Source organism: Paenibacillus sp. GL_099_B (assembly GCF_057835695.1).
In genome coordinates this window covers 4,321,825-4,437,167 of record NZ_CM174430.1, presented here as the reverse complement: position 1 = coordinate 4,437,167, position 115,343 = coordinate 4,321,825, and the positions used below count along the sequence as shown (strand labels likewise).

The 115,343-nt window shown below is 45.2% G+C and carries 109 protein-coding genes and 1 other annotated feature (2 of these 110 only partly in view); of the genes, 85 read left to right on the top strand and 24 right to left on the bottom strand.

Annotation, left to right across the window (positions count from 1 at the left end):
- The 6 genes from AC3ITG_RS20055 to AC3ITG_RS20030 form a co-directional block, all read left to right on the top strand.
- On the top strand, positions 1-23 hold the end of the coding sequence (locus AC3ITG_RS20055) for an MFS transporter (protein WP_489251147.1). The gene continues 1,303 nt to the left of window position 1, outside the view; the window shows 23 of its 1,326 coding nt (coding positions 1,304-1,326); its start codon lies beyond the left edge, outside the window; it ends in the stop codon at positions 21-23.
- A 203-nt stretch (positions 24-226) separates the two neighbouring features.
- Positions 227-1,294 (top strand): ankyrin repeat domain-containing protein, encoded by a 1,068-nt coding sequence (locus AC3ITG_RS20050; RefSeq protein WP_489251146.1) that lies wholly within the window; start codon positions 227-229, stop codon positions 1,292-1,294.
- 298 nt (positions 1,295-1,592) lie between these two features.
- On the top strand, positions 1,593-2,897 hold the full coding sequence (locus tag AC3ITG_RS20045) for an SPFH domain-containing protein (RefSeq protein WP_489251145.1): 1,305 nt from the start codon (positions 1,593-1,595) through the stop codon (positions 2,895-2,897).
- Positions 2,897-3,640: a hypothetical protein gene (locus AC3ITG_RS20040; protein ID WP_489251144.1), complete on the top strand. Its 744-nt coding sequence runs from the start codon at positions 2,897-2,899 to the stop codon at positions 3,638-3,640. Before AC3ITG_RS20045 ends, AC3ITG_RS20040 begins: the two co-directional genes overlap by 1 nt.
- Positions 3,641-3,659: 19 nt before the next feature.
- The gene (locus AC3ITG_RS20035) at positions 3,660-4,046 is read left to right on the top strand and encodes a hypothetical protein (protein WP_413372225.1); all 387 of its coding nucleotides are present in this window, start codon (positions 3,660-3,662) and stop codon (positions 4,044-4,046) included.
- Positions 4,047-4,127: 81 nt separating this feature from the next.
- Complete coding sequence (locus tag AC3ITG_RS20030; RefSeq protein ID WP_489251143.1) at positions 4,128-4,589, top strand: hypothetical protein; 462 nt, start codon at positions 4,128-4,130, stop codon at positions 4,587-4,589.
- Positions 4,590-4,714: 125 nt separating this feature from the next.
- On the opposite strand, the gene AC3ITG_RS20025 is transcribed toward AC3ITG_RS20030, so the two are convergent.
- Positions 4,715-5,575, bottom strand: a complete 861-nt coding sequence (locus AC3ITG_RS20025; protein ID WP_489251142.1) for a hypothetical protein — start codon at positions 5,573-5,575, stop codon at positions 4,715-4,717.
- A 26-nt stretch (positions 5,576-5,601) separates the two neighbouring features.
- Positions 5,602-6,252 carry a hypothetical protein gene (locus AC3ITG_RS20020; protein WP_489251141.1) on the bottom strand — a complete coding sequence of 217 codons (651 nt, stop codon included), beginning with the start codon at positions 6,250-6,252 and terminating at the stop codon, positions 5,602-5,604.
- A gap of 164 nt (positions 6,253-6,416) precedes the next feature.
- Between AC3ITG_RS20020 and AC3ITG_RS20015 the strand changes: the two genes are divergently transcribed.
- The 4 genes from AC3ITG_RS20015 (at position 6,417) to AC3ITG_RS20000 (ending at position 9,854) form a co-directional block, all read left to right on the top strand.
- Positions 6,417-7,223 (top strand): helix-turn-helix transcriptional regulator, encoded by an 807-nt coding sequence (locus tag AC3ITG_RS20015; RefSeq protein WP_489251140.1) that lies wholly within the window; start codon positions 6,417-6,419, stop codon positions 7,221-7,223.
- A gap of 127 nt (positions 7,224-7,350) precedes the next feature.
- Entirely contained in the window at positions 7,351-8,304 is a 954-nt protein-coding gene (locus AC3ITG_RS20010; protein ID WP_489254503.1) for an aldo/keto reductase, read from the top strand.
- 123 nt (positions 8,305-8,427) lie between these two features.
- Positions 8,428-9,012, top strand: coding sequence for a cupin domain-containing protein (locus tag AC3ITG_RS20005; RefSeq protein WP_489251139.1), 585 nt, complete (start codon positions 8,428-8,430; stop codon positions 9,010-9,012).
- 170 nt (positions 9,013-9,182) lie between these two features.
- Positions 9,183-9,854: a hypothetical protein gene (locus tag AC3ITG_RS20000; protein ID WP_489251138.1), complete on the top strand. Its 672-nt coding sequence runs from the start codon at positions 9,183-9,185 to the stop codon at positions 9,852-9,854.
- Positions 9,855-9,923: 69 nt separating this feature from the next.
- Here the strand turns inward: AC3ITG_RS20000 and AC3ITG_RS19995 are convergent, their stop codons facing one another.
- Positions 9,924-10,811: a LysR family transcriptional regulator gene (locus AC3ITG_RS19995; protein ID WP_413372220.1), complete on the bottom strand. Its 888-nt coding sequence runs from the start codon at positions 10,809-10,811 to the stop codon at positions 9,924-9,926.
- Between the two features lie 112 nt (positions 10,812-10,923).
- Here AC3ITG_RS19995 and zwf point away from each other — a divergent pair, with 112 nt between their 5' ends.
- From zwf to AC3ITG_RS19975, 4 genes are all read left to right on the top strand, one after another.
- On the top strand, positions 10,924-12,441 hold the full coding sequence (gene zwf, locus AC3ITG_RS19990) for a glucose-6-phosphate dehydrogenase (protein WP_489251137.1): 1,518 nt from the start codon (positions 10,924-10,926) through the stop codon (positions 12,439-12,441).
- Between the two features lie 42 nt (positions 12,442-12,483).
- On the top strand, positions 12,484-13,149 hold the full coding sequence (gene fsa, locus AC3ITG_RS19985; protein WP_079693978.1) for a fructose-6-phosphate aldolase: 666 nt from the start codon (positions 12,484-12,486) through the stop codon (positions 13,147-13,149).
- A gap of 60 nt (positions 13,150-13,209) precedes the next feature.
- Complete coding sequence (gene gndA, locus AC3ITG_RS19980; RefSeq protein ID WP_489251136.1) at positions 13,210-14,628, top strand: NADP-dependent phosphogluconate dehydrogenase; 1,419 nt, start codon at positions 13,210-13,212, stop codon at positions 14,626-14,628.
- A gap of 288 nt (positions 14,629-14,916) precedes the next feature.
- The gene (locus tag AC3ITG_RS19975) at positions 14,917-16,020 is read left to right on the top strand and encodes a metallophosphoesterase (RefSeq protein ID WP_489251135.1); all 1,104 of its coding nucleotides are present in this window, start codon (positions 14,917-14,919) and stop codon (positions 16,018-16,020) included.
- 215 nt (positions 16,021-16,235) lie between these two features.
- Here AC3ITG_RS19975 and AC3ITG_RS19970 read toward each other — a convergent pair whose 3' ends face one another.
- Positions 16,236-17,258, bottom strand: coding sequence for a hypothetical protein (locus AC3ITG_RS19970; protein WP_489251134.1), 1,023 nt, complete (start codon positions 17,256-17,258; stop codon positions 16,236-16,238).
- Positions 17,259-17,518: 260 nt separating this feature from the next.
- Here AC3ITG_RS19970 and licT (AC3ITG_RS19965) point away from each other — a divergent pair, with 260 nt between their 5' ends.
- The 4 genes from licT (AC3ITG_RS19965) (at position 17,519) to AC3ITG_RS19950 (ending at position 22,655) form a co-directional block, all read left to right on the top strand.
- The gene (gene licT / locus AC3ITG_RS19965) at positions 17,519-18,361 is read left to right on the top strand and encodes a BglG family transcription antiterminator LicT (protein ID WP_062328359.1); all 843 of its coding nucleotides are present in this window, start codon (positions 17,519-17,521) and stop codon (positions 18,359-18,361) included.
- 144 nt (positions 18,362-18,505) lie between these two features.
- Positions 18,506-20,425 carry a beta-glucoside-specific PTS transporter subunit IIABC gene (locus AC3ITG_RS19960; protein WP_489251133.1) on the top strand — a complete coding sequence of 640 codons (1,920 nt, stop codon included), beginning with the start codon at positions 18,506-18,508 and terminating at the stop codon, positions 20,423-20,425.
- 50 nt (positions 20,426-20,475) lie between these two features.
- Positions 20,476-21,939 (top strand): glycoside hydrolase family 1 protein, encoded by a 1,464-nt coding sequence (locus AC3ITG_RS19955; RefSeq protein WP_489251132.1) that lies wholly within the window; start codon positions 20,476-20,478, stop codon positions 21,937-21,939.
- A 122-nt stretch (positions 21,940-22,061) separates the two neighbouring features.
- Positions 22,062-22,655, top strand: a complete 594-nt coding sequence (locus AC3ITG_RS19950; protein WP_413372215.1) for a 5' nucleotidase, NT5C type — start codon at positions 22,062-22,064, stop codon at positions 22,653-22,655.
- A 31-nt stretch (positions 22,656-22,686) separates the two neighbouring features.
- On the opposite strand, the gene AC3ITG_RS19945 is transcribed toward AC3ITG_RS19950, so the two are convergent.
- Complete coding sequence (locus AC3ITG_RS19945) at positions 22,687-23,568, bottom strand: helix-turn-helix domain-containing protein (protein WP_489251131.1); 882 nt, start codon at positions 23,566-23,568, stop codon at positions 22,687-22,689.
- A 137-nt stretch (positions 23,569-23,705) separates the two neighbouring features.
- On the opposite strand from AC3ITG_RS19945, the gene AC3ITG_RS19940 reads away from it, so the two are divergent.
- The 10 genes from AC3ITG_RS19940 (at position 23,706) to AC3ITG_RS19895 (ending at position 35,868) form a co-directional block, all read left to right on the top strand.
- A complete protein-coding gene (locus tag AC3ITG_RS19940; protein WP_489251130.1) occupies positions 23,706-26,417 on the top strand; it encodes a family 78 glycoside hydrolase catalytic domain in 2,712 nt (903 codons plus the stop codon).
- A gap of 178 nt (positions 26,418-26,595) precedes the next feature.
- A complete protein-coding gene (locus AC3ITG_RS19935) occupies positions 26,596-26,991 on the top strand; it encodes a VOC family protein (protein ID WP_489251129.1) in 396 nt (131 codons plus the stop codon).
- A 51-nt stretch (positions 26,992-27,042) separates the two neighbouring features.
- The gene (locus AC3ITG_RS19930) at positions 27,043-27,570 is read left to right on the top strand and encodes a GNAT family N-acetyltransferase (protein ID WP_489251128.1); all 528 of its coding nucleotides are present in this window, start codon (positions 27,043-27,045) and stop codon (positions 27,568-27,570) included.
- Positions 27,571-27,721: 151 nt separating this feature from the next.
- A complete protein-coding gene (locus AC3ITG_RS19925) occupies positions 27,722-28,810 on the top strand; it encodes an acyltransferase (RefSeq protein WP_413372210.1) in 1,089 nt (362 codons plus the stop codon).
- Positions 28,811-28,989: 179 nt separating this feature from the next.
- Positions 28,990-29,550, top strand: a complete 561-nt coding sequence (locus AC3ITG_RS19920; protein WP_489251127.1) for a DEAD/DEAH box helicase family protein — start codon at positions 28,990-28,992, stop codon at positions 29,548-29,550.
- Between the two features lie 21 nt (positions 29,551-29,571).
- The gene (locus tag AC3ITG_RS19915; protein ID WP_489251126.1) at positions 29,572-29,877 is read left to right on the top strand and encodes a hypothetical protein; all 306 of its coding nucleotides are present in this window, start codon (positions 29,572-29,574) and stop codon (positions 29,875-29,877) included.
- Positions 29,878-30,563: 686 nt separating this feature from the next.
- Positions 30,564-31,403, top strand: coding sequence for a BglG family transcription antiterminator LicT (gene licT, locus AC3ITG_RS19910; RefSeq protein WP_063563219.1), 840 nt, complete (start codon positions 30,564-30,566; stop codon positions 31,401-31,403).
- A gap of 366 nt (positions 31,404-31,769) precedes the next feature.
- Positions 31,770-33,680: a beta-glucoside-specific PTS transporter subunit IIABC gene (locus tag AC3ITG_RS19905; RefSeq protein ID WP_063563112.1), complete on the top strand. Its 1,911-nt coding sequence runs from the start codon at positions 31,770-31,772 to the stop codon at positions 33,678-33,680.
- 34 nt (positions 33,681-33,714) lie between these two features.
- Positions 33,715-35,157, top strand: a complete 1,443-nt coding sequence (locus AC3ITG_RS19900) for a 6-phospho-beta-glucosidase (RefSeq protein ID WP_489251125.1) — start codon at positions 33,715-33,717, stop codon at positions 35,155-35,157.
- Between the two features lie 312 nt (positions 35,158-35,469).
- The gene (locus AC3ITG_RS19895) at positions 35,470-35,868 is read left to right on the top strand and encodes a RidA family protein (protein WP_413372203.1); all 399 of its coding nucleotides are present in this window, start codon (positions 35,470-35,472) and stop codon (positions 35,866-35,868) included.
- Between the two features lie 121 nt (positions 35,869-35,989).
- On the opposite strand, the gene AC3ITG_RS19890 is transcribed toward AC3ITG_RS19895, so the two are convergent.
- The gene (locus tag AC3ITG_RS19890) at positions 35,990-37,150 is read right to left on the bottom strand and encodes a S8 family peptidase (RefSeq protein WP_489251124.1); all 1,161 of its coding nucleotides are present in this window, start codon (positions 37,148-37,150) and stop codon (positions 35,990-35,992) included.
- A 208-nt stretch (positions 37,151-37,358) separates the two neighbouring features.
- On the opposite strand from AC3ITG_RS19890, the gene AC3ITG_RS19885 reads away from it, so the two are divergent.
- The 4 genes from AC3ITG_RS19885 (at position 37,359) to AC3ITG_RS19870 (ending at position 39,429) form a co-directional block, all read left to right on the top strand.
- Positions 37,359-37,883: a GNAT family N-acetyltransferase gene (locus tag AC3ITG_RS19885; RefSeq protein ID WP_489251123.1), complete on the top strand. Its 525-nt coding sequence runs from the start codon at positions 37,359-37,361 to the stop codon at positions 37,881-37,883.
- 100 nt (positions 37,884-37,983) lie between these two features.
- Positions 37,984-38,844, top strand: coding sequence for a Cof-type HAD-IIB family hydrolase (locus AC3ITG_RS19880; RefSeq protein WP_489254502.1), 861 nt, complete (start codon positions 37,984-37,986; stop codon positions 38,842-38,844).
- A 32-nt stretch (positions 38,845-38,876) separates the two neighbouring features.
- Entirely contained in the window at positions 38,877-39,137 is a 261-nt protein-coding gene (locus AC3ITG_RS19875; RefSeq protein WP_489251122.1) for a hypothetical protein, read from the top strand.
- A 109-nt stretch (positions 39,138-39,246) separates the two neighbouring features.
- Positions 39,247-39,429, top strand: coding sequence for a YjfB family protein (locus AC3ITG_RS19870; RefSeq protein WP_113052174.1), 183 nt, complete (start codon positions 39,247-39,249; stop codon positions 39,427-39,429).
- A 101-nt stretch (positions 39,430-39,530) separates the two neighbouring features.
- Here the strand turns inward: AC3ITG_RS19870 and AC3ITG_RS19865 are convergent, their stop codons facing one another.
- The 6 genes from AC3ITG_RS19865 to AC3ITG_RS19840 form a co-directional block, all read right to left on the bottom strand.
- Positions 39,531-40,268 (bottom strand): HAD family hydrolase, encoded by a 738-nt coding sequence (locus AC3ITG_RS19865; protein WP_489251121.1) that lies wholly within the window; start codon positions 40,266-40,268, stop codon positions 39,531-39,533.
- A 71-nt stretch (positions 40,269-40,339) separates the two neighbouring features.
- Entirely contained in the window at positions 40,340-41,389 is a 1,050-nt protein-coding gene (locus AC3ITG_RS19860; protein ID WP_091000370.1) for a zinc-dependent alcohol dehydrogenase, read from the bottom strand.
- A 200-nt stretch (positions 41,390-41,589) separates the two neighbouring features.
- Positions 41,590-42,828, bottom strand: a complete 1,239-nt coding sequence (locus tag AC3ITG_RS19855) for an aspartate aminotransferase family protein (RefSeq protein WP_024630502.1) — start codon at positions 42,826-42,828, stop codon at positions 41,590-41,592.
- A 90-nt stretch (positions 42,829-42,918) separates the two neighbouring features.
- Positions 42,919-44,127 (bottom strand): MFS transporter, encoded by a 1,209-nt coding sequence (locus tag AC3ITG_RS19850; protein WP_489251120.1) that lies wholly within the window; start codon positions 44,125-44,127, stop codon positions 42,919-42,921.
- Positions 44,128-44,400: 273 nt separating this feature from the next.
- Entirely contained in the window at positions 44,401-44,928 is a 528-nt protein-coding gene (locus AC3ITG_RS19845) for a hypothetical protein (protein WP_489251119.1), read from the bottom strand.
- Positions 44,929-45,000: 72 nt separating this feature from the next.
- Positions 45,001-45,885 (bottom strand): hypothetical protein, encoded by an 885-nt coding sequence (locus tag AC3ITG_RS19840; protein ID WP_489251118.1) that lies wholly within the window; start codon positions 45,883-45,885, stop codon positions 45,001-45,003.
- 200 nt (positions 45,886-46,085) lie between these two features.
- Here AC3ITG_RS19840 and AC3ITG_RS19835 point away from each other — a divergent pair, with 200 nt between their 5' ends.
- On the top strand, positions 46,086-46,778 hold the full coding sequence (locus AC3ITG_RS19835) for a pseudouridine synthase (protein ID WP_489251117.1): 693 nt from the start codon (positions 46,086-46,088) through the stop codon (positions 46,776-46,778).
- A 101-nt stretch (positions 46,779-46,879) separates the two neighbouring features.
- On the opposite strand, the gene AC3ITG_RS19830 is transcribed toward AC3ITG_RS19835, so the two are convergent.
- The 3 genes from AC3ITG_RS19830 to AC3ITG_RS19820 form a co-directional block, all read right to left on the bottom strand.
- Complete coding sequence (locus AC3ITG_RS19830; RefSeq protein ID WP_489251116.1) at positions 46,880-47,803, bottom strand: DMT family transporter; 924 nt, start codon at positions 47,801-47,803, stop codon at positions 46,880-46,882.
- Positions 47,800-48,654, bottom strand: a complete 855-nt coding sequence (locus tag AC3ITG_RS19825; protein ID WP_489251115.1) for an AraC family ligand binding domain-containing protein — start codon at positions 48,652-48,654, stop codon at positions 47,800-47,802. Before AC3ITG_RS19825 ends, AC3ITG_RS19830 begins: the two co-directional genes overlap by 4 nt.
- A gap of 203 nt (positions 48,655-48,857) precedes the next feature.
- Positions 48,858-49,985, bottom strand: a complete 1,128-nt coding sequence (locus tag AC3ITG_RS19820) for an NADH:flavin oxidoreductase (RefSeq protein WP_489251114.1) — start codon at positions 49,983-49,985, stop codon at positions 48,858-48,860.
- Between the two features lie 225 nt (positions 49,986-50,210).
- On the opposite strand from AC3ITG_RS19820, the gene AC3ITG_RS19815 reads away from it, so the two are divergent.
- Positions 50,211-50,795 carry a TetR/AcrR family transcriptional regulator gene (locus AC3ITG_RS19815; protein ID WP_413372186.1) on the top strand — a complete coding sequence of 195 codons (585 nt, stop codon included), beginning with the start codon at positions 50,211-50,213 and terminating at the stop codon, positions 50,793-50,795.
- 110 nt (positions 50,796-50,905) lie between these two features.
- On the opposite strand, the gene AC3ITG_RS19810 is transcribed toward AC3ITG_RS19815, so the two are convergent.
- The gene (locus AC3ITG_RS19810; RefSeq protein ID WP_489251113.1) at positions 50,906-52,159 is read right to left on the bottom strand and encodes a cytochrome P450; all 1,254 of its coding nucleotides are present in this window, start codon (positions 52,157-52,159) and stop codon (positions 50,906-50,908) included.
- Positions 52,160-52,256: 97 nt separating this feature from the next.
- On the opposite strand from AC3ITG_RS19810, the gene AC3ITG_RS19805 reads away from it, so the two are divergent.
- The 4 genes from AC3ITG_RS19805 to AC3ITG_RS19790 all read left to right on the top strand — a co-directional run bounded on the left by AC3ITG_RS19805 (position 52,257) and on the right by AC3ITG_RS19790 (position 56,033).
- Complete coding sequence (locus tag AC3ITG_RS19805; RefSeq protein ID WP_413372183.1) at positions 52,257-53,414, top strand: YhgE/Pip domain-containing protein; 1,158 nt, start codon at positions 52,257-52,259, stop codon at positions 53,412-53,414.
- Between the two features lie 70 nt (positions 53,415-53,484).
- Complete coding sequence (locus AC3ITG_RS19800; protein ID WP_413372182.1) at positions 53,485-54,030, top strand: PadR family transcriptional regulator; 546 nt, start codon at positions 53,485-53,487, stop codon at positions 54,028-54,030.
- A 33-nt stretch (positions 54,031-54,063) separates the two neighbouring features.
- Positions 54,064-54,363, top strand: a complete 300-nt coding sequence (locus AC3ITG_RS19795; protein ID WP_063563097.1) for a Dabb family protein — start codon at positions 54,064-54,066, stop codon at positions 54,361-54,363.
- A 353-nt stretch (positions 54,364-54,716) separates the two neighbouring features.
- Complete coding sequence (locus AC3ITG_RS19790) at positions 54,717-56,033, top strand: nucleobase:cation symporter-2 family protein (RefSeq protein ID WP_413372181.1); 1,317 nt, start codon at positions 54,717-54,719, stop codon at positions 56,031-56,033.
- A 146-nt stretch (positions 56,034-56,179) separates the two neighbouring features.
- On the opposite strand, the gene AC3ITG_RS19785 is transcribed toward AC3ITG_RS19790, so the two are convergent.
- Positions 56,180-56,617 carry a YhfM domain-containing protein gene (locus AC3ITG_RS19785; RefSeq protein ID WP_489251112.1) on the bottom strand — a complete coding sequence of 146 codons (438 nt, stop codon included), beginning with the start codon at positions 56,615-56,617 and terminating at the stop codon, positions 56,180-56,182.
- A 225-nt stretch (positions 56,618-56,842) separates the two neighbouring features.
- Here AC3ITG_RS19785 and AC3ITG_RS19780 point away from each other — a divergent pair, with 225 nt between their 5' ends.
- The 3 genes from AC3ITG_RS19780 to tyrS all read left to right on the top strand — a co-directional run bounded on the left by AC3ITG_RS19780 (position 56,843) and on the right by tyrS (position 60,181).
- A complete protein-coding gene (locus AC3ITG_RS19780; RefSeq protein WP_489251111.1) occupies positions 56,843-58,312 on the top strand; it encodes a protein adenylyltransferase SelO in 1,470 nt (489 codons plus the stop codon).
- 28 nt (positions 58,313-58,340) lie between these two features.
- Complete coding sequence (locus AC3ITG_RS19775; RefSeq protein WP_413372177.1) at positions 58,341-58,481, top strand: hypothetical protein; 141 nt, start codon at positions 58,341-58,343, stop codon at positions 58,479-58,481.
- A gap of 99 nt (positions 58,482-58,580) precedes the next feature.
- Positions 58,581-58,802, top strand: a binding site (T-box leader).
- A gap of 119 nt (positions 58,803-58,921) precedes the next feature.
- Complete coding sequence (gene tyrS / locus AC3ITG_RS19770) at positions 58,922-60,181, top strand: tyrosine--tRNA ligase (protein WP_489251110.1); 1,260 nt, start codon at positions 58,922-58,924, stop codon at positions 60,179-60,181.
- 153 nt (positions 60,182-60,334) lie between these two features.
- Here tyrS and AC3ITG_RS19765 read toward each other — a convergent pair whose 3' ends face one another.
- The 4 genes from AC3ITG_RS19765 to AC3ITG_RS19750 all read right to left on the bottom strand — a co-directional run bounded on the left by AC3ITG_RS19765 (position 60,335) and on the right by AC3ITG_RS19750 (position 62,538).
- Positions 60,335-60,613, bottom strand: coding sequence for a YxcD family protein (locus AC3ITG_RS19765; RefSeq protein ID WP_062328214.1), 279 nt, complete (start codon positions 60,611-60,613; stop codon positions 60,335-60,337).
- A 5-nt stretch (positions 60,614-60,618) separates the two neighbouring features.
- Positions 60,619-61,122: a hypothetical protein gene (locus tag AC3ITG_RS19760; protein ID WP_489251109.1), complete on the bottom strand. Its 504-nt coding sequence runs from the start codon at positions 61,120-61,122 to the stop codon at positions 60,619-60,621.
- A gap of 99 nt (positions 61,123-61,221) precedes the next feature.
- On the bottom strand, positions 61,222-61,788 hold the full coding sequence (locus AC3ITG_RS19755; protein ID WP_076289075.1) for a PadR family transcriptional regulator: 567 nt from the start codon (positions 61,786-61,788) through the stop codon (positions 61,222-61,224).
- Between the two features lie 174 nt (positions 61,789-61,962).
- Positions 61,963-62,538, bottom strand: a complete 576-nt coding sequence (locus AC3ITG_RS19750; RefSeq protein ID WP_413372175.1) for a beta-class carbonic anhydrase — start codon at positions 62,536-62,538, stop codon at positions 61,963-61,965.
- Between the two features lie 226 nt (positions 62,539-62,764).
- Here AC3ITG_RS19750 and AC3ITG_RS19745 point away from each other — a divergent pair, with 226 nt between their 5' ends.
- The 20 genes from AC3ITG_RS19745 to glnA all read left to right on the top strand — a co-directional run bounded on the left by AC3ITG_RS19745 (position 62,765) and on the right by glnA (position 87,895).
- On the top strand, positions 62,765-64,279 hold the full coding sequence (locus AC3ITG_RS19745; protein WP_489251108.1) for a carboxypeptidase M32: 1,515 nt from the start codon (positions 62,765-62,767) through the stop codon (positions 64,277-64,279).
- 146 nt (positions 64,280-64,425) lie between these two features.
- Positions 64,426-65,430 carry an ABC transporter substrate-binding protein gene (locus tag AC3ITG_RS19740; protein WP_489251107.1) on the top strand — a complete coding sequence of 335 codons (1,005 nt, stop codon included), beginning with the start codon at positions 64,426-64,428 and terminating at the stop codon, positions 65,428-65,430.
- A 30-nt stretch (positions 65,431-65,460) separates the two neighbouring features.
- Entirely contained in the window at positions 65,461-66,255 is a 795-nt protein-coding gene (locus tag AC3ITG_RS19735; protein WP_413372172.1) for an ABC transporter ATP-binding protein, read from the top strand.
- Between the two features lie 38 nt (positions 66,256-66,293).
- A complete protein-coding gene (locus AC3ITG_RS19730) occupies positions 66,294-67,085 on the top strand; it encodes an ABC transporter permease (protein ID WP_489254501.1) in 792 nt (263 codons plus the stop codon).
- 451 nt (positions 67,086-67,536) lie between these two features.
- Complete coding sequence (locus AC3ITG_RS19725; protein WP_024630479.1) at positions 67,537-68,514, top strand: aromatic acid exporter family protein; 978 nt, start codon at positions 67,537-67,539, stop codon at positions 68,512-68,514.
- 75 nt (positions 68,515-68,589) lie between these two features.
- On the top strand, positions 68,590-69,150 hold the full coding sequence (locus AC3ITG_RS19720; protein WP_076289080.1) for an outer spore coat protein CotE: 561 nt from the start codon (positions 68,590-68,592) through the stop codon (positions 69,148-69,150).
- 112 nt (positions 69,151-69,262) lie between these two features.
- Positions 69,263-70,513 carry a putative amidoligase domain-containing protein gene (locus AC3ITG_RS19715; protein ID WP_489251106.1) on the top strand — a complete coding sequence of 417 codons (1,251 nt, stop codon included), beginning with the start codon at positions 69,263-69,265 and terminating at the stop codon, positions 70,511-70,513.
- Between the two features lie 199 nt (positions 70,514-70,712).
- On the top strand, positions 70,713-73,517 hold the full coding sequence (gene mutS / locus AC3ITG_RS19710; RefSeq protein ID WP_489251105.1) for a DNA mismatch repair protein MutS: 2,805 nt from the start codon (positions 70,713-70,715) through the stop codon (positions 73,515-73,517).
- Positions 73,518-73,538: 21 nt separating this feature from the next.
- Positions 73,539-75,758: a DNA mismatch repair endonuclease MutL gene (gene mutL / locus AC3ITG_RS19705; protein ID WP_489251104.1), complete on the top strand. Its 2,220-nt coding sequence runs from the start codon at positions 73,539-73,541 to the stop codon at positions 75,756-75,758.
- Positions 75,759-75,775: 17 nt separating this feature from the next.
- Entirely contained in the window at positions 75,776-76,555 is a 780-nt protein-coding gene (locus AC3ITG_RS19700; RefSeq protein ID WP_489251103.1) for a class I SAM-dependent methyltransferase, read from the top strand.
- The gene (gene miaA / locus AC3ITG_RS19695; protein WP_489254500.1) at positions 76,545-77,492 is read left to right on the top strand and encodes a tRNA (adenosine(37)-N6)-dimethylallyltransferase MiaA; all 948 of its coding nucleotides are present in this window, start codon (positions 76,545-76,547) and stop codon (positions 77,490-77,492) included. Before AC3ITG_RS19700 ends, miaA begins: the two co-directional genes overlap by 11 nt.
- 237 nt (positions 77,493-77,729) lie before the next feature.
- Positions 77,730-77,951: a hypothetical protein gene (locus tag AC3ITG_RS19690; RefSeq protein ID WP_489251102.1), complete on the top strand. Its 222-nt coding sequence runs from the start codon at positions 77,730-77,732 to the stop codon at positions 77,949-77,951.
- Between the two features lie 234 nt (positions 77,952-78,185).
- Positions 78,186-78,428 carry an RNA chaperone Hfq gene (hfq, locus tag AC3ITG_RS19685; protein WP_017687918.1) on the top strand — a complete coding sequence of 81 codons (243 nt, stop codon included), beginning with the start codon at positions 78,186-78,188 and terminating at the stop codon, positions 78,426-78,428.
- 168 nt (positions 78,429-78,596) lie between these two features.
- Positions 78,597-81,269 carry a transglycosylase domain-containing protein gene (locus AC3ITG_RS19680; protein ID WP_489251101.1) on the top strand — a complete coding sequence of 891 codons (2,673 nt, stop codon included), beginning with the start codon at positions 78,597-78,599 and terminating at the stop codon, positions 81,267-81,269.
- A gap of 282 nt (positions 81,270-81,551) precedes the next feature.
- The gene (locus AC3ITG_RS19675; protein ID WP_099858299.1) at positions 81,552-82,115 is read left to right on the top strand and encodes a ribonuclease FAU-1 family protein; all 564 of its coding nucleotides are present in this window, start codon (positions 81,552-81,554) and stop codon (positions 82,113-82,115) included.
- A 109-nt stretch (positions 82,116-82,224) separates the two neighbouring features.
- Positions 82,225-83,190 (top strand): AAA family ATPase, encoded by a 966-nt coding sequence (locus AC3ITG_RS19670; protein WP_413372163.1) that lies wholly within the window; start codon positions 82,225-82,227, stop codon positions 83,188-83,190.
- A 125-nt stretch (positions 83,191-83,315) separates the two neighbouring features.
- Positions 83,316-84,602: a GTPase HflX gene (gene hflX, locus AC3ITG_RS19665; protein WP_413025223.1), complete on the top strand. Its 1,287-nt coding sequence runs from the start codon at positions 83,316-83,318 to the stop codon at positions 84,600-84,602.
- Positions 84,603-84,686: 84 nt separating this feature from the next.
- A complete protein-coding gene (locus AC3ITG_RS19660) occupies positions 84,687-85,940 on the top strand; it encodes a methionine gamma-lyase family protein (protein ID WP_489251100.1) in 1,254 nt (417 codons plus the stop codon).
- 83 nt (positions 85,941-86,023) lie between these two features.
- Complete coding sequence (locus AC3ITG_RS19655; protein WP_024630466.1) at positions 86,024-86,437, top strand: MerR family transcriptional regulator; 414 nt, start codon at positions 86,024-86,026, stop codon at positions 86,435-86,437.
- Positions 86,438-86,566: 129 nt separating this feature from the next.
- Positions 86,567-87,895: a type I glutamate--ammonia ligase gene (gene glnA, locus AC3ITG_RS19650; RefSeq protein WP_024630465.1), complete on the top strand. Its 1,329-nt coding sequence runs from the start codon at positions 86,567-86,569 to the stop codon at positions 87,893-87,895.
- Positions 87,896-88,006: 111 nt separating this feature from the next.
- On the opposite strand, the gene AC3ITG_RS19645 is transcribed toward glnA, so the two are convergent.
- Entirely contained in the window at positions 88,007-88,666 is a 660-nt protein-coding gene (locus AC3ITG_RS19645; RefSeq protein ID WP_489251099.1) for a CatB-related O-acetyltransferase, read from the bottom strand.
- A gap of 549 nt (positions 88,667-89,215) precedes the next feature.
- Between AC3ITG_RS19645 and AC3ITG_RS19640 the strand changes: the two genes are divergently transcribed.
- Complete coding sequence (locus AC3ITG_RS19640; RefSeq protein ID WP_489251098.1) at positions 89,216-90,517, top strand: aldehyde dehydrogenase; 1,302 nt, start codon at positions 89,216-89,218, stop codon at positions 90,515-90,517.
- Between the two features lie 112 nt (positions 90,518-90,629).
- Here AC3ITG_RS19640 and lexA read toward each other — a convergent pair whose 3' ends face one another.
- Entirely contained in the window at positions 90,630-91,256 is a 627-nt protein-coding gene (lexA, locus tag AC3ITG_RS19635; protein WP_024630400.1) for a transcriptional repressor LexA, read from the bottom strand.
- Positions 91,257-91,560: 304 nt separating this feature from the next.
- On the opposite strand from lexA, the gene AC3ITG_RS19630 reads away from it, so the two are divergent.
- The 8 genes from AC3ITG_RS19630 to AC3ITG_RS19595 all read left to right on the top strand — a co-directional run bounded on the left by AC3ITG_RS19630 (position 91,561) and on the right by AC3ITG_RS19595 (position 98,581).
- Positions 91,561-91,938, top strand: a complete 378-nt coding sequence (locus AC3ITG_RS19630; protein WP_413372158.1) for a LysM peptidoglycan-binding domain-containing protein — start codon at positions 91,561-91,563, stop codon at positions 91,936-91,938.
- Between the two features lie 96 nt (positions 91,939-92,034).
- A complete protein-coding gene (locus AC3ITG_RS19625) occupies positions 92,035-92,244 on the top strand; it encodes a DUF896 domain-containing protein (protein WP_024630398.1) in 210 nt (69 codons plus the stop codon).
- Between the two features lie 126 nt (positions 92,245-92,370).
- Positions 92,371-92,883 carry a hypothetical protein gene (locus AC3ITG_RS19620; protein WP_072733301.1) on the top strand — a complete coding sequence of 171 codons (513 nt, stop codon included), beginning with the start codon at positions 92,371-92,373 and terminating at the stop codon, positions 92,881-92,883.
- 27 nt (positions 92,884-92,910) lie between these two features.
- A complete protein-coding gene (locus AC3ITG_RS19615) occupies positions 92,911-93,711 on the top strand; it encodes an HAD family hydrolase (protein ID WP_489251097.1) in 801 nt (266 codons plus the stop codon).
- Between the two features lie 579 nt (positions 93,712-94,290).
- On the top strand, positions 94,291-95,220 hold the full coding sequence (locus AC3ITG_RS19610; protein ID WP_371129169.1) for an ABC transporter permease: 930 nt from the start codon (positions 94,291-94,293) through the stop codon (positions 95,218-95,220).
- Positions 95,221-95,232: 12 nt separating this feature from the next.
- Positions 95,233-96,102, top strand: a complete 870-nt coding sequence (locus AC3ITG_RS19605; protein ID WP_053780875.1) for a carbohydrate ABC transporter permease — start codon at positions 95,233-95,235, stop codon at positions 96,100-96,102.
- 69 nt (positions 96,103-96,171) lie between these two features.
- The gene (locus tag AC3ITG_RS19600) at positions 96,172-97,803 is read left to right on the top strand and encodes an ABC transporter substrate-binding protein (RefSeq protein ID WP_413372154.1); all 1,632 of its coding nucleotides are present in this window, start codon (positions 96,172-96,174) and stop codon (positions 97,801-97,803) included.
- Between the two features lie 103 nt (positions 97,804-97,906).
- Positions 97,907-98,581, top strand: coding sequence for a GntR family transcriptional regulator (locus AC3ITG_RS19595; protein WP_076289099.1), 675 nt, complete (start codon positions 97,907-97,909; stop codon positions 98,579-98,581).
- Positions 98,582-98,670: 89 nt separating this feature from the next.
- Here AC3ITG_RS19595 and AC3ITG_RS19590 read toward each other — a convergent pair whose 3' ends face one another.
- Positions 98,671-99,216 carry an acireductone dioxygenase gene (locus AC3ITG_RS19590; protein ID WP_413372153.1) on the bottom strand — a complete coding sequence of 182 codons (546 nt, stop codon included), beginning with the start codon at positions 99,214-99,216 and terminating at the stop codon, positions 98,671-98,673.
- Between the two features lie 178 nt (positions 99,217-99,394).
- Here AC3ITG_RS19590 and metH point away from each other — a divergent pair, with 178 nt between their 5' ends.
- The 15 genes from metH to AC3ITG_RS19515 form a co-directional block, all read left to right on the top strand.
- Entirely contained in the window at positions 99,395-102,835 is a 3,441-nt protein-coding gene (gene metH, locus AC3ITG_RS19585; protein WP_413372152.1) for a methionine synthase, read from the top strand.
- A 74-nt stretch (positions 102,836-102,909) separates the two neighbouring features.
- A complete protein-coding gene (gene rnz / locus AC3ITG_RS19580; protein WP_064640783.1) occupies positions 102,910-103,848 on the top strand; it encodes a ribonuclease Z in 939 nt (312 codons plus the stop codon).
- A 354-nt stretch (positions 103,849-104,202) separates the two neighbouring features.
- Positions 104,203-105,012, top strand: coding sequence for a TIGR01457 family HAD-type hydrolase (locus tag AC3ITG_RS19575; protein ID WP_063562855.1), 810 nt, complete (start codon positions 104,203-104,205; stop codon positions 105,010-105,012).
- Between the two features lie 7 nt (positions 105,013-105,019).
- Positions 105,020-105,841 (top strand): Fpg/Nei family DNA glycosylase, encoded by an 822-nt coding sequence (locus AC3ITG_RS19570; protein ID WP_489251096.1) that lies wholly within the window; start codon positions 105,020-105,022, stop codon positions 105,839-105,841.
- Positions 105,831-106,679, top strand: coding sequence for a deoxyribonuclease IV (locus AC3ITG_RS19565; RefSeq protein WP_489251095.1), 849 nt, complete (start codon positions 105,831-105,833; stop codon positions 106,677-106,679). Before AC3ITG_RS19570 ends, AC3ITG_RS19565 begins: the two co-directional genes overlap by 11 nt.
- A 21-nt stretch (positions 106,680-106,700) precedes the next feature.
- Complete coding sequence (locus tag AC3ITG_RS19560) at positions 106,701-107,039, top strand: cyclic-phosphate processing receiver domain-containing protein (RefSeq protein ID WP_489251094.1); 339 nt, start codon at positions 106,701-106,703, stop codon at positions 107,037-107,039.
- Positions 107,039-107,356 carry a thioredoxin family protein gene (locus tag AC3ITG_RS19555; RefSeq protein ID WP_489251093.1) on the top strand — a complete coding sequence of 106 codons (318 nt, stop codon included), beginning with the start codon at positions 107,039-107,041 and terminating at the stop codon, positions 107,354-107,356. Before AC3ITG_RS19560 ends, AC3ITG_RS19555 begins: the two co-directional genes overlap by 1 nt.
- On the top strand, positions 107,353-108,132 hold the full coding sequence (locus tag AC3ITG_RS19550; RefSeq protein WP_163759914.1) for an ABC transporter ATP-binding protein: 780 nt from the start codon (positions 107,353-107,355) through the stop codon (positions 108,130-108,132). Before AC3ITG_RS19555 ends, AC3ITG_RS19550 begins: the two co-directional genes overlap by 4 nt.
- 6 nt (positions 108,133-108,138) lie before the next feature.
- Positions 108,139-109,188: an SAM-dependent methyltransferase gene (locus tag AC3ITG_RS19545; RefSeq protein WP_489251092.1), complete on the top strand. Its 1,050-nt coding sequence runs from the start codon at positions 108,139-108,141 to the stop codon at positions 109,186-109,188.
- A gap of 179 nt (positions 109,189-109,367) precedes the next feature.
- Positions 109,368-110,846 (top strand): serine/threonine protein kinase, encoded by a 1,479-nt coding sequence (locus AC3ITG_RS19540; protein WP_489251091.1) that lies wholly within the window; start codon positions 109,368-109,370, stop codon positions 110,844-110,846.
- A gap of 26 nt (positions 110,847-110,872) precedes the next feature.
- Positions 110,873-111,895, top strand: a complete 1,023-nt coding sequence (locus AC3ITG_RS19535; protein WP_489251090.1) for an SAF domain-containing protein — start codon at positions 110,873-110,875, stop codon at positions 111,893-111,895.
- A 69-nt stretch (positions 111,896-111,964) separates the two neighbouring features.
- Complete coding sequence (locus tag AC3ITG_RS19530; protein ID WP_413372143.1) at positions 111,965-112,678, top strand: hypothetical protein; 714 nt, start codon at positions 111,965-111,967, stop codon at positions 112,676-112,678.
- On the top strand, positions 112,675-113,505 hold the full coding sequence (locus AC3ITG_RS19525) for a CpaE/TadZ family protein (RefSeq protein WP_489251089.1): 831 nt from the start codon (positions 112,675-112,677) through the stop codon (positions 113,503-113,505). The genes AC3ITG_RS19530 and AC3ITG_RS19525 overlap by 4 nt, the downstream gene beginning before the upstream one ends.
- A 7-nt stretch (positions 113,506-113,512) precedes the next feature.
- Entirely contained in the window at positions 113,513-115,339 is a 1,827-nt protein-coding gene (locus AC3ITG_RS19520) for a pilus assembly protein CpaF (RefSeq protein WP_489251088.1), read from the top strand.
- Positions 115,329-115,343 carry the beginning of a hypothetical protein gene (locus AC3ITG_RS19515; protein ID WP_489251087.1) on the top strand. 2,052 nt of this gene lie beyond the right edge of the window, so 15 of the gene's 2,067 nt are visible here — the first part of the coding sequence; its start codon is at positions 115,329-115,331; its stop codon lies off the right edge, out of view. The genes AC3ITG_RS19520 and AC3ITG_RS19515 overlap by 11 nt, the downstream gene beginning before the upstream one ends.

Genomic DNA, 115,343 nt, shown 5'->3' with positions numbered 1-115,343 from the left:
CAACGAATTTAGCGCATGATTGATTGAGTTGGTGTGATGTGGTTTAAAGGATGATATTGGCCCCGGAACTATATGTTTCGGGGTTGGTTTGTATGAAAGGCTTTAGGACTGGAATCATGATTTTGGTAGAGGTTTGTACAAATGAAAAGGATAGCAGGTATACTAATAATAATGAGCATCAGGGGCTTTTAGTCATGAGATATTAACCAGAGGGAGGTTACACCTTTTGTTCAAAATCGGAAATCAAGGAATGTTTGAAACGTTGCCTGATCACGCCAAAGCGATTTACAAGGGAGATGTTATTGCTGTAGAAGAATTCATTAAACAGGGCATGGATCTCGAAAAAGAGATTACGCTCAGCAAATACATAGCATTGACGCCATTAGATATTGCTCTAATCACCAATCAACAGGCAGTGGTCAAGCTTTTGGTGGATAACGGAGTAAACTTGAATGTAAAGGATAATCCAGCGATCCTTAAGGCGGTCAGATATGGCGGGGAAGAGATCATCCGATATTTGCATCAGAAGGGTGCCAAATTGAGTGGTTTGAGCAAGGTGAAGTCGAATGCGTATGATGAAGCCTATTACGGTAACAAAAAGAACATCGCAGTGCTGAAGGACCTCGGACTGGATATTCGAAAATATGGTGGGGAAACGTTACGAAAAGCCGTTTCGAATTACGATATGAAGATGGTCCAGTATTTGCTGGACGAGGGCGTGGACATTAATTACAACGAGTCCGATATGGTGTATCCCTATAAAGCCACACCGCTTACGGTAGCGGCTCGCAACAACAATATGAAGATGGTTCAATTTCTGGTGGAACAGGGGGCGGATGTGACCATTCAAGAGAAGGATGGGGAGCGGGCGTATACGATTGCGATCAGTCAGAAGAATGCGGAAATGGCAGAGTATTTGAAAGCTCATGAGCCGCATGACTTTCACAATCTGAGCAATAAATTGCATGTGCTCAAAGCGTACAAGCTGCCTGGTGCACTAATCCGTTTTCTAACGGAAGGTCCGCGAAGAATCGACTTGCCGGACAATTCGTCCGGCGTGGGATACCTCGAATTCTTTCATCTGATCGATACCGTAGAGATGAAGCTGGGCAGACAGAAACTGCTGCGCATATCCTCTGACGTGGATCAGTACTCCCATATCCTGATCGTCTGGAATCCAAGCAAAAAAATGATTGGCTACGCAGATATTGAACATCAGGAGATTGGAACGATCTCCACGTTCGAAGCGTTCATGGCCGATCCCGCATCATATATGGATAATCTTCTGAATTAACCAGAGGGACTCCACTATCACAAGAACCTCTTGTATATTGTCGATATACAGGAGGTTTTTTAGTGTCTATACCATTCATCTATAGGAAAAATATCTCATGAAATATGAACTATACTAGTGCGAAAGGAGGTTATAAATGGTAAAATAGCAATGCCTAAACATGAAAAAACATTTTTGTTGAAAGATTAGCAGATAAATAAGATATTAAATGGTTTAACTTTAGATTGTTAGAAAGCGATTGTTAGTACGATTGTTTCAATGAAATTATAGTATTCTACTTATGGAGTGAGGAAGAGAAATGGCCATTATTGACGTAATCAAGTATGACGGTTCACCTGATGTATTTGCTTGGAAGCACCCTGAGAATGAATTGGGAACATGGACCCAGTTGATTGTGAATCAATCCCAACAGGCAATCCTCTTTAAGGATGGAAGGGCGCTTGATATGTTCGGCCCAGGAAGACATACGCTAAGTACGGCGAATATCCCGATCTTAAACCGACTCGTTAACCTTCCGTTCGGAGGTAAATCACCTTTTACAGCAGAAGTGTGGTACGTCAACCAAGTAAGCGCACTAGACGTGAAATGGGGAACAGCAAATCCAATTCAGGTACAGGACCCAAAATATAATATTATCGTTCCCGTGAGAGCATTTGGACAGATGGGAATAAAAATAGCAGACTCTCGCAAATTTCTGGTCAAACTTGTGGGAACACTGCCTGAATTTAACCAGGCTGATATGGTCAATTACTTTCGCGGGCTAATTATTATGAACATTAACTCCATGCTGTCTTCCTATCTAATACATAGAAAAGTAAGTGTACTGGAAATCAATGCTTATATCGCAGAAATATCACGACATTTTGCTGATACGATTGCATCTGCTTTTGAAGAGTTTGGTATTGAGTTAATCAACCTGTATATCCACAATGTCAATCTGCCTGAAGAGGACCCTTCGGTCATACGATTGAGAGAAGCGTTGGCACGCAAAGCCGAAATGGATATTATCGGGTACACCTATCAACAGGAGCGTTCATTCGATACGCTTGAAGGTGCAGCCAAAAATGAAGGAAGCATGCAATCGGATATAATGGGTGCAGGGCTTGGTATGGGGATGGGTGTTGGACTGGGAGGATCATTCAGCAGCGAGATGTCCCAGATGTCCAAAGTGATGGCTACAACGGAAACGCCTGCTGTACGCATATGCAAACATTGCAGTCATCCGAACCAGGAGCATAGTTCTTTTTGCAGCAAGTGTGGCAATTCACTTGCCGAAAAATCAGCAACGACCGGTTGTAACAACTGTGGACATGCCTTGCAAAAAGGGACCAAATTTTGTCCCAATTGTGGTGACAAATATCATGCATGCCCATCCTGCGGGGCGGATAATGCGGAGAATGCTTTGGAATGTGTTCAGTGTCACGAACCGATGCCTAGCCCATGCCCCAAGTGCAATCATATGAATTCGGGTCAAACTAAATTTTGCGGCAATTGCGGCTCCAGTCTGTCCTTGAAATGCAGTCAATGTCAACATGAAGTGAAGCCCGGTCAGAAGTTCTGTCTGGATTGCGGAAACAATCTGCAAGATGGAGGGCAGGCATAGTGATAATTAAACGGAGCAAACTTTTCATTTTGGATGCCATCTATCTGATCAGCATGCTGGTAGCCTCAGTCGTTTCTTTTACAGTGTTTAATCATGCCATTGTATCGCTTTCTTTCTGGATGAATCTTGTGGCTTCTTATGTCGCGATTACGGCGATTTGGATTTATATAAGGCATGTTATGCTACATATGGATCGCTTTAAAGAATTGGTTCCTGGTTACACAGCGTTAGGGATCGTGTTGGTGATGTATCTGATCTGTGTAATGATATATTCTCTGTTTACAGGTTTAGCAGATCATGGTCTCCGCTGGTTCGTTTTGTTACATACGGTAACTCTAGCCATCGCCCTCATTCTGTGTGGCATCATTTTGATCTTTATTCAAAGTACACGTCGTAATGAAGCCGTTGAGCAAACGAAATTGGTCAATCTACATTTGATTGAAAACGCTTTGGAGCAGCTGCTTCACACGATGGAGCGCCATTCCGTTCTGACTGCGGAAGAAGAGAGGAAGACCCTTCAAACATTAATAGAACTTGTAAAATATAGTGACCCGATCACTCCACATTCACTTGAATATAATGACCGCCAGATTTTGATGGATATTGAAAAGATGAACAGTGAGCTTTCAACTCATTACGAAGCAGGGGAACTGGTGAATAGCGAGCATCTTGCTTCAAAACTATCCCGGTTAAAGTCCCGTTTGAAAGAGCGGAATCAACAGATCGTGACAAGCAAATCATAAATTCATAGGAGGAAAAGCTGTGAAGAAATTTTTTGGAATTATATTCATTATACTTTCATCTCTGACGATCTTATTATCTATATTATTAATATCCCAGGGAACCGAAATGGCTATTATTAGTACGATTATTCTTTTTATACCCGGCGTTATCGTACTTGTTACAGGAATTAAAATGTGTAGTCGACCTAAATTCCATCCCAAGGTTGATCATTATCACTACCATTATGACAATGAAGAGGAATATGATGATGAAGGGTATTATGAGGATGAGTACCACGATCATGAATACGAGGGACCGCAAGAACCTGTATCTGTGAATTGTTCGGGGTGTGGAGCCAAAGTAAAGGTATATCCGAATTTGTCTTCGGACTGTGAGTATTGCGGAACAACGATGAGGATCTCCTAGCTTAAATAATAGACATCTGACCATTTTGTTGATACGAGTTGTAACCACAGTTTGCTCTATTTGTTATTTGGAGGAATGAAGTTGAGAACGTTTTTTGGACTCTTTTTTATGTTCTTTGCAATTGCCATGCCGATCAGACTTCTTATGGAAGAGAATCTCATCGAAAGATTGGATATGGTTGTTGTCGTTGAATTTATTATTCTTGAATGTATTTTTTTGTATTTTGGTATTAAAATGCTGAGAAAAAAACGTGTCCCACAACGGAAATTTTATGGTGCAGACTATGGAAGTAATCTTGATCGCGAAAATGAAAATGTGCATGCTTATTCAAGTTACAATACCAATACCGTTAGTTACACCAGTCACAATACAATCAACTATACAGAATTTAATACATCCGATGAGAAAGACACTGAAGAAAAGGTCGATGAACCACAAAGGAAGGTTTCGGTGAGTTGTCCGGGATGTGGGGCGAAGGCGAAGGTATATCGGAAGCAATCCACGGATTGTGAGTATTTTGGAACAACTGTTGAAGCACTGTAAAATGGTTGAGAATGGATACGAAAAGGATAAAAGGCTGATTCCTACATGGAGTCAGCCTTTTATCTTTTAGCCCGTTTTGCGGATAAAAGTAAGAGAAAGAACCTCTTATCTCATTCATACTGAATCTAAAAAACTCTCCTGCGTTCAAACACTTCATCCAGCTCCTTGCGATTAACCTTAATAGCACTTGTCTGGTCAATTCCCGGTTGTGATTCCAGTTGATCCAACAATTCAATAAGGGCGTTATAAATTTCTTCACGTTCGATTGTATCAATAAAGTTGGCTTTGGCCTCCATTTGGTTAAACGTCTCGGTGTACACCTCCACTAATAACATCAGTTGTTTCTGTATAAGGTCCAAATCGCTCATATTTTGACTTATTTTTCGAATTTCCTTGAGGTGTTGTTTGTAGGTTTTAGCTGCTCTTTTGGCATGCGCTGCTTTGATGTGATCCCTTCCGTCCCAATCCCCAAAGGGATTGCTGAGATTTTCGGAAAGCCATTCCGGTTTGCGTGGTTTCCCAATCTCCAGATCGATTCGGGTTTGCGCCGCCTTTTTATAGTTTGCCTTAATGGATTTGGCGGCGTCTGAGGGAAGGCTGGTCAGCGAGAGTGTACTTAGTTCGGGAAAATGCTCGGGGCCAGGAAAATCTTCTCCTTTAAATCCAAAAAGATCGTTCAGGGATATGGTCTTCAAAGAGGTCAATTGCTGAATTAACTGTATATTGCTTACGTTGCCGGATTTTCCCCACAATCTTAATTCAGTAAGCTCAGGATAAGTATGTACAACAGGCTGTAAATCAAGTTCCGTAATCTCTCGAACATGCAAACCTCCAAGCCGAGATAATGCTATAACCTGAGGCACAGTCGATGCTACACTCAACGTCATTCGTTGGCCATCTTCATAAGCATTCACATGCAAGTCAGGGGGCACGTCTCCCATGAAGCTCAGAAAGTCGATTCTGGAATGAAGAGTCAAGCTGTTCAAACGGTTCATATCCAGCACAAGTTTGGTTAGTTGTGTTTTCTTAAATCCAGCGCGGATTGTCCGTGTTCATGAATATGAAGTTCATATATAAAGGGATTCTGCTCCAAAAAAGGAATGATGCCTTCCGTATATCCGTGCATTTCGATATGTGTAAGACAAGGAAACTGAACAAGTGCTGCGACATCCTCGGCAGACGTTGGTCTGAAGTTGCGCAAGATACTGGTATTTTTTCTCACCATTGCATCACCTAATGGAATTACACTATAGTCTTCGGCAGCTTGTTTGAAGTGTTCCCTTCGCGATTCATCGATGGCATCCCATTGACGTTGCCGATATAGACTCTCTCCAATCTGCCACCCTGAGCTATAACTTCGGGTTTCTTCCGTTACGAGAGGAGCCCGATTACCAGCAAGAACATAATGCGGTGGAATCACAGCTTGCACGAAGCTGTGATCCCAATCGCCTTTCCAAAAATAGTAATTGCAGCTCAGTGGTTTCATATCCAGAAGTTCCGTTTCATCGGGCGGCTGATCTCCTGTCCAGTCCAATTGCAGGATTGCGGCAAGCTGGCGTGATCCCTTACTCCCGGTTTCTTTCAGGCCAGTGACCTGGCAGGCAGCATATTGTTGTAAATTTCCGACGTATACACAGTAAATGTCTCCGACCGTTGGGACCATGTAGTGCTCCTTTCGTTATGCATGAATCAATGCTAAGCTTCTTGTAAACTAAGGATTTTGCAAAAAGATAATAAAAGAATTATATCAAAGGCGTTCAATCACATCCATTTTGGATAGAGCCGTATTTGAATCCATAGAGATCTAACATTTAAGGGAGGTTATTTATGACTACAGGTATTAGCCGAAATAAAACGCTGGGTGAATTTTTAAAATCTCGGAGGAGCCGGATTCAGCCAGAGCAAGTCGGGATCACCGGATCGTATGGACAGCGCAGAACGCCTGGATTAAGACGTGAGGAAGTCGCGGTACTTGCAGGTGTCAGTGCAACTTACTATACGTGGCTTGAGCAGGGGAGGGAGGTTAACGCGTCTCGAGAGGTAATGGAAAGTATAGCAAATGCACTCCAGTTAAGTGAGGAAGAGAAGGACCACCTATTTCGTTTATGGGACCCTAATGCAGAGCATGTATTCCCTGCCTCCTATTCACATCTCGAAGCGGGATGGCAGAGCATCATTAGTCAACTTGCATACCCTTCTTTTATTACGAATGAAAGGTCAGAAGTACTTGCCTGGAATGAGGCAGCGAATGAAAAGCTGTTCGACTTTTCCTCGATGAACTTGAAAGATCGTGTGATGATGCGAATGTTATTTCTGGATGTAACGCTCCGAGAACGTATGCATAATTGGGATGAATTTGCACGACATTCGGTAGCGGTGTTTCGTACGTACTATGACAAGTATCCAGGTGAACCGGAGTTTTCCAAAATAGTTCAACAGTTGAACGAGGACAGCACAGATTTTCAAAACATTTGGAATCTTCACCAGATAAAACAGAAAAAAGTCAACCGGATCTTTCTCGAGACCACAGATCGGACGGATGGCATTGCCCATGCCTATGATATTTTTTCCATGAGCAATCTCAACGAACAGTCAGGTATTCATTGTTGTGTGTACATCCCCGTTGTGGAGTGACAATAACGATCAGGGTGGTAATTCTAGTACTAGCATAAACAGACTGTGGTTGGGTCTCTGTTCGTGAAATAGAATGAATACAAGTTCAATATCTTTCTATTTATTAACGAAAAGAGGGAACCACATGATCAAGACAAGAACGTTGGGAAGCGATAAATTGCAGGTATCCGGGCTTGGGCTGGGCGTGATGATGATGCCAGACAACCAAGAATCCGTTCATACAATCCAGGGTGCGCTAGATGCAGGAGTAACGATGTTCGATACAGCTGATCTGTACGGTGAATATGAAAAGCAGCGATTTGGAGGCAACGAACAATTACTTGGACGTGCGCTCAAAGGGCGAAGATCCGATGCTATTGTAGCGACCAAGTTCGGTATAACACATACCCAGGGCCCCAAGGGAGATCCGGCGTATATCAAAAAATCAGTAGATGCCAGTCTGTACAACCTGGGCATGGATTATATAGATATCTATTATCAACATCGCCCTGATCCCAATACTCCCATTGAGGAAACGGTGGGAACACTTGCTGATCTGGTACAGCAGGGAAAGATCCGTTATATAGGTCTGTCTGAAGCGTCTGCAGAGACTATTCGTCGTGCGAATGCCGTTCATCCCATTACAGCACTCCAAACGGAGTATTCATTGTGGAGTCGTGAACTCGAAGATGAGATATTGCCATTGCTCGGTGAGTTGAACATTGGTCTTGTGCCCTATAGTCCATTGGGTCGTGGCTTCCTAACAGGCCAGATCCGATCGATAGACGATCTGCCAGAGGACGATTATCGTCGTCATTATCCACGTTTCCAGGGTGAGAATTTCGAGAAAAATCTGGAGGTGGTGCACCTGATCCAAGAGCTGGCTATACAAAAAGGATGCACTGCTTCTCAGCTTGCACTCGCCTGGTTACTCGAAAAGGGAGAACATATCGTTCCGATTCCTGGTACTCGCAGTTTGGAGAGAGTTCATGAGAATCTTGGTGCCTTGCACGTTTCTTTCACTAATGATGAATTGGCTGAGATTGAACGGATATCTCCCAAAGGATTTGCCGCAGGGGGAAGATACCCAGGGCTTGCTTAATATATTATGAAGTTACACAGGCGGTTAAAAATTGCAATGGAACCGTGTCCTCGGTATTATCTCCGCTAATTAGCGCATACAGTACAACAATGAGATGTATGCCTATAAGGAGGAAACAGCGGTATGACTAATCCGATTCTGCAAGCCCCGAATGTTCAGCTGGCGGCCGATTCGACAGCGGTGTTGAATTATCAGCGTGATTCGCGCAATTATATTACCCAGTTGTTTGGACCGCAGCTACCTACGATCAAAAATGGTTTCTTCAATGTACACATGAGCAAAGGAATTATTGTGCAGCCACACTGGCATACAAATGTGACCGAGATGGTCGTTCTGATCAACGGGGAAATTACCACCTCTGTCTACGATCCGTTCAAGCGGGAGCGGATAAGTTATCACTTGAAGCCAGGTCAGGTTTCGATATTCCCTCAAGGATGGTTTCACTGGTTTGTGGCGGAGACCGATGATGTGCACTTGTTGACGATTTTTGACCAACCTACACCAGACATTGTGCTGGGGGCTGACTTCCTGGCTGCAACACCGCCTGAAGTTGCCCATCGTGCATACTGTATTGATGAGGAGGCGTACAGGACGGCAGTGGCATCCATCAAAAATGACGCTATTTTGGGACCGCCGATTGGTTGTGTGGATTCTGTTTCCGATCAGGCGATCAAAGCTTCTAAATCAACCAAAAACTCAAAGGGATAACGTTATCTCGTTCTCCTTTCAAATGACCGATTTCAGGCCCGTGACCGGAAAATTATCCGATTACGGGCTTAAATTTTGTTCCAATTAACACATTCCGAATTCTCTGTTAAGATAGGCATAACATTGGCTTGTTACAGTAGTAGCACTCAAAGAATGTGGAGGGACGATCCATGACCATGACTGAGCAGGAAATGCTGGAAACCGCGATGAGCTATGCACCTGTATTGATGTTTGATCGAAATGAACCCTTTTACCCGGATTTTGTAGGCGTTTCCATTCTGGATCAATCGGGACCTTCACCGTCATTTCAGCGGGAAATTCATTTTCCGGTGGAGGCAGTCCAATATGTGATTGAATTTTCGATTTGGTGGGATTATGAAATTGGGCATTTGTACGAAATGGAGCATGTGTGGATATATGTGGGCGATGACGGTGAAGTCGTGGATTGTGAAGCCAGCTTCCATGGCAGAGTACTTCGGGGATTGCTGAAGGATCGAGTTAATGTGGTTGGACGCCATGTGTGTCTATATTCGCAGCCAGGGAAACATGCTTTTTCACCAATCCCTGTTGTGTTTGAACTGTTGCCAGATTTGTATAGTGCAGCAGGGGCTAATGCGGGTTGTGACGGCCTGCTCGTGAACGAGATGTTCAGAGGTTCTTTCGAAACCAATGAAGAAATTGACGCCAGCGTGCGGAGTTTTCTGCAGACCAAGGCGTTTGTTCCCTCAATGGAGTTTGAAGAGTTTTTGCTTGAGCCGAGTCTATTCATGCCCTGGGAGCAACTGTTTGCTATGATTCCTGAGCGAATTGAGAGCAGATTGAGAGAACTTGATTTAAGATGAGAAAAAGTGCTTCATCATCCTTTTGGGGTGAAGAGGCACTTTTTTTTGTAGACCTGTAGACCAACGAATCTAAACCGCCTTGAAAATGAGATCCATAAACCGGTTGGCTGCCAGGGAAATTGGCATATTACGCTTTGTCATGATGCCTACATGTGAAGGGGGCAAAGAAACATCCAACTGAATTTCGAAGAGAGAGCCTTCTTCCAGCTCTTTGGAAATAAATTCACGAGTGACATACGATATGCCCAATCCTCGCCGTGCAAATTCAATCAACAAATCCACACTGCCGACCTCGATCTCGGGTTTGAGTGTATAGCCATAGCTATTGAACAGTTCCGTAATTGCCATCCGAACCCGGCTGTTTCTGGAGAAAAGAATCAGTTGATGCTCCAGCAGCATTTCCAATGTCATAACTTTATCCTTCAGTTGAGCATAACGTTCGCCCGCGACAAAGCAGTCTTTGAGCTGGATACTTTCCCTGACCTCAAGTTGCGGATCAACAATGGGCATCCGCACAACACCCAAATCAATTTTGCCTTCTTTCAAAAACGTGATGACTTCCGGCGTTGTCCCATGACTTAAATGCAGCTTGATGTTAGGGTAGAGCACATGAAATTCTTCAAGATAGGATAGCATGTAATGCTTGAACAGCGAATCACTGCCACCAATCCTTAGTTCTCCGTTGTCTAAACTCTTTAATGCGGCCATTTTCTCCTCGGCCAGCGAGATCAGAATCTGGGATTGTTCAATATAGGAATACAAACTTACACCTTCCTGTGTTAGAGCAACTCCTTTGGAATTCCGGTAAAACAACGTAAGACCAAAACTTTCCTCCAGCTGTTTGATGGCGTGACTGACACTAGGTTGAGTAATATATAGCGCTTTGGCGGCTTGGGTTAAACTGCCTGTTTTGGCAGCCCAATAAAATACCTTATATAATTCATAATTTGTTGTCATAGATATCGTCTATAGCTCCTGTGAAATATATTAATTACTTGTATGGCTATGAAACGTATTATAGTGTAACTACAGCAAAGAAACCAGAGTTACTTGGAAGGAGAATAGTGAGATGGAACCAACGAGCATTATTTTATTTGGTGCGACTGGCGATTTAGCCAAAAGAAAAATATATCCAGCATTATATAATTTATACATTGAGAAGAAACTTCCGGAATCCTTCTCGCTGATTGGCTTGGGACGCAGAGAATGGTCTAATGAATTCTTTCAGGCACAAGTGGAAAAATCATTAAATGAATTTTCCAGACGCCCTGCTGATCCTGAAGTTGTGAAATCATTTGTGCAGGCTTTCCGTTACAGTGTATTGAATATAAGCCATAAGGAAGATTATATAGAGTTGTTAAATTTAGTGGAACAAAGAGAGGCTGAACTTGGCATTCCATCCAATCGTCTGTTCTACCTTTCGGTTGGTCCAGAATTCTTCGAACCCATTGCAGAGAACATTCAGGGTAGTGGACTTGGATCAACTGAGGGCTGGAAACGCCTTGTGATCGAGAAGCCATTTGGACATGATCTACAATCGGCTCGTGACCTCAATCGCAAATTAAGCGAAGCGTTCACCGAAGAAGAAATTTATCGAATTGACCACTATTTGGGCAAACCGATGGTACAGCGTCTTGAAACCTTGCATCAAAGCAATCCGATCATGAAGGCGTTGTGGAACAACCGTTATATCTCCAATGTGCAGATTACCGCTAATGAGACTGTTGGCGTGGAAGAACGGGCATCCTATTATGATCATGTAGGCGCCGTGCGTGACATGTTCCAGAATCATATGCTGCAATTGCTAATGATGATGGCTATCCAGCTTCCATATAACAGCACCACGGAAAAAGTCGGTTTGAAGAAAAAACACATCATGGAATCGATCCAGCCACTGCAAAAGCAAAACGTGGGTGCAAGCGTCATTCGCGGACAGTATGCTGAAGGAAACATTCAAGGCAAATCCGTTAGCGGATATGCAGCTGAACCGGGTGTTGCCGAGAATACGATGAATGATACTTTTATTGCTGCCAAATTGCAGATTGATGACTTCTTCTGGCGCGGAGTACCTTTCTATATCCGTACCGGTAAACGAATGAAGGAGAAATCAACTCGCATTGTCATCGAATTCAAGGAACCATCTGGACAGGCTAACGTGGTTAACGGTTCTAAACCGAACTTGCTTGTAATTGAGATGAGTCCTGACCAGAGCATGACGCTGCAGCTGAATGCGAGCGACCCGCAAAACAAAGGGGAGTTCAAACCTGTTCATATCGATCTGTCACCAGATCGTGAGGATCTGGCCGAGGCTTATGAGAACTTGATTCATGACGCATTGCATGGTGATCCAACGTTCTTCGCCCATTGGGATGAAGTAGAACTGTCTTGGGCTTGGGTACAACCTATTCTGGATGCATTCCAGGAGAATTTGCTCCCACTTCATCTGTACCCAGCTGGAAGTTATGGACCAGCAGAGTCGGATACGATGCTCGCTGCGGAAGGGCACCACTGGTGGTTTGACCAACCTGCCGATCAGCAGGCTGAAGATGTTATTGAAGTTCCTCTGGCTGTAAATGCAAATCTGTAACATAAAAAAACAAAAAAACATATCCCTTGGAGGTAATTGAATATGAAATTTTTCATCGATACAGCAAACTTGGTAGACATTAAAAAAGCATATAAAATCGGCGTCTTGTCTGGTGTAACAACAAACCCGTCATTGGTAGCCAAAGAAGGCGTGAAATTCGAAGATCGTATTGAAGAAATTTTGCGTGAGGTACCTGAAGTTGAATCCGTATCTGCTGAAGTAACACCAGATGCGATCACAGCTGAAGAGATGATTGCTCAAGCAGACGAACTGATCAAAATCAATAACAACGACAAAAACATCACAATCAAACTGCCAATGACACTTGCAGGACTGGAAGCTTGCCGTTACCTGACCAAAAAAGGCGTGAAAACCAACGTAACGTTGATCTTCACCGTGAACCAGGCGCTGCTTGCTGCTCGTGCCGGTGCAACATATGTATCCCCGTTCCTGGGACGTCTCGATGACATCTCCGAAGATGGCGTACAATTGGTTGCCAAAATTGCTGAGCTGTTCCGTACACATAACCTGGATGCACAAATTATTGCGGCTTCTGTAAGACATCCGGACCACGTTACACGTGTAGCAATGGCAGGAGCACATATTGCTACTGTTCCATTCTCCGTCATTGAACAAATCTCCAAACACCCGCTGACAGATCAAGGCATGGAGAAATTCGCAGCAGACTGGAAAAAAACAGTTCAGTAATAAAGGATTGTTGATCTCGAATTTTAACCTACTATATATAAAGAGTATTGGGAGGACATAATGAGTAAACAACAGATCGGTGTCATCGGACTTGCAGTAATGGGTAAGAACCTTGCCCTTAATATTGAAAGCAAAGGATTCTCGGTATCGGTATTTAACCGTTCCCCGGAGAAAACGAACGATCTTCTCAAAGAAGCCGAAGGCAAAAACCTGATAGGCGCATTTACGATTGAAGAGTTCGTAGCTTCCCTGGAATCCCCACGCAAAATCCTGATCATGGTTCAAGCAGGTAAAGCAACGGACGCTACTATTGAACAACTGCTGCCACACTTGGACCAAGGCGACATCATCATTGATGGAGGGAACGCATACTTCCCTGACACCCAACGCCGCAGCAAAGATCTGGAAGCCAAAGGTTTCCGCTTCATCGGTGCGGGTGTATCCGGTGGTGAAGAAGGCGCGTTGAAAGGCCCGGCAATCATGCCAGGTGGACAAGAAAGTGCGTATGCGCTCGTTGAACCCATTCTGACAGCCATTTCCGCTAAAGTAGGCGACGATGCTTGCAGCACATATATCGGACCAGATGGTGCCGGACACTATGTGAAAATGGTGCACAACGGTATCGAATACGGGGATATGCAGTTGATCGGAGAAGCGTATCATTTGCTCAAATCCGTGCTGAATGTTTCCGTTGAAGAATTGCATGCAATCTTCTCTGAATGGAACCAAGGCGAGCTGGATAGTTACCTGATTGAAATTACGGCAGACATCTTCTCCAAATACGATCCGGAAACGGGCAAACCAATGGTTGATGTCATTCTGGATGCAGCTGGACAAAAAGGAACAGGAAAATGGACAAGCCAAAGCGCGCTGGATCTCGGTGTACCATTGTCCATGATTACGGAATCCGTATTCTCCCGTTTCCTGTCTGCAATGAAAGACGAGCGTGTGGCAGCAAGCAAAATCTTGAATGGACCTGCGGTTGATGCATTCTCTGGCGACAAAAAAGCGTTCATCGAAAATGTGCGCAAAGCGCTGTTTGCAAGTAAAATCGTATCTTACGCACAAGGCTTTGCTCAAATGCGTGCAGCTTCAGACGAATATGGCTGGGATCTGAAATACGGCAACATCGCCATGATATTCCGCGGTGGCTGCATCATCCGTTCGCAGTTCCTGCAAAACATCAAGGAAGCATATGATAAGGATGCAGCACTGAAAAACCTGCTTCTGGACCCATACTTCCAAAACATTGTTGAATCCTACCAAGGTGCATGGCGTGAAGTCGTTGCAGCTGCGGTAACTCAAGGAATTCCGGTTCCTGGATTCTCCAGCGCGTTGTCTTACTATGACAGCTACCGCACTGAGCGTTTGCCTGCAAACCTGTTGCAAGCACAACGTGACTACTTTGGCGCTCACACATTCAAACGTGTGGACAAAGAAGGTTCATTCCACTTCCAATGGATGGACACTAACGAGTAATATGTAATTCGAGATCATTCAGCATTCCTGTGCTCGTTCATGATGTTTTAGTCATGAGCGGACGCAGGAATGTTTTTTTATTCAAATGACAGGCTATGGATTGACGTATCGGCTGATATATAATGATTGGAATTTAAGTATCCCAAATTGTAATAAAATGTACGCATCTGAGGGATGGAAACAGATGTCCTGACCCCTTTAACTGCGTTATACTTGTTCAGATGGACTGGAATTCGTTTAAAGAGAAAATTCAGCAATCAACTTATTGACGTGGAGGTTAACGGAGGCATGTTCGTACTTGCAGGCATCTTGTTTTTGGTTGTGTACGGTTTATTAGTGTTTTACATAGGATGGAGCGGCTGGAGTTGGATGAAGCCTGTCGTATCTGCTAGATTTCGTTGGTTTTACATAGTCGCGCTTGTATTCCTCGCAGTTTCATTCATACTGGCACGGTTGTTTGGAAGTGTTTCCTTCCTTAGTGTAATTGGTTCTTACTGGCTTGCGATCTTTTCTTTGCTGTTATTGATTCTGCCAGTGGTTCATCTAACGTTATGGTTACTTAGACTAACCCGTATTCCAAGACATTACGCTCATAAATGGGCAGGTGTGGTCACCCTCGTGCTGTTGCTGTCCACGCTGGGCTATGGTATCTATAACGCCTATAGTCCAGTCGTAAGACAATACAACATTCAGATTGATAAAAAAGTGGAAGGTGTCGACAGCCTCAACATTGTTATGGCTGCAGATATGCACTTTGGTCTGTTGTCCGGTCCTGCTCATGCTAAACGCATGGTGGAAGAAATTAACGCACTGAAGCCGGATCTGGTGCTCTATCCTGGTGATATTATCGATGACAACCTGGATATGTATCTCAAGAGTGGGATTGCGGATATTATCAGCGGCATTCAGGCCCCTTATGGAGTGTACGCCTCACTGGGCAATCACGATAAGTATAATGGTCCGATCGAGGATCTGATTGCTGCTCTGGAGAAGAGTAATATGCAAGTTCTGTATGATGATAAAATTACATTGGATGACAAGATCACTCTAATTGGACGCAAAGACCGAACAGAGAAGGATCGGGCAGAAGTAGCAACATTGATGCAGAATACCGACTTGAGCAAGCCTGTGCTCATGATGGATCACCAGCCTTATGATTTGGATATTGCGGAGCAAAACCATGTAGATTTAGTAGTGTCTGGTCACACCCATCGTGGTCAGATCGCACCCGCTCAGTTTATTACACAGGCCATATACGAGAATGATTGGGGTTATCTTCAAAAAGGGTCCATGCACTCTATCGTGACCTCTGGTTTCGGCTTCTGGGGACCTCCGATTCGTACTAGCAGTCGTTCGGAGATTGTACAGATTAATGTGACTTTCCAACAATGATGGAAAGCCTCTGTGAAAAAGGGCTGCCTTATAAGTACGTCATTGCGTAGATTAATGATACCGGCTCCGCATATGATGACAAGATTAAACAGACTGTCATCATAAAGCGGAGTATTTCTTATGCAAATTTAGATGGGTAATGATTAATTAGTAAAATAAAACGGCTCGATCTCCCGGAAATCGGAGTTCAAGCCGCCTGTTTTTTATTATGTAAGTTAGTTTCTTTCCCCTTTTGAAGGAATGGCTTCAAATGAATAAAATGCACCTTTTTTATTGATTTTACCGATAATCGTTATGGCTCCTTTTTTCGTGAAGGTGTATTCGTTTTCTTGGATACGAACGGAATAACCTTTTAGCTCAATACCAAATATAGATCTGACTGTAGGTGTAGCGATGGATAGTGCTTTGCTTTTGCTCAGCTTAGGCTTGGCAAAAGACTTTTTGAAATCAGTATCATTTTTCCAGTTAATACCTAGTTCGTTTGTGACTTTCCATACCTTTCCGGTCTTGCTGCCGATATGCACGTAATTTAGATTGTCGTCATCCCGATACTGCCATAACATATCTTTTCCTTCTATGGTAAATAAGGTGTAATCAAAAGCTTTTACTGAGGGGATTCCAAGTTTTTTGAGTGAATTTCGTGCTATGTCTGTCATCCAGGCATAGGCATCATCGATTTTATATTGCAGGATTGCCGACATTTGATTACCTTTGTCCACATCGATGTAAAGTTGTTGACTTGGTCCAAAGATGACCCAGTAGTTTTGGAGTAAATGTCCATGTTCCTGATCATTGGCTTTGAAACGCCAGAAAGAACCTTTAATGAAGATATCTTCATCTTCAAATGTTTTTAAGAAGGCATCGAGCTTCAAGCGCAGCGCATTATCCATTACTTTATTCAGATCAGCGGTATCATACGTGAGAAGGGTGGACAAGACACGATTCGTATCAGGATCGTATCTTTGTGTGAAATCGGCGAACCCAGTTCCATCTATAGTTCCGTTAATGATCCACGGATCAAATGATGTGTCTATTGTGGTGAATTGAATGTTCTGTTTCCCCACGAGTTTAACTAGTTCATCACTCAAAAGTTTTTGCGTCTTCCGATCCAGGCGCCTAGCAGACTCGTGATTCTGTATCAACGAGAGGTCATTGGATTTTGCGGTCAAGGTGAGCGGCGCAGATAACAATAGTGACATGGCGGCAATGACTACGGTCATTGAAATGATTTTTTTCAAAATGAATCCTCCTGTTTAGTTTAGGTCATATTAATAAATATCAATGCTTACATATCATTCAATGTAACATAAAAGTAAAATGTTGCATAACTATATACACTCAAACATCGGTTGCCTGTTGACACCGTTTTCAGGTTATGATAAATTATATCCGAGGCTTGTTACCGGTAATGCGGGCAAAACCACTATGGAAATGATTTTATTATTTCTATTTTGGTTTTGCCCTTTTTTAATCCTCAAAAAAAACAGGTGGGTCCATAATGATTATTAAACAGATATTTAATAACAATATTGTCAGTACAGTGGATGACAAAAATCAGGAACTGCTGATCCTCGGCCGGGGTATCGGGTTTAAGTTCAAGGCAGGCGATGAGATTGATGAAGAACGGATTGAGAAAGTATTCCGTCTTCAGGATGCATCGATCTATGAGAAGTTCAAGTCCATTGTCACGGAAGTGCCGATTGAAATTCTGCAGGCGACAGATGATATTGTGACACTGGCACGTACGCAATTGAACAAAACCATCAGTGACGGGATTTATGTCTCACTGTCGGATCACATTCATTTTGCTGTCCAGCGTCTGGAAAAGGGAATGATTACACGAAATCCGCTCTCCTGGGAAGTGCAGCATTTCTACAAGGCCGAGTTCGACGTGGCCCGGGAAGCGCTCACCTTGCTGAAGGAAAGACTGGATGTGGAGTTTCCCAAGGATGAAATTTGCAACATAGCGCTGCATTTCATCAATGCGGAAGTCAATGATTCCATGAACGATGTTACTCATTTGATGCAGCTTCTTCAGGAGATCATGAACATTATCAAATATCACTTCAATGTCGAATTGGATGAAGATAGCGTCAACTATTTCCGTTTCATTACTCATTTGAAGTATTTCTGCCAACGGGTAATTACTCACTCGTCACATGACGATGCGGAGGAGTATTTATACGAGGTTGTACGGAAAAACTATCCCGAAACCTTCAAATGTATCGGCAAGATTGAGACTTTTATCCATAAGAACTATCAGTATGATATGACTCATTCGGAACAGTTGTATCTGACCCTTCATCTGGAGCGGTTAATGAAACCGAAGCGTGACCAATGAAATATCAGCACATGAACCAGAACCTAACTAAATATCAAATGGGCTTGTTACTGTTCAATCAGGCAATACCCGAATGAATGACACGTAGAAGACGTGGCTATTTGTTCGGGTATTTTTTATTGGAAAAATGAGGAGGAAATGATCATGAAACATCAGGAAACGGCACAGGAAATCATCAAAGCCGTTGGGGGAACAAACAATATCAACTCGGTGTATCATTGCGTCACACGACTGAGATTTGATTTGAAAAATAACGATAAAGTGGATAATAACTCACTCAAGAAACTGGATAAAGTCATGGGAACGAATATCTCAGGAGATCAATTCCAGGTGATTATCGGGAATGACGTGTCCAAAGTATTCGATGCTATGGTGAAGGAACATCCGGCAATACAGCAAAGTTCAGAAAATAAACAGCCTAAACCGGAAAAAAGTAAAAATGTGATTCTCAATATTTTTGAGACAATTGCAGGTGTCTTTGCACCAATGCTGCCAGCGATTACAGCTGCGGGTATGCTCAAGGGATTGCTTGCATTATTCGTATCTCTGGAGTGGATGTCAGCAGGTACTGACACGTACCGTATCCTTTCAGCCATTGGGGATGGCGTATTCTACTTCCTTCCGCTGCTGATTGCGGTTAGTGCCGCTCGTAAATTCGGCAGTAATCCGTTTGTAGCCATTGCGCTAAGTACTGCGCTGATGTATCCCGATATGGGCGCATTGCTATCCAGTGGTGATTCGGTTGCCTTTATTGGCATTCCGGTAACAGCTGTTAGTTATGCGTCATCGGTTATTCCGATTTTGCTTGCCGTATGGTTAATGTCCTATGTTGAGAAATGGGTTGACCGCGTTATCCCGGCAGCATTGAAGCTTCTGCTTGTGCCACTGATTACCTTGCTTGTCATGGTTCCGGTAACGCTGATTGCGATCGGTCCACTGGGTACATTTGTAGGTAGCGGCTTGTCCGGCGGTATTAACTGGTTGCTGAATGAAGGCGGATTGATTGCAGGTATTGTTCTTGGCGGCGCTATGGCGCTCATTATTATGACAGGTATGCACTATGCGCTCGTACCGATCATCCTGAGCAATATTGCTACATTAGGCTTCGATAAATTCTTGCCACTGACGTTCATCTCTAATATGGGACAGGCCGGAGCGACGTTGGGCGTATTCTTCCGTGCAAAAGACAAAAAGCTCAAAACCGTTGCATTGTCCACCAGCTTCACAGCTCTGATGGGTGTAACAGAGCCAGCCATGTACGGCGTGAATATGAAGTATAAAAAACCGTTTGCCGCTGCGATGATTGGTAGTGCAGTGGGTGGCGGATTCGCTCTTGCTTTTGGAGCCAAAGCTTATGTGCTTGCGGGTAACGGTGGTCTTCCGGGTCTGCCATCCCTGATCGGACAAACCTTCTGGTACTCCTTTGGTGGTATGATTCTTGCCTTTGTCGTGGGTGCAATTATGTCTACTGTGTTCGGGATCAAGGAAGAAGAGGGTGATGCCGAGGCGTTGGCTCAATTTTCACCAGGCGCTTCTGAGGCACCAGCGGCAGCACCGTCCAACAATGCTGCAACTGTGAACGTGGACGATATGGGTGCTCCAACACCAACAAGTGATGCGGTAGCCATTGCACCGATGACGGGTAAAGCGATCGCACTTAAAGAAGTTAATGATCCAACGTTTGGCGATGAATTGATGGGTAAAGGTGTGGCATTTGTTCCAACGGTGGGCGAACTGGTGTCACCAGTTACAGGTACCATCATGAATGTGTTCAAAACGAAACATGCGATCGTGGTCCGCAGTGATAACGGAATGGAGCTTCTGATCCATGTTGGGATCAACACCGTGAAACTGCGCGGTCAGTATTTTGAAGCCCATGTCGCTACGGGAGCACGAGTACAGGCTGGAGACAAGTTACTCGCGTTTGAACTTGATCAAATCGCCAAGGAATATGACATTACAACGGCGATGGTCGTTACGAATACGGCTGATTACAAGCAGGTTCTGCCTGTGAAATTGGGTGCAATTACGACTGGTGAAGAAGTATTGAAAGCTGAAATTTAAGGCCTAAAGACGAACTTAAGACGACATCAATAAGAAGAGGAGAGATATGCATGATCAATCGACAAGGGTTTCCAGAAGGTTTTCTGTGGGGCGGCGCAATTGCCGCCAACCAGGCTGAAGGTGGATTTGATGCAGGGGGCAAAGGCTGGTCCACGGCGGATATGGTTCCTTATTTTGAGAAGAAGGATTACACCAACCTTAGAGAACTGATGCACGTGACCAGTGCAACGGTTGAGAAAGCGATGGCTCACCACAGCGCGGAAGGGTACCCGAAGCGTTACGGAATTGATTTCTATCACCGCTTCAAAGAGGACATTGCGCTATTCGCCGAGCTGGGCTTCAAGACATTCCGGCTCTCCATCAACTGGCCGCGTATTTTCCCGAACGGATACGACGCAGAGCCGAATGAAGAAGGATTGCGTTTCTATGATGAAGTGTTCGACGAATTGCGGAAGCACAATATCGAACCTCTCGTGACGCTCTCTCACTATGAAATGCCAATGTCATTGGTGCTGAAGTACAATGGCTGGGCAGGACGGGAAGTTATCGGACATTTTGTAAGATACGCCGAGACCGTAATGAATCGCTACAAAGACAAGGTGAAATACTGGCTGACGTTTAATGAGATCAACACGACCATTATTGAGCCATTCACGGGTGGAGGCATCATTGAAGATCGTGTCGATAACGTGATGCAAGCTTCCTATCAAGCACTTCACCATCAGTTTGTTGCCAGCAGTCTGGTAACGCAGAAGGCGCGTCAGATTAACCCGGACTTCCAGATTGGCTGTATGCTTGCGCGCATGATTCACTACCCGGCAACGTCGAAGCCGGAGGATGTATTGCAAGCTCAGATCGATAATCAGCTGAATCTGCTGCATACCGATGTACAGGTGCGAGGCAGTTATCCAACCTTTATGGCTCGTTATTGGGCTGAGCATGGCATTTCCATTGCGATGGAACCTGAAGACGAAGCGATTATGAAAGAGCATACGGTTGATTTCATCTCGTTCAGTTATTATACATCGCTGGTATCCGCAGTGAATCCGGAGGAATATGGGGTAACTGGGGGCAACCTGTACAGTACGATTAAGAATCCGAATCTGGAGCGTACAGAATGGGGCTGGCAGCTTGATCCGATTGGACTTCGTGTGGCGTTGAAAGAGCTGTATGATCGTTATCAATTGCCTTTGTTTGTCGTGGAAAACGGACTCGGTGCCAAGGATACGGTAGAGGCCGATGGTTCCATTAATGATGATTATCGGATTGATTATCTGAGAAAACATATTACACAAATGAAAGAAGCAGTCATGGATGGGGTAGACCTTATGGGTTATACCAACTGGGGTGCGATTGATATCATCAGTGCGTCCACTTCGGAAATGTCCAAGCGTTATGGCGTAATTTATGTCGATCAAGACGACAACGGACAAGGCACATTGGATCGCTATAAGAAAAAGAGCTTTGGTTGGTATCAAAAGGTTATCGCTACGAATGGCGAAGATTTGGGTTGATTTCGGGGGCAGTCCTTGCGCAGCAGTTATTGCGGCGCAGGGGCCGCTTTTTTTTGAGCTCAAAAAGGATAGCGCTGTTACAACGATGATGATATACTGTGATCCTATTGGAGGGGATAAAGATGAAGAAACCTATTATTGCTGTAGATATGGATGATACAATATGTCATCTGGTCAAGCGAGCCATCTATCATAACAACATCAACTTCCCAACCCATCCGCTGCGATATGAGGATATGATACATTGGGATACATCCCACATGCGCCATCCAGAATGTACGCATGATGTATTTTACGGTCGGCCAGGGCTGTTTGAGGAACTGGAGATTTACGATGAATATGTAGTAGAAGAGGTGGAAAAGCTCCATCAAGCCTATGATCTGCTGATCCTAACGGCGGCTGAGCCCAAAACGGTTGTGGAGAAGTGGAATTGGCTCCAGAAGCATATGCCCTACATATCTCCAGAACAGTTTATAACCTGTAAACGGAAAAACTTGATTAACTTCGATCTGTTAATTGATGATGGAGCACATAATCTGATACCCGCGATGAATGACGGAAAAAAAGTCATCTGTATCCCTCATCCATGGAATATAAACGAACGGGAGCAACATCAGTTTCCGTTGATGACCTCATGGAAAGGTGCAAAGTCTTATGTGGATCGTCTGCTTGAAACAGAAGCTGCAGAGAGCAAGTTTGATTCTGTAAAGAGATGAACCCTGAGAGAGGAACGGAAGGCAGAAACACTTAATTCAATGGTTCAGCTCTGAAGTTCCTGCGATAGCCCTGCGGGGTTTCTCCTGTAATTCGTTTAAAGACGGCGTAAAATGAATCTACATCCCGGTAACCTACAAGTTCAGCAATTAAACTGACTTTATGTTGTGAATTCTTTAGCAATTCACAGCTTTTTTGTATGCGCAAATGTTGCAGATAGGCACCAAACGACCGCCCGGTATGGGTCACAAACATCCGCCCAATATGTCTTTCGCTCCAACCAGAAATACTCACCAGTTCGCTTAGACGGATTCGTTCGTTAACATGTTGGTCCAGGTAATGAAGGATATGTTCCATATCAGTCGCATTTTCCTTCTCATTGCAGGTAGCTTGATGGATCTGCCTGTAAGTTGTCACGACGAGTTGACTAACAAGCGTGTACAGGATCGTGGAAGAGCCGATTCCCGGAACGGCAGATTCGCGGTACAGCTTTACCATTAATTCTTCCATCCGTTGGCTGTAATCTGTGATGGATACATAAGGAACCCGATTCTTTTCCAGATCTGTCAGATGGTTTCGAATCTCCTCCTCCTGAATAATAATGGACAGGGTGTGGATCAGTTCGGAATTGAACAGACAGTTATAGATAATGAGTGGATGCTCTGATACATTCGCTGTAACCGGGCGGAATACATGAGGAACGCCGACCGGAATGACAAATAACATCCCTTTGTGTACCGGAATAATATCTTCACCAATGTGGTGAAAGCCCTTTCCTTCAGCCACGTAACTATACTCAACAAATTCGTGTGCGTGAAAAGGAACCACAAAATCCTCGGAACATCGGTTCACGAACAGCTTCAGATTATTCTGGAAAAAGGATTCACTCTTGAACAGTTGTACGGTTGGATTCACGGAATAGCCTCCTTGGTTGGAATGACCAGATTACCGGGTTAAACTGTCCTCATTGCCGGGTATTTCCGATCACAGAATCGATATAATTATATCGTAACCTTGAATTGGAAACCACGATGGAAAGGGATGTTTCTCTGATGTTGACCGTAAGTCATCTGCGTTGTGAGTATAGAATAAATCCGATTGGACTAGATATCACGTCACCCAGATTAAGCTGGCATTTGCAATCCGATCACAGAAATTGTGTACAGTCAGATTATCAAATTCAGTTGTCACGGACGGAAGATTTTGCTCAGATTGAGTGGGATTCCGGCAAAAAAAGCTCTGATCAGTCCATTCATGTTGAACTGGAGCACTGGGTGCCCGAAGCACGAACCCGCTACTATTATCGCATTCGTGCCTGGGAACGTGCAGGAGATGAATCGGACTGGTCGGAGACAGCGTATTTCGAGACGGGATTCATGGGTAGTGAAGATGCCTGGCAGGCGGAGTGGATCACAGTCGATCCTTCCTCTCAGCAGGATGAGTCTTGCCCACGTCTGCGTACCTTGTTTGAACTGAAAAAGCCTGTAGCTTCGGCAAGAATATATGTGACTGCACTTGGATTGTACGAACTTCATCTGAATAACCAGCGAGTGGGCGAAGCATACTTCACCCCGGGCTGGACCAGTTATAGTAAGCGGTTGCAATATCAGGTTTATGATGTTACCGATCAGCTTCAGAATGGACAGAATATACTCGGTGCTTATCTGGGAGATGGCTGGTACAAAGGACATTTGGGATGGGAGAAAAAGCAGGAGATATACGGTACGAACGCAGGCTTGCTGCTGGAACTTCATATTCATTATACCGATGGTTCAGAAGAACATATTATTTCGAATCGAAACTGGAAGAGTTCCCCCAGCGCCATTCGCAGCTCGGACATTTATATGGGTGAAACGTATGATGCACGTATGGAATCTGATTGGCAGGATTCATCCTCAGTCCAATGGTCGCCAGTACGTGTGCTGGATTACTCGAAGGAGATTATTATTGCACAAGAGAACGTTCCCGTAACGCCAATAGAGCAAATTAAACCTATCGCCTTGCTTACAACTCCACTGGGAGAACGTGTGCTGGATATGGGACAGAATATGGTCGGTTGGGTGAGATTCAGAATTCAGGGTGAAACGGGGCATACGGTTGAGTTGCTACATGCCGAGATATTGGATCATCAGGGTAATTTCTACACTGAAAACCTGCGAGGTGCAACGCAGTGCATTCGCTATACCCTAAAAGGCAGTGGAGTGGAGACATATGAGCCACGTTTCACATTTCAGGGATTCCGTTATGTGAAGTTGATTGGATTTCCGGACGAGATTCGGCTCGAGGATTTCACTGGTATAGTTCTTCATTCCAATATGGAGCGAACCGGTGATTTTAAAAGCTCCAGTTCACTCGTGAATCAGCTTCATCACAATATATTGTGGGGGCAAAAAGGGAATTTCGTTGACGTACCGACAGATTGTCCGCAGCGTGATGAGCGGCTGGGCTGGACAGGAGACGCGCAGATGTTTATACGAACATCCTCATACCTGATGAACACGGCGCCTTTTTTCACCAAATGGCTGAGAGATTTGCAGGCGGATCAGGGGGAGGATGGAGGCATTCCTTTCTACGTTCCTGATTTGAGAAGTTCCACGTCAGACGGATGGGGGGACACGAATCATTCTTCTGCTGCCTGGGGGGATGCCGCAGTGATCTGTCCATGGACGATCTACGAGATGTACGGTGATGTCAGGCTGTTGGCCGAGCAATATGACAGCATGAAGCGCTGGATTAATTACATTCATGCTCAAGGAGAGAATCCTTACTTGTGGAATACTGGCTTCCACTTCGGGGATTGGCTCGGGCTGGATTCCAAGCCGGACAGCTATATTGGGGCTACAGATAAGGATTTTGTAGCAACTGCATTCTATGCCTATTCTGTTTCTCTAACACGGAAGGCTGCTGAGGTGTTAGGGCAGGAGGAAGATGTAACTTATTATGATAATCTGCATGACAACATTGTTGCTGCATTTCAAAATGAATTTGTGACACCTGCGGGCAAACTTGCAGTCCCCACTCAGACCGCGCATGTTCTTGCTTTGCATTTTGACCTATTGGATTCTGCAGCTCGGAAACGTACCATTGATCAATTGGGAAAACTGGTTGCGGACGCTGGAAACCACTTGACCACCGGATTTGTTGGAACACCTTATCTGAATCTGGTATTGAGTGATACAGGACATCATGATCTGGCCTATACGCTGCTCTTTCAGGAAGACTATCCATCCTGGTTATACCAAGTGACACAAGGTGCGACTACGGTTTGGGAGCATTGGGACGGAATCAGGGAGGATGGCAGTCTGTGGAGTGCAGACATGAATTCCTTCAACCATTATGCTTACGGCGCTATAGGGGAGTGGTTATATCGTTATGTTGCCGGAATTAACACAGATGAGCAACAGCCCGGGTTCCGCATCGTACACATCGAGCCCAAACCAGGACCAGGACTGGAGTGGGTCGAAGCGAGTTTCGAGACCATGTACGGTTCTGTCACATCCAACTGGTATCGCCGCGATAATAACGAGATGGAGGTTCGTGTGACCATTCCTGCCAATACGACGGGCACGGTCCTTCTTCCTGGAGCAGATGTGCAGACAGTTCTGGAGAACGGAAAAGCTGTGGACCAAGTAGCGGACATTCATGAAATTAAAACGCAGGGATCGGATGTACGAATTGCTCTGGGATCAGGAAGCTATCAATTCACATACAAGGTAATTAAAGCAGATCAGGAAGTGCACGCACAACAGGTGGAATCAGTATAACTGGTGTGCATTAGAGGAATCTGCAAACAGGATCGTGAACTAATATAATTGCGAAAGCTGGACCCGAGTAGAGGATCTGCACACGCAGGTTCTCTTTTTTTACTTGAATAGAGACACTTTTCTGCATTACGATACAAGGATTACAACTCATTAATGCAATGAAGGGAGAAGGATAAATTTGACGACTGGAAAAATATTGGGTATTGCATACAATGTCATTCCTGTAAAAAATGTAGAGCAGTCAGCAGCATGGTTTGTGAACCATTTTGGATTTAATATTAGACAGCCAAGAGAAGGCTATATCAGCCTCTTTAGAGACAATAGGCCAATTCTCGATCTGATTGAAAGTGATCATGATTCCAGAGCCGTATTTCAAGTGAAGCAGAAAAAGAGATGGGTGATCACCTTTTTTACAGACAATATCGTTAAACTCCATACTGAACTCACTGCTGATCATGTCCGTGTTGGCAAAGTTAGTGATGAGGGCATATACGGAAAGTTTTTTACTTTTGAGGATTTGGACGGTAATTTGTTCGACGTCTGGGAGCATCATGACTGTGAATTAGTGTATTAGGGTGAAGTAGCATAGCAATATCTTAATATGAGTGAGGAGGACGTACTTAGAATGAGCAAAGAAAAAGTTAGACTGGTCAAACCTTCAGCAGAATATAAAGAAACGTATGTAGCATTTTATGAAGACTGGGTTGCAAGCGGAGAATCGATGGTACCATGGGTCATTTCGAAAGAGCCCTTTCCTTTTGAAGAGATGTTAGCTTTTTTGGAACGCAGTGAACGAGGCATTGATATCCCGGAAGGCTGGGTTAGGGACAGTACATACTGGCTTGTGACGGAGAGTGATCGAGTTGTAGGAGCCGTAAATATACGACATGAATTGAATGAGAAGCTGTTCCATAGCGGAGGGCATATTGGTTATGGAATTCGTCCAGGCGAGCGTCAGAATGGATACGGTGCGGAGATCCTCAAGCTTTCCTTGGAAATTACCAAAGATCTCGGAATTACCAAAGTATTAGTCGTATGTGATGCCCATAATGAGGCATCCAGAAGAGTTATTCTTCGTAACGGTGGCATCCAGGATCAAGACTATGTAGAGCCTGACGGGAATATCGTTGAGCGGTTCTGGATAGGCAATTAGCTTATGTCGAATAATGATGAATGTTGTTGTAATTTAACAAAAATAATATAGATCATGATTGTATTACTTACGTCTGCTGATTAAAATAAAGGTTAGAATCTGGATTGCGGCCGGAAACTATCATCCTATCAGGCATAAGTGAGGTTTTATTATGAATCAACCGGTTAATCGGCCCCGGCGTATTGAGTATCTGGATCTCTATCGTGCTTTTGCAATTATGGCAGTGGTCGCCATTCATGCGACTTCAACAGCAGTTGCACATTATCCCAAGCACACGTTGGATCATAACTTTTATTATTTTTGGAACAGCTTTCTGCAATTTGCCGTACCTGCATTTCTGTTCCTGTCCTCATTGGTGTTGTTCTACAATTACAGCTCCAAGATGAAGGAAAAGGGCTGGATGCCTGCTTTTTATAAAAAGCGATTATTTTATGTTTTTGTGCCTTATCTGGCCTGGTCACTCATTTATTTTATCGTCAAACAATGGCTAGCAGGCAAAGAGCCTTTGGCACATGTGAAGCAGTTCTCGGAGCAATTGTTAACCGGTACTGCACACACGCATTTATATTTTTTTCTGATTATTTTGCAATTTTATGTGGTTTTTCCACTGCTTCTTTCGTTAACTCGTTATCGTTTATTTAATCGATATTTACCGTTGTTCTTTATTGCGGCGCAGGCTGTTTTTTACGCATTGCATTTGCAGTTTCATTTCTCACGGATGGGGAGTTTATTGCCCAGTTACCTAATTGTTATTGGATTCGGTGCATGGATTGGGTTGAACTTCGATGCGGCTTTGAAGAAATTGTTCTCGTACCGTTATGTGCTGATGGCTGCATTGTTAAGCGGAGGAGTAGTCTTTATTTATGGCAATACTTATGTGAAAACGGCTTTCGCCGCAACTCCGGCGCTAACCTATACGCTGCTATTTCTATTCCGTAATCTGTTTACCCTCTCGGCCTGCTTACTCTTGTTGATCGTATGTGAACGAATGGGTGCATGGAAACAGAATGGATCTAATCGGACAACTCGCATTCTAAACTCTTTGGGTACGGTGGCCTTTGGTGTATTCTTAATACATCCATTAGTGCTGTTGTTCTGGAGAAGAGAACTCACCGTGGAACTCGCCCCACACTTCAGCCTTGGCATTATGCTGTCTTATGTTGTGGCGATTTTACTCTCATGGATGATTGCCATGGGGCTTCGTCGAATGAAGTGGGGATGGGTTCTGATCGGACGTTAACGTTGGGCAGATTATGAAACGATGAATATAAAGTAAAACCGAAGAAGAGATTTCAAGCCCTGAACATTCAGCGGATGGCTTGAAATCTCTTTTTTATTTGTCCAATAGGCGTTATTATGGACTAATGTCCATAAAATTCAAGTAATGGGACACATATCGTTGATGTCAGGAGTGGTGGGATGAAGTTCATCATTATTTTTGGTCCACAGGCTGTGGGAAAAATGACGGTGGGTCAGGAATTGGAGAAGATCACCGATCTGAAATTGTTTCACAATCATATGACGATTGAACTCGTGTCCCCTTATTTTAGTTATGGTACATCTCAAGGAAAGAGGCTTGTTAATCTGTTCCGTCAGGAGATTTTTGAAGAAGTGGCGAAGAGCGAGCTGCCCGGTTTGATTTTTACATTTGTGTGGGCATTTGATATGAAAGAGGATTGGGAGTATATTCGCAAAGTCAGTGCGTTGTTTGAGTCCAGAGGTGCAGAGGTATGTTATGTTGAACTGGAGGCTGAGCCGACGGAACGACTGGAGCGTAACAAGAGTCCACATCGGCTGCTGCACAAAGCAACGAAGCGTAATGTCGAATGGTCAGAGAAGGATTTGCTTTCGAGCATGGAGAAATATCGATTGAACTCTGAGCCCGGAGAAATTACGTATGAGCAATATATTCGGATTAATAACACCGACAAGAGCCCGAAAGACGTGGCGCACCTGATCCAAGAACGATTCAAACTGTAATTGAAAGTGGAGGGGAAAAGCATGTATATCATTTTGGCTTTAATAGTAGGATTTGTTCTGTGTCTTCTGATCCCATATGGTACGATTCTGGCAGGCGCGATTATATTTGCACTTGTTGCAGACAATTATCGTCAGACCATGAGTATGCGCGAGGATATTCAATCCATCAAGCATCATCTGGGACTGATGCACAAGGGTGAAGCGGAAGAGTACCAGATCGATAAACAGTTAACGGATATCGAACACTTGGATTCGGACCAGTTGAAGATCATTAATCGAAGAATCGAAGCAGAGCTGGAGAAGGAAAGCAAAAAGAATAAATCATGATGAACCGACTTCACGAAAAGGGAGAAATAGGGTGCCAATGGATTCGAGAGATGATATATGTCTGCAAAAAAGTGAGAAAAGCGTGACGAAATAATGATAATTTATTTTTTTTGTATGCAATTTTTCATCATTCGGACACATTAAGTCCTCCTCTTAGGAGGGCTTTTTTGTTTATTTATGATCCGAATTCAACAGGATTTTAAGAAGCATATAATCAAAAATATAGTGAATAAGTGCAAGCACTTTTTATCTGAACTGGCGCGAAAATGTTCATGAACGTATCTATAAATTTTGGTTTATTAATGGACGAAGTGGAAGGCGAGGAGTAGGCTGAATGATACAGATCTAATACAGACAGGTATTGAAATTCTGGATCTGGAGCTCTGGGTGCAAGTATAATTCCCTGGATAAGATGTCATGCTAAGGGAGTACTTATAATGGGAAGGTAGATAGATACAGAATGATTATTCGCAAACAGAAAAAAATACAAAGCAGATAAACAGATTCATTTATGCCTTCAGAAAGTGTTTTTTTAGGTGGAAAGCATCATCGATTTTTTTGTTGCACAATGTAGAAAAATGTAATACCATGAACGCACATATAGTTAACATTGAAGTGAAATGGGCAAGGCCAGTGACCTCATGGAAGGCACGGTTTGCCTTTTTCTGTATATTGGAGTGGATAAAGTGAAGATCGAGAAGGTGTTAAACAATAATGCTGTAGTTGCGATTAAAGATGAACGTGAAGTCATCGTTATTGGCCGGGGAATTGCTTTTCAGAAGCGAGCCGGCGATGAGGTGTCGGAGCAGCATATTGATAAGATATTTACTTTACAGAATGAAAATATTCAGGAAAATTTCAAGGCATTAATCGCGAGCATACCACTGGAATACATGAAAGTGTCTGAAGAGATTATTGCCTATGCCAAGCTGAAGCTTGGGAAAAAGCTAAACGAGAGTATCTATCTGCATCTGACGGATCATATTCATTTTGCCATTGAACGTTATCGTAACAATCTGCCCATCCGTAATGGACTGCTGTGGGAGACCAAGCAACTCTACAAGGACGAATATGAGGTAGGGCTGGAAGCGTTAAATATGATTTGTGATCAGTTTGGTGTGCTTTTGCCGGAAGATGAGGCGGGGTTTATGGCACTTCATTTTGTAAATGCAGCACTTAACGAAGAGATGCCTAACATCCGAAGCATGACTCAGGTCATGCAGGAGATTTTGACGATCATCAAATATCATTTCAAAATGGACTTTGACGAGAACTCATTGAATTATTATCGATTTGTGACTCATCTGAAGTTTTTCGCCCAACGGCTGGTAAAAGGCAAGCATTATAAGAGCAACAACGACGATGAGTTATTCGAGATGATTCAGAAAAAGTATCCTGAAGCGCACAAGTGCTCGGAGAAGATTAGAAAATTCATTGAAAATAACTACACGTATCAACTGACTAACGAAGAAATGATGTATTTAACCATTCATATTGAGCGTGTGGTGCATGCCACTTCAGAGTAACGATATTACAAAATAAAGATTCTTAAAAAAACGCTTGCAAAAGATTAGAAGTTATTATATTATGAATCCATAAAGTAAGCGCATACATCAATCGGATTGTAACTGTTCAATCAGGCAATTCCGATACTTCCGACCACTCTGGGTCCGTAAAGATGGGTTGCAACTTACTATAAGATGAAGTTGTTAATGCTACAACTGAATATCGCTGTGTACAGCCTTACAGGGTTGCAACCGTTAAGGGCAAAACCTGAATTGCTGAATATCACGACTTGTTTCCGGATTTTTCGGTGCGTTGTGTATGTTCAGTAGTTCAGGTTTTCTTTGTTTCACAAGCATCGGGAGTCTACTTAGAGAGGGAGAATTACTATGAACTACGATCAACTGGCCAAAGACATCTTGTCTGGTGTAGGCGGAGCTAAAAACGTAAACAGTGTATTCCATTGCGTAACGAGATTGCGCTTTAAACTCAAAGATGAAAGCGTTGCAAAAACGGAAGAACTTAAAAATCTGCCGGGTGTCATTACCGTCATGCAGAGTGGTGGACAATATCAGGTCGTAATCGGCAATGAAGTGCCGGATGTATATAAAGCTGTTGTAAAAGCTGGTAATCTGCCTGCTGAGGGTCAGGTTCCAGAAGAACAGGAAAGTTCTGGTAACAAGGGGAGTTTGTTTAGTCGCTTTATCGATATGATCTCTGGTGTCTTCACTCCGCTGCTTGGACTGCTGGCTGCGACGGGGATGATCAAAGGTTTTACAGCCATGTTTTTATCCTTCGGATGGATAGCGGACACATCAGGTACGTACCATCTGCTGAATGCAACGGGCGACTGTCTGTTCTACTTCTTCCCGGTATTCCTGGGTTATACGGCCATCAAAAAATTTGGCGGCTCACCGTTCCTCGGTATGGCGATTGGAGCTACACTCGTATATCCTACGCTGTCCGGTTTGACTGCGGGTGATCCACTGTATACGTTGTTCGCAGGTACATTATTTGAATCACCAATTCACATTACGTTCTTGGGTATTCCTGTAATCCTGATGAATTACTCATCATCAGTTATTCCGATCATTATCGCTACATTCTTTGCAGTGAAAATAGAGAAATTCTTCAAAAATGTTATTCCTAAAGTGGTTAGTACGTTCCTGGTTCCATTCTTCACACTGCTGGTTATCGTTCCTGCAACATTCCTTGTAATTGGTCCAATATCCACATGGGCAGGTCAATTGATTGGTGCGGGAGCAACAGGCATCTATGAATTAAGCCCACTCGTTACAGGTTTGGTCATTGGCGGTTTGTGGCAAGTGTTTGTATTGTTTGGTCTTCACTGGGGACTCGTACCAGTCATGCTTCTGAACCTGAGTACGTCCGGTTCTGACCCAGTGGTTGCGATGTCTTTCGCCGCTTCCTTTGCCCAAATTGGTGCAGTACTCGCTGTTATGTTAAAAACCAAGAATGCCAAATTGAAATCATTAAGTATTCCAGCCTTCATCTCGGGGATCTTCGGTGTAACTGAGCCAGCCATCTATGGTGTGACACTTCCACTGAAAAAACCATTTATCATGAGCTGTATCGCAGGTGGTATTGGAGGCGGAATTCTAGGATTATTCGGATCGAAAATGTACATGTTTGGCGGACTTGGCGTATTCGGCTATCCGACCTTCATCAACTCAAAAACAGGCGTTGATTCCGGGTTCTACATGGCTCTTGTAGCTACAGCGGTTGCGTTCATCCTTGGTTTTGTTCTTACGTATGTTGTTGGTTTCAAAGACAAAGCAGACGCAGTTCCAGCGCCAACACCTGTACTTGATCCAAACCCGAACAACAGATATGAAATTTTCAGCCCAATGGCTGGTGAAGTGGTTGAACTGAAAGAGATCAATGATGTTACCTTTGCAGGAGAGCATATGGGTAAAGGGATTGCGATTCGTCCAACCAGCGGCAGAGTCGTATCTCCAATCATGGGTGTCGTACAAACGGTATATCGCACCAAACACGCCATTGGACTTGTCACTGATGATGGTGTTGAGATGCTGATTCATATCGGACAGGATACTGTGCAATTGAAAGGTCAGCATTTCACAGCTCATGTAAAAGATGGCGACCGCGTTAATGTGGGCGATCTGATCATGGAATTTGATCTGCAAGCGATCAAGGATGCCGGATATGAGACGGTTACACCGATTATTATTACGAACACGTCCAATTATCTGGATGTAGTAGGCACGAAGGATGCATCTGTGAAAGAGAAAGACAAATTGCTTACAGTGCTCGGTTAAATGAACGTTCATTATGGATAGGAGGTAGACGTGAATGTATGAAAAATTAACAGCCTTCCCGGAGAATTTTCTCTGGGGAGGAGTAACGGCCGCGAACCAGGTTGAAGGAGCCTATCTTGAAGGTGGCAAAGGGTTAACTACGGTTGACCTGATCCCCACGGGGGCTAATCGCTTCCCGATTGCTTTGGGAAATGTCGATTCATATGAGCCCAAAGATGGCGAGTTTTATCCTTCGCATGAAGCGATTGATTTCTATCATCGATACAAAGAAGATATCGCACTATTTGCGGAAATGGGATTCAAGTGCTTCAGGCTCTCTGTAGCCTGGGCACGGATTTTCCCTAATGGCGATGACGCTGAGCCGAACGAGGCGGGATTGCAGTTTTACGATGATGTCTTCGACGAATTATTGAAGTACAATATTGAACCTGTGGTCACAATCTGTCACTTTGATGTCCCTGTACATCTGGTCGAAACGTATGGCGGGTGGAAGAACCGTAAGATGATTGGTTTCTTTGAGACTTATGCCAAGACATTGTTCGATCGTTACAAGGACAAGGTGAAATACTGGATGACGTTTAATGAAATCAATATGCTGCTGCATCTTCCGTACATTGGAGCGGGTATTGTTCTCCAGGAAGGTGAGAATAAAGAGCAGGTTCTCTATCAGGCGGCGCATCATGAATTGGTTGCTAGTGCTTTGGCTGTGAAAGCCTGTCACGAGATCATTTCAGGTGCACAGATTGGTTGCATGCTAGCAGCAGGCATGGTCTATTCGTACACTTCCAATCCAGACGATGTATGGAAAGCCATGGAGCAGGATCGGGAGTCGTTCTTCTTTATCGATGTTCAGTCCAAAGGAGCGTATCCTGGGTATACGAAGCGTTTCTTCAGAGAACACGAAATTGTGATTGATATGCAGCCGGAAGATGCAGATATTCTCATGCAGAATACAGTCGATTATATCGGATTCAGTTATTACGCCAGCCGCTGTACAAGTACCGATCCAGAGATTTTGAAGGATTCGACCGAGGGCAATGTGTTTGGTTCAGTGAAGAATCCGTATCTTCAAGCTTCAGAATGGGGCTGGACGATTGATCCGAAGGGTCTTCGAATTACCTGTAACCAGCTGTATGATCGCTATGGCAAACCATTGTTTATTGTGGAAAATGGGCTTGGTGCAACGGATGTTTTACTAGACAATGACACCGTTGAAGACGATTACCGCATTGATTATCTGAATCGTCATTTTGCCGAGATGGCTGAAGCCATTCAGGACGGGGTTGAGCTTCTGGGTTACACGAGCTGGGGACCGATTGATCTGGTCAGCGCGGGTACCGGGGAGATGAAGAAGCGGTACGGTTACATTTATGTAGACCGGAGTAATGATGGAAGCGGCACACTTCGCAGAGTGAAAAAGAAAAGTTTCCATTGGTACAAAGGGGTTATTGCCAATAATGGGGCGCAATATTTTTAACTCCAGGTGTAGTCCCTTTTGAATATTACAAAGAGCAGTCTCGTTCACACGGGATTGCTCTTTGCTATGAAGGATGAATTTGACTCATAATTTGTTTCAAATATATAATGAAAAGATCAAGAGAATCTTGTCACTTAAGAAGGGAGGAGCATCCAATCATGAAGAAAAAATCACTTGCGTTTATATCTCCGGGATATGGATACTCCACTGCTGTCTTTTTCTAGAATCTATTCCAAGAGAGAAGTGTGCCCAAATTAGGAAGAAAACTAGGGAATACCGCAGAAAAATCTTAAGAATGACGAGGTAATCAACATGAAAACCGACAAAATTACTAGAAAAAATCCAGCTAATATGCCAGCTCCTGTAGGACAGTACACGCATATTACAAGAATTCCGAGGAATGCAGAGTTGTTCGTGACGTCGGGTCAAATTGGAGCAGATCGTAGCGGACACTTTCCGGACAGTCTGAATGAGCAAGTCACGAATACATTCAATAATATTAAAACAGTGCTCGAATCAGAGCGTTTAGATGCTGAACATATTATCAAAGTTAACGTATGGGCAACGGAGAAAATCGATTGGGATTTCTTATACGCTGAGTGGGGACAATTATTCAGTCATGATTATCCTGCGATGACAATTGGATATATTACGGAGTTAGGTCTACCCGAAATTAAAATTGAAATCGAAATTTGGGCAGCAAAAGTGTAGAACCAAATAAACTTATTCAAACCATGGGGCTTCGATAGAAGCCCCATGGTTTTTTTATTTCTTTATTCGTGAGAAATGGAAATGGCGATGATCCATGCCATTATGAGTGAATGTAATTGTGTTATGGCACTTGCAGACTCTGATAGGCATTCAGTCGCCCATACGTCCAGTAAATACCAGAACCGGATACGGGATCGGATGCGAAGCATAAGGCATCGCGAATCTGCGCATTGGTTTTCCCGCGGGCAGCCAGTAATGCAGCCACTCCCGCTACATGGGGAGCCGCCATGGACGTTCCGCTTAGATAGGCATAAGAGCCGCCCAGGTATGTGGACAGAATGGTATCACCCGGTGCATCCATATCTACCCATGATCCATAGTTTGAGAAATTCGATTTGAGGTCGGAAGGATTGGCTGAAGCAACCGCAATGACGTTGGGGTAAGATGCAGGTACAATCGGATAAGAAGTATTATCATTACCTGCTGCTGCGATGATGACAGCGCCCCGATCCCATGCATATTGCACAGCTGCCTGAAGAAAAGCCTCTCCCGTTGGTCCACCGAGACTCAGGTTAACGACTTGAATACCGTTGTTGGCCGCGTAAACAAGTCCGTTTCCGACGTTGCCCGTTGTACCTTGTCCATTGTTGTCCAATACACGTAGCGGGACAATCGAAGCGAGTGGTGCCGTACCTGCAATGCCAACTCCGTTATTTGTTATAGAAGCCGCAATTCCAGCTACATGGGTGCCGTGCCCGTTACCGTCTTCGGGAATACTATCATAATCAACGTAATCGTATCCGGGAAGGAGCTTGCCAGCAAGCTCAGGGTGGTTTAACTGCACGCCAGTGTCAATGATCGCGATTTTAACCGAGCTGTTACTCTGGGAAATATCCCAGGCAGCAGGAGCATTGATTTTTGGCAGGTTGTATTGGTAAGGGAAAAAAGGGTCATTTGGTGTAAACGATGCCTGAAGGTAGTAGTTCGGTTCAGCGTGCTCGATGAGCACATGGTCCTTGTAGTGCTTTAACATACGTTGCATTTTCTTTCTTGATTCCATGCGATACCAGCCCAGATCTTCATACGTTTCGGCTACGTTGCATTTTGCTTTTTTATGCAGGGTGTGCATCTCGTCGGCTGTCGTACCTTCCTTGAACTTGATTAACAGCTGCTTGGGTGCGTGGGGATGAAACTTTTTGGCTGCAAGTTTATCTTCCACATAACGATAGGCGAAACCCAATGCCAGCAGGGCTGCAGCAGAGATTCCTAGCGATAACCACATATGTTCTTCCCCCTCGAATTTGATTGATGACACGCCTTATAGTATGCGATCTCTATCAAATCGCGCGGGCTTTCTTCTATTTTGGTTAGTAGTTTAGATAGATTGATAGGAAGAGTTTATTTCGGTAGAATTGTAAGCAGAGAGCGAACTTGCGCTTAGTTGGGTTCGTATACGGAGCTGAAAAGGCTCGAATCTAAGGATAAGGAATGTGGATTTTGTGACACATCTTCAGGCCGTACCGAGAGTGATAGCTATTCAGGAGCACCAAATGAATGATGCAATTGATTTTGCCATGCGTGTCCGCAAAGAAGTATTTCCAATGTTGGATCATGAGGAATTACCAGTAGATCTGGAGCAATTCAAAGAACGTTATCTGGATTCAGCCGATGCTGTCTTTCTGGTTGCGGTCACGGAAGACAAAGAGATTGTGGGTTCCATTGGCATCCTGCCTTATGATGGGCGTATCGAAGTTGTGAATGGGCGATACCCTGAGCAGTCTGCCGCCGAAATTGTGAAATGTTATGTGGATTCAAAATATCGCAGATACGGCATCGGTTCACTCCTCGTAAGAGAACTGGAGAACGTGGTGGCAGAGCTGCGCTATACAACGTTGTATTTACATACGCATCGCTTTTTGCCTGGAGCCGTCGATTTCTGGAAACGGCAGGGATATGTGGTTGTTGTTGAGCAGGACGATGATTGGCAGACGGTGCATATGGACAAGTTGCTATAAAATAAGTGATTATGACTTTTTTTACTTTGATGTAGGAACTGCGGATACCGAAGGGGAATATAGGGTGATGCGTTTGGATTACTTTAATGGGGGATACGAGATGAGTACAACGAATCGCAAAATTGTTTTTATAGATATTGATGGCACATTGGTAGATGATGATGGCAACATTCCGTTGTCTGCACAACAGGCGTGCAAACAGGCACGTGAAAAAGGAAATCTGCTTTATTTATGTACAGGACGATCGAAGGCGGAAATCTACGATTCTATATGGGAAGTAGGATTTGACGGTCTGATCGGTGCCGGTGGTGGATATGTTGAGTTCGGTCAGGATGTGCTGTATCACAAAAGGGTAACGGCTGAAGATGTACGGCATATGGTCGATTTCTTCAATGAACACCAGATTGACTTCTACTTGGAATCGAATTCGGCCTTGTACGCCAGCGCCAATCTTCAATCTCATCTGGAACGCCGCATCTATGGTGATGTAGAGAATGATCCAGATGCCAGAGTGAAAAAAGAACAAAAGCCACATCCGTTTATTGCTGGTTTGACGTATGGTGAAGCCGACTTGTACAAGGATGACGTTAACAAGGTTTGTTTTCTGGAAAGCTCTACAATTCCGTTCGATCGAATCAAGCAGGAGTTCGAAGGCAAATTCGAAGTCATTCAGTGCACGGTGCCTATCTTCGGTGAAGGAAGCGGTGAACTGATGATCCCAGGCATTCATAAAGCTATTGCTATTGCAGATTTGCTGAAACACTTGGGCATGTCACGTGAAGATACACTCGCCATTGGGGACGGCATGAATGATGCCGAGATGCTGGAGTATTGTGCTGTAGGGATTGCGATGGGCAATGCCAAGCCTGGTCTCAAAGCCATTGCAGATGATATAACTGGAACTATTGAAGAAGATGGTTTGTACCACAGTTTTGTGAAATATGGATTGATTGAGTCCTAATCAACCCCAAACGAGTGGAAGAGGTGAAACCAATGTCTGAAGGAATAAAAGTTGAGCTAGAAATTAGTGCATTCGGTCAGGAAACAGTACCATCGTGCGACGATTCTTTTCGTAAACATGAGATCGCAAGAACTCGTATTTTACCTAAAGAAACAACATTAGCGCAACTTGAAGAGTTGGTAAAGGAAATGATGGCAGAGATCAAAGAGGATTTTCAGCAACCTGAACAGTTATTAGCCAAAGTAACCCTGAGAGCGAAGGAAACAGATGGGGTATTGAAATATTTGGGTTAGGGCGAATGTTAAGTTTTTGAACATGAAGGAGAGAATTACATATTTTCTCCCATCTGACCGATATAAAATAGGTATGCTTATTGACCAGAAAACGAAAGGAGTGCAGAACATGGATATTGCAGCATTATCAATGGCTATGAGTCAAGTCTCAGTGTCACAGTCGGCGAGCTTGCAAGTCATGTCAATGTCGAAAGACATGGCGGAGCAGCAAGGTCAGCAACTAACAGAAATGTTAAAGTCGGTTCCGGCTCCTCATCCCAATCTGGGTGGAAGTCTGGATATTTCAGTCTAGACGATATTCGAGTTTGCGTCCTCGCGTTAAATTTGCAGCAAGCAAAACCCAAACGGCTCCAATTCCAAGGAATTGAAGCCGTTTGGGTTATTTATTTTATCTTAGTTCATCTCCGACAAGCTTGGAGATCGGCCTTCCAACGGAAGTGTATCTTTCAGCGTCCATAACTCATCGTAACTGGAAATCTGAAGATCGGCTTTGGATAAGTCCTGGTCACCTGATCCTGGATTACGGTATCCGATGCAGCGCATACCTGCACTTTTGGCGGCCTGAACGCCATTGCGCGAATCCTCAATGACAAGACAGTTCGAAGGGGATGCTCCAATCATTTCAGCTGTAGTCAGGAAAATATCCGGAGCCGGTTTGCCGTTCGAAACTTCCTCACCTGTCATTCGGACCTCAAAGTATTTTCCAAGTCCGGTCTTGTCCATGATCAGATCGATCAGTGCACGTGGAGATGAAGAAGCAACGGCTATCGGAATGTGCTGCTCATGCAGCCAGCTTAACCAGCGTTCTACGGAAGGCATGGCCGTCAGCTTCGGGTGAGCCAGCATCGTCTGCATCACATTATGTTGATGGTAGGCGAGGGCTTCTTCCACGGTAGCGGTCAACTGGTGCTTGTCCAACACTTGCCGCCACATCGATTCCAGCGTAACTCCAACATAGGTGTGATGTTCCGCCTCCGTCATCTTTGCTCCAAAATGGGCAAAAGAGTTGCGTTCAATCTCGAAATAAATCGGTTCGCTGTCAATCAGTACGCCATCCATGTCAAAAATGACCGCCTGAATGCTGTCATCCTTCGACTCTCCCAGCCCGTCAAACTCCTTGTTTGCTACCATGTTGTATTCCTCCTCCAGGATTCTGTAAGCAATTATCTCTAATTTATCTCAATCATGATTAACTTGCTACATTAGATACTGGAGCCGCTGGATTGCAGCACCACTTTGATGGCATGTGAAGAAGCTTGAAGTGTGCGTCCCTGTATATCGCAGCCGAGCGTGCGGAATGCCTCTTCGTAATCCTCCAACGGGAACGAGTGGGTGATAATTTTTTTCGCCGGGATAATTTGTTGCTCAATCATGTAATGTGCTGTTGCGAATGTGCCCAGGGAGTCGATGGAACCAATGATTTTCAGACTGCGGTCCACAACTTCCTTGGGATTGAACGATGTGTTTCCATCTCTCAGACCAACCAGCATGAGATAACCGCCGCTGGCGAGCTGGGAAAGCACTTGTGTGCCCACGACGCCTGTCGTATCCACAATCATATCAACCTGATTGGTTGTGGGTGCCAGCGACTCTATCGCATTTTCAAAGGATGAATGAACCTCCCAGCGGTCCGGTGCAATCGAACCTGCAATAGCCAAGCGTTCTTCGGAGATATCGACGAGACAGCCAGTGACACCTTTGGAAGCGAGTGCGTAGCTGTATAGAATGCCAATCGGGCCCGCACCGAGGATAATTGTTCTAAAATTCGGCAGTAGATGGATCTGATTAATACCTGTAAGCATGCAGCTCAGTGGTTCAGTCAGGGTCGCTTCCTCATAGCTCACATGGTCCTTCAACTTATACAAAAAGCGGTCCTCGGTTACATAATAATCCGTAAATGTACCGTCAGCACTCACACCTGTCTCCGTAACCGACTTATGTGTGCAGTGATTTTGTCTGCCTGTTCTGCACATGTCGCATTGCCCGCAATAATAGGTAGGATCGATGACAACCCGGTCGCCCGGTTGCAGTGTCGTTACAGCAGAGCCCACGGCAATAACTTCCCCGGCGGATTCATGACCAAGAATGACGGAAGGAACCGCATGGTATTTACCGCTAACAATACCGAGGTCGGTACCGCATACACCCGTTGCCCGGATTCGAACCAACACCTGATTATCTCTCGTGATTTCCGGAACAGGCCGTTCCTCAAGCGCTACATCCCAAGCCGATTTGTATACCAATGCTAACATGATAAAACCTCCTTATAATAATATAAAATGTAATTCAGATTACACGATAACGAAGAGAACAGAACAAAAATGGAGAAGCGGAGCGTTCGCCTTTATCACCGGATTTTCCCCTGAAAAAGGGAATCAAAAAAATCTGGGGATAACAGCGATCGAAAGGTTGTTCTGTTAGCGTAGTGTCCGAGTGTAATTTGAATTACGTATTAATGAACGCTGGCAAGCACCGAATCGAGTCGCTCTACAATTTCAACCAACTCATCTTCTGTTGTGGTAAGCGATGGTCTGACCTTAACTACGTTCCCGAAGCCGTAACGTGATCCTCTTAAAATCAGATGCTCATCCGTGAAGGCACGGTCGATAATGGCGTTGGTTTTATCCGTATCCGGTTCGTTATTGTCACCCACCATTTCTAATCCCCACATCAGGCCGACTCCGCGAGCTTCACCAATGCTTGGATATTTCATGGCCAAATCTTGCAGTAATCCACCTAAAATTTCACCTTTGCGTTTCACGTCATCCAGGAATCCGGGTTCGGATACAACCTCCAGGGTAGATTTGGCTGCGGTTACAGAGATCAGATTGCTTCCTGAGGTGAAGGAATGTTCATGCTTTTCCAGTACATTTAATCGGGACTGCATCAATACCGCAGCAACAGGCACACCGATACCACCGAGACCTTTGGCAAGGGTAATCATGTCAGGCTGGATATCGAACAGTTCGCTGGCAAACATATACCCGGTACGTCCGATTCCCGTCTGTACTTCGTCGGCAATAAGAATGATATTGTACTCATCACACAGTTTACGCAGGCGCTTGAAATAACCAGCAGGAGGAATGATATTGCCGCCATTGCCGAGGATCGGTTCAATAATCATGCAGGCGACTGAGCCGGAACTCGCATATTCTATGGCATCAGAGATAGCTTCAACGCATTGATATCCGCAGTCTCCGCTTGAGGATTTGAATGGGCAACGATAGCAGTATGGTGCAGGCACATGAACGGAGTTGGCAACAGCCGAATTTGGAAACCGTTTCCGCCGGAAGGCATTTCCCGAAATCCCTGTTGCAAACTGGGTCTGACCATGATGGGACAGGTACAGGCTGATAATGTCTGTGGATTGCGTGTATTTCTGTGCAATTTTGGTGGCACATTCATTGGCGGTTGAGCCCGTAATATCCCGCATCCATCCGGCATTGATGTCGTTTGGAGCATATTCAATCAGATGATCGAGCACTTCATCCACATACGGTTCTGTGAAGGAGGAAGACATATGCGTCAGATTGCCGACTTGTTCCTGAATTTTGCTCACGACATGCGGGTGATTGTAGCCCAGTGACAGGTTGAACGTACCGGAGACACCATCCAGATATTCAACGCCTGCATCGTCAATCAACTTAATCCCTTGTCCGGTTCTGAAACGGTTTTTGGTTAAGGTTTGCATATGATTCCCTCCATAAATGTAATGTTCTAGCCTGAACGAAGATCAAAAATTCCGGTTTACGCAGGCATCACCCCTCTCAAGAAGCAACGTTTAAATCTCTTTACTTTGATGTGCGAGAGTTCCACTTACGGTGCTGTTCCTTACGTTCCAGAGATAAGAGAGTACGAGAGTGAGGAGCAGAATCAGACAAAATCCGGCCAAAATCCAGATCGTGTTTACTACAGGCCACGCACTCATGCTCCATCCGGTTACATACTGCAGGATGGCGCCACCGATACCGCCTGATGCAATCAGAATGCTGGTTGTGCGCTCAGTCATGCCCGGAATCAGAATGTTGGCATAGACCAGTGCGATACAGAACAGTCCTGACATGAACAATCCGGTTCCGAAGATTAGCAGGTATGTTGCCCATTGGCCTGTTACGAATACCATGGCAACGGCGAACAAAAGTGTACCTACCGTACTCCAGATCAGGAAAGGCATGTAGTTGACGGCTTCAGCAATTTTTCCGGAAAAAAGACGACCGATAATCATAGCAATCCATAGGATAGATACGCTGAGTGAAGCGACAGACTCCTGTAACTGCAATCGTTCGACCAGGATGGAAGGCAGGAAGTTCATCAGGCCTAACTCCAGACCCATGTAAACGAAGAAAAAGATAACGAAGATCGTGAGCAGCCCCAGATGTTTTCTGGAATACTGGGCCCTGCCTGTTGCATGTCCAACTGTATTTTCACCAGCTTGTTTCAAATAAGAAGCGGCGGAGGAGGGCATGGTCACCCATAGCAGCATGAGAATAAGGGATAACGCGGAAACGGTATAAAACGTAAGATGCCAAAGATCCAGCCAAATGTATAAGGCAGCGACTGCCGGAATGAGAAGTGCTCCAAGGGCAAAGTACACATCAAGCTTGGACATTGCGACTGCTTTCTGATTTTCCGTAAATTCTATCGTAAACGCACCAACGGAGGGCTCAATGATGCCAGACCCAAACCCGACAATAATGGTTAGAAGAAGAACGATTGTCCAGGATGGCAAGAATCCGAGAACGGCATAGGCGGCCACAATACAGATCAATGCGATGGTTAACATGGATTTTCTGCCGATGCGGGCAGTCATGGAAGGAGCAACGAGCACCCCGACAAGAAAACCGAGGAACTGCAGAAACAACAAAAATCCGCCATCACTATAACCACGCTCATAATGTGTCAATAAAACGGGTAGAAGTGCACCGAGTACAACGCTGATTATGCCGATTAACAGATAAAAACCGCAGCTTAAAGCGAAAATTCTTCTCATAAGTTGTCCTCCTAAGATGGATATAAATTTTATATTATGTAAATAATGTTTCTTTCGTATATAACTTATACCATAATTATGCAATTGTACATGCTTTTTATTGTAAAATAATGTTAACTTTTGACGAATGAATGATCTTTCTCACACAATGTTCAACCTAAAACGATTTCGTGTCGAAGCAAAAAAAGTTTCCTTGTCTGTAATAGACAGGAAACTTCTTGACGTTCGGGAACATTAATCCGAATATGATTTAACTTAAGCTGTCGTCCCACACTAAGCAGTCTGCACAAAGAAAATTCCTTCCAAGGGTGCCTGAGCAGACGCAGGGCCAGTTCGTAATAACAAATATCCATTAGCATCGGAAAGTCCCAGTATATCCTGATAGGGATCAGGGAAATCCTGTTCCTCTATCTCTATTTCCGTCAATCCTACTCCGCATAAAGGAATGGATTGAATGGGACATACGGAAGTTAGCGGCTCTGAAGATACGGATACGTATGTACATCCAGCGAGAATATTCTCCTTCCATTCCAACTCATCCCCCGTATAGGTTACCTGATCCAAAAAGTATTCCGAAGCGGAATAGGTGGAGAAGACCGAAATGTACTTCCCGGGTGGCAACGAAGGGACATGCAGCTGTTGTAAAAGTGTATTGCAATCAATGGAGAACAGATGCAACAGGGGTTGGCTCTCCTGATTAAGCGGCCAATCTGTAACATATGCGATTTCTCCGCCAATCCATATGCCAGTACCCTGGTTCAGAACATCAGGGTCAATTGAAAGCTGGTTAACTTTGTGCATGGTAAACTCCTCTTTGTATCTGGATTAAGCTGTTTGAAAGAACAATATATTAATTTATAACGGGCTAGCCGTTCACTCTTTGACTTGAATCACGTGTCCAAACAGCTTGCGCACTTTGTCCCAATCGACGCCAAGTTTACCTTGCCAGCCCGCCCAAGGCATCTCCATATCAGAGCGGCCTTTGGTATTATTAAGCAGCAACTCACCGTTCAGGATATGCTCGTTGTTGTTCCAATGGTCTGTACTGAGGGAGAGAACCTGATTGGGCAGTACACCTACCCTGGACAGCGCTTGAAGAATACTTCGGCGAATCCCGGCGTGTCCTTTGACCAATTTCTCTGCAGTGAGTCGTTTCTCAAATTTCCCCGGAGACTCTTCGTCTTCAGCCTGATCCAGCATATAAAGCAGTTGATTGAATATGGTGATATCCTCGGGAGTCGGTTTAATAGGTTCCTTCTCAAGTAAGTTGATGAATTCTGTCAGATCGGCGTATGCACCTACGCTTGACCCACTGTAATCATAACCCTGGTGAAGGGCGTAACGGATATTGGATAGATTCTTCCAGCCCTCATCGCTATGACTGAAACCGCAAACTCTGCAAGCAAGGAACTGTTCAGTCTCCTCATAAGAATGCATCTGCGAGTGAATCATCATATGGTAGCTTGCGAGCGTAGATATGCCTCGTGGATAACTGCCCCCGACACCTGCAATAAATGCTTGGGTAATCGTGGACCAGGAAAGACGTTCATTCTGCTGGAAAGCGATTAGTTGTTGAAGGATATCATCATGGTGGATCAGCTCGAGATCATTAGCCACCCAGCCCTGTGCAGTCAATAGCTCCTGTTCTGCTGCAGTTAGTGTATCCGTTTGATAGATCATTACTTCTCGTGCTCTGTCATAATCACCATTGGCGTGTAAATATAACTTTTTAAGCACTCTCATACACTTTTTGTCCATGGTTAACTCCTTTCCTCAGTTTATTTTGGATTTCCTATGTACCTCCGTATAACAATTCATTTGCTTCGTTTCATTATAAGTGAGATGATGTGGGATGAAAATCAGTACAAGGTACTAACCTATTGAACGAAGTGGATGAACTGACGACATGAACTCGCTAATGAACCAGCGGCAATATTACAGATGAGAAGTGGTGGAGCATGCGAATTAACAAATACATAAGTGAAACGGGATACTGCTCCCGCAGGGAAACGAACCGATTAATTGCAGCCGGGCGCATCACGATTAATGGTAAAGTGTGTGAAAAAGGTGCGGACGTAGAGCCCGAGGATATCGTACTGATTGATGGTGAGGAGATTCCTTTCAATGATCGCGAGCCTGTTTACCTTGCTCTGAATAAACCCATCGGCATTGTCTGCACCGCAGCAGAACAGGTGGAGGGAAACATTATTCAATATGTGAATTATTCCTCGCGTATCTTTGCGATTGGCAGGCTGGATAAGGCGTCCGAGGGTTTGATTTTTCTGACGAATGACGGAGATATTGTGAACAAGATGATGCGTTCGGAGCATAACCACGACAAGGAATATGTAGTAACTGTAGACAAACCAGTGACAGACGAATTCGTACGGGCGATGTCGCAAGGGGTTGAGATTATGAATGTGGTGACGAAGTCGTGTGAAGTGTATAAGCAAAGTGAGAACGTATTTCGTATCATTTTGACTCAGGGGCTTAATCTGCAAATCCGCAGAATGTGCAAAGCGCTGGGTTACAGAGTGCTCAAGCTGGAGCGCATCCGAATTATGAATGTTACGCTGGAAGGACTGGAGCGTGGGCAATGGAGATATCTGGAGAAGCAGGAGTTGGAGAACCTACTATTCATGTTGAATTAGAGAAAGGCATCGAAGCAATGTCCCCGGCAAAATGAAGAGAGGCACTAATCCTTTATGGATTAATGCCTCTTTTTTTGAGTTATGGACGATGAAACCATATATTAATGAAGTTTCGGCAACGTATTACGAATTCTTTTTCTTTGTACTTTCTTCTCTGAAATAAATGATCCGAGCAACGTTAATAGAGCTCCAAGCAGCGTTATCCAGGTAATCCGTTCATGTAGAATCAGTGCAGAAGCGACGACGGTAATGACAGGTACCAAATAAATGTACACACTTGTTTTAACGGCTCCCAGCAGACTCACTGCCCGGTTCCAGGTTACAAAACATAAGGCTGAGGCACCCAGTCCGAGAAAGAGAAGGTTCGAAAGGTTGGCCATGTTGGCGAAGCGCCCAAGATCGAAGTGGAATTCGAATAGGAACAAAGCCGGAAGCATGAATAATAGTCCGTAAAAGAATACTTTGCGTGTAGCACCGATGGTGTGATAGGGAAGTTCACCTATTTTGCGCATGAGAACAGAGTAGATCGCCCATACAGCAGGTGCCACGAAAGCGAGCAGATCCCCCAGCGGATTCAGTTGCAGAATGAAACTGCCGTTAAGTCCAATAAGGATAATGCCAGTCAAGGCAATGGCGAAGCCCACGATAAACCGCTTGTGCAATCTTTCTCCATCCAGGAAGAAATGTGCAAGGACTGCAGTAAAGAATGGGGCAATTGAAACAATAACACCTACATTGGAAGCGAGGGTGTACACCAGTGCAATATTTTCAATGAGAAAATATAACGTAACCCCGCATAATCCAGCACCGATAAACAGCATTTCTTCTCGGAGTGAGGTAATTCGCATCAAACGCGGATGGATCAGGAGGAGCACTACATAGCCAATTACGAAACGGAAAAAGAGAATCTCCACCGGGGTGAAATCGATCAGCAGCACCTTGGTGGAGATAAACGTTGTTCCCCAGATCAGGATCGTAAGTAAGGCCAGCAGGTGTCCAGTGGAGATTTTGTTCTGACCTGTCATGACAGGTCATCCGCTGTACGCTGCTTGGAATCCACTTCATGGTTGAAGATGCGTCTGTATTGCTTGGGCGTCAAACCAATTAGCTTTTTGAAAAAATTCGTAAAGTGACTCTGGTCACTGAAACCTGTCTGCGCGGCGACCTCAATCGGAAGCTGGCCGTGTTCCAATAGCCGTTTGGCCTGATTGATGCGAATCGTTTCCAGGTAGCGGTAGGGAGATATCCCTTTTTGACGAGTGAATAAACGCAATAGATGGTACTTGCTCAGCCCTGTTAACTCGACTAATTGGTTCAGCGTAATGCTCTCCATATAATGAGTCTCTATGTACTCGCATATGCGTCTGATTTCGATGGTGACGTCCTGAGCGGAAATGGGCGGTTCGGCATCCGCATATTCTCTCATCAGCTGTTCCAGCAGAAAGAGCAGCAGTTCTTCTTTGTGAAAGTCAGCTTGCTCTTCCAAAATCATCTGATGCAGTTCATGTAAGGAACCAAGATGTTCGCTTTGGTAGAGAACAGGAGAAGTAAACCGGGGCAAGTAAGCTTGTCCGGTAATTTCCTGTACATATTGGCGCATGACCTCAGGTTGAATGTTGATGCAGCGATAATCCAGGGTTCTGCCGTCCACCTGTTCGCAGGCATGGGGATCATGCGGATTAAAAATAATCATGTCTCCAGTGTTCAGGATATATTCTTCGTTATTACATACGAGATGGCGCTTGCCTTGCTCAATAAATCCAATGACGTAATAGTCATGAAAATGATTGGGGAATTTCTGCATAATGCCTTCGAATTGATAGGCTTCTAGCTGTAGATCGGTATCGAACACGACGGTTCGCACTTCGCGAGTCACCTGTTGCACCTTCTTTCTGGTAAGTTAATGTCATTATAATATGAAAAGAAGGAACGTTCTTGGACGATATTGCTCGCTCTGTTTTGTTCAAACATATAAAAAACCAAAATACCCGCTGCCTCTCACTAATGGGATGACGAGTATTTTGGTTCAATTATTGCTCATTCAACGGATAACAATATTAACTTAGACCTAAATTATTCTTATAGCAACGTAGCAAGCGCTTCTGGCGAAAAGGCCTGAATTTCATTCACACGGCCATCACGGATTTTCACAGCCCACGCCGGATCAGCCAGAAGTGCACGTCCAACGGCAACCAGATCAAATTCCTGCTGGTCCAAACGATGGAGAAGATCATCCAAATCTTTGTGTCCTGCCCCTTTACCTTCAGTATAGAGACTGGTAAATTCATCATCCAGACCGACAGAGCCCACGGCTATCGTTGGTTTGCCTGTCAGTTTTTTCACCCATCCGGCAAATCCAAGTTCCGAACCTTCATATTCCGACTCCCAGAAACGGCGTGTTGAGCAGTGGAATATATCGATGCCGGCCTCTACCAGCACATTCAGGAATAGCTCCAGCTTATCCGGTGTGTCCAGCGGTTTGACGTAATAATCACTCATTTTCCACTGCGACAAACGAATGGCAATCGGGTAATCGGGACCCACAGCAGCGCGAATGGCCTGAATAAGTTCGGTGGCGAATTGCGTACGCTTGATAAGATCACCGCCGTAGCGGTCTGTTCGTGTATTTGTTCTGTCCCAGAAGAATTGGTCAACCAGGTAACCATGTGCTCCTTGAATTTCGATGCCGTCAAACCCAAGCCGTTTGGCATGCACTGCTGCGTCCACAAAGGCTTGAATGATGTTGGCGATTTCTTCCTCGGTCATTGGTTCACCCGTCAGTTTTCCCTCCAGATCAATACCCGACGGCCCAATGGAAGGAGCTTCCGGATGAGGCTGTGATCCCGCTGGACGAGCCATACCCATATGCCAGAGCTGAGGAAAAATCTTGCCCCCGGCTTCATGAACTTGTCTGACGACTTCTGCCCAGCCGTTCAATGCTTCCTCACCATGAAAACGGGGCACACGCGGTTCGCTGGTTGCCGCCGGATGGTCAATAGTTACACCTTCGGTAATGATAAGTCCGACGCCATTTTCGGCACGTCTGCGATAATAAGCCGCTACATCGGTACCCGGTACACCATCCGGTGAGAAAGCCCGACCCATAGCGGGCATAACGATACGAGACTGCAGGGTTAAGTTATGAATCGTATAAGGTTGAAACAGATTTTCCGTCGATTGAACTTGTTGCTGTTGATGATTACTCAAGTCAAACACCTCCATAATAGTGCACCTCCAAGCGGGGTACGAGTGCAATATTATCAATGGAGAGTGCCTGCATCAACCGACGATTTAACCAATGTGTTGCTTAAGCAAAGCGACCATAATAATGTTGGTTTAACCCTGGATTACTTGTTGACCTAACGGGAGCTATTTATAATAGAAGCATTGAGAAGTTTGATTACAAGATCGATTAAAAGGGGTACTTTATATATGTCAGGTGAGTTTTCTCCAAATCCCAATGATCCACGGGTGATCCGAACCCGTCAATTAATTCAGGATGCGTTTTTTTATCATTTGAATAAAAAGGATTTCTCAGCTATCACGGTTCAGGATATTACGCAAAAGGCGACGATTAACCGGGCCACATTTTATGCCCATTTTGCAGACAAATATGAACTGCTTGAATCCGTTTTGTCTTTCGCTTTTCAAGAATATGTGCTTAAACAAATTGATGTAGAGGCACATTTGACAGAAGAGACCCTGAAGCAACTGGTGATTTCGTTATGTAATTATCATGACTCAAGCAACCAATGTATTAAGAAATATGAGTCCGTAGCGCCAATCTTTGAAGAAAACATTAAGTCCCAGTTAGAGAAGCTTGTTCTAGAGCTTGCCATGAGTCAAACGGAGGGTGCAGAGCCACCCAAAACATTGGCGTATTTGGCAACTATGCTAAGCTGGTCTATCTATGGGGTGACGTATCGCTGGAATTTGGAGGAAAGACAGGAATCCCCGGCTGAATTAGCTGAGCGAGTGGTGCCGTTTATGATGAATGGAACAGGTTTGCTGAAGTAACGAAGGGTAAAGAGAAAGAGCAGATGAGATCTGCTCTTTTTGTTTTGATTTTATCCATCGAAAATATAGCGAAGATTATCAATTCATAAATGAATTTACGTCAGATGGATTTACGTATATAGCTTCAGCGGAAGGCTTGTTAAAGATTGTCCGGCCGCAGAAGCGGTCAGGTTTTCCTCCAGATTGAATCCTTCCACGGGTTCAATTCTGGTGAAGGTGTTTAGAAATGTGGTCAGTACAATTTTGGCCTCCAGACGCGCCAGGGGAGCCCCCAGACAGAAGTGAGTGCCAAAACCAAATGCAAGCTGTTTATTATTGTTCGATCGATGAATATTCAAGGTGAACGGATCTTCGAACATGTTCTCATCCATATTGGCTGCACTCATCCACGCCACGATAGCGTCTCCCTTTTTCAGTTTAACACCAAGCAGATCGTTATCCTCTTTGACCATCCGGTCCATTTTGCTGATGTGAAAGCGATATCTCAGCATTTCCTCTACCGCGGCTGGAACAAGATCAAGGTTATCCCTGAGTTCGGCATACAATTCCGGTTGATCATACAGAAGGGCATAGAACGAGTTGGCCAGCAGGTTGCTTGTTGTTTCTATGCCAGCGCCCAGAATAAACATGGTGGTTCGCACAATCTCTTCATCCGTAAAGTGCTCGCCATCCACTTCCACCTGGATCAGGTCGGATATGATATCTTCTCCCAGATTGGATCTTTTGGACACAACGAAGGGATACAAGTATTTAAAATATTCTTCGCCGGCAATCTTTTTCATTTCATTAATTTGATCAAAGGTGGCATCGGTAGTGGGCATAAACATGGTGTCCACCCAACCCTTGAACAAATGACGATCTTTGGAGGGAACGCTAAGCAGATCAGACATGATAATGACAGGAAACATGCTCGTATAAGCTTCAACAATGTCTACTTCTGATTGATGCTCAAATTCTCTAATTAGCTCTTCGGCCACAGCCTCTATTCTCGGTTCCCAAAGCTTGAGACTTCTCGGTGTAAACGCACTTGCCAGCAATGATCTCCGCTTGCGATGATCCGGCGGATCTACATTGTGAATATCCAGCTTGTCCGGCATGTGATGCTCGCTGTCCGCCCCTTTTTCTTCACTTGAATATCCCACGTTCACAATTGATCTTTTTCTCACACTGGAGAAGTGCTCGTGATCATTAAGCACGGTTTTGACAAGATCATACTTGAATACATGCCAGGAATCGGTCTCTTCATTGTAGATGACAGGTTCCTGATTCAACATGCTGCGATACCAACGGTAGGGACTGAATTCTTCTTCTTTCGATTGGAAATTCGTGATTTCTGACAGAGAAATAATAGAGCTCTTCGTCATTCGTTTCGCCTCCTTGGTTGGTCTCATTGACAAATATAACAAATAAGAGTACTTTAATTCAAGTAGTTTAAATTAAAACAACAAGGTGGAGTAGAGAGTGAAGAACATACTGAAGCACGGCGGAGTCAAGGCAGGCATATTCATGATCGTTTTTTATCAAATTGTAATGTTGACCGTTTTTATGTCGGGATATAGCGCAATCCCCAAAAATGTAACCAATCTTACGGTCGCCATTGTCAACGAGGACCAGCAATCCGGTACTGAATTTGTACAAAAATTGCAAGAACAATTGCCATTTAAGGTAGTAACCAACGAATCATTGCAACAGGCAAAGACAGGGCTTGAAGATCGGGATATTCATATGATCATACGTATACCGGGTGATTTTACGGAGAAACTGTCTGAACAGGGCGGTAAAGCTCAGCTCCAGTACCTGATTAATGAATCGAACCCAACAACGATCACCAGTTCAATGAAAAATGTAGCTGCTCAAATCACTGCGCAGATCGGTGCTCAGGTTCAGGCACAGAGCTTCGAGGGTGTGCTGAGCAGTATGCAGGTTCCTGCGGAGCAATCGAAACAGATTGTGGAATCGACCATGGGCAAAGTATCATCCGACATCGTTCTGAGCAACCCGCAACCAGCAGGCATGCAAAATCAGATGGCACCGATGTTTATCACAATGGCGCTCTATGTTGGAGCCATGATCTATGCGATGCAAAGCATTGGCGGAATGAAACAACTGCAAGGGCAGATGGGTAAATGGAAAGCATTCTTTGCAATGCGAGGAGTCAACCTGCTTGTTTCCATCCTTGCTCCACTTGTAGGGATAGGCATTTATTTTATGGTGCAAGGGTATGGGGTGGAAGCGTTTTTGAAACTGTGGATGGTGCATGGTTTGCAGTTGTTTGTGTCGATTGAGTTCACAAGTATCTTTATCATGCTTCTGGGTCAAGGCGGAATGCTCATCAATATGATATTCGTACTCAGCCAATCCATTGCAAACGGGACGTCCATGTCACCGGAGATGATGCCAGGATATTTCAAATTCGTAAGTCAGATTACACCGATGTTCTATTCAACGCATCTGGATTACAATATTCTCTTCGGTGGGGGAAGAACGGTGCATTATGCCGTTGGGCTGGCATTGGTTGGTGTGGGAGCCTTTGTTATCAATACAGCCATTCATCATTTCAAAAAAGCCAAGCAAACTAGTACCACACAGGAGTCTGTACAACAGCCCGTTATGATATAAAATAGAAGATATGAGGGTAGGCGATTAAGAAGAAGCTATGCCCTTGGATTAGCAGAATGGGGGCAGTCACATGTCGATTCAAATATTTATACTCGGTGCACTAAGTGAAGGGAATTATTATCCCTATGATATTAAGAAGCGAATTGGTAAACATCTGGATCAAACGGATGCCAAGATTACGGAAGGCACCATTTATTATAATTTTGAAGTGTTGCTGAAGAAGGGTCTTATTGAGAAGGTAGAAACGATTCAGAGTGAAAATCGACCAGACAAAACGACATATGGAATTACCGAAAAAGGACGTCAGTCCCTTGAACAGAGCATATATAAGGTGTTCCAGAAGTTTACGAATGTACAGTCCTTATACGCTGCGTTGGTCCATTTGGATAAGGTGGATAATCAGAAGATCGCGTATTTGATTGAGGATATTATTCAGAAGATGAATAAGAGGCTGGAATATATTGATTCTCATACACCTCAGGAGATTGATGTGCAGGAGGATCTGAAAGATGCACTGTTGTTGATGCGAGATCATGCATATCACTCTATTCAAAGTGATGTTATATGGCTTCAGAAACTTCTGCATCATGTTCAGAACAGAGTATTAAAAAGCTAAATAACTCGTTAAAGGAATGAGGATGAGAAGATAATGTATGAACATTTGGTCGCATTCAAATTGAACGATAAAATCACTACGGTCAAACAGCAGGAATTGGTGGCTCAATTGCTCGCGTTACAGGAACAGATTCCTGGAATTGTGGATCTCACCGCAGGCATTAATGTAACAGAGGAGACGGATCATATTCAGGGCTTCACACTTGGCCTGAGAGTGACGTTTGAAGATCAGGAAGCGCTGCGTGCTTATGGCCCGCATCCTGCACATCAGGCATTTGTAGCCTCTCTGAATGAGTGGCTGGAGAATGTGATTGTGGTCGATTATTCGATCTGAGTCTTCATATTGTCCATAATATATTATGCATAAGAAGTCGCCATGGCGGTGGCTCTCAGATGATTAGGTTAGCCAGAATTTTCTGGCTGACCTTTTTATGTTTTTCGATTGGGATGGAGTGAGGAGAGGCAAAGGTGTTCCATGATTTTTATGTGAGATAATATAACAAGAAAAGAAGGTGTTTTCGTTCTTTTTTTGTACAAAACGCCCAATATACTGAGTTCACTTTATAACCTGCAACAATTCTATGTTGTGAATCATGGAACTTCCCGCAATTGTTTATATAATGTGAATCAACATAACATGATTTTTGCAGCGGTAAAGTGATTCTAAATTACAGGGGGCAGGTAGGGATGAGAGAAACCAAGAGAATGAGGATTTTTTCACTGGGAATTCAGCACGTATTGGCGATGTATGCCGGGGCCATTTTGGTTCCGCTGCTTGTGGGAAGGGCGTTAAACCTGACTGCAGAACAATTGGCGTACTTGGTATCGATTGACCTGTTAACCTGTGGTATCGCGACATGGCTTCAAGCACGTAAAGGGAAGTATTTGGGGATAGGCTTGCCAGCGGTTCTTGGAAGCTCATTTGTTGCTGTGACTCCCATGATTGCGATTGGATCACAATATGGAATTCCGGCCATTTACGGTTCCATCATTGCAGCAGGAATATTCATCGTTATATGTGCTGTCTTCTTTAGTAAAATCGTCAAACTGTTTCCTCCCGTTGTGATTGGAACAGTCGTGACCATTATTGGTCTGGCGTTAATTCCAACGGGCATCAAAAACATGGCAGGTGGAGCAAACAGTGAGAATTTCGGAAGCCTGGACAATCTGGCTCTCTCATTCGGGGTATTGCTCTTCATTCTGGTGCTGAATCGATATGCTCGCGGCTTTGTCAAATCCCTCGCAGTTCTCCTCGGTATTATTGTGGGTACACTCGTCGCTGCCCTCATGGGGAAAGTGAATTTCAACTCTGTACAGGAAGCTTCCTGGTTCCACTTGCCACAGCCCTTTTATTTTGGATGGCCCACCTTCGAAATCGGTCCTATCATTACCATGATTATTGTCGGTACGGTTGTCATTATTGAGTCTACAGGTGTGTTTATGGCCTTGAGCAAAATCTGTGATCAACCGATTAACGAAAAGGATCTGGCACGAGGATATCGCGCAGAAGGTCTGGCGTTTGTGCTTGGTGGAATCTTCAATGCTTTTCCTTATAACACTTTTGCCCAGAATGTCGGTTTGGTTCAGCTCTCCAAGGTGAAAACGACCAATGTGGTTGTTGCAGCCGGAGGTATTCTGATTTTTCTCGGACTCATCCCCAAAGTTGCGGCATTCGCAACGATTATCCCCAGCGCGGTACTCGGCGGGGCAACGGTTGTTCTGTTCGGCATGGTGGTCTCATCCGGGATTAAAATGCTGCAACATGTGGATTTCAGTAAGCAATCCAATTTGTTGATCGTTGCTTGTTCGGTTTCACTCGGTCTTGGCGTCACGGCTGTGCCCGATCTGTTTGCCCAGCTGCCTCAAAGTATCCGCATTATTGTTGGTGATGGTATTATCACAGGAAGTCTGTGCGCCATTCTGCTCAATATCTTCTTTAACCTCGGATTTAAAAAGGAGAGTCTGCCCGTACAGCCCGTACAGGCTCAAGAGGCACATACGTAATGATTATTTTGTAGGCATGTAATCTGAATAAATGGAACAGACCCAAGATGGTGTTGAGTGGGGTGGGATGATCGGAATGATTCCCCTCGCCAATGAACCTCTTGGGTTTTTATGTTGTGTTAACTGATGAGTACCAGTGGATTGTTTTACTCAACATACCCCGGAAGCTTTTCACCTGTGATAAGTTCGAAAAGTTTTGCAGATTTCTTCTTAGTTAATTGAACATAAGTAGGCTTGCTTTCAATGATGATCTCAACCTGATCCTGATGGGGACTGATCCAGAGATTATAGATGACACTTTTATCTGAGGATGATTTGTTATTCTCAAAAAAGAATTTATAATCTGGAGGCCGCACCATATCCGCTATAGTATTGTTCGATGGGATAGAGGCGGTGATGTTCCTGATGGCTTGCACCTGAGTCGGGTCGGTAATTTCTCTAAGAAGGGTGTATTTATTTGATTCATCGACCGACTGTTGAATGATAACCTGATCTCCTTTCGATTGTATTTCGCCCATTGAACAACCCGTAAGGCACATAAACAAAAGTGTCATACACCCAATCCAATAGATGTATTTTCTCAATCTGATCCCCCCTTGAAACTTAAACGGTGCCCCGGGTATGAAAGTTACAGCGGGATGAATGCAAAAGGGATATAAATATGCTAAAGTTTCATCATGAACATGCTACATGTTCTTTCCGTTGAATTTCCATGCGACTACATAAATGAGCATTGGTTCACAAGGCTAAAATATAAACGAAGGGATATCCTGATATCGCTTGGTTACAGAAAAGGAGTTGTGATCACCATGCAACAAGAAACGCTGAAAAAAGGCTGGCACTTCGACAACAGTTATGGACGTTTGCCACAGACCTTTTTTACAAATCAGGGTGCGGTACCTGTTCAATCACCGAAGTTGATCATCTTCAATACGTTGCTTGCAGCCAGCCTGGGGCTGAATGTTGAGGCACTGAACAGTGATGAAGGAGCGGAGGTGTTTGCAGGAAACCTGATTCCGGAAGGTGCCGAGCCTCTGTCTCAGGCCTATGCGGGTCATCAGTTCGGTAATTTTAACATGCTTGGTGATGGACGGGCTTTGCTGCTGGGAGAACAGATCACGCCACAAGGCGAGCGAGTGGATATCCAGCTGAAAGGTTCCGGAAGAACCCCATATTCTCGCGGAGGTGATGGACGTGCTGCTGTTGGGCCAATGCTGCGTGAATACATTATTAGTGAAGCGATGTATGCACTCGGCATTCCAACAACGCGAAGTCTGGCGGTTGTTTCTACTGGAGAAAACATTACACGCGAAACAGAGCGACCTGGTGCTATCCTGACTCGAGTAGCTTCAAGTCATTTACGTGTAGCAACCTTCCAATACGCAGCCAGATGGGGATCGATTGATGAGCTCAGAGCATTGGCTAACTATACACTGAAACGGCATTTTCCCGATATTGCGGAAGCCGATAATCGCTATCTGCTGTTGCTTCAGGAAGTCATTCAGCGGCAGGCTTCACTTATCGCTAAGTGGCAACAGGTTGGTTTCATTCATGGCGTAATGAATACAGATAATATGGCCATCAGTGGTGAAACCATCGATTATGGGCCGTGTGCGTTTATGGATGCCTACAATCCAGCGACGGTATTTAGCTCCATTGACACGCAAGGTCGGTATGCCTATGGAAATCAACCGTATATTGGCGGCTGGAATCTGGCTCGGTTTGCCGAGACGCTTCTGCCACTGCTGCATGAGGATGAAGAACAGGCTGTACAAATCGCCCAGGATGCGATTGCACAATTCTCTGAATTGTATCATCACCACTGGCTCTCGGGAATGCGGAGTAAGCTGGGCTTGTTTAATGAAGAGGCTGAGGATGAAGCGTTAATCAGAGATCTTCTTGAATTGATGGAGAAGCATAGTGCAGATTACACAAATACGTTCCTCGCACTGACCTTTGATACGCTCAACGGAGCTCCTTTATTCGATACTTCAGAGTTTGCGGAGTGGAATGAGCGTCGCCAGGCAAGATTAGGCAGACAGCAGGAAGGGAAAGAAGAATCGCAGCAATTGATGAAGTCTAGCAACCCGGCGGTGATTCCTCGTAATCATCGGGTGGAAGAAGCACTGGACCGAGCAGAGAATCACGGAGATCTTAGTGTGATGGAGAAGCTTCTTGCTGTTCTTTCAAACCCGTTTGCACATTCTCCCGAACAGGCTGAGTACGCGAAACTGCCTGCGCAGTGCGATGCCTCCTACCGGACTTTCTGTGGAACCTGATTGAAAACTTGTTATGAAGAGGCTGCCAATGGCAGCTTTTTCATTATCATGCCCACAGGAACTTGAACAGCTGGATACGCTGGATCAGCAATTTTGGAACAATGAAGATCAGATTGCAGACAAGGCTTATGCATATTACCACGAGAAGTTGAACATGATGTCTTTATAAACTTTGGCGCAGGCACTCATCTGTTGTTCTATCTAAAGATAAATACTTGACCTTGCAATGATATTAACGTTCGGCTATACTGGCTATAAATTGAATACATGAATTACGTTGATAGAGCGCAGTAGCGGCTTTGTCCCTGTTACAGAAAGTCAGGGGTTGATGGAACCTGATACATACAAGGGCTGCGAATTACACTCTGGAGTACTTGGGTAATGCCAAGCGGAATGGCAAACGATATTTTGCTGAAAGCGGTATGGACAGCGCGTGAGTTGTTGTCTGTGCAAGTTGGGTGGTACCACGGTTATGATAATCGTCCCTATGTCTATTGATGACAAGGCGGCGATTTTTTTGTGTCCAAAAAAGCCTCGCCCGGCTTAGCTCCTTGTGAATTAACGTAGATCATGGCCTAATACCAATGCATAGAGAAGGGGTTGCTTGTTTTGAATATTATTGATGAACTGGAATGGCGCGACGCTATTAACCAACAGACGGATGCGGAGGGTCTGCGTGAGCTGACCGAGACCACGTCGGTTTCCTTGTACTGCGGGGTTGACCCTACAGGAGACAGCATGCACATTGGACATTTGATTCCGTTCATGATGCTGAAACGTTTCCAACTCGCTGGCCACCGTCCGGTTATTCTGATTGGTGGGGCAACAGGAACTATTGGTGATCCAAGTGGTCGTCAATCGGAACGTTCTCTTCAAACGTTGGAAGAGGTACAGGCCAATGTGGATGCTCTGACTGCACAAATGAAAAAGCTTTTTGTAACGGATGGCGACAATCAGGTACGTATGGTCAACAACTACGACTGGACACACAAAATCAATGTGATTGAATTTTTGCGTGACTACGGTAAAAACTTTAACCTCAACACGATGCTGGCCAAAGATGTGGTTGCGAGCAGACTGGAAGACGGAATTTCGTTTACCGAGTTCTCCTACCAGATTCTCCAATCGCTCGATTACCTGCACCTGTTCCAACATGAGGATGTACAGCTGCAAATTGGCGGTTCCGATCAATGGGGCAACATTACAAGCGGTCTGGACCTGATCCGTAAAAAAGAAGGGCCAGAAGCAAAAGCTTACGGTCTGACGATCCCGCTTATGCTCAAATCCGACGGAACAAAATTCGGTAAATCCGCAGGCGGGTCCATCTGGCTTGATGCGAATAAAACGACTCCATTCGAATTCTACCAGTTCTGGGCGAACTCGGATGATCGTGATGTGATCAAATACCTGAAATACTTCACATTCCTAAGCAAAGAGGAGATTGAAGCTTTGGCTGAAAAGGTAGAAACGGAGCCGCACAAGCGTGAAGCACAAAAGGCACTCGCTGAAGAAATGACGAAATTTGTTCACGGCGACGATATGCTGGAGCAGGCTAAGCGCATTACGGCAGCACTGTTCAGCGGAGACATTCGTTCCCTTACAGCAGACGAAATCGAGCAAGGCTTTAAAGAAATGCCGACCTTCGAAACCGATGGTGAAGCGAAAAATATTGTAGACTGGCTCGTGGATCTTGGCCTGGAGCCATCCAAACGTCAGGCGCGTGAGGATGTCACCAAAGGAGCTATCTCCATGAATGGTGAGAAAGTTACGGAACTTGAATTCACGGTCTCTGCAGAGCACGCAATCGGTGGTAAATTCATCATTATCCGCAAAGGCAAGAAAAATTACAGTCTGGTGAAATTGAAGTAGCAATAATATTGCAGCATGAATCTTGGGGAGGTAGAAGCAAAGGTCTTACCTTCCCAAGCAACACAAAAAAAGGACCGTCTCCAATCATGTCAATGACATCATGGAGACGGTCCTTTTTATATTCCATCCGCAAATGGCTTATTAGTTATTAATTTATTGATTCACAATCGCTGTGATCTCTTCATCCAGATCAAGTCTTACATTCTCACGGTAAGCCCGAATATCGTATTCACTGTGCAGGTAGCGCAGGATCGCTTCAATCATGTTGGATTCAACCAGGTACTGACTGCGGCCTTGAATCCAGACTTCAGCGGAATATCCCGTTTCTTCTTCCCAGCTCAGTTCCACATTGACATCGGTTGGGCGAACACCCTTACGTTCAGCCATGTGAATACAGATCGCGTTGACAATTTCATCCATGCTTAGAACCATAGAGCTTAGTACCGTCCGTTTCTGTTACGGTCATCATCATCACGATCATTTTTGCGGTCATAACGACCATCTGCTGCTGGTTTACGGCGATTCGTAATGGCTCTGAACAGGGCCATCGCGAGCATAACGATCAGCATAATTGCAGCTACGTTTACGAGCAATCCAAGAATGTTACCCAGAGCGCCCATGCCACCGAACAATCCGCCGAACATCATACCAGCAAGACCGCCCAGCATCATACCTTTCATAAATCCACCGCCACCGCCGAAGAATCCGCCACGGTTCGTTGTAGCTCCATTGCTGGAGTTGTTATTCGTATTCGATTTGCTCACATTGCTGTTGGAATCGGATTTCTTAGGTGTGTTGGTATAGCTTTTTGTTCCCGATTTGAAACCGCCACCACGTCTAGCATCAGCAGAATCTGGATTCGCGACTCCAACTGTTGCAAACAGTAATGTAAAGGCCATGAAAACCATCATGAGATGTTTAATTCCGAATTTTTTCTTCATTGTAAAGATCGTAACCCCCCGATTAATTTGTTTGATTCGCCCAAAAATGGGCCTTACTCAAGTAATACGGTCAACTTGCAGGAACGTTTCAAATTTTGTTTAATTTTCTGAAATACTTGGACAAGGGTCCTGAATTGCCGCTTGACCATCGAGTAGTTGGGTTACCCAGTTACACCATTCGATGCCTGTTTGCGCGTTCATTAACCCTTTTTGTACCAGAATGTAACTTCCGAATTCCCGACTGCCTACTCGCAAATTATCCTGAGGTATACGGGATTTCAAATCCTCGAAATAACGGATGCGTTCCAAAAACCAGTTTTTGCGCTCATTCAGAATGCGTCTCATGCTTCCATCTTCCGCAATGCCGACACATAAAATACGCAGATTGAACTCGTCACGCGTAACCGGAGCGGTAACGGGAGTGATCATCCATCCCAGCAGTTTTTCAATACCTTTTTCCGTGACTGCATACATTTTTTTGTCCGGTTTGTCAGACTGTTGCACCCAGCGGGAGGCTAAAAGCTCATCGTTTTCCATTTTGGAGAGGAGGGGATAGATCTGACTGTGCTTAGCCTGCCAATGCGGCTGGATCTTCAGCATTAGATCATAACCTGATGACTCCTCGCGGGTAAGAAGCCCGAGCAATCCGTAGGAAAGTATGTTCATGCACATGTCTCCTTAATATTAGGGCTGGGCCAGCAAAAACAATAAAAATTGCTTTCTTTGACCGCTTTCATAAAAGTGTACACTGAAACTGTATGGTTTGACAACCTGACAGAACAACTGCCTCAATTTAGACAAAAAAAGAGTGCGGACCTCGAGGTCCGCACCCAAAACCATTTAGAGAGATGTCTGTTGCCCATACCCCTCTGCGACAAGATCAAGTTCACCTGTGTAGGAGTCTATGACCATGCCGTGGACGGGTACATTAGGCGGAAGCAATGGATGTTTCTTGATCACTTCCACAGTATGTTTTACCCCTTCTTCAACGCTGTCAAACCCGCGTAGCCACTTTTGTAAACGTATGCCCGAGTTCTCCAGTGTACTCATGACTTCCTCGGATACACCCCGTTCGACCATATGTCCAATCATGGTCTCTGCGTGTAGGGAAGCCATACCGCATTCCGTGTGTCCAACAACCAGTACTTCGTCGGCACCAAGCTCATAGATGGCGACAAGAACACTACGCATAACAGACCCAAAAGGTTGAGAGATGATTGCGCCAGCGTTTTTGATAATTTTCACATCGCCATTCTTCAGGTTCATGGCCTTGGGCAGCATTTCCACGAGACGGGTATCCATACAAGTGATGATAACCATCTTTTTGGTTGGAAACTTGCCAGCCGTATACTTTTCGTATTCTTTGGTCTCGACAAATGTCTTGTTGTAAGCCAGAATCTCTTGAATGTTGTTCATGTCCATTGCCTCCTGTTATCCAATACGATGAGCACAGCCACTTACATCAAATGCAGCTTGTCCTACGCCCTTTGGGTTCATTTATTATACCACGGTCAGCAAATTGCATTATTCCTCGGTTTGGAGGAATAATGCAATTTGCATCTGTTAAAAGTTGATTATACGCATTGCAAAAAGTATCATCAATAGGGAAAACAACATTTTTTTGAAGAGGTGAACGTTAACAATGGAACAACAAACACAGCAACAGCTGGAATCCTTCCGTAATCTGGCTCGCAAAATTAAGAGTTATCATGAAGCCATTGGTTTGCTTCACTGGGATCTGCGCACAGGTGCGCCCAAAAAAGGTGTCCCGACACGTTCGGAAACACTTGGGATGCTGTCAACCGAAGCATTCAAACTGCAAACCTCAGCTGAGATGAAATCCTACCTGGATACATTAACAAATCCAGCGGTGCTAGAACAGCTGGAAGATATCGACCGCCGTCAGGTGGAAGATTGCCAGAAAGAATATAATCGCAGTCAGTCCGTACCACCAGAAAAAGTACAAGCGTATACCGTACTTACCGCCAAATCAGAAACGGCTTGGGAAGATGCCAAGCATAACAGCGATTTTGCTGGTTTTTCGCCCTACCTCACCGATATTGTGAAGCTCAAACAAGAGTTCATTGACTACTGGGGTGTGAAAGATACTCGTTATGATACCCTTCTGGACATGTATGAGCCAGAACTGACGGTAGAAAAGGTGGATGCGGTATTTGCCCGTCTCAAAGCCCGTTTGGTTCCGCTGCAAGAGAAGATCAATGCTTCGGCGAACAAGCCGAACACGGAGTTCTTGAACCAGCTGTTTGACAAGGATCAACAGGAGAAATTCAGTCTGTTTATTCTGGGACAAATGGGTTATGACTTTGAAGCCGGAAGACTCGATGAGAGCGTTCACCCGTTTGCAACGGGCCTGAATCCAGGTGATGTGCGGATCACGACAAACTATTTGCAGGATGATGTGACGAGTGCGGTCTTCAGTTCACTACACGAAGGCGGACACGCCCTGTATGAGCAAAATATTGACGACAGCCTGGCTGGTACTCTTCTTGCCGAAGGAACGTCCATGGGTATCCACGAATCCCAGTCTCGTCTTTGGGAAAATATGATTGGCCGTAGTCTTCCATTCTGGACGCGTTATTATAAAGATTTGCAACAGCACTTCCCTCAATTAAACGAGGTTGAACTGGAAGATTTTTATCGGGCAATTAACCGGGTTGAAAGCTCTCTAATCCGGATTGAAGCAGATGAGCTGACGTACAATCTGCACATCATCATTCGTTATGAAATTGAGAAAATGCTGTTTAACGAAGGTCTGGAAGTCAAGGACCTGCCGGAGACTTGGAATGCAAAATACAAGGAATATCTTGGCGTTGTGCCACCGAATGATGGTATGGGTGTGCTTCAGGATGTTCACTGGTCGGGTGGTGACTTTGGTTACTTTGCTTCTTACTCGCTCGGCAATATGTATGCTGCACAGATTCTACATACACTGCGCAAAGAGATGCCGGAGTTCGATGCCCATATTGCCGAAGGTAACCTGATTCCCATCAAGGAATGGTTGACTGACAAAATTTATCGTTATGGCAAAAGCCGTACACCTTCCGAACTGATTGTGGCCGTAACGGGTGAAGAGTTGAACCCAGACTATTTGGCTGATTATCTGGAAGCGAAATATGCCGAGATTTACAAGCTGTAGACAGCTATAACATCATCATCAAATTCTTGAAGAGCGGGGCAGGATTGCCCGGCTCTTCTTTTGCATGCAAGTTCTTAACCTTTTGCTGGGCATCAGCATATCAATAATAGAGAGAACAGCTGAAACCAGTGAAGGAGGGAAATATCATGAAATACACGCCCTGGTTCATCCGGGCCATCGTCATTTTGCTCATTATCATAGTGGCTCTCACCAGCTGCAATAAAGATAAGGATGAAACCAAAATTACGATTGGTGAGGTCACACGTTCTGTGTTTTACGCACCTGAGTATGTGGCCGTGGCCCAAGGTTTTTTTGAGGAACAGGGGCTTGAAGTGGACATTCAGACGACGGCTGGCGGAGACAAAACGATGGCTGCATTGCTTGCAGGCTCAGTAGACATCGCATTGGTCGGAGCAGAGACGTCTATTTATGTCTATCAACAAGGCGCAGAAGATCCGGTCATTAACTTTGCCCAGCTTACACAGACGGACGGAACGTTTCTGTTTGCCCGCAATCCCGAAGGTGAATTCAATTGGGATCAACTGAAACAGAGTACATTCCTTGGACAAAGAAAAGGTGGCATGCCTCAAATGGCAGGCGAATTCACGCTGAAAAAACATGGCATTGATCCGCAGAATGATTTGGAATTGATTCAAAATGTGGATTTTGCCAACATCGCTTCTGCATTTGCTTCAGGTACGGGGGATTATGTGCAGCTGTTTGAACCTCAGGCGTCCATCTTTGAGAAAGAGGGTCGCGGCAAGGTAGTAGCCTCGTTCGGTACGGAAAGTGGCCATCTGCCTTATACGGTCTTCATGACCAAACAAAGCTATATCAACGACAACAAGGACATCGTTCAGAAGTTCACTAACGGCTTGCACAAGGCACAGGCCTGGGTGGATTCCCACACCGCTGAAGAGATCGCTGAAGTCATCAAACCTTATTTTAAAGATATCGATCCAGCCATTCTGGTAAGCAGTGTGAACCGTTATAAAGAACAGGGCACATATGCAACCGATCCAATTATTGATGAGGACGAATGGAATAACTTGCTGGACGTCATGAGTGCTGCGGGAGAATTGAAACAGCGTGTCGATTCTCAAACGATTGTCGATAATTCCTATTCAGAAAAAGCAGCATCAGCGAAGTAACCAGGTATTCAGGAAAGGACGTGAGCATGTATGCCTGAATCCGAAACGGTGATCAGACTGGAAGGGATTTCGCAAGTCTATGTCAGCGAGCGTGAAGCATCACTGGTTATCGAAAATTTGAATCTTCAGGTCGAGCAAGGAGAATTCGTTAGTCTTGTTGGCCCAAGCGGATGTGGTAAAACTACATTGCTGTCGATCATCGCCGGGCTGCTCACACCGACCGCAGGCGAGGTTAAGGTAAAAGGAAAACGCATCGAAGGTCCGTCTGCCCAGATTGGCTATATGCTGCAACAGGATTATCTGTTTCCGTGGCGTACCATTTTGGATAATGCCTTGATCGGACTTGAACTGACAGGTGCGCTCAATGAACTGAGTCGTGAGCGTACGCGTGAGCTGCTGGCAGGTATGGGTCTAGCTGGCACCGAAAGCCAGTATCCTTCCGAGCTATCCGGGGGCATGAGGCAGCGGGTGGCTTTGGTTCGTACACTGGCTACGGATCCGGGAATACTGTTGCTGGATGAACCCTTTTCCGCACTTGATTATCAAACCAAGCTGCAACTGGAGGATCTGGTCTCGGACACATTGAAGAAATCCGGCAAAACTTCGGTGCTTGTTACCCATGATCTGTCCGAAGCTATCGCCGTCAGTGACCGCGTCATTGTGCTTGATCGCAATCCGGGTCGCATTCGGCGGGAGTTTATCATTCCCGAAGATCTGCGGAACGCACAGCCTTTTCACGCGAGGGAGCAGCCGGGGTTCAATGAGCTGTTTCAGGCGTTATGGAGTGAACTGGATCAGTCCGGAGGAGGTGAGAAGAACGGGTGAATCAGACGAACCAGAAGCAGGAAATGCGTGATGATTGGATGAGACAGCTACACCAAAGTCATATCCAGCAGGTTGCCAGATGGCGACATAAAGTGCTGGCGGTGCAGCTGTCCATGCTGGTGTTTATGTTTTTGCTGTGGGAACTGGCGGGAAGGCTACGCTGGATTGATGTGCTCTTGTTCAGTTATCCCAGCAAAATTTTCAATCAGATCTGGAAGGACATCGTCAGTGGAGAACTATGGGCGCATGTTGGGGTAACCGTAGGGGAAACGGCAGTCGGCTTTTTGCTGGGGACACTCGTCGGAACACTGCTTGCGGTTCTGATCTGGTGGTCTCCTTTTTTGTCCAAAGTGCTTGATCCCTATATGGTTGTGTTCAACAGCATGCCCAAAGTAGCGCTGGGTCCAATCTTTATCGTCATGTTTGGTGCAGGATTTACAGCCATTGTCATGACGACTTTGTCAATCACAGTCATTATAACTACACTTGTTGTGTATAACAGTTTTAATGAAGTAGATCAGAACTATATTAAGGTTATCCGTACGTTTGGTGGCGACCGCTCCGAGATTTTCAGCAAAGTCGTATTACCCGCTTCCTTTCCTGCGATTGTCTCTACCTTAAAAGTAAACGTGGGCATGGCCTGGGTCGGTGTGATCGTGGGTGAATTTCTGGTCGCCAAGCAGGGATTGGGCTATCTGATCATCTACGGATTTCAAGTGTTCAACTTTACCCTTGTTTTCTCGAGCCTGTTGATTATTGCCGCTGTAGCTACAGCGATGTACCAGCTCGTTGTATATGTAGAACGCAAGCTGCTGGCAGGACGTAGGTAATTCTTCAAAGCGTGCATGCAAAATAGAATGCTTCATGATATGTATACAATTTCACAAGAGGTGTCACGTTGCCGGAACCCGTAAAATCAAGTACCATACTAATACGAATATTCCGCGCAGTCCGGAATGAATGCGACGATTGGAGAAGAGGGCCTAGAGGCTTCCGTCGCATCAATCAAATTGCCAGCGTCCCTCATCCGGGGCGCGTTATTGTGACCGACATGCATATGCATGTCGGTTGATGCCGTTTATGAGTGTAGCAGCGAAATCGATATACGGTTCTTCCAGAATGATTCTTTTGATTAGATAAGAAATGGTTTTTGGCAGGATGTGTAATACTAGGGATATGATATATGACGATACACGCTGTCAGGCATTGGACAAGCGCTCACCTGGGTAGGTATGGCTCGCTGGCTTTGACATTTTTGCAGCTTAGAGGAGAGGGAGTTAGATGGGTTTTAGGGTAATTAAAACCGCAATAGCCGCGCTGATGGCCGTGCTGATTGCGGACTGGTGCGGCTTGCCCGGACCAACATCGGCGGGCTTGTTAGCCATACTCGGCGTTGATGTGACACGAAAAAGAAGTATTCGCACCATATCTGCGAGATTTTTCGCTTCCGTAGTGGGGCTTTTATTTGCAAGTGTACTTTTTCACTTTCTTGGCTTCCATTATTGGGTGCTGGCGGTCTACATACTGATTGCATTTCCGGTTATAGTTCGGGCCGGATTCAAGGAAGGCATTGTGACGGGGTCTGTCGTGGTGTTCCGGGTATTTGGCGGCGGTGAAATGGACGTACATGTGGTTTTGGTCCAAATTGGGCTGTTGCTGATTGGTCTCGGTTCCGCGATGGTTGTCAATCTGGCGTATATGCCGGCTGCGGACCCGCAGATGCTGCGTATTCGCAAAAGAATTGATGAGTTATTCTCGGTTATCTTCAAGGAGTTTGCCGCCACGCTGCGCAATCCGAATGAAGTGTGGGCAGGGAAAGAGCTGATCGAAGCCGACAAGGCTGTACTGGGCGGCATTGAAGCGGCCAAACGTTCATTGGAGAATCAGGTCATCCACCCGAACGAGGGATGGAGTGTTTACTTTTATATGCGCAAAACGCAATTGGATTCCATCCAGCATATGATGCATCTGGTATCACAGATCTATCAGAAGATGCCGCATGCGGAAATGGTATCTGAGCTGTTCGACCAGCTCAGTCAGGATGTACTCACTGAATCTTACACCGGACGTACTGAAAAACTTCTCGCAGATGTGCAAGAAGAATTCAAGCGAATGGAGTTGCCGGATACAAGGGAAGAATTCGAGATTCGTTCCGCGATTCTCCAGCTGTGCCGGGAACTCGCGCTGTATCTGAAAATAGCCAAGAAGGACAAAGCACCGTCTCCAGTATCGGACCGGTCCCAATCTACAAATGAATAATAGAAAATAGTTGTCACCCTAGACGGATGCCCTGCATACACTTGTAAAGAATGATTGTATGGAGGAGGTTTAAAGATGTCATTGAGTCATAAACATCAATGTAGAGAGATCATCACGAAGGCGATCTGCGGCAAAGGTCGTAAGTTCTCTACCGTAACACATACCGTGACTCCGCCACATGGTCCGACCAGTATTTTGGGGGCTTGGATTATCAACCACCAATATGAAGCCGTATCAGCGGGGGACGGAATTGAAGTTATTGGTACTTACGATATCAACATTTGGTATTCCTATGACAAAAATTCACAGACGGATGTAGCCAAAGAAACGGTGTCGTATGTAGAACATGTACCTTTGTCCTATCTGGACCCGAAACACCGGGCCGCCACTGTAGAGGTATCTGCGGATGCAACGCAGGAACCGAGCTGTGTGGAAGCCACGGTGTCGGCAGGTGGAGGCAGCGTAATTATCCGGGTAGAACGGGAATTCGCTGTTGAACTGGTCGCCGAGACCAAAGTATGTGTGAAAGTGTGCACGGATGGCTGTGGAGATTACGAAGACAAGGATTATGACTACGGCAGTGGCGATGGAGATTATGACGATCTCGATCCCGACCTGCTTGACGATGAGCTGTAAGCTCAGCGATCCGGATTCATAAACTTAAGGTATCATATGCGCCGCAAGCGGCAATGAAGAGGGCGTAAGCCCTCTTTTTTCATTTTGGGCGAGTATCGGGAGGTGGGACAGGATGAATGTGATAGATGAGGCCGAGGAGGCGGTGCGCCGATATGAACGCATGCTCCCTCGTGAACGAGCAGATCGCCTCAAACGATCCGGGATTGAAGTGCTAGCATCGCAGGGCAGGCGTGACCGGGAGTTGGGTCTGCGTGTGCGTTACGATGTTGAGATATGCTGTCTGCAAGCGATTCGCATCAAACGTAGGGACACCAGTGGCATGGGTGGAGCGCAAGAAAGTGTGCTGGATCGTGAAGCGGCATCAACGTTATTCAAACGCATTGAACGGCTTGCCACCAAAACATTGTATACGGTTGGACTGGATCACGGCGCTGTAAGACTGGAAGCGTCAGGAAAGTGCGGTTGTTCTGTCATCTCAATTGACCCAAGGCCATGGAAGGGCATGACAGATCTCTCTGCCATGTACCGTGCAGGCTGGAAACAGCTTCAGTCCGAACTGGATGAAGAGCGGCATCGTAATGCAGCCCCCATACTTGGAATGGACCCTGAGTTCCTACTTGTGCAAATGCCAGAATCCAAAATCGTGCCCGCCTCCAGATTTCTCGAACGAACAGGTGTAGCCGGCTGTGATTCCGTGACGATCGGTGGACGACGAATATATCCTGTAGCCGAACTGCGACCCGCCCCCAGCTCTGAGCCGCGCGAACTGCTGGCTCATCTGATGAGAGCCTTTGCGGCCGCATCCCGCAGTATTAGTGATCACTCGCTGATCTGGCAGGCAGGGGGAATGCCCCAGCGCGGCTTGCCGCTCGGCGGACATGTTCATTTCAGTGGCGTTACACTAAACGGGGAGCTGCTGCGTGCACTTGACAATTATTTGGCATTGCCGCTTGCCGTTCTTCAGGACCCACGAGGTTCAGGCCGGCGTCCACGTTATGGGGCATTGGGTGATTTCCGACTGAAATCATACGGTGGATTCGAATACCGCACGTTACCCAGTTTTCTGGTATCTCCTCTGGTTGCCAAAGGTGTTGTTGCTCTAGCTGGTCTTATCGCGAGAGGCTATCATCAGCTGCGTCAACGTCCTTTGGCGAAGGCGGCTGTTCATACTGCTTTTTATGAAGGAAACCGTGAGGTAATGCAGGCGCATATTCCGGCACTGCTGGATGATCTGACGCAAATGGACGGTAATGAGCGTTATGAACGTTACGCCGCTCCATTAATTAGCCAGCTAAGACAGGGTAGAACATGGGACGAGAGTCGGGATATACGTAAACTCTGGAATATTCGAGCAGGTTCATGAAGAGTGGGCACTTTTTTGGTATAATGAGAAATAAGTCGATTTTGATCATCGTTACGGAAGAAATGGAACAGCAACCTGTGAGGGAAGCGGCGGATGCCGAAACATGAGGCGGTGGCACGAATAAGGTGCCTGACCGCCTTATTGCTCCTTCCGGGACAGCTTCTCTTCCTGACAACATTGGAACGGATGGAGGATACTCATGGCTCAGTATACGCCAATGATTCAACAATATTTGCAAGTGAAGGCCGAAGCGCAGGACGCTTTTCTTTTTTTTAGATTAGGTGATTTCTATGAGTTGTTCTTTGAGGATGCGGTTAATGCTTCCCGTGAGCTAGAGATTACATTAACAGCACGCGCAGGAGGGGGAGAAGATAAGATCCCGATGTGCGGTGTGCCTTATCATTCGGCTGACAATTACATACAGCGCTTGATTGAAAAAGGATACAAAGTAGCCATCTGCGAACAGATGGAAGATCCAACGGTAACCAAAGGCATGGTGCGGCGTGAAATTGTACGAGTTATTACACCCGGAACGGTAATGGAAGGCAAGACATTAGGGGACAAGTCCAACAACTATATGGTTTGCCTGACAGGGAATCAGAACACACTTGCACTGGCTGCCTGTGACTTGTCCACAGGGGAGCTCTACGTGACCTCTGTTCCATACTCACAAGAGTGGCTCAAGGATGAGATCGGGATCTATGAACCTTCGGAACTGGTGGGGGATGCTGCGTTGCTGGATACGGTGGCTACCCAGGCATCTCCAATTGGTCGACCTGTAGTATACACACCATGGACGAAGAGCAAGGAAGATTTGGTGCGTCAGCAATTCGGCGAAGCGGTATGGGCACGTCTGGAGTCTGAACGTCAAGCCTGTATAGCGCGTCTTTTCTCCTATTTAAGTGAGACACAGAAGCGTTCGCTTGGACAATTGACACAGATTTCAACGTATGAGCCGGATCACTTTATGATTCTGGACCCCTTTACTCGGCGTAACCTGGAACTGGTGGAAACCGTACGTGAACGTTCGAAAAAAGGTTCGCTGCTCTGGCTCCTGGACCGCACAGAGACGTCCATGGGGGCCCGCATGCTGCGTCGCTGGGTCGATAAACCCTTGCTGCAAAAAGGAAAAATCAATGAACGTCTGGAAGCAGTAGATACGCTGTATAACCAGTTTATATTGCGGGAAGATCTGCGTGCAGAACTCAAAGACATCTACGATCTGGAACGTCTGGTGGGTCGAATTGCCTTTGGTAATGCCAACGGTAGGGATCTGAATGCGCTGAAGCTGTCACTGGACAAAATTCCGGGGCTACGTCAGTATTGTGCAGGTTCGCCTTCCACGACGCTACAGCACATTGCTGGCATTATGGATGATTGTAGTGATTTGCGAGATGCAATCGGTCAGGCTATCGTTGATGAGCCGCCCGTGTCGGTGCGAGATGGCGGCTTAATCCGTGAGGGGTACCACGAGCGGCTGGATGAGCTTCGGGAAGCCTCGGTGAATGGCAAGCAGTGGATTGCTGAACTGGAGGCCAGAGAACGTGAAGCGACTGGCATTCGCTCGCTGAAAATTGGTTACAACAAAGTATTTGGGTACTATATTGAAATTACCAAGTCGAACCTGGCTTCTCTGCCAGAAGGCCGTTACGAGCGGAAACAAACCCTTGCCAATGCTGAGCGTTATATTACACCGGAGCTGAAAGAAAAAGAGACGCTAATTCTGGAAGCTCAGGACAAGATGGTCGATATTGAGTACGGCTTGTTCGCGGAATTGCGGGAACGGCTTAATCAGGAGATCGCCAGGCTGCAAAAACTGGCTGAGCTGGTCGCGGAGATTGATGTGTATCAATCCTTTGCCGTCATAAGTGCAGAGCGTAATTTCGTACGGCCTACATTGACCGATGGTTACGATCTGGTCTTGGAACAGGGGCGCCATCCGGTGGTTGAAGCAGTGATGCGAGATGGAGCTTTCATTGCCAACAATACTGCGATGCAGAAGGAAGAGGCCCGAATTCTACTGATTACCGGCCCGAATATGGCAGGGAAAAGTACGTATATGCGGCAGGTGGCGCTGATTTCGATTCTGGCGCAGATTGGCTGTTTTGTGCCGGCAGGACAAGCTGAAGTACCGATTATGGATCGCATTTTCACACGGATTGGTGCGGCAGACGATCTCATCGGCGGGCAAAGTACGTTTATGGTAGAGATGGCCGACATTCAGGTCATGACGGATAAAGCAACACCACGCAGTCTGATTATTATCGATGAATTGGGTCGGGGAACGTCTACCAGTGAGGGAATGGCGATTGCGCAGTCCGTCATTGAATATGTGCACGATATCATTGGGTGCAAAGCGCTTGTATCAACTCATTTCCATGAGCTTGCTCATCTGGAAGAGAGTTTGGACAAGTTGGCGAATTACTCCATGGCTGTTCAGGAGAGCGGGGACAAGGTTAATTTCCTGCGTAAATTGATTGCCGGGGCTGCCAGCAGTAGCTACGGGATCTATTGTGCACGGCTTGCAGGGCTACCGGACAGCATCATTGAACGGGCAAATGGCTTGCTGCACGGTTTCGAGCATGCGGCGGCTCAGGTTGCGGTTGGAAGTGAACTTGCCGGGAATGACAAGCAGCAATCGGGTGATCATGCTCGAGTTGGTGCAGAGTTCCAGTCAACTGATCATTCGTCATTGATTCGGGAGCAGGAATCTACGGAACCTGTCGAACTCACTGTTGCGACTGAAGATCCAGCACGGAAACAACATGACAAGAAACAAAACGGTAAGCAGCAGTCAGACTCCAAACATACTGATGTGGTTCAACTGTCCATCTTTGGAGATGAAGAGCCAAGTGTAACTCCGAAAACGGAGGTGGTTGCCCTTGACAAGCCTGCCCGGGAGTTTATTCGTAATATGAAAGATATTGATGTAATGAACATGACGCCACTTCAGGCGATGCAAATACTGAATGATCTCAAATTGAAGGCACAGCAATTATCCTGAGTATAGGGGAGGGGAAAACCTGTGGCGAAAATTCATGTGCTTGATGAACATATTGCCAACCAGATTGCGGCAGGTGAGGTGGTCGAACGGCCTGCTTCAGTTGTCAAGGAGCTGCTCGAAAACTCGGTGGATGCAGGCGCCTCCAAAATTGAAGTTACGGTGGAAGAGGGCGGCCTGCTCCGTATCCGAGTCAAAGACAATGGTGCTGGTATCGAGCCAGAGGATATGGAAACAGCCTTCTATCGTCATGCAACCAGTAAAATAGCTCATGGCCGCGATCTGTTCCAGATTACAAGTCTTGGATTCCGGGGGGAGGCCTTGGCGAGTATTGCCGCTGTCTCTAAAGTGGAAGTGTTATCGGCCAGCGGGAATGACGGGCGAGGGCGCCGAATCGTGATTGAGGGCGGCAAACTTCTCTCACATGAGGATGAAACCTCACCGCAAGGCACTGACTTTGAGGTGAAAGAACTATTTTTCAATACGCCAGCCAGGCTTAAATATATGAAAACGATCCAGACCGAGCTGGGACATATCTCGGATGTTCTCTATCGTATGGCAATGTCTCATCCTAACATCTCGTTCACGCTGCGACATAATGAAAATACGCTGCTTCAGACGCTGGGCAATGGGGATCTGCTGCAAGTGGTTGCAGCGATATATGGAACTAGTGCCGCCAAAGCTATGCTCCCCATTCAGGGAGAAAGTCTGGACTACCGTTTGAGCGGGCTGATCAGTTTGCCGGAATGGACTCGTGCCAATCGTGGCGGCATGTCGACCATTGTGAATGGACGATTTATTCGGAATTACGGGCTCAACCAGGCTATTCTGAAGGCGTATCATACGTTGCTGCCCATTAATCGGTTCCCACTTGTCGTGGTGCAATTGGAAATGCATCCATCCCTGGTCGATGTGAACGTGCATCCGGCGAAGCTGGAGATTCGTTTCAGCAAGGAAGCGGAGCTGTACGAGTTTGTGGAAACGACACTACGTGGAATCTTGCGGAAGGAAGTGCTCATTCCACAGGTAACCAAGCAGCAAATCAGACGTGGAGATAACAGTTCCTTTATCCAGGAACAGTTCCTGTTCCCCAGAGGTCCTCTAAAGGACAAAACGGAATCCGCAGGGTATGGGCAACAAGGTCCATTAGGGAAAAATGCAGGACTCGCTAAAATGACTTCAGAGGACGATGATCTGGATGCTCCAGCTGATGTGGCTCCGGCTGATGTGCAATCAGGTCCTGATGGAAACGGTGAGGGTCAGACGCTGCCGTTGCCTGAAGCTCCACCCGAGATTCCACCATCCTATGATCCATTCGGGATGTTGAGCGGGGACTCAGGATCTAATGTTCTGAAGCATAATTTTAGTCATGACGAAAATTCCCATAGCGATCCAGCTTCTGCTGTGAGTGGAAGTACCGGTGCTACTACAGATCGTGCTGCGGAAGATGCCTTACCTTCAACTGAGGATAAGGGGTTATCTACTTCACAGGCTCCGGCTTCTGCGTATCGTTCCAATTCGGTGAATTCTCCGGTTAGAGAAGGTCGTTCATCTTATAATCCATCTGCGGCGGGTGCAAAAGGAGAGCGAAGCTGGAAGGCTCCAAGTTTACCGGACCCAGCAAGGCTGGCATCTGCCGTTAAATCGGATGTTTCCATGCCTGCGTTTCCTGAACTAAGTCTGATTGGGCAGCATCACGGGACGTACTTGATTGCACAAAATCAAGATGGTCTATATCTGATTGATCAGCATGCAGCCCATGAACGGGTGAATTATGAGTATTATTACGAGCAGTTTGGCAATCCGGCTCAGGCTTCGCAGGAGTTGCTGCTGCCCATTACACTGGAGTTCACACCATCCGAGACCGAAAAGCTCAAAACAAGACTGGCTTGGTTCGAGCAGGCGGGTGTGTACTTGGAACATTTCGGCGGGCAAACTTTCCGGGTGCGTTCCCACCCGTTCTGGTTCCCCAAGGGGGATGAGAAAGACATTATTGAAGAGATGTCGGAATGGGTTCTGAGTGAACGTAGTATTGATGTTGCCAAGATGCGAGAAGCGGCCTCCATTATGTGCTCTTGCAAAGCGTCCATTAAAGCCAATCAGAAATTGACGGATCAGGAGGCGGAAGTGCTGATTCAGCGTCTTGGTTCTTGCCGTCAACCGTATACTTGTCCACACGGGAGACCGATTGTGGTGTCATTTTCAACCTATGATCTGGAGAAATTGTTCAAACGGGTCATGTAGCTATTTAGGAGGAAATTATGTATATTACAACCGGTGAAAAGGAAGCAGGCCACCTTGTGGAACGTGCACGAAACCTTGCGGAAACAACGGGAGGAACCTATGTATCACGCAAAAGAATGTCTTTACCTGCAATGATTGCACATTATGGGATTGATGAGATTATAGTTGTGCTTCAGGGTAAAGTTCGTTTGTTTCGTCCGGATTCACCGCTGCTCGAGTTTCACCCCAGTATGGGATTTGTTCGCGCCAAACGTGTATTAAGGGGAGAGGCAGACCCAATGCTGGAAGCGGGCGCCGTATTAGAAGGGGATAGCATTATCGATTGTACAGCCGGACTGGGCACCGATGCTTTGGTATTTTCGGTGGCAGTAGGCGAAAGCGGTCGGGTAATCGCATGTGAAAGCTCCCTTCCGCTGTACACGCTATTGGTAGAGGGCATGTCTCAATATGAGAGCATTAAGCCTGCGGTAAACGAAGCTTTCCGGCGCATTGATCTGCGTCATGCGAATCATCTCGATTTGCTGCGTTCCTTGCCAGACCGAAGTTGTGACACGGTCTATTTCGATCCGATGTTCCGTGAACCGATGCTCGATTCAAGCGCCATCCAGCCTTTGCGAGATTATGCGAATCCAAGTGCACTGGATGAACAGAGTATTATTGAAGCGAAAAGAGTTGCCCGCAAGCGGGTAGTTATGAAAGAGAAGCGCGGCAGCGCGGAGTTTACAAGACTCGGTTTTGAAGTACATGACCGGGGAAATGCAAAAACACTGTACGGAGTGATTAATGTTGAAAGCTGAAGTTAAACCGAAGCTGCTTGTGCTGGTCGGACCAACAGCTGTGGGCAAAACAAGAATGAGTATTGAACTTGCACAGGCGTTTAATTGTGAGATTATTTCGGGGGACTCCATGCAGGTATATCGCGAAATGGATATCGGTACGGCCAAAATTACTCGCGATGAAATGAAGGGTGTTCCCCATCACCTCATCGACATCCATGAACCGGAATACCCCTATTCCGTGGCGGAATTTCAGGAGAGCTGCACACGTCTGATTGGGGAAATCCATGAGCGCGGCAAGTTGCCTTTTATTGTTGGTGGCACCGGTCTGTATGTGGAATCGGTATGTTACGGCTTTCAATTCTCTGACAGCGGCTCGGATGAAGCGTTCCGGGATGAACAGTTCCGTTATGCAGAGCAACATGGCCCGCAGGCGTTACATGATAAGCTGAGGGTCATTGATCCGGTTAGTGCAGAACGACTGCATCCGAATGACCAGCGCCGAATTGTTCGTGCACTGGAGATCTATCACCTCACAGGTGAGAAGTTGTCCGAGCAGCTGGCTTCCCAGAAGAAAGAGTCTCCATATGACCTGCTTATTGTGGGTTTGACAATGGATCGTCAGAAGCTGTATGCCCGAGTGGAAGAGCGAATTGATCTTATGATCGAGCAGGGCCTGGTAGAGGAGGTTAAGTCTTTACTGGAGCGCGGCGTAGCGAGAGGACATATCTCCATGCAGGGGCTCGGCTATAAGGAAATTGCGGCTTATCTTCAGGGTGAAGTAAGCTGGGAGGCTGCTGTAGAGTGGCTGAAAAGGGATACGCGCCGTTTTGCCAAGCGGCAATTGTCCTGGTTCCGTCATATGAAGGACATTGAATGGGTGGATATGACGGATACCGAAGATTTTGCAGTGAATTATGCCCATGTATGTGAGATGATCAAACGCAAGTTTGAATGAATATAGAAGGTGAATGTTGCACCCGATATTTAGGACTTTAGAACCTCTATCTTTTAGAAATAAAAGGTAGAGGTTCTTTACTTTTTTATATAAAATGACGTCATTTAAAGAGGGAATAATCGGTCGTGTATACAGATTTAAGCAGAAAAACTCATTGTAAAAAAATAACATAAATATTAAAATGAATTCACATGACAGTTTGTTTGGTTTTGTTCCTAAGGTGAAGGGGGAGATTTTATGAGTGCAGAACCGAGCGGAGTGGCGAGTTTATATCTCTTTTTCTCAGGATTATTTGGAATTGGTATTGCCATTGGAGGTCTTATCGCCTTAATTTGGTTAATTATCGTTCTAATCAATACCAATACATACCTGAAACTCTTAATCAATGATAGAAAAAATCGGCAAAATATTACGTTAGCCAGAGAAGAAGGGAAACCGTACACAGATCCGGAAAAGTAGAAAGGAAACGTGGGAAAAGGTAGAATTTGTCCCTCTTTTGCAATTCTGACAAGCGGTGTATAATGGATAAGTCTTCTAGTTGCAAGCGAAGCTCAGGCATAGGTGCAAAATAGCAGGCAAGGGGTTTTTGTGGATTATATGAATCCGTTCATGATATAATAGCACGAAAGCTACTCAGCGATATTGAATATTACTTATAACACGAATTCAAATGAACCAATGGGGGTACGGCTAATGAACAAGTCCATCAACATCCAAGATACGTTCTTGAACCAACTGCGGAAAGAAAACATTCCTGCTACGGTCTATCTGACCAATGGCTTTCAAATCCGCGGAACGATCAAGGCATTTGACAATTTTACGATCGTCATTGACAGCGACGGACGCCAGCAAATGGTCTACAAGCACGCCATCTCCACGTTCACGCCGCAACGCAGCGTATCGCTGATGCAGCAAGATAATAGCGGCGAAGCTTAAAAAATTACGAAACCTTTTTATCAAACATTTCGTCTACAAGTATAGGAATTGAAACAGAGCAACCTGAATAAGGGTTGTTCTTTTCATTCCGGGCAAAATAAGCTCAATAGGAGCTTGAGCCAGCAGACGAATAGAAATTATGCAACCGAAAGGGAGTCAGGAGGTAACATGCCAAACGATCCGTTGTCGAGGTCTAACAATCGCAACAGCAATAACAAGTCAACCAAAAAAGCGAAGCCAAAGACCTCTAAAAAGAAAAAAATTACGGGTAAACGCGTTGGGTGGACACTGTTTTTCACCATGGCAATCGCCATATTCTGTGCACTGGGTGGATATTTATTTATTATGGTGAGTGGCGAAAATCTGCTCAAAGCCAACAAGGACAAAACAACAATCAATGAAACTTCAAAAGTATATGATCGTAACGGACAGTTAATGGGCGAGTTGTCCATTCAAAAGCTGGAGCCGGTCAATGAAGAAGATATTCCGGACTTAGTAAAGAAAGCTTTTGTTGCTACGGAGGACAAACGATTCTACGAGCATCAGGGCGTGGATATCTGGTCCATCGGACGGGCGGCAGTTAAAGACGTCATGGCCCGCTCCATGGTGGAGGGTGGCAGTACGCTGACTCAGCAACTTGCGAAAAATATGTTCTTGTCCCGTGACAAGACCTTCTTCCGTAAAGCAACGGAGGTTTCCATTGCAATGGCATTGGAGCGCAAGTACTCAAAAGACGAAATTCTGACGATGTATCTGAACCGGATTTTCTTTGGTCATCAGCGTTATGGAATTAAAGCTGCGTCCGAATTTTATTTTGGGGTATCTGACCTTAACAAATTAGAAATTTGGCAAATTGCCACATTGGCAGCGATGCCTAAAGGGCCTTCTGCCTATAACCCGCTGAGCAATCCCAACGACTCCAAAGCACGTCGTGCTGTGGTATTGCAACTGATGTATGAGCAAGGTTATATTACCAAGGCGGAAATGGATGAAGCCAAAGAAGTAGATTATGACTATACACCGCCTGAGAAAGATCAGAAGTATCAAGCCTTTATCGACTATGTTCTTCGTGAAGCGGAGAAAGTGACTGGTAAAACGGAGGATGATCTGAATATCGGCGGGTACAAAATTTACACGACGATGGATGCTCAGGCTCAAACAGCCATGGAGAGTGCCTTCTCGGATGATAGTTTGTTTGAGTCAAGCAAAGATGATCAGCCAGTTCAAGGCTCCATGGTAATCATGAACCATGAAAATGGCAGTCTTGTAGCCTTGATGGGCGGACGGGATTATCAAACGAAGGGCTACAGCCGGGTAACACAGAGCCGCAGACAGCCTGGATCGGCATTTAAACCGATTGTGACTTATGCACCGGCTCTTGAATCAGGTAATTACAATGCAAACTCAGCTCTCAGTAATGAAAAGCAATGCTTCGGCAATTACTGTCCGGGTAACTTGCATGGGTATTCTTCAACCATTAGCATGACAGATGCCATTACAAAATCGGAGAACATCCCGGCAGTATGGCTCCTAAACAAAATTGGTGTAAATACAGGTGTTCAGTTTGCAAAAAGCGTAGGTATCCAACTTACGGATGAAGACAAAAACCTAGCGATTGCGCTGGGTGGTCTTAGCAAAGGTACGAATACGCTGGAAATGGCGCAAGCCTATAGCGCATTCGCCAATCTGGGTGAGTACCAGCAGGCGTATTCCATTAAGGAAATTAAGGATAGCGCGGGGAAAACGACCTATAAACACGATAAATCGGAAACAACACGTGTTATGAGTGAGCAAAATGCTTATTCCCTGACTCAAATGCTGCAAAATGTCGTGAATGACGGTACAGGTCGTTCAGCACGTCTGGATCGACCGGTTGCTGGTAAGACGGGAACCGTTCAAAGTGGTATATCCGGCAATAGCGCCAACCGTGATGTTTGGTTCGTCGGTTATACGCCTGAATGGACTGCTGCAGTATGGATGGGTTATGACAATCCTGATGCAACCCATATGCTCAAGAATAGCAGTAAGCTGTCAGCGGCGTTCTTTGCCAAAGTTATGGGGGACGCGTTGAAAGGAGTTCCTGTGAAGGACTTCAAAGCTCCAGCAGGAGCCCAGACACCTCCGCCGGAAAAAGAACCAGAACAGCCAACGCTTTCAGTGAGTGGTTTGAATGGTGCGTATGATCCATCCACGCAAACTGTATCGTTGAATTGGACTGCAACGGGGGATTCCTCGACACAGTATCGGATTTACAGAAAAGAAACATCTGAGGGTCAGTTCACCCACCTCATTGATGCGGTTGGATCGACCAGTGCGCAGGATCTAAGTGCGCTCCCTGGTCTCACTTATGAGTATTATGTGACAGCCTATGATCTGGCTTCCGGACAGGAGACGAATCCGTCCAACATCATTTCTCTCATGATTGAAGCGGAGGAATTGGAACCGGAACAGCCAGATACGGGCACGGAGCCAGGAACGGAACCGGGTACAGAACAGCCAGGAACAGAAAATCCGGACAACGGTTCGCCGGGGAATGGAAGTTCTGAGGGTAACAATGGCAACGGTAATGAAAATGGAAACAATGGTAACGGGAATAATGGAAACAATGGTAACGGGAATAATGGAAACAATGGCGGGACAGGTCAAGGGAACGGACAGACCGGAGAAGGAAACACACCGCCTGGGCAGGGAACAACAGAACCTGGAGGTACGGGTGAGGGTTCCAATGATGGGGCTGTAACGACACCGGGCGAAGTAGTCACGCCACCCGGTAGTGGCAACAATAGTAATACTGGAGAAACGGATGAACCGACAGATTCTCAAGCTGGAACTGGCGGTTAACGAGAATAAGCCGGATTAAAAAATTACAACCTAAAACCTGCTCCCTGATGTTAGGGAAGCAGGTTTTTTGGTTTGTGTAACGTTGGCGTGGAACCAGAGCTCTCCAATAGATGGGGCAAAGCTTGATTTTGAGTGTATAACTTAAATATGGTAAGCTGTAACTATTCGTAATACGTTGTGCAAAGCGGATTCAGGCACTTGTGGAATCGACAATGCGGACGTTATTCGCTGTTCACCAATATCAGCAGGTCACGGACCTGTGGTCGGCAAAGAGGGGTTCGTATGAAACGGAAATTCGGGGACCGCGCGAACTGGCGCCGGATTACGAACCGACAATTTACATGCCGGTTCGTTCAATCCAAAATTTTTACTGGTTACATTACGTTGTATACAATCCAAGATTTGAAAGAGCCTTTGTGGAAAACCTATGGAGGAAGTACCTTCTGCATTGCGGACAAAGGTTATTCCTGGTTGCAGTATTATCCGAAAGGCGAGCACTTTGTTGTTACGGCCATGTTTGACGATCAGGAGCGGATCGTTGAATGGTACATTGACACATGCCGCAGCCAGGGCATAACCGATCAGGGTGTTCCGTGGTTTGATGATCTGTATCTGGATGTCGTTGTCCTGAAGGATGGAGAAATATTTTTGCTGGACGAGGATGAACTTGAAGATGCTCTTTCACGTAAGCACATCACGACGGGGGATTATGATCTGGCTAACCGGACAGCAAAGGAATTGTTGCATGCTATTGATGCACATGTGTTTCCTTATTTCCAACTGTCTCTGAAGCATAGACAGACCCTGTTTGAGAATGGAGAGTTCAAAAAAAATATTCAGATTTGAGTCATGGAAAAGTCGCAGAATTCTTCACCATCCTTCTAATATTAGAGCACCTGATAGAATACATTAATAATCAGGAGAGTTCAGCCCGATAAAATAGAGGTGATGGCGAATGAACGGACGGGTCATGGCTGCAGGAGGGCAACCGGGAGGCAGACCATCCAGACAAATTAATGTTGTTTTGCGTAACCAGGAACCTCAGATGCTGGTCAAAGAAGAAGAGACAGCAATACAAGCAGCAAAAGGCTTAGCCAAACATGCGCATTTTCAAGAGATTCAAGGTGAATTAGAGCAACTGGTTGGACTTGAAAATATCAAGGATTTAGTATTTGAAATCTATGCTTTCTTACAGATTGCCCAGATGCGTACCGAAGCTGGACTGATAAGTGGGGCGCACGTGTATCATATGATTTTTAAAGGCAATCCGGGAACTGGAAAAACAACGGTAGCACGAATTGTTGCGAAGCTGTTTCAGAAGATGGGTGTACTGAGTAAGGGTCATTTGATTGAAGTGGAACGTGCAGACTTGGTCGGGGAATACATTGGGCATACGGCACAGAAAACGAGGGATTTGGTCAAGAAGGCATTGGGTGGAATCTTGTTTATTGACGAGGCGTACAGTCTGGCTCGCGGGGGCGAGAAGGATTTTGGGAAGGAAGCTATCGACACACTTGTAAAGTCAATGGAAGATAATAAGAATCAGTTTATCCTCATCCTGGCGGGTTACTCGGAAGAGATTGATTTTTTTCTGCAGACGAATCCCGGATTACCTTCCCGTTTCCCGATCCAGGTTGAATTTCCAGACTATAGCATTGATCAATTGATTCAAATCTCCGAGATTATGGCCAAGGAACGTGACTATATTCTCATGCCACAGACCATACTCAAATTAAAGCAGCATCTGCTTCAGGAAAAAAATGAGTCTCTTCATGCGTTCAGCAACGCCCGATATGTCCGAAATGCCATTGAACGATCGATTCGTCATCAGGCAGTTCGACTATTGGAACAGTATACCCAGGGGAATCCGGGAAAACTGGAGCTGATGACCATTCGCACAGAGGATTTGAAGTTTGAGTAAAAGTAAGCGATAATATAATTTTTGAAGCAGCCGGCCGGGTTAACCGGTTCGGCTTAAAGCATGCCATGGAACCATGGTGGCACAGAATATATGCGGAAACGTAATAGAAGGAGTGAATATACACGATGACAAATGGAACACATGATACAGATATGGTGAAGAAGGATCGCGCCGTGTTGGTGAGTCTGGTTACCGATGAGGTCAAACGTTCGGGTATTAATCCGGAGTACTCCCTTGAGGAGTTGGTAAAACTAGCCGAGACGGCAGGCGTGGAAGTGCTGAGTGTATTGTCACAGAACCTGAAAACCCGTGACACCAAATGGTTCATTGGTAAGGGGAAAGTGGAAGAACTTCGTGCAGTGGCTGAGGAAATGGGAGCAACAACAGCTATTTTTGACCAGGAGCTGTCCGGTGCTCAAGTTCGTAACCTGGAAGAAGCGTTGGATCTCAAAATTATTGACCGCACCCAGCTGATTTTGGATATCTTTGCGCAGCGCGCCAACACAAGAGAAGGTATTATCCAGGTTGAGTTGGCACAGTTGAGCTATTTGTTACCGCGTTTGTCGGGTCACGGGAAGAATTTGTCCAGACTTGGTGGCGGAATTGGAACGCGGGGTCCAGGTGAAAGTAAACTGGAGACGGATCGTCGACATATTCGTGGCCGCATAGATGACTTGAAGCGTCATTTGGAAGAAGTGACACGTCATCGCAAGCTGCACCGGGAGCGTCGCAAAAAGACGGGGATCGTTCAGGTAGCCCTTGTAGGTTATACGAATGCGGGTAAATCCACCTTGCTTAAACAATTAACAGCGGCAGATGTTTACATTCAAGATCAGCTGTTTGCCACACTGGATCCAACCTCACGGACGATGGAACTGCCAAGTGGTAAAGAAATCGTACTCACAGATACGGTTGGTTTTATACAGAACCTTCCTCATGATCTGATTGCGGCCTTCCGGGCAACACTGGAGGAAGTGAATGAAGCGGACCTTATATTACATGTGGTCGATGCATCGTCTGCAATGCGTGAAGACCAGATGAAAACGGTACACACGATTTTGCAGCAACTGGGTTCAGGGGACAAGCCTCAATTGGTATTGTATAACAAGAAGGATGCTTGTACACCGGAGCAGCTTGAAATGCTTCCTTTGGATAAAGAACATATCAAAGTGAGCGCTCTGGATGCAGATGACTTGCTGAAAATTCGGGAGCTTATCCAGGCTGAATTGACTGGCGCTACCAAACGGTTCCGTATTCCGGCTGAGCGTGGCGATCTTACATCTGTACTGTACAAAATAGGCGATGTTGTTGAGACCACATTTGAAGATAATGATGTAATTTATGAAGTGGAATTGCAAAAAGGCGAATATGAGAAATTCGGTTATTTACTTGAAGATTTCATACAACTGTAACATCGATGACATATTTGTATGATAAGTTGACACGATAATTGATGTTTGACGTCAGATTCGTGCTATGAAGGGGAATGGAGCAAGATGGCAAGCTTTGATTCAGAGATTATTGAACTTCAACAACAGGTTGAACGTCAGATTGAGGGGCAATTGCAACAAATTGACCGTATCACTGATCACAACCAATGGAAAGTAATCAATGCTTTTCAGCGTAGAAAAGTCAGCGATTTTCACTTTGCGGGTTCAACGGGTTACGCTTATAACGATCGTGGGCGTGAGGTACTTGATGAAGTATATGCCGATGTGTTCGGTGCAGAGGCGGCACTGGTGCGTCCTCATTTTGCATCAGGTACACATACTATTGCTACAGCTTTGTTCGGTGTACTCCGTCCAGGCGACGAGTTGTTGTACATTACGGGTAAGCCCTATGACACATTGCATAAGGTCATAGGCAAGCCTGGTGATGGAACAGGATCGTTACGGGATTTTGGCATTGGCTATCAAGAGACGGCTCTGTTGGAAGATGGCGGAGTAGATTGGGCAACAGTAGAGAAAAGTATCAATTCAGCGACAAAAGTCATTGGTATTCAACGCTCCAGAGGATATGATTGGAGATCTTCCTTCTGTATCGATGAAATCGCTGATATGGTTGCACGTGTAAAGGCAATTAAGGAAGATGTCATCGTATTTGTGGATAACTGTTATGGCGAATTTACGGAGGAACGTGAACCAACAGAAACCGGGGTAGACCTGATGGCAGGTTCACTGATTAAAAATCCCGGTGGAGGTCTGGCGGAAACCGGAGGATACATATGCGGGAAGGAAAAGTACGTACAATTGGCAGCCTATCGTTTGACTGCTCCTGGAATTGGCGGTGAGGTTGGTGCGATGTTAGGAACGACTCGTGGCATCTACCAAGGACTTTACATGGCTCCGACAATTGTAGGACAAGCCATTAAAGGGAGCACATTCGCTGCGGCGATGTTTGCCGCATCCGGATTTGTAACCAAACCAGCATGGAACGAGATGCGTACAGATCTGATTCAGGCTGTTCAATTCAGTTCGGCAGAGCATTTAATTGCCTTTGTTCAAGGGATACAGCGGGCTGCTGCAGTAGATAGCCATGTTGTTCCTGAACCGTGGGACATGCCGGGTTACGAGCATCCTGTCATCATGGCGGCAGGTACGTTTATACAGGGTGGGAGCCTTGAATTGTCTGCAGATGCGCCTATCCGTGAGCCTTATATTGGCTATATGCAAGGCGGTTTAACGTACTCTCATGTTAAATATGGCGTTTTGATGGCATTACAGACCATGAAAGAACGTAAATTATTGTGAGTTTATCTAACACATCATTGACACTTAGTAATAACTAAATGTACAATAGAGTGAAGAATAGATGACTGGAAGGTTGATGAATGATGGGTGACGAAATTCGCAGAAATATGGCCTTATTCCCGATAGGTATTGTAATGAAACTTACGGATCTGTCCGCGCGTCAGATTCGTTATTATGAGCAGCACAGTTTGATTGTTCCTGCGAGAACGTCAGGTAATCAGCGTTTGTTCTCTTTCAATGACGTAGAACGATTGCTGGAAATCAAGGCTCTGATTGAAAAAGGAGTTAACATCGCGGGCATTAAACAAGTGATGAATCCTGTATCCAAAGAGTCAGAAGAAGCGACTGTTATTACACCCGATACGGAAGTGAAACGTAGAGAGCTGTCGGATTCCCAACTGCATCGTCTGCTTAAACAACAACTGGTGTCAGGTAAGAGACCTGGACAAGTATCTCTCATCCAGGGAGAGCTTTCCCGTTTCTTTAATAAAAAATAAGTTCGTATAACCTCGTAGGTCAGGGGAAATCCTGCTTTTGGGTAGGAGGACTCCTTGACCCATGCAATATTCTAATGTACAAATATAACAGGCAAGCCAAATACGCAGAGAAGAAAGGGAGAGGGTATCGTGAGTTTTACTAAAGAAGACATACTACGCATCTCAAAAGAAGAAAATGTACGATTCGTTCGTTTGCAATTTACCGATTTGCTTGGAGCAATCAAAAACGTTGAAATCCCTGTGAGCCAACTTACCAAGGCTCTGGATAATAAAATGATGTTTGATGGATCTTCCATTGAAGGTTATGTACGTATTGAAGAGTCCGACATGTACCTCTATCCGGATCTCGATTCTTGGCTGATTTTCCCTTGGGTAGCCGAGAACCGTGTTGCTCGACTGATTTGCGACGTATATCTTCCGGATGGTAATCCGTTTCCAGGAGATCCGCGTGGCATCTTGAAACGAAACCTGAAAGAAGCCGAAGAAATGGGATTCACTTCCTTCAACGTCGGTCCTGAACCAGAGTTCTTCTTGTTCAAAACAGACGAAAAAGGAAACCCGACTAACGAACTGAATGACCAAGGTGGATATTTCGACCTAGCGCCTACGGATCTTGGTGAAAACTGTCGTCGTGACATCGTTATCACACTTGAAGAAATGGGCTTTGAGATCGAAGCTTCCCACCATGAAGTAGCTCCAGGTCAGCATGAGATCGACTTTAAATATGCTGATGCTCTAAAAGCAGCAGACCAGATCCAAACGTTCAAACTCGTTGTTAAAACGATTGCACGTCAGCATGGTCTACATGCTACCTTTATGCCGAAACCGCTGTTTGGTATGAACGGTTCCGGTATGCACTGTAACCAATCCTTGTTCCAAGGCAAAGTGAACGCATTCGTAGACGAGTCGGACGAGCTGGGTCTGAGCAAAACTGCACGTCACTTCATGGCTGGAACTTTGAAGCATGCGCGTGCGTTTGCAGCAATTACGAACCCAACTGTGAACTCATACAAACGTCTTGTACCAGGTTATGAAGCCCCTTGTTATGTAGCATGGTCCGCCAGTAACCGTAGCCCAATGATCCGCATTCCAGCTTCCCGTGGTCTGAGTACACGTGTTGAGGTTCGTAATCCGGATCCGGCTGCTAACCCTTACTTGGCTTTGGCTGTTTTATTGAAAGCAGGTCTGGACGGAATCAAACGTGAGCTTTCCTTACCAGCTCCGATTGACCGTAACATCTACATCATGTCAGAAGAAGAGCGTGTGGAAGAAGGCATTCCAAGCTTGCCAGCTGACCTGAAAGAAGCATTGAACGAATTGATCCGCAGCGAAGTCATCTGTGATGCTCTCGGCGACCACGCCCTGGCTCACTTCTATGAGCTGAAAGAAATTGAGTGGGACATGTACCGTACACAAGTCCACCAATGGGAACGCGATCAATATATCACGTTGTACTAATAGCTCAATCCCTTGGCGCTCTAGCGCTGAGGGGTTTTTCTTTTTGTGGGCAAGGGGATATAAAAAAGCTAGGTAGAATATTATTCTACCTAGCTTTATGTCTATAGGAGCTCAGTCCTTAATTTCTGATAAATAATGCTCATATAACTTGTTTATTGAAGAGCTCGAAAGCAAGTGAGTGACTGCTTCAATTGATTCTCTCTTCCAATCAAACCAGCGCATTTCTTTTAACTTCATGATTTCTTCTTCTGAGAAACGCTTCTTTACCTCTTTTGCAGGATTTCCACCTACTATCGTGTAAGGGGCGACATCTTTTGTTACAACTGAGCCTGCTGCAACAATTGCACCTTCACCAATGGTAACACCCGGCATAATCATTGCATTCATGCCGATCCATGCATCGCTCTCTATAATGGTATCACCTTTGGTTGAGAAGGAACGGCTAATTTGATCAGCAAACGGATAAACAGTGATCCACTCCGCATGATGATTGTTATTTCCTCCCATAAGAATAACGACACCGGCTGCGATACATACATAATTACCAATAATTAATCGATCTATTTGCCATCCAAATTCCTCAATAGGGTTGAATAAGCTCCTCGATTTTTCATCTCCCCATAAATATCTCACGCATCCATCTTCAAAAGAAGAATTGTTATCGTAATAACCAGAGTAATAGGAGTAATCGCCAACTTCGATTAATGGATTGGTTACAATATCTTTTAAATACTTAATTTCAGACCAGTGATTAAATTGGTTTATATTCATTTTAATTTCCTCGCTTCTAAGTTATATTTCTGAGTAACTTAGAAGCGTGATGCGGTAGCTACATTCTTTAGTTTTTTTAGACGACGAATCATCTGAATCATCCTTCCTTTTGATATGAGGGCCATTGTAGCAATCACTTCTTTTTTTGTCAATCCTATTCTGATAAAGAGATGTCAGTAAGTAACCTCCCTCAAAGTGTATATAATGAAGAAAAAATTCAGGAAGAGTAAATATAGACAGAACACGTGTCCACCATTTGGAAGGGCGGATACATCACGTTGGAGTTATACAGGAACGGAAATAAGAATGTAAAGAGGAAGCTAGTATTCGTAGAATAAGTCTTAGCATATTAGTGTTAAGGCTTTTTATGTAGTCAATAAGAAATAGAATGGTTAATTAAATTATGATCATATCGTTGAAGCGAGAGTACGTTTTAATTGTTTGCTCTATTTTTACAGTATCTATATGTTGATAGTTTCATATAATTGCGTTATAATTCATTTATGTTTTTAGAAATTAAATTTTGAACAATTAATTGGAGATGTTAATATGGAACAAGAGAAGCAACTGGTTGCCGCACAGCGGACATTTTTTTATACAGGTCAAACTAAGTCTATTGAGTACCGTATTCGTGCTCTTCAGCAATTAAGACAGGGAATTGAGAAGTATCAGCAACGTATTCTTGACGCACTTCGTGCGGATCTAAATAAATCTGAAACAGAGGCTTATGGCTCTGAGATTCGGATCGTGTTGGGTGAACTGGATTTTGCATTGGAACATTTGGAGGAATGGGCTAAACCAAAACCTGTGCCTACAAATTCTGCTATACCTGATGGCACAAGCTTAATTTATCCTGAACCTTATGGAGTTGCTCTTATTATTGCACCATGGAACTATCCGTTCCAATTAGCTTTCGGCCCTCTAATTGGAGCCATTGCTGCGGGTAACTGTGCCATTATTAAGCCGTCTGAATTAACCCCAGCCGTATCACGTCTGACTTATGATTTGGTTCATGAGATATTTCCTAGTGAGTACCTGGCAGTTATGGAAGGGGAAGTAGAGACCAGCACAGCATTGTTGAAAGAAAAGTTTGATTATATTTTCTTTACAGGCAGTACAGGTGTTGGCCGCATTGTTATGAAGGCAGCAGCTGAGCATTTGACTCCAGTTACGTTGGAACTAGGTGGTAAGAGTCCGGTCATTGTTCATCAGGATGCGGATTTGAAGCTGGCAGCTCAGCGCATTGTTCGCGGTAAATTTCTGAATGCAGGGCAAACCTGTGTCGCTCCGGACTACTTGCTTATACACGAGGACGTACATGACAAATTATTGGAATTAATCGGCGTAGAAATTCAGGATAAATTTGGAGACGATGTGATGAAAAATGCTGATTTTCCGCACGTTGTCAACGCACGTAACTTTGATCGTTTATCGGTTTTGCTCCAAGATGGCAAAGCAATGATCGGTGGACGTTCTGAACGTGATCAGCTGCTCATTGAACCAACAGTTTTGGGGGAAGTTGATTGGAAATCCCCAGTGATGCAAGAAGAGATCTTTGGTCCAATCCTTCCTGTATTTAAGTATACCGACCTCAATCCCATGCTAGATGAGGTTGTTCGCCGTCCCAAACCACTGGCATTATATCTCTTCACTCAGGATGAGGATCTGCAGAATCAGGTTCTGAATCAAGTATCTTTTGGTGGTGGTTGTATTAATGACACATTGTCTCATATGACATCACATTATCTCCCGTTTGGCGGCGTAGGAGAAAGTGGAATGGGTTCCTACCATGGCCAACAGAGTTTTGATGTGTTTTCTCATCATAAAAGCATTCTTAAACGCAGCGAATAGTCGGCTAACGTAGAACAATATAAGTAGTATGAGAAAAAAGAGGTTGTCCCGTTTAACGGGACAACCTCTCTAAGTATCTTATTGTGAAACATCTGAACAACTTCAATACATATTAGTGAATATCACGGAAAAGGCCAATGACTTTGCCCAGGATGCTAACGTGTTTCAAACGCAACGGTTCAAAAGTCGAATTTTCCGGTTGAAGACGAATATGATCTTTCTCTTTGTAGAACGTTTTTACCGTTGCTTCATCGTCTTCAGTCATGGCTACTACGATATCGCCGTTATCTGCAGTTTGCTGCTGACGTACGATAACATAGTCTCCGTTAACAATGCCTGCTTCAACCATACTGTCTCCCACGACCGAAAGCATAAATACTTTCTGTTCGCCTACATAATGCGTAGGAAGAGGGAAGTAATCTTCGATATTTTCTGTTGCTGTGATCGGAACCCCTGCAGTAACTTTACCCACGACAGGAATGCGAGCAACGCTGTGAGCAAACTGATGTGAATGCTCTGACTCTTCCTGGCTGAGAAGTTCAATGGCTCTTGGTTTGGTTGGGTCACGTCTAATTAGACCTTTCTTCTCCAAACGATCCAGATGTCCATGTACTGTAGAGCTGGAAGCCAATCCAACAGCTTCACCAATTTCGCGTACGGAAGGAGGATACCCCTTCAACCGGACTTCATTGCGTATAAACTCCAGAATAGCCTGTTGCCTGCTGGATATCTTCGACATACCGTATCAACCCCATTTAGTAACGTTTGGGAAAATTATAACATAGAACCTCCGTTCGTACAAACATAAGTTCTAAATAAAATGCCATAAAATCAATGTTTTTTTGCAAATAAAGATGAAAATTTTCTTTGAGTCTAATCAAATACTGCAAATGACAGTTTCTATACAATAGAAGAAAGATAATAGAATGTAGGATGCAACAAAAAAAAGCGAACAATTGTTCTAAAAAGTTATTGTACAAAACAATTGTTCGTGTTATATTGATTTCAACGGATAGGAACAAACGTTTGGAGGTCGATATTTAATGAGATATTCTACTTATCAAAGTATTTACGAACCGGTGCATTCAGAAGTGGTTGAAACTAACATAAGGAATTTTAAGAAGGTTTTTGCAAAAGGTAATGTCCCAACTTGGGTCTTGAAATTAATAATCGTAAGCTTAATCATACTCGTTGGTTGCAGTACAGTATTGACTGTGTTCGCTGGCAATGAGAACGATCTGTTGCCTGGGGGGAAGATGGCAGTTTCACAAGGAGATACGCTATGGAGTATATCATTGGATCACAAACCTGAAACAATGGATACACGTGTATATATAGAAGCAATCAAGAAAGTGAATCAACTTCATTCAACTTCAATACAGGTGGGGCAAGTCTTAATACTGCCTCAATTCACAGAATAAATCTGCATATCCAAACGCGCTAATGCGTGTCAGCTTGACAAGCTGCCCTTATCATGTCAAAGTTAATGTGACTTTGTATTTTTGGAGGGGACAAGCTTGGATATAGATAGTCTGGTAGCACGTATTAATGAATTGGCCCGTAAGCAAAAATCCACTGGATTGACAGAGGAAGAGCTCGCAGAACGTGCCAAGCTTAGAGAAATTTATTTGAATAACATTCGAAGCAATTTCAGACAACAACTGGATACGATTGAAATTGTAGATGATGAGAACGATCAAGGCCACCAAGGCAAACTCAAACATTAAGGAAACCTAATGATATCATTATGATATTTAGGTTTCTTCCTGTTATCTAGAGGTTGCAAATTATAGGGGGAAATGTTGGTTTGCAGTTATGTAAGCCGATACAAAGAACATCTAAGGGGGATTCTCATGTCGCGTTCGTTCGAGAGAACGGTTCGGAAAAATTCTAAGCAGTTGAATCAGCAACGTAAAAAAAGCGGTAAACCGGTTTCCGGTACACCAGGTGAGGACGTATTTAAAGGACGCAGTCTTCTGTTTCCTATTTTTCTGATCGGACTAGCATTCCTGTACCTCTTTATGAGTACATTTCTTGTCAAAGCTCCGATGACCACTTGGGACTGGGTGACCTTGTTGCTGTATGTATTTTTGGCAGTCATCTTCATGCTCCGTCGTCCTTATGTCAAAATAGGAAGTAATCGGATTTTGACGACAAAAGGGAACCGTGAGCGCTCAATTGGAGTCGACGATATCGTGAAATTCAGAATTGAGCCAGGTACGGTTGTGATTGAGCATAATGCACGAGGTAAGAGATGGGTATTTACCAAACTACTCAATCGTTATGATACCGATGCAATAACTGAACGTCTTCTGAAATTCGCCAAAGCACATCAGATCACCGTGGAAACATACGAGAAAAAGTAATTTTGCATAAAGGGGAAGATGACCGAAATGGCGTTAAAAGCGATTTTGTTCGACCTAGATGATACTTTACTGTGGGATGAGCGCAGTGTTCGAGAGGCATTTCATGAGACTTGCTTGATCGCAGCTGAAGAGACGGGCGTTAAACCCGAAGACCTTGAAGAAGCTGTTCGTAATGAGGCACGTAATCTGTATGAGTCTTATGAAACTTTTTCGTTTACCAAAATGATTGGGATTAACCCGTTTGAAGGTCTTTGGGCTAACTTCACGGGTGGGGACCAGCCGGAGTTTCGCCAGTTGGAGCAGCTTGCACCCGCATATCGTAAAGAGTCATGGCGTCAAGGCTTGTTAAAGCTGGGTGTTGATCGTGAAGATTTTGCGGAACAACTCGCCTCACAATTTGGGGCTGAGCGGAGATCAAGACCCCATGTCTATGAAGAAACGATGGAAACGTTGAGTCATCTACAAGGGAAGTTCAAGCTTTTGCTTTTAACCAACGGCTGTCCTGCTTTACAACAAGAGAAACTTGATGGCGTTCCTGAATTGGCTCCTTTTTTTGACGAAATTATTATCTCGGGTTCGTTCGGTAAAGGGAAACCTGATCCTTCGATCTTCGAGCACGCATTGAGTAAGCTGGGAGTGCAACCTGAGGAGAGCATGATGGTTGGAGATAAGCTTACGACTGATATTCGTGGAGCATTGTCTGCAGGCATTCAGTCTGTTTGGATTAACCGTGAGAATAAAGAGAATACCGAATCGTATGTGCCTGACCATCAAATCAAGCATTTATCCGAATTGGAACGAATCATTGCTGAATTCAGTGCATCATAAATCGTATTTTTAGTGTACTACTCAAGCATTGTTAGGTTTTATGAGATGTATTTTATCCATAAAACCTAACAATGTTTTTTTGTTTTGGGACTGCTTGAACTATACCGTAATAACAAAAGATAAAATTTTTTATTAAAAGTTATTGAAATTATAGAACTGCTGATTTAAAATATAACTAACATACTAGTATGACTAGTATGCGAATGAATGCAGCGAATATCTTTTGACTTACTCGAATGAAGTGGAAGCCGGAGTTATTCGCTATTATTTTCATATCCATTGTAAGCGCTTTACATAATCGGAGGAAACCATTTAATCCTGGAAATACAACATGAAGTGGTTTGTAAGAAAATGAGGGTAAGCGTCTTAATCGATATGTATCTCTAGTGATTCACATAATTGATATCGCTTACATTTTCTGTTTTGTTTATTCTGCAGTGGGGGTGAAGTTCATCTGATTACTTGTCTTCTACAAAAAGAAGAGATGATGGGATTTGATCGAAAACGCTTTTATTTTATCAAGGTAAGATCGGAGTGAAATAACATATGGAGTCGGGAACCGCTAAAACCACGCTAACGATGACATCTTTACGTAAAGAAAGCAGGTTAAGAACAGCTGCAGCTCTGCTTCGCAAAGACTGGCAGCTGTACTCACTGTTAATTCTTCCAATTATCTATCTTATTATTTTCAAATACGGGCCGATGCTCGGTAATGTAATCGCCTTTAGACGTTTTGTACCGGGTGGCAGTATTTTTGGAGAGACGTGGGTTGGATTCAGGTATTTTCAGATGTTCATTCAAGACCCAACCTTTTGGAAAGTATTTGGAAACACACTTATGCTCGGTGGACTTGCGTTACTTTTCACCTTCCCAGTTCCGATCATTTTTGCATTGCTACTGAATGAAGTGAAAAGCAAACGTTTCAAAAAGTTTGTGCAGACCGCATCTTATCTTCCGCACTTCTTGTCCATCGTCATCGTTGCCGGAATGATTCTGCAATTAACGGCAGTTAATGGCTCGATTAACGGAATGGTTTCATTTTTTACCGGAGACAGTATTCCTTTCATGCAGCGAGCGGAATGGTTCAGAACGATCTATATCACCTCTGAGGTTTGGCAAGGTATGGGGTGGGGAGCCATTTTATATTTGGCTGCATTGACAACAATTGATGATTCTTTGTATGAGGCTGCACGGATTGATGGTGCGAACCGTTGGAAGCAAACCCTCCATATAACCATACCGGGCATTCTCCCAACTATCGTTACGCTGCTGATTTTGAACATGGGTAATTTCCTTGCGGTTGGATTTGAGAAAATCTTGCTCCTTTACAATCCGCTGATCTACGAGACATCTGACGTGATTTCTACTTATTTGTACCGGGTAGGTTTGCAGTCGAGCAATTTCAGCTATGCTACCGCCATTGGTTTGTTCGAATCCATTATTGGACTGATCCTGGTATTCTCGGTTAATGCAATATCACGCAGACTGACACAACGAAGCTTGTGGTAAAGGAGGAGCAATATGCTGGAATCAAAATCATACAAAGTATTTAAAGTTTTCAATGCCATCTTTTTGCTGCTTGTGGTGTTCATCACGCTCTATCCGTTTCTGAATGTCGTGGCCCAATCATTCAGTAGCGAGGCTTATATCAATTCAGGCAAGGTAAGTATTATCCCGAGAGGATTTAATGTAGAAACCTACAAGACCATCTCTCGCGATAGCATGTTCTGGACCAACTATAAAAACACAATTATATATACCGTTGTAGGTACGTTGATTTCCATGTTCATGACGACCATTTTCGCTTATGCCTTATCCAAGAAAAGATTGATGGGACGTAAATTTTTGACGATGTTCGCAGTGTTCACGATGTTTTTTAGTGGCGGCTTGATTCCTAACTATGTCCTGATTAACTCTCTGGGCTTCAATAATACGATGTGGGCATTGGTTGTGCCTGGTGCAATCAGCATTTATAACATGTTAATTATGAAATCATTTTTCGAAAACATGCCTGAAGAGCTTGAGGAAGCGGCAGCTATTGACGGTTTGAATACGTATGGCATTTTGTTACGGATCATTCTACCGCTGAGTAAAGCTGTCATGGCAACGATGGTTCTGTTTTACGCTGTGGGACACTGGAACTCCTGGTTTCCTGCCTTCCTGTATCTCGACAAAAAGGAACTGTTTCCCGTTACGATCTACTTGCGCAACATGATTGCAGGTGCAACTGGTGGTGTTTCGGCTGGTGCTTCAGCGGATAATCTGACTCAAATTTCTGCAAATATCAAATCGGTCACCATGGTACTCACCATTTTGCCTATTTTAACGATTTATCCATTTGTCCAAAGGTACTTTGTAACCGGTATCATGTTGGGATCTGTTAAACAGTAATCCTAACCCGATATAGTTCAACATCTTGATTGTAAGGCCAATCTAAACCACATGCAGGGGGAGAATTGAATGAAACAGAGACCACGAAAGCTGGTAGGCAAGATGGTATTGGCAACAATGATGAGTGTCGTTCTGGCAGCATGTAGCAGCGGAGCTGGTGGAGAGAAAGTCGAACCGGAATCCAAGGGAGCCATGGAATCCTATGGTGTAGGGGAGACCTTCAAAGCAGCTGAACCGTTTAATCTATCTATTCTGTACAGTGACCAACCAGCATACCCGTACAAGAAGGATTGGCTCCTGTTCCAAAAAATCACGGAAAAAACAGGAGTCACGCTCGATCCTACCATCGTTCCGATGAGTGACTATTCCCAGAAAAGATCCCTTCTGATCAGTTCTGGAGATGCCCCACTGGTTATTCCGAAAACCTATCCGGGTGAAGAAGCGGCTTTTGTATCCTCGGGTGCGATTTTGCCAGTGAGTGACTATGTTGATTTGATGCCTAACTTCAAGGATAAAGTAGAGAAATGGGGACTTCAGGATGAACTTGAGGGTCTTCGACAAGAAGATGGGAAATATTATGTACTCCCAGGTTTACATGAAGAGGTTTGGCCGGACTATACCCTTATTGTGAGAACTGATATTTTTGAGAAAAATAACATTGCCATTCCAAAGACATGGGATGAATTGTATGATGCAGCCAAAAAGCTAAAAGAAATCTATCCAGATTCCGTTCCGTTCTCAGATCGTTTCCAATTTAACAGTACCTTGAATATTGCTGCTACCAGTTTTGGAACGAAAGCTGGGTGGGGATTTGGCAATGGTTTAACGTATAAAGAAGATAAGGATGAATTTGTATACACATCGACTACGCCTGAATACAAGGAAATGTTAACTTTCTTTAACAAGCTTGTATCGGAGGGATTGCTGGATAAAGAAAGCTTTACCCAGGACGATGACCAGGCTATTCAAAAATTTGTTTCTGGAAAATCCTTCATTATCAATGGTAACTCGCAAACAGTAGTACTTCATCGTAACGACATGAACAAAACGTTGGGAGAAGGGAATTTCTCCATCGCCAAAATTACAGTTCCTGGTGGTCCAAAAGGTCAATTGATGTCTGGCTCCAGACTTGAAAACGGTGTCATGATTTCCGGGAAAATTAAAGACAACGAGAATTTCAAAGCAACCATGCAATTTATTGACTGGTTATACTATAGTGATGAAGGTCAGGAATTTGCCAAATGGGGCGTAGAAGGCGAAACATTCACCAAACAAGATGGCGTCCGTAAGTTGGCCGAAGATGTAAACTATAACGGATTGAATCCAAAAGGCACGAAGGACTTGCGCATCGATTACGGATTCTCCGGTGGTGTGTTTGCCTATGGAGGAACGACAGATTTGTTGCACTCCATGTTTAGTGAGGAAGAACTGAAATTCCAGCAAGACATGAAAGATATCAAAGAAGTGGTTCCTGCCGAGCCGCCAATTCCTTACTCGGATATCGATCGTGAACAGGTGACGCTGCTTAGCACACCGCTTAAGGATTTTTCGGATCAAAATACGCTTAAATTCATTTTGGGAGAACGTAAACTTTCTGAGTTTGACGCATTTGTAAAAGAGCTGGAGAGCCAAGGCTTGCCTCAGTATATGCAGCTTTCCAATGACACATATAAGAAGTACAAAGAAAACAAGCAACAATAGTTCTGAACTGAAATTTGCCCATTGCCGTTTCACTTAGGGAATTTAGTGGAGCGGCAAATTGTGCTAAGATGGATGAATACGGCTGAGAGGAAGAGGTTAAGGAATGTCACTTAATCAAAAGATTAGAGGTTCGACCCGGGCTTATTCATACAATCTGATAAAGGAACGCATTCTGCACCTTGAACTTGAGCCTGGTACCAAGATTTCCGAGAAGGAAATTGCGGATGAATTGCAAGTAAGCAGAACGCCAGTACGTGAAGCATTCATGAAGCTTGCTGAAGAAGAATTACTGGATATCATTCCACAGAGTGGAACCATTGTCTCCCATATTAATTTGGAGCATGTTGAAGAAGGCCGGTTTATGAGAGAGAAGATGGAGAAGGAAATTGTCACTCTGGCTTGTGCTTCTTTTCCGGAAGAATTCAGATTCAGGCTTGAAACCAATATCGCCATGCAGGAAGTATGTATAGGGAAAAATAATTTCTATCGACTTTTTGAACTGGATGAAGAGTTTCATCAGATATTGTTTCAAGGCACAGGGAAAATGAGAACTTGGAAAATGCTGCAGCAGCTCAATATTCCCTTTAATCGCCTTCGTTTATTACGCTTGTCTGAAGATTCCGATGCAGAGGTTATTATTTCACAACATAAAGAAATATACCGACTTATCACGGAACGTGAAACCGAGCGAGCTGTTGAAGTTATGGAAGCTCATCTCAGACTAGTTGTTGTTGAACAAGAGAAGATGAAGGCAAAATATCCACATTATTTTATCTAAAACATCTAATGTTGTATACTATCTGAATATGCAGAAACCCCTGTTCGAATTGAACAGGGGTTTGTTGAGCAAATAATATAATTTGCTTATTATGCTTGTTTGATAAACGTTGGATCCGGGTAAGGATCTGCGATCCAGCCATCTTTTTCAATAAACAGACGTACGGCAATAATTTGTTTGTTCTCCATTAAAGTGAAGAAGTGTGGGGTGTTCTCAGGTACCGAGATAACGTCTCCAGGAGACAATTCTACATTAAAGTAACCTACATCATCTGTAGCTTTGATGACAAAGATCCCTTTGCCGGCTACTATAGCACGGATTTCATCTTCAGCATGAGTGTGAATCTCTTCAAATTTAGCAAGCTTCTCTTCAATATCTGGTGTTTGTTCAGACAGCGTAATGACATCCCAGATTTGGTACCCGCGTCGCGCAGCCAAGTCTCTGATTTCATAGTCATATGTTTTTAGTACTTCTTCTTTTTGTTCATCGGTGAGTCCAAAGTTGTTTTGCAGATCCGTTTTTAATTTGGACGCATCCCATTTTTCAAATAATACTTCATATTTGTTTAAGAAATTTCGAACATTTTCGTCTCCAGTGATACGTTCGTTCGTATTTCGGATTACAATTTCAGCCATGTTCTTTCCCTCTTTTCCACTTGGTTTAATCGCTATTATATCGGATTCCGCTATTTTTGTCGATTCACAAATTCATTCGACCTTCATAAAAGCCGCCAGGGGACTGATCAAACCCGATCTTTCACATTAAGTTAGTTTCTGTTAAACTAAGATTTAACGTTTTGCGGAGGTGACGATATTGGATAAGCTTAGCCTACACGATGCATTAAAACAACGAATATTGATCCTCGACGGTGCAATGGGGACCATGATTCAACAAGTTGATCTCACAGGCGCAGATTTTGGCGGAGAAGACCTGGATGGATGTAATGAAATGCTTGTACTTACACGTCCAGAGCTAATCCAGCGTATTCATGAGGAATATCTGGAAGCCGGTGCTGACTTAATTGAAACAAATACGTTTGGTGCAACTTCTGTTGTACTTGCTGAATATGACATTCAGGACCGTGCACGTGAAATTAATCTCGAAGCAGCCAGAATTGCAAAAGCGGCCGTGGATCGATTTTCGACACCGGAGTCTCCACGTTATGTGGTAGGCGCCATGGGACCTACAACCAAAACGCTGTCAGTAACAGGTGGAGTTACTTTTCAAGAGCTCATCGACAGTTATTTTGAGCAAGCGCTTGCTTTAATTGAGGGAGGCGTTGATGCGCTGCTGCTTGAAACCTCACAAGATACGCTCAATGTAAAAGCAGGTAGCATTGGAATTCAACAGGCATTCGAGCAAAGTGGTATCAAGCTTCCTCTGATGATCTCAGGAACGATCGAACCGATGGGTACAACCCTCGCTGGTCAGAACATTGAGTCTTTTTATATATCCCTAGAACACCTTAACCCAATTTCAGTTGGACTAAACTGTGCTACAGGTCCGGAATTCATGCGTGACCATATTCGCTCGCTTTCCGGGATGGCTTCAGTTGCGGTAAGTTGTTATCCAAATGCAGGGCTTCCAGATGAAAACGGTAATTACCATGAATCGCCTGATTCGCTTGCTCAGAAGATCGGTGCTTTTGCCGAACAGGGCTGGTTGAACATCGCAGGTGGCTGTTGTGGAACAACACCTGCACATATTCGGGCAATGCGGGATACACTTGCCAAGTACCCTCCAAGAGAAATGAACGGAACACATCCACCAGCGTTGTCGGGAATAGATCCAGTCTACGTTGAACAGGACAATCGCCCTTACATGGTTGGGGAACGTACGAACGTACTTGGATCACGGAAATTCAAGCGCCTTATTGTTGAAGGAAAATATGAAGAAGCTTCAGAAATTGCTCGAGCTCAGGTAAAAAATGGGGCACATGTTGTCGACGTTTGTGTTCAAGACCCGGACCGTGAAGAAGCCGAAGACATAGAGAAATTCCTTGAACTTGTTGTCAAAAAAGTAAAGGTGCCACTTATGATCGATACGACAGATGCAGCCGTCATCGACCTTGCACTGCAATACTCTCAGGGTAAAGCGATAATTAACTCCATTAACCTTGAGGACGGCGAGGAAAAGTTCGAGCTGGTCACTCCGTTGTTGCATAAATACGGCGGTGCTGTCGTTGTCGGAACGATTGATGAACGCGGTCAAGCAATTAGTCGTGAGGACAAGCTGGAGGTAGCCAAGCGGTCTTACGATTTGCTGGTGAACAAATATGGATTAAAAGCCGAAGACCTGATTTTTGATACCCTGGTGTTTCCAGTAGGTACGGGCGATGAACAATATATCGGTTCGGCCAAAGAAACAATTGAAGGTATTCGTGTCATTAAAGAAGCGATGCCTGAATGTCATACGATACTGGGGATCAGTAACATTTCATTTGGATTGCCTGAAGCAGGGCGTGAAGTGCTGAACTCTGTATTTTTATATGAGTGTACCAAAGCGGGTCTCGATTATGCCATCGTTAACACAGAGAAACTAGAGCGTTATGCATCCATTCCCGAAGAAGAGCGCAGACTCTCGGAAGAGCTGTTATACAATACGAATGACGAAACACTGGCTGCTTTTGTAGCGGCGTTCCGTAACAAAAAGGTTGAGAAAAAAGAAAAGATTTCAAACCTGTCGTTGGAGGAACGTCTCGCATCGTATGTTGTTGAAGGAAGCAAAGAAGGTTTGCTGCCCGATCTGGAGCAGGCACTCGCCAAATATACAGCCCTTGAAGTAATCAATGGCCCGTTGATGAGGGGCATGGAAGAAGTAGGGCGACTGTTTAACAATAATGAGCTGATCGTAGCAGAAGTGCTTCAGAGCGCGGAAGTTATGAAGGCTTCGGTAGGTTATTTGGAACAGTTCATGGAGAAGAATGAGACGTCAGTTAAAGGAAAGATTATTCTAGCGACGGTCAAGGGCGATGTGCACGACATCGGCAAAAACCTGGTGGAGATCATCCTTTCCAATAACGGTTACCGGATCATTAATTTGGGTATAAAAGTACCACCAGAGCGAATTATCGAGGCGTACAGAGAAGAAAAAGTCGATGCGATCGGTCTATCCGGTCTGTTGGTAAAGTCGGCGCAACAGATGATTCTTACCGCTCAGGACTTACGCACAGCAGGTATTGATGTGCCTATTATGGTTGGTGGAGCGGCATTGACACGCAAATTCACCAAGAACCGTATACGCCCGGAATATAACGGAATGGTTGTATATGCAAAAGATGCGATGGACGGCCTGGATTTGGCCAACAAGCTGATGAACCCAAGCACTCGCGAAGTGATGCAGTTGGAGATGGACGCTGAAAAAGAGGCGGACGCAGCTGGCGCAGAAACTGTTAAATCCCTTCCCGAGCTAACTCGGGTAGAGCGTTCGGATATCGCAATAGACAACCCGGTTCTCGTTCCACCGGATCTGGAACGACATGTTATGCGGAACTATCCGCTATCACACATATTACCGTATGTGAACATGCAGATGTTGCTCGGGCATCATCTTGGTTTGCGCGGCTCGGTAGAGCAGCTGCTTGCTTCGGGTGACCGGAAAGCGACTGACCTGAAAGCGGTAGTGGATGATATTATGCAGGAGGCTGTTCGTGACGGGATTATTCAGGCGCACGCGATGTATCGTTTCTTCCCGGCTCAGTCCAGTGGTAACAGCGTCATCATCTATGACCCTGAGAATACAAGCAATATCTTGCATACATTCACGTTCCCTCGTCAAAAAGTCGAACCATTCCTGTGCCTTTCCGATTTCTTGAAGCCAGTGGAATCCGGACAAATGGATTACGTTGGTTTCATGGTCGTAACTGCTGGGCACGGTGTACGGGAGTTATCGACAGCTTGGAAGGAGCAAGGTGATTATCTTCGTTCACATGCTCTGCAATCCGTAGCGCTTGAAGTAGCAGAGGGATTAGCTGAGCGGGTTCATCATATGATGAGAGATATCTGGGGATTCCCGGATCCAGCACAGATGACCATGAAGCAACGTCATGGAGCACGCTATCAGGGAATCAGGGTATCATTCGGATATCCGGCCTGTCCCGATTTGGAAGACCAAGGGCCACTGTTTAAGTTGTTACAGCCTGAGGATATTGGTGTGGAACTGACTGAAGGTTTCATGATGGAACCTGAAGCATCCGTATCGGCGATGGTATTCAGCCATCCGCAAGCGAAGTATTTTAACGTGGAGAAGGCTTAAAAGTAAAAGGTCAGGCAAAGCCCTCCGCATTGTCGGAGGCTTTTTGCTGGCAGCAGAAAGAGGTGCGATCCAGAGTGGAACTATACTTCCTGGGAACTAACGCTGGTGTACCTACGCTTCAGCGGAATGTAACTTCCATAGGGCTGCGCATGTTGGATGAGCGCAGAGCATTGTGGTTGTTTGACTGCGGGGAAGGAACCCAGCATCAGATTTTAAGTTCTCCGCTTAAATTGAGCAAATTGGAGAAAATATTTATCACCCATTTACATGGAGATCATGTATTTGGACTTCCAGGTCTGCTCTCCAGCAGAGCATATCAGGGTGGCACTACACCGTTAACGGTGTATGGTCCGCCAGGAACTGAACGAATGATCATGACAACCATGGAGCTGAGTCAGTCACGTCTAAACTATGATCTAAGCATTGTAGAACATACAGGCGGAGTGCTTTTCGAAGATGAGAGCTTCATTGTGGAATCTGCGTTGCTGGAACATCGTATCGACAGTTACGGGTATCGGATTACCGAAAAGGATCGTCCAGGCAGTCTGGACCCTGCGAAACTGGCTGAGTATGGCTTGAAGCCAGGGCCGCTGTTTGGTCGCTTGAAGCGGGGAGAAACGATTACCCTCGACAACGGGGACTTCCTTCGCCCAGAAGATGTGTTGGGTGCACCCAAGCGAGGGATGGTCATTACCATCTTGGGAGATACGCGCCCATGTGACAATGTACAGCCACTTGCTATAAATGCGGATGTTCTTGTACACGAAGCTACGTTTCTGCATGATTTGGCTGATACGGCGCATGAGTACTATCATAGTACTTCGAAGCAAGCGGCTGAGGCGGCGAGAGCGGCAGGTGCAGGACAGCTGATCATGACCCATTTTAGCTCTCGCTACAAAGATGAGGATCAGTTGCAGCCACTTCTGGAGGAAGCTCAATCGATATTCCCGAATACGAAACTTGCGATTGAACACGAGCTTATTCCAGTTGTTCACCGTAAGAGCGAATCCTAATGGTGGATGTGCGAAACAGTACAGCCAAACACGACGGGAGAACAAGCCGTTAATTGCACGGGACTGAGGGGAAGTTACTCCCGAGGTCCCTTTTGCAATCTGGCCGGAAAGCGTGTAGGATGGGCAATATGAGCAGGGAAATGATTCAATTATTTTCCGGGAAAGCGCAGGAAATGACAAGCTTGTACAGAAGACGCGCGGGGCCAGACGTCCGTGTTCGATTCGGTTCGACGTGTTGCGTGCAGATGCGAGCAAGCCATTTTTATGTACTGTATACATAGGTTAGCATTGAAGTTCGATGCAAATGGTTAAGGACATGAAATGTTAATGGAATAAAGAAAGGAAGTGCTGTATATGATTAAGGCCTATCTGATCGACCTGGATGGTACGCTCTATCATGGCAGACATCGTATCGAAGGAGCCGATAAGCTTATTCAGACATTGAATGAACAAGGCATGCCTTATTTGTTTGTGACTAATAATTCTTCTCGTACACCGCAAGGTGTGGCAGATCATCTGAACGGGATGGGTATCCCCGCCGATGCATCTCAGGTATGCACTTCTGCGGTGGCGGCTGCGGAATACGTGGCCCAAGAGTCTCCGGGTGCGAAAGTGGCTTGTATTGGAGAAGAAGGGCTGTTGCAAGCGATAGAAGCTGCAGGGCTTACACTAACGGATGATGAACCTGATTACGTTATACAAGGAATTGATCGTGAATTTTCCTATCATAAATTGACCAAAGCGCTTCGCTGGATCAATGGCGGCTCTAAATCTGTCATGACCAATCCTGATTTGCAGCTACCTTCTGATGATGGGCTTACGCCGGGAGCGGGGACGATTGGGGCAGCGATAGAAGCAGCAACCGGAGTTCATCCTACCGTCATTGGCAAACCGTCAAGTATTATTATGAAGTCGGCTATTAGCCGATTGAACTTAAAGTCTGATGAAGTTGCTGTAATCGGAGACAATATGCGTACAGATATTGCGGCAGGAGCAGCTGCGGGATGCGAGACCCTGCTGGTTCTTACTGGAATAACGACACGGGACAATATGGATAGCCACATCCAGGCGACCAAGGTTCGTCCTGATCATGTGTTTGAAGATCTGCATAAACTGATTGAGTGGCTGTCGCAGACGACAAGCCAAGCATCCAAGAAGGGGTAGATGTACGATGCCGGAATTGCCGGAAATGGAAAACTACCGGACCTTGCTGTCCGAGAAAATACTCGATTTGCCGATTACAGGTGTGGTGGTTAACCGTGAAAAGTCGATTAATACGGATCCTGATGTGTTCACCCGTGAACTGACAGGCAATCGTATCATATTTGTAGAGCGGCGGGCCAAACATTTGATTTTTCATCTGGCTAATGGTAAGCGGCTTGTGCTGCACCTTATGCTGGGCGGAATGATTTTCTGGGGCACAGAAGCTGAACGTCCTGATCGTTCCACTCAAGTGGAAATTCAGTTTGGAGAATATACTTTATTCTTTATTGGGCTCCGTTTAGGATATCTGCATCTACTTACTTCCAAAGAGACGGAAGAGGCCATGTCTGACCTTGGACCTGAACCTCTTGATCGGCGCATGAATGCAGAACGTTTTGCTGCCCTGTTGAAAGGACGCCGGGGTACACTCAAAACTACACTGGTCAATCAACACATTATTGCAGGCATCGGAAATTGTTATTCGGATGAGATTGCATTTGCAGCAGGCCTGAGACCAAGCTCCAAGACGCAAAATATTGCTGCTTCGTCTGAACTCACAGCACGTTTGTACCATTCTGTGCAATCCGTGTTGCGGGAAGCTGCCTCGGAAGGCGGTTATATGGAAATGCCGTTGATGCAGGGAGATACCAAGACGGGAAGTTTTGACGAGCATTGCCGAGTGTATGATCGTGAAGGGGAAACTTGCCCTCGTTGTGGGGGGACGATAGCGCGCGTGGAAATTACGGGCAAGAAGGCTTTCTTCTGTCCGGATTGCCAGCATGAGGCTTAAAATCGGAATCGGGGCACATGTCAGCACCAGAGGTGGATTTCTTCAGGCAGCCAAGCGAGCATATGAGATGGGGGCTACGGCATTTCAATATTTTCCGAAGAACCCGCGGAGCCTTGGCTTGAAAGAACTGGACCTCAAAGATGCTGAACAGTGTCGGGATTGGTGTGAGAAGCAGGGGATATCTTCCATTGCCCACTCACCCTATCCCACGAATCCGGCTTTGGGCAAAACCCGAGGAGAGGCGGGTTTTCATGCAACCATCGCATCGATACAAAATGATCTGCATATTGCAGATGCCTGCGGTTCGGTAGGGACTGTAGTCCATTTTGGACATCTCAAGAGCAATGAACCACTTGAAGGATATCAGAATCTCATATCCTGTCTGGATACCGCTTTAGCAGATTGGGATGGACAGGCTAAGGTTCTGCTTGAAAATCAGGCTGGGGATCATGGTCCCATGGGTACGACGATGGAAGAGTTGATACAGATTCGTAAGCTAAGCCGGTATCCTGAACATATTGCTTTTTGTTTTGACACGTGTCATGCTTTTGCTTCAGGCATGTGGACGTCAGGTAATGAGGCATCGATGCTGGAGAAAGGCAGACTGCTGGGATACTGGGATGCTCTTGCTGCTGTTCACTTTAATGATTCGAAATATCCTTCCGGTTCATGCAAGGACAGACATGCACGGATTGGACAGGGTTATATAGGGAAAAAAGCGATGCAGGAACTGTTATGTGCGCCTGAATTTCAGCAAGCGGTAGTTGTGCTGGAAACCGAATCAGGCGAAGATGGAACACACCGTGGTGACATTGAGCTCATGCGTTCCTGGCTTTAAATGGGGAGAGGAGCGATTGTAATGCATGTTTTTTTGGATGATTACCGGGCATGTCCGAAAGGGTTTGTTCTGGCTACCAATGCAGAAGAATGCCTGATGCTGCTTAGAGAAGGTGACGTGGACATTCTATCCCTGGATTTTGAACTGGGTCCAGATTCACCGAATGGCGGAGAAGTTGCTGCTTCGATCGTCCGGGAAGGTTTGTTTCCACGCCAGATCTATTTGCACACGTCCAGCATGTATGGCAAACGTCAGATGTACGAATTGTTGTACAGCAATAAACCAGACTCTGTTACCGTCCATAATGATCCGATGTCCGGTGAGGTTATGCTGCGTGTTGCTGCGGGAGAAGAAAGCTGATGAAGTCAATTACGACCAAAATGTTAATGCGTGATGTATGGGAAGGCATGCCTCAGGCTGTATTTATCTATACCCCGCTATGCGGAACTTGCGCAGCAGCACGTCGAATGCTTGAGATCGCCGAGCATTTGCTGCCTGAAGGGATTTTGACCGAGATGAATATTCACGATATCCCGGAACTTGTGCAGCAGTTTCAGATTTCGAGCGTGCCTGCGGTTATGCTGTTTAATGGAGAACATGATGTGCCCAGAATGGTTTATCGGATGAACTCTGTTGAGCATCTGTTAGGGGAAATCCGAAAGGCGGTGCTAAAATGAGTGTAATCTCGATGGAGCATGTCTCTCTTAGACGCGAAGACAATCAGATTCTGGATGACGTCCATCTGCATGTTAAAGAAGGCGAGCATTGGGTGATTCTTGGGCGTAATGGTTCAGGTAAAACAACGCTGCTGGAAATGATGAATGGATATATGTTTCCAAGTCAGGGGCGCATTGAAGTATTGGGAAATCTGTATGGTCAATGTGACGTGCGGGAGGTTCGAAAAGAAATTGGTTATATCAGTCAGACATTGATTGAGAAACTGACACCTCGAGATCCGGTGTGGGAAGTTGTCGCAACAGGAGCTTATGCTTTTTTGCGTTTCTATCAAACGATCCCGGATGATGTGAAGGCCAAAGCATTGAACCTGCTTGATGAAATGGGCTTTGCAAAACTGGCTAATCATCCGCTCGGCACCCTTTCTCAAGGGGAGCGCAAAAAAGTAATGCTGGCTCGTTCATTGATGGCAGATCCCAAATTGCTGATTATGGACGAGCCTTGTGCCGGACTCGATCTGTATGAACGCGAGAAAATGTTGGCCGAAATTGATCGACTGCGTAAGCGAAATATCACTGTCGTTTATGTGACTCATCACGTCGAAGAGATCGTACCTTTGTTCACACACGTGGCCTTGATCCGCGATGGACGTATTGCTGCGGCAGGGCCCAAACATGAAGTTTTAACACAAGATACAATTAAGCATACGTACGATGTTCCGGTTGATATCCAGTGGGAAGATGGACGTCCCTGGATTCGCGTACGTTCTGGAGGGTAACACATTTTGAGTACACAGTCATCTTGGGGTGAAGGAGACTTCTCCCGTTTTATTTGCACAGCCAATCATGGTTTTGCGCCCTATGCTCAGGAGGAATTGCGCCGTACGTTTGGGGCAGTAAAGAGCACGGTACTCGTACCAGGTGAAATTCTGCTTGCCGGTCTTCCGATTGCGGAAGAAGAGGTAGCGATCAAGCTTTTGGAAGAAAGCCCGACGTTTTTACGTCATATTCAACCTGTTCAATTTCAGGAAAATACGGAAGATTCAGCGCAAGCAATGGAAAAATTGATTTCATTTGTGTTGAACCATACAGAGTTAACAGGCACTAAAGTTACATTACAAGTTCGTAAAACCGAAGGTGCCTTCTGGCAGGAGAACGCTGCTTCTCTGAAACAGCTCTTGACCGAGAAGCTGGATGACCTTGGCTGTGAGTGGGTTGTCCGTGATGCGGATCATGTTGTATCTGTCTTCGTTGCGGATGATATGTTATATGCCGGTGTATCCAGACCTGATCAAAATCTGTCGGACTGGAGTGGCGGAGCAGTTCGTTTTCAGAAGGAAGAGGGCCAAATCTCTCGGGCCAAATTCAAATTGCTTGAAGCTGAGCAGACATTTGGCATCGACTTTACTTCTTTTCACAAAGCATTGGACATCGGTGCTGCACCAGGCGGATGGACCTCTTTCCTGCTAGAGCGCGGGCTTGAAGTTACAGCTGTTGATCCGGCCAAGATGGATGCGACCTTGCTGCAATCACCCAAACTGACCTTTTTGAAAAAAAATGCAGGTGATGTACGTTTCCGCGAAGGAGAATTCGATCTGCTCGTATGTGATATGAGCTGGAGCCCTAAGCTGATGAGCCGTCTTATATCGGACTTGTTATACAGCCTCCAATCAGGGGGAACAGCGGTTGTAACGGTGAAGTTATTGCATAAGAAGCCGCTCGCTTTGATTAAAGAAGTCATCGATACATTTGAGCGCTCCCGGATGCAGATTCAGCGTTCCAAACAGTTGTTTCACAACCGTGAAGAAATCACGCTATATATGATTAAGTATTAAGTTATTAAAGGCATTAAATTTTATGCTTTACAATACCTTATTGCCTATACTATAATGATACCAATATTAACCATAACAAGTTGAGGGAAAGCATCCCGAAGTGAAGAGTCCGGATATCCGGTCTGTTCCGCTTCGGTGAAGCTTTCCCTTTTTTGTTATGCACACAAGGAGGAGTCTATATGAGACATCCGGCCAGGCTCGAGCGTGGAAGCCTGCTGGGGGGAAGGTACCGTATCGTGTCCATTCTCGGTTCGGGTGGAATGAGTCATGTATATGAAGCAGAGGATTTGAAGTTGCCAGGCAAAACCTGGGCGATCAAAGAAAGCGTGACGGCGATGCCATACGAAGGCAGTATGGAGTCAGAAGCTGCTCTTCTTACATCTCTGAGGCATCCCAGATTACCGCAAATCGTAGATTTTTTTGTACCGGATGAGCTGGGGTATACCTATCTTGTTATGGAGTACATTGAGGGATTGACACTTAGTGACTATTTCAAGCAATGTCGGGGGAAGATTCCGCTTGAACATATGACGGAGTTTGTGCTTCAGCTGCTGGATGTATTAAGTTATTTGCACAGTCTGGACCCACCTGTCATCTATCGGGATTTGAAACCATCCAACATTATGATTACACCGGAACATGAAGTCAGACTGATTGATTTTGGGATAGCGCGGAGCTATAAAGCACAAAGAGTCGATGATACGGTTAAATTGGGAACGGCCGGCTTCGCTGCACCAGAACAATATGGTTCAGGACAGACTGATGCGCGTTCTGACCTGTACGGGCTTGGAGCATTGTTGCTCTATCTCATGACTTGTGGAACTTATACGGAATGGATTCAGGGAGTTGAGAGCTCCATTCGCAGTGATGTTCCACGTACCTATATTCCTGTTGCGAGAAGGTTGTTGCGACTGAATCCGAATGAGCGCTTTCAATCGGCTGATGAAGTTCGTAAGGAGCTGCTGCGCAGACCGGGAATAGCGGCTGGTGGTTCAGAAACGACGGTGACGATAAGCGGAGGGACAAGAGTGATCGCTTTGACGGGGGCATCATCCGGAGTTGGGGTTACGCATACGGCCATAGCCATCAGTCACTATCTGGAGCGGCAGAACTTCAAAGTGGCCATAATCGAGATGTCGCCACGTTCCCAATCGTTTGCACGGATTCAACAAGTGGCGCATGCAGGTAAACCCGTGCCAGCAGGCAGACAGTTTGCAGTGGATGGTGTACATTACTGGAAACAATCGGGACGTGCAGACATCCTGTCTTTATTGGGAGGCAGCTATCAGTTCATTGTGATGGATCTGGGCAGTGGTCAGGATCAGAACCGGCTTGAAGAGTTTCTCAGAGCTGACTTGCCGATTGTTATAGGTTCCGGTGCCGAATGGAGACAAGCTGAGATTGGATCTTTTGTCCGTTCACACAACCGGTACCCGAGAGACAAATGGATCTACTGCCTGCCACTCGCAGCAGCTGACGCCGTTCAGCGCATGCGCAAAACGTTGGACACTTCCAGTGTCTACGGTCTGCCTTTACATATCGATCCCTTTGATCGGGAACCGCAGATGGATAAGGTTTTTACTCATATTCTGACTCATATGATGGGGCAGCTTCCCAAGAAACGTTCATTCTTTGCAAGAAAAAGAGTACATGATTAGAAGAGATTGCGAAAGGAGAGCCTCTTTTGTCTAAATTAAGAAAACAAAGCCGTCAACTGATTTATGCTGGACTGACGGGAGCGGGAGCAATTGGTTTGTTATTTGGGGCATATGTCATTTACAATGTCAAAACCATGAGTGATACGAGGTCTGAAGTGGAGGCCCGATACTCATCAGCCTACGAACAAAAAGAAGCTGAATTGATGCAACAATGGAACTCGGGGGCACAGGGATGGGTGACAATACGGGATGTTGAAGCAGGAGAGTCGATATTGCCCGAGGATATCAAACTCATAGCCGTTCCGGATGCACAGGCACCAAGGAATCTCTGGTCCAGCTCCAAGCAGATGGATGGTCAAGTGGCGAAAATAGAATTAAAAAAGGGAACAGCTATTACAACTGAAATGGTGTATGAGGATACCCCGGCACCGCCGGATTTAAGGAACCGTGAACTACAGGTTGTGTTATTACCTTCTTCACTCGTGAAGGGTGATAACATTGATATTCGTATTCAGTTTCCAACGGGGCAAGACTACATTCTCCTGTCCAAAAAGAAAGTCGAAAGATTAAATGCAGCTACGCTATGGATTACGATGACGGAGGAGGAGATCCTGTCCCTTTCAAGTGCAATTGTAGATGCCTATTTACATAAAGCTTCAATCTATGCCCTAACCTATGTAGAACCACAGTTCCAGACACCAGCAATCCCGACATACCCTGCCAATAATGAGGTGTTAAAACTGCTGGAGAGTGATCCTAATCTTGTGCGCCGGGCTGAGGTGGAGTTGGCACGGCAGGTACGGAGTTCGTTAGAAAGCTCACTCGCCGCATCCATGTCAGCGCCATCCCAAGGTGTGGAGCAGGACGTTGCGCACTCCTCCGTTTCATACAATAATCGCCCCGGAGCGAATAACTCTTCATCTGCCGATGGTGTTATCTGGAATGACGGTTCAGGTAGCGGTGGAGCGACTGGTACAGGGAGCAATGATTCTTCTGCATCAACTTCGAGTACAGATGAGCAGAGAAGATTGCTGACGGGCGGAGAGTAAAATGCAGGAGAAACAATTTATTATTCATGTAACAACGTTTAAAAGAAATTAAAAGGGGCTTTGATAGCTATGCATACATGGATCTTTGCCGGGTTATGCGAGAAGAATGACCTGATGCTGTACCTTTGCAAAATACTGGCGTCCTCCGGTAAACGTGTCTTGCTTGTTGATGGAACATTGCAACAGAAATATGGATACGGCGTTGGGGAAAGTCAGCAATCTCTGCGTATTACAGAATTTGAAGGTTTTGATATTGCTTGTCAGTTCGTAACTTCAACAGCGGTTGAGAGTCATCTTGAAGCGAGTGGCGAGAAATTGCAGACCTATGATTACGTCCTTTACGACATGGAGACATCACACTTTGCATCACGTGATCTATGGCTTACGGCAGATATCCGTGTCTGGGTCAGTGATTATGAACGTTACAACCTGGAACGGGGCAAAGGCTGGCTCAAGCGGCTGCTTGAAGAACAATCCCTGCCAGCAGAACTGCCATTTCAGCGTATTTTGATCAATGCCGTTGATTGCAAACTGGAAGCTCGATATTTGTGGGCGTATCTGGAAGGCAGTCCGTTTGTATGGACAGGGGAATCGCTGATGTTGCCATGGGATGAACTGACTGCAGCAGTCAAACTGGAAAACGAGCATCATCGTAGGATACGTCTGGGGCCGTTATCACGGAACTATAAAAAATCGCTATGCAGGTTAGTGGAGCAGTTGACCGGATGGGAAAATGTCCAGAGTCGCCGGGCCATTAAAGAAGCTGAAAGGATGAGGGCATGAGCACCATTACGTTTTGGAGTCCTTTTGCAGGAACAGGTAGCACCTCAAGTGCGTTAATCGGCGCCTATGCGATGGCACTTCAATATAGGACAAGAATTTTGCTTGTAAATACAGGTCCAGTCGGGAGCAGCACAGAAGCTGCCCTTCCACCTAAAGAAATAGAGGACACGGGATCAGCATTTACATTCGAGGAGGGGGGATGGGATGCTGTGGAACGGCTGCATATCAGCGGGAGTTTGAACAAGCATAATTTGAGGGATTATACCAAGCCGCTCCTCAATGACCGTCTGGATTTGTTGACTGGCAGAATCAACCGATTGGAACGTTCAACAGAAGAGCATGTGGAGACATTAAAAAGGCTGCTGCACGTAGCCAATGAATATTATGATCTGGTTCTTCTCGATGCAGATCGCGCAGGCACTAGTGACCAGGTTCTGCTGGATCAAGCGGACTATGTTGTGGTGAACCTGAATCAAAATATGAGGGATCTGGAGTATTTTTTTGAAAAAATCAGACCCGAGAGCATGGGTGATCAGAAACTGCACATCGTGCTGAATAAGTATGATCCTCATTCACGCGCAACCACCACCAATATTCGTCGGCGTTTTCGATACAAAGGCTCGATATCAATGTTGCCTTATACCACCGGATTTCTGGATGCCTTCAATCGTCGTGATGCGGCTGCGTACTTGCAATTGGAAGGTCTGAGCAACAATAAAGATATTCGTAAAGGGAGCTTTGCCGCAAGTATGGCTGAACTCGCTCGTCTTATTATGGATGGGGCAGGGATGCGTACCGTACTAAAAAGGCTGGAAAGGGGAGCCTGAACATCTGATGCTCTGGAATACCCTATGGTTAATTTTAATTTTGCTGTTATGTCTTGCGTATGTTTGGTTCAAATACAGAGCTTCCCATCGTGAAAAAAATAACCGTGCTCCTGAGCGTGAATCCTTCACGATTGAAGTGCTGACAGAGAAAGTAAAGAACTCGCTTCATGAGCTTAGTCATAGTCAACTTGCTGATGCAGGATTGCATGAAGAAGAATATCGCCGAAGAATCAATCAGCGTGCCGAGATGCGCAAGGCGCTTAAAGGTTGTGTATCAGGAAGCATTAGTGACAAAACGTATGTCAAAAATCTGATAGGTGATCTGCTTACTCGCAGTATAGGACTGAATAAGTCAAATATCGATGAGGTCATTTATTTCGGAGACACTGAGTTACTGACGGTTCAGGATCAATTCGAAATCGTGTTTTATCTATACCGGCAGCAATTTGGTGTCGATGCCTTGTCACGCATGATTGACACTTATGATCTTGGCAGATTGAGGCTGAGTGAAGGTGCAGACGACGGAGGAAGTTACTATATCTCCGAGGAGGACATCCGATATGTGTTTGAGTGTGAGTATAGAGAGCTTGGATTCAGAGAAAAAACAGATATCATCGTTCAACGTATCTACCAGCATTACAAAGGTTTCTCGGTGGTTGATGAAATAAGAGATCAACGAATAGATGGCGTTAGTGGTGGTGTGAGCGGTATGCTGGATGCCCTTCAGGATATGGGGCTACGGCAGCCAGCTTCGTGGAATGATCTGCTCGCGGATGGACTTGAAGATGCTCCCTTCGAAGAACCACTTAGTGGAATGGAAAGTGTCTGGATTTTCTATAAAGGTAAGTCCATTCATCTGTCCTTCCTGTCATTTGGCAGTATCCGTGAACTGAAGAGGGTATGTCAAAATATTTATAAATACAACTATCCGGGACAGCTTTCGGAAGCAAATGGATACAAGGTGAACGAGATGAAGGATGGATCACGTGTCGTTGTTGTGCGTCCTCCCTTTGCCGAATCATGGGCATTCTTTGTCCGGAAATTCGATATTCCCAATGCTTCACTAGAACAGTTGATTACCGGGAACAACGCAGAGCTGCCAATCACTTTGCTGCAATATTTGATGAAAGGCAGTCGAATTACAGCCGTAACAGGAGCGCAGGGGTCGGGTAAAACGACGCTGCTTATGGCGATGGTGAAGCATATTTACGCATCGTATACCCTGCGTGTACAGGAGATGGCTTTCGAACTACAGCTGCGGCGTATATACAGTCGGCGTAACATTCTAAGCTTCCGGGAGACCGAGCACATTTCAGGTCAACAGGGACTGGACTTACAGAAAAAGACGGATGGTACTGTAAATATTCTCGGTGAGGTCGCAAGTGACGAAGTAGCCGCATGGATGATTCAGATGTCCCAGGTTGCCAGTCTGTTCACCCTGTTTACCCATCATGCCAAAACGTTTCGTGATCTGGTTTTCTCCCTCCGTAATTCACTGCTCAAAACAGGTATGTTCCAACATGAACATATTGCCGAGGAGCAAGTAGTAAGTGTCATTAATTTCGATGTACATATGAGAAAGGACGCAGAGGGACGAAGATATATCGAACGAATTACGGAGTGTCTGCCACGTGCGAATAAAGGGGATAGCGTGGAGGAACGGGCAGGATTTACGTTTCGCAATGTGATCGAGTACAAGGATGGCAATTACGTCGCTACAGCTCCGATCTCGATAGGAAGCATTACGGATATGCGGGATCAGATGACACTGCAGGACGCTGCGCTGTTCGAACAGTTCATCAAGCAACATTGGGGTGATACCTATGACCGTTAAGTTT

Coding starts and splice junctions, on each gene's coding strand:
- hfq (WP_017687918.1), top strand. CDS start 78,186: ATGAACAAGTCCATCAACATCCAAGATACGTTCTTGAACCAACTGCGG.
- AC3ITG_RS20045 (WP_489251145.1), top strand. CDS start 1,593: ATGGCCATTATTGACGTAATCAAGTATGACGGTTCACCTGATGTATTT.
- AC3ITG_RS20000 (WP_489251138.1), top strand. CDS start 9,183: ATGACCATGACTGAGCAGGAAATGCTGGAAACCGCGATGAGCTATGCA.
- AC3ITG_RS19915 (WP_489251126.1), top strand. CDS start 29,572: ATGTATATCATTTTGGCTTTAATAGTAGGATTTGTTCTGTGTCTTCTG.
- AC3ITG_RS19975 (WP_489251135.1), top strand. CDS start 14,917: ATGTTCGTACTTGCAGGCATCTTGTTTTTGGTTGTGTACGGTTTATTA.
- AC3ITG_RS19680 (WP_489251101.1), top strand. CDS start 78,597: ATGCCAAACGATCCGTTGTCGAGGTCTAACAATCGCAACAGCAATAAC.
- AC3ITG_RS19755 (WP_076289075.1), bottom strand. CDS start 61,788: ATGAACATACTTTCCTACGGATTGCTCGGGCTTCTTACCCGCGAGGAG.
- AC3ITG_RS19840 (WP_489251118.1), bottom strand. CDS start 45,885: ATGGACAAAAAGTGTATGAGAGTGCTTAAAAAGTTATATTTACACGCC.
- AC3ITG_RS19520 (WP_489251088.1), top strand. CDS start 113,513: ATGCTCTGGAATACCCTATGGTTAATTTTAATTTTGCTGTTATGTCTT.
- AC3ITG_RS19830 (WP_489251116.1), bottom strand. CDS start 47,803: ATGACAGGTCAGAACAAAATCTCCACTGGACACCTGCTGGCCTTACTT.
- AC3ITG_RS19900 (WP_489251125.1), top strand. CDS start 33,715: ATGTATGAAAAATTAACAGCCTTCCCGGAGAATTTTCTCTGGGGAGGA.
- AC3ITG_RS19640 (WP_489251098.1), top strand. CDS start 89,216: ATGGAACAAGAGAAGCAACTGGTTGCCGCACAGCGGACATTTTTTTAT.
- AC3ITG_RS19850 (WP_489251120.1), bottom strand. CDS start 44,127: ATGAGAAGAATTTTCGCTTTAAGCTGCGGTTTTTATCTGTTAATCGGC.
- AC3ITG_RS19800 (WP_413372182.1), top strand. CDS start 53,485: ATGTCGATTCAAATATTTATACTCGGTGCACTAAGTGAAGGGAATTAT.
- AC3ITG_RS19530 (WP_413372143.1), top strand. CDS start 111,965: ATGCATACATGGATCTTTGCCGGGTTATGCGAGAAGAATGACCTGATG.
- AC3ITG_RS19560 (WP_489251094.1), top strand. CDS start 106,701: ATGCATGTTTTTTTGGATGATTACCGGGCATGTCCGAAAGGGTTTGTT.
- AC3ITG_RS19775 (WP_413372177.1), top strand. CDS start 58,341: ATGGCAGCTTTTTCATTATCATGCCCACAGGAACTTGAACAGCTGGAT.
- AC3ITG_RS19960 (WP_489251133.1), top strand. CDS start 18,506: ATGAAACATCAGGAAACGGCACAGGAAATCATCAAAGCCGTTGGGGGA.
- AC3ITG_RS19740 (WP_489251107.1), top strand. CDS start 64,426: ATGAAATACACGCCCTGGTTCATCCGGGCCATCGTCATTTTGCTCATT.
- AC3ITG_RS19690 (WP_489251102.1), top strand. CDS start 77,730: ATGAGTGCAGAACCGAGCGGAGTGGCGAGTTTATATCTCTTTTTCTCA.
- AC3ITG_RS19540 (WP_489251091.1), top strand. CDS start 109,368: ATGAGACATCCGGCCAGGCTCGAGCGTGGAAGCCTGCTGGGGGGAAGG.
- AC3ITG_RS19590 (WP_413372153.1), bottom strand. CDS start 99,216: ATGGCTGAAATTGTAATCCGAAATACGAACGAACGTATCACTGGAGAC.
- AC3ITG_RS19860 (WP_091000370.1), bottom strand. CDS start 41,389: ATGTTAGCATTGGTATACAAATCGGCTTGGGATGTAGCGCTTGAGGAA.
- AC3ITG_RS20020 (WP_489251141.1), bottom strand. CDS start 6,252: ATGGTCCCAACGGTCGGAGACATTTACTGTGTATACGTCGGAAATTTA.
- AC3ITG_RS19940 (WP_489251130.1), top strand. CDS start 23,706: ATGTTGACCGTAAGTCATCTGCGTTGTGAGTATAGAATAAATCCGATT.
- AC3ITG_RS19905 (WP_063563112.1), top strand. CDS start 31,770: ATGAACTACGATCAACTGGCCAAAGACATCTTGTCTGGTGTAGGCGGA.
- AC3ITG_RS19795 (WP_063563097.1), top strand. CDS start 54,064: ATGTATGAACATTTGGTCGCATTCAAATTGAACGATAAAATCACTACG.
- AC3ITG_RS19555 (WP_489251093.1), top strand. CDS start 107,039: ATGAAGTCAATTACGACCAAAATGTTAATGCGTGATGTATGGGAAGGC.
- AC3ITG_RS19865 (WP_489251121.1), bottom strand. CDS start 40,268: ATGGTAGCAAACAAGGAGTTTGACGGGCTGGGAGAGTCGAAGGATGAC.
- AC3ITG_RS19720 (WP_076289080.1), top strand. CDS start 68,590: ATGTCATTGAGTCATAAACATCAATGTAGAGAGATCATCACGAAGGCG.
- AC3ITG_RS19855 (WP_024630502.1), bottom strand. CDS start 42,828: ATGCAAACCTTAACCAAAAACCGTTTCAGAACCGGACAAGGGATTAAG.
- AC3ITG_RS19925 (WP_413372210.1), top strand. CDS start 27,722: ATGAATCAACCGGTTAATCGGCCCCGGCGTATTGAGTATCTGGATCTC.
- lexA (WP_024630400.1), bottom strand. CDS start 91,256: ATGTCGAAGATATCCAGCAGGCAACAGGCTATTCTGGAGTTTATACGC.
- AC3ITG_RS19835 (WP_489251117.1), top strand. CDS start 46,086: ATGCGAATTAACAAATACATAAGTGAAACGGGATACTGCTCCCGCAGG.
- hflX (WP_413025223.1), top strand. CDS start 83,316: ATGACAAATGGAACACATGATACAGATATGGTGAAGAAGGATCGCGCC.
- AC3ITG_RS19620 (WP_072733301.1), top strand. CDS start 92,371: ATGTCGCGTTCGTTCGAGAGAACGGTTCGGAAAAATTCTAAGCAGTTG.
- AC3ITG_RS19875 (WP_489251122.1), top strand. CDS start 38,877: ATGTCTGAAGGAATAAAAGTTGAGCTAGAAATTAGTGCATTCGGTCAG.
- AC3ITG_RS19920 (WP_489251127.1), top strand. CDS start 28,990: ATGAAGTTCATCATTATTTTTGGTCCACAGGCTGTGGGAAAAATGACG.
- AC3ITG_RS19810 (WP_489251113.1), bottom strand. CDS start 52,159: ATGACGAAGAGCTCTATTATTTCTCTGTCAGAAATCACGAATTTCCAA.
- AC3ITG_RS19815 (WP_413372186.1), top strand. CDS start 50,211: ATGTCAGGTGAGTTTTCTCCAAATCCCAATGATCCACGGGTGATCCGA.
- AC3ITG_RS19890 (WP_489251124.1), bottom strand. CDS start 37,150: ATGTGGTTATCGCTAGGAATCTCTGCTGCAGCCCTGCTGGCATTGGGT.
- AC3ITG_RS19700 (WP_489251103.1), top strand. CDS start 75,776: ATGTATATTACAACCGGTGAAAAGGAAGCAGGCCACCTTGTGGAACGT.
- AC3ITG_RS19655 (WP_024630466.1), top strand. CDS start 86,024: ATGGGTGACGAAATTCGCAGAAATATGGCCTTATTCCCGATAGGTATT.
- AC3ITG_RS19715 (WP_489251106.1), top strand. CDS start 69,263: ATGAATGTGATAGATGAGGCCGAGGAGGCGGTGCGCCGATATGAACGC.
- AC3ITG_RS19790 (WP_413372181.1), top strand. CDS start 54,717: ATGAGAGAAACCAAGAGAATGAGGATTTTTTCACTGGGAATTCAGCAC.
- AC3ITG_RS19670 (WP_413372163.1), top strand. CDS start 82,225: ATGAACGGACGGGTCATGGCTGCAGGAGGGCAACCGGGAGGCAGACCA.
- AC3ITG_RS19745 (WP_489251108.1), top strand. CDS start 62,765: ATGGAACAACAAACACAGCAACAGCTGGAATCCTTCCGTAATCTGGCT.
- AC3ITG_RS19595 (WP_076289099.1), top strand. CDS start 97,907: ATGTCACTTAATCAAAAGATTAGAGGTTCGACCCGGGCTTATTCATAC.
- zwf (WP_489251137.1), top strand. CDS start 10,924: ATGGAACCAACGAGCATTATTTTATTTGGTGCGACTGGCGATTTAGCC.
- licT (WP_062328359.1), top strand. CDS start 17,519: ATGATTATTAAACAGATATTTAATAACAATATTGTCAGTACAGTGGAT.
- AC3ITG_RS19575 (WP_063562855.1), top strand. CDS start 104,203: ATGATTAAGGCCTATCTGATCGACCTGGATGGTACGCTCTATCATGGC.
- mutS (WP_489251105.1), top strand. CDS start 70,713: ATGGCTCAGTATACGCCAATGATTCAACAATATTTGCAAGTGAAGGCC.
- AC3ITG_RS19570 (WP_489251096.1), top strand. CDS start 105,020: ATGCCGGAATTGCCGGAAATGGAAAACTACCGGACCTTGCTGTCCGAG.
- gndA (WP_489251136.1), top strand. CDS start 13,210: ATGAGTAAACAACAGATCGGTGTCATCGGACTTGCAGTAATGGGTAAG.
- AC3ITG_RS19930 (WP_489251128.1), top strand. CDS start 27,043: ATGAGCAAAGAAAAAGTTAGACTGGTCAAACCTTCAGCAGAATATAAA.
- AC3ITG_RS19525 (WP_489251089.1), top strand. CDS start 112,675: ATGAGCACCATTACGTTTTGGAGTCCTTTTGCAGGAACAGGTAGCACC.
- AC3ITG_RS19880 (WP_489254502.1), top strand. CDS start 37,984: ATGAGTACAACGAATCGCAAAATTGTTTTTATAGATATTGATGGCACA.
- AC3ITG_RS20005 (WP_489251139.1), top strand. CDS start 8,428: ATGACTAATCCGATTCTGCAAGCCCCGAATGTTCAGCTGGCGGCCGAT.
- AC3ITG_RS19615 (WP_489251097.1), top strand. CDS start 92,911: ATGGCGTTAAAAGCGATTTTGTTCGACCTAGATGATACTTTACTGTGG.
- AC3ITG_RS19730 (WP_489254501.1), top strand. CDS start 66,294: ATGAGACAGCTACACCAAAGTCATATCCAGCAGGTTGCCAGATGGCGA.
- AC3ITG_RS19845 (WP_489251119.1), bottom strand. CDS start 44,928: ATGCACAAAGTTAACCAGCTTTCAATTGACCCTGATGTTCTGAACCAG.
- AC3ITG_RS19600 (WP_413372154.1), top strand. CDS start 96,172: ATGAAACAGAGACCACGAAAGCTGGTAGGCAAGATGGTATTGGCAACA.
- AC3ITG_RS19955 (WP_489251132.1), top strand. CDS start 20,476: ATGATCAATCGACAAGGGTTTCCAGAAGGTTTTCTGTGGGGCGGCGCA.
- AC3ITG_RS19645 (WP_489251099.1), bottom strand. CDS start 88,666: ATGAATATAAACCAATTTAATCACTGGTCTGAAATTAAGTATTTAAAA.
- AC3ITG_RS19950 (WP_413372215.1), top strand. CDS start 22,062: ATGAAGAAACCTATTATTGCTGTAGATATGGATGATACAATATGTCAT.
- AC3ITG_RS19760 (WP_489251109.1), bottom strand. CDS start 61,122: ATGAAGAAAAAATTCGGAATTAAACATCTCATGATGGTTTTCATGGCC.
- AC3ITG_RS19610 (WP_371129169.1), top strand. CDS start 94,291: ATGACATCTTTACGTAAAGAAAGCAGGTTAAGAACAGCTGCAGCTCTG.
- AC3ITG_RS19550 (WP_163759914.1), top strand. CDS start 107,353: ATGAGTGTAATCTCGATGGAGCATGTCTCTCTTAGACGCGAAGACAAT.
- AC3ITG_RS19660 (WP_489251100.1), top strand. CDS start 84,687: ATGGCAAGCTTTGATTCAGAGATTATTGAACTTCAACAACAGGTTGAA.
- AC3ITG_RS19735 (WP_413372172.1), top strand. CDS start 65,461: ATGCCTGAATCCGAAACGGTGATCAGACTGGAAGGGATTTCGCAAGTC.
- AC3ITG_RS19565 (WP_489251095.1), top strand. CDS start 105,831: ATGAGGCTTAAAATCGGAATCGGGGCACATGTCAGCACCAGAGGTGGA.
- AC3ITG_RS19765 (WP_062328214.1), bottom strand. CDS start 60,613: ATGGTTCTAAGCATGGATGAAATTGTCAACGCGATCTGTATTCACATG.
- AC3ITG_RS19675 (WP_099858299.1), top strand. CDS start 81,552: ATGAAACGGAAATTCGGGGACCGCGCGAACTGGCGCCGGATTACGAAC.
- AC3ITG_RS20015 (WP_489251140.1), top strand. CDS start 6,417: ATGACTACAGGTATTAGCCGAAATAAAACGCTGGGTGAATTTTTAAAA.
- AC3ITG_RS19725 (WP_024630479.1), top strand. CDS start 67,537: ATGGGTTTTAGGGTAATTAAAACCGCAATAGCCGCGCTGATGGCCGTG.
- AC3ITG_RS19870 (WP_113052174.1), top strand. CDS start 39,247: ATGGATATTGCAGCATTATCAATGGCTATGAGTCAAGTCTCAGTGTCA.
- AC3ITG_RS19995 (WP_413372220.1), bottom strand. CDS start 10,811: ATGACAACAAATTATGAATTATATAAGGTATTTTATTGGGCTGCCAAA.
- AC3ITG_RS19780 (WP_489251111.1), top strand. CDS start 56,843: ATGCAACAAGAAACGCTGAAAAAAGGCTGGCACTTCGACAACAGTTAT.
- AC3ITG_RS19750 (WP_413372175.1), bottom strand. CDS start 62,538: ATGAACAACATTCAAGAGATTCTGGCTTACAACAAGACATTTGTCGAG.
- AC3ITG_RS19895 (WP_413372203.1), top strand. CDS start 35,470: ATGAAAACCGACAAAATTACTAGAAAAAATCCAGCTAATATGCCAGCT.
- AC3ITG_RS19605 (WP_053780875.1), top strand. CDS start 95,233: ATGCTGGAATCAAAATCATACAAAGTATTTAAAGTTTTCAATGCCATC.
- AC3ITG_RS19630 (WP_413372158.1), top strand. CDS start 91,561: ATGAGATATTCTACTTATCAAAGTATTTACGAACCGGTGCATTCAGAA.
- fsa (WP_079693978.1), top strand. CDS start 12,484: ATGAAATTTTTCATCGATACAGCAAACTTGGTAGACATTAAAAAAGCA.